Genomic DNA, 112,318 nt, shown 5'->3' on the forward strand with positions numbered 1-112,318 from the left:
CGTGATCGCCTGAGCTCGACGACGTCCGGCATGTTGCGCTTGGCGGCAACGGCGCTAAGGTCGCGCGCCACGCAACGCAATTCGAGGGAACATCGCCATGGCGCGCATTCGCTGCATTACCGAGATGGGCATGGGCGTCGACGTCCATGGCCGCGACGCCACCAAGGCTGCGAAGCGCGCGGTGTCGGATGCGATCCGCCATTCCAGCCTCGGCTTCTTCCGCATGGTCGGCAAGACGCCCCAGGACATGCTCGTCGACGTCACCGTCGCGGTTCCCAATCCGGAGGCCGTCGACACGGAAGCGGTCGCCAAGGAATTGCCCTATGGCACGGTGACGGTCACCGCCGTGAAGGGCGGGCTGGAGATTCCCGCCGAGGCCGGCAGCGATGCCATCATCATCGCCAATGCCGCGGTGCTGGTGCATCTCGACGACGGCAAGTGAGCGCGCGCATCATGGGCGTGTCGTTCTGATGTGAATGTCAAACAGCGGAGCATGTCGTCGCGATCCCGCGATGCCAAGCGCACCCGGGTGATGTCCGAACGATGTCCCCCTGTCAAACAGAGGGCGCAGGGAAGACCGGGTATCCGCTGATACCCGCGGCCCCCGTGCGTAAAGAAATGCACGGGGCAGGAACCACAGGCTCAGCCGGACATTCCGGCCTTCCCTGCGCAACGGTTTTCCGGCTTATACGTGCTCTCCCCGGGGAACGGCTGTCTTGCCCCCGTCGCCGGCGGATCATCACCACCGGCTTGGCATCAGCACCGCGATGCCAGGACCACACGATTTCGCCGGCGCATCCCACCGTTCGTCCGCATGGCAAGCCACGCTGCGGCAGAACGCGCCCGTCGCATCACCGCCTCCACGTTCGTGACGATCGCGAAGCGCCCCTCATGGCGAGGCGGGACGGCGAGCAGTGTTTCACGGATTCCGAAAAAACGAAAGCGAAATCTGTCGCGGCGTGACCTCGTCACCGCCAACGCGTTGATGACATTGCTGGAAGACCATTGGCCGTGCGTTGGACGACGGCGACGCGGAGCGCGGTGAAAGCCCGCCGCCGTCGGCAAATCGGTGCGTGAGTCGCCCGTCGGGCCGCGGTGGCCAGCCACAAGAGACTTGCGCGGTGGTGCTTCAGCTCGCCTCTATTGCCGTTGATGATGGGCTGGACGGCTGAAGCATTGAACGGCACGCGGGCAGCGCAGGAGCGATAACCGGACTTGCCGGTCGCACAACCAAAAGAGGTATCAAAGAAAACACATTGGAGATAGGTTGATGCGGCAGGCTGTTGTCGTCTCCGAATTCGTTGCGGAAGGAGGCGAACTTGGGAAACCAGCGGCGAGGGGGATCAACATGGCCACCATTACGATCGATGTCATCAACGAGAGCCTCGAGCCGCAGAACTTTTTCATCTTCGAGGAGCCGGCTGATGATTCGGGTGAACCGCAGGTCTATTCGAACAGTCTCGATAGCGAGGCTTTGCTACCCCATGCCACGTCGAACGCTCGTGTCACATTTTTGATCCAGGAGTCCGACTGTCAGCCGGACACGATCTTCTACGTCCAGACCGGTAACTATCCCCCGGGAACCGTCGTGAACGCCACGGACGCGTCGATCAATGCGGCGGTGTGCGACGCGACGTCCGGATGCACGACGTTCAGCGTGACGTACAATGCTGATGGAAGCTGGACCGTACAGGCCATGGCTTCGCCAGGGGGAGTCGATGGTCAGCTCGATCTGCCCGAGCCGGATGAAGCACAAGTAAGGCCGTGTTGAGTCACCGGCCGCCCTCGCTGACCCACCGCGCCAGTCCCTCCGCCAGCCCGTCAAACATCGCGCGGATCGGGGGAGCGTCCTTCTGGTCCTCGTGCACGGCGAGCCAGCAGTCGAGCTCGAAGGCGACCTGGTTGGCGAGCACCGGGACCAGCGCCGGATTGCGCCTGGCCATGGCGATCTGCATGCCGCCGATGCCGAGGCCGGCTTCGATCGCCGTGACCTGGGCGACGTCGGAGTCGGTGCGGTAGGAGAAGAGCTCGCGCGAGATCGGCAGCTGTGAGCTTGCGACCGAGCGGGCCGAATGATCGTCGCGGTCGAAGCCGATGACGTGGTGGGCGGCGAGCGCGTCGATCGTGTCGGGCAGCCCGAAGCGGGCGATGTAGTCGCGATGCGCATAGAGGCCGAGCGGGATGCTGCCGATCCGGCGCGCGACGAGACCGTCCTGCTTCGGCCTGATCATCCGCACCGCGATGTCGGCGTCGCGCCGCAGCAGGTCGTCGGTGCGGTTGTTGAGCACGAGTTCGATGATGATCTTCGGATAGCGCTTGCGGATGCCGGCGAGGATCGTCGGCAGCACGAAGGTGCCGACGATCTCGCTCGCGGAGATCCTGACGACGCCGCGCGGCTGCCGCGCATCGCCGCCGGTCCGGGCCGTGCGCACCAGCGCCGCGAACGCCGCCTCCATCGCTTCCGCATGCGGCACCAGTGCCGTCGCCGCTTCGGTCGGCAGCAGGCCGGCCTGGGAGCGGGTGAACAGGGCGACGCCAAGGCCGGCCTCGAGCTCGTCGATGTGGCGGCCGACGGTCGGCTGCGTCAGCCCGGTCGCCCGCGCTGCGGCCGACAGGCTGCCGCGCCTGATGACCGCGAGGAACGAGCGCAGCAGGCTCCAATCCGAGGGTTCAATCATACAGAAACGTATAGCATCTCAAGAATGATTGGCAATTTTCGTTTTGGGACGGCCGGGTCAGATTGCCGGGCACAGCAGGAGATGGACTCATGTCCCACGACACGAACATCCCGACCGCCTTGATCCTCGGCCTGACCGGTGCGATCGGCGGCGCCATTGCCAAGGCGCTGGCAAAGCGCGGCTTCGCCATCCGCGCGCTGACGCGCCGGCCACCGGCCGAGCGGAATTCGTTTGCCTTCCCGGTCGACTGGCGCGATGGCGACGCCCGCGATCCGGCGTCGGTGCTGGCCGCGGCCGCGGGCGCGAGCCTGATCGTTCACGGCGTCAATCCGCCGGGCTATGCGCGCTGGCGCGAGGACGCGCTGCCGATGCTCGCCAACACCATCGCGGCGGCGAAGGCCGTCGGCGCGACGATCGTGTTTCCGGGCAATGTCTACGTCTACTCATCAGCATCGCCGGCGGTGGTCAGCGAGACCTCGCCGCGGCGGCCGACGACGCGGAAGGGCCAGGTGCGGCTGGAGATGGAGGAGATGCTGGAGCAGGCCGCGCGCGACCATGGCGTCCGCGTCATCGCCATCAGGGCGGGCGACTTCTTCGGCCCCGGTGTGACCAATTCCTGGTTCGCCCAGGCGCTGGCGAAGGGGGGAATGGCCGTGACTTCCGTGCAGCGTCTGACACGCCCCGGCATCGGCCATGCCTGGGCCTACGTCCCCGATCTCGCCGAAACCTTCGCCCGCCTGGTCGACATCCGCGCCGATCTGCCGGCCTGCACGATGCTGAACTTTGCCGGGCACTACGATGCGAGCGGGCATGACATGACCGACGCCGTTCGCCGCGTCCTCGGCCGGCCCGATCTGCCGGTGAAGCCGTTCCCCTGGATCATCCTCTGGCTCGCCGCGCCTTTCGTCGGCTTCATGCGCGAGGCGATCGAGATGCGCTGGCTGTGGAAGCAGAGCCTCGCGCTCGACAACAGCAAGCTCGTCGGCCTGCTCGGGGCGGAGCCGCATACGCCGCTCAACGGCGCCGTCAAGGCGGCGCTCGCATCCAACCGCTGAACCCATTACCCCAAGAGGATCGATCCCATGACCACCGCAACGACTGCGGCGCCGATGACGCGCGCCGACATGCTCACGCTCGTCTTGCTCGTCGCCGCGCAGGTCGTCCTGTTTCTCATCCCGCTGATCGTGCTCGGCCGCGCGATCGGCTGGCCGGCCAGCCTGCGCCTGCCGGCCGGCGAAGCGCTGCCGCTGATCGCGCGCCATGCGACGGCGGTGCAGATCGGCTATTGGGGCTATCTGCTGACCGCAACCGCGATGGTGCCGCTCGCGCTCGCCTTGCGCCGGTTTGCGCGGACCCATGGCGTTCACGGCGGCTTGCCCGACCTCATGGCGGCGATGGGCGTCGCTGCCGCCGTCCTCAAGACGCTCGGCATCGTGCGCTGGCTGATCGCGATGCCGAGCCTCGCGCTGCTCCATGCCGGCAGCAGCGATCCGATCATCCGCGCTGTGGTCGAGGTCAACTATGTCGTGCTCAACGGCTATGCCGGTGCCGTCGGCGAATTGCTAGGCGTCCAGCTGTTCTCCGGCATCTGGCTGATGCTGGTCGGCACGATGCTGCTGCGTGCAAATCTGCGTCTCAACGGTATCGCCGGGCTCGCCATCGGCGCCGCCTTTGCAACGACGGCGCTGCGCACGCTCGTGCCGGCATTCGAGATCCTCAGCACCATCGTTCCGCCGTTGGCGCTGGGATGGTTCGTGGTGCTCGCTGTGACGCTGGGGCGGCTCGCGACCCTTAGGAAGGCATGACCGCAGCGAGGGTCCGCGCATGAGCCGAGGACAACAGTTCGTGCTGCAACCCGCTACAGCCAAGACTTCCTTAGGAACACCGCAGGCAAAAGGCATGCATCATCACGTTCTCGCGGCGCGCATGGCGTCCGAGTTGTGTCAATCAGTTCGCCCTCGAAAGACGAAGGCGCAGGGAATGCCGGGCGCTGGCCGCACCCATGGCCCGCCAGCTCAAGAAAATGCTGGCGGCAGGAACCACAGGTTCAGCCGAGACATCCCGCATTTCCCGCGCGATGGTTCGGCGGCTTATACGTCCTCTCGCCGGGGACCGGCTGTCTTGCCCTCGTCGCTCGCGCAACGCGAACGCGTTGTCGCGAGCTTGGCCTCAGCCGCTGGATGATGCCGTCAAGGTCGCGCGCGGTAATTGCGAAGGTGGTCCCCAGAGCCATTTTGGCTCTCGTTTGTGTGAAGGCTCGAGATGTTTGTTGCTTGAGTGCGGATAAGCTATTTTCGCTCGTCGAAAGTAGGAGGGCAGCATTTGGTCGTCATGAAAATCAGTGCTCTATTCTCGTCACTGCGAAGAAGGGCAGTCGTCTGCATGTGTACGTAAATGAGCCGCACAAAAAAGAACACCATAATTGGAAGGACATAGTCGTGAGCCGGAATGCTTTTCCGGAGAACCTGTTTAGGTAGCTTGCAGCGTTTGAGTTTTGTATGATCGAGAAGCTGCGCGGGTAGCGCAAAAGATGATGCGTATAATCTACGAGCGAAGCTTGTTTTTCAGCTAGGAGCCCCTCACTCCACCGCATCCTTCTTCGCGATCCTATGCAGTTGCTCGAACAGATCGGCCTGCTCGCTGGTGCACAGGCACACGCCCTGCGCCGAGTCCGCTTCGCCGGCGTTGAGGTAGGCGTGGCCCATGGTGCTGTCGAGATACATGCCGTCGCCTTCGTGCAGGATCTCCGGCGCGTAGAACTCGGTGTGGACGGCGATGGTGCCGCTTGTGACCAGAAAGTATTCCTCGCCGCTGTGGCGGAGCAGGGGGCCGAACTCGTCGAGGGTACGGGCGCGCACCTCGGTGATCATCGGCACCATGCGTTTGCCGATCAAATCGGTGCATTGATAGGTGTAGGTGTAGAACTTCGTGCTCACCACCTGGCCCTGGCCGGCGCGGCTGATGCTGCGACGGGCGGTGACCGGCCGGCCCGGCTCGGGGCGCGGCGCGGCCGGGCTGAACAGCTCGGCGATGTCCATCTGCAGGCCTGACGTCAGCTGCAGCAGCTTGTCGTAGGTCAGCGACATCAGGCCGTTCTCGACCTTCGACAAGGTCGACAGCGCCATGCCCGTCTTTTCCGCCACCTGCTTCAGGGTCAGGCCGCGCGCCTGCCGGGCCGCCTTCAGGCAGTGGCCGAGCTGGGAGTGGGGGCCTTCGGCGGCGGTCTCGCTGACGACGGTGTCGGTCACGGGGGGCTCCGGAAAATCCGTTAGCGGATCGGGTGGTCTTCGGTGCGGCGGCGGTCGGGCAATGTCGCGCGAAAGTGGCTGATCGATCAATGGGCTGGACGTCCGGCCTCACGGTCATGCGTGACGCGCGGTGGAACATTGCGTTTTCAAGCCGTGCATTGGATTTCTTATGTGCTAAATAGTTTTCCGAAACGGAAAAGAGAAGCCCTGTGGAATCGATTTGCGACACGACGGCCGGCGAGCTGGTCAAGCTCTTGAAAACGAAGGCGATCTCGCCGGTCGCGTTGCTCGATTCGTGCCTGGAGCGGATCGCCGCGGTCAACCCGGCGGTGAATGCCGTGGTCACCCTGGACGAGCCGGGGGCCCGGGCTGCCGCCAAGCGGGCCGAGGCGGAGCTCGCCCGCGGCGAGGATAAAGGACCGCTGCACGGTCTGCCGGTGCTGATCAAGGACACCCAGGACACCGCCGGGATGCGTTCGACCTATGGCAGCCCGATCCTGGCCGACAATGTGCCCGCGATCGACCAGGCGTCGGTGGCGCGGCTGCGCGCGGCCGGCGCGATCATCTTCGGCAAGACCAACACGCCGGAATGGGCGGCGGGCGGCAACACCCGCAATCCCGTGTTCGGTGCCACCGGCAATCCGTTCGACACGTTGCGGTCGGCGGCCGGCTCGTCCGGCGGCTCGGCGGCGGCGCTGGCCTGCGGGATGGCGCCGCTCGCCTCGGGCTCGGACACCGGCGGCTCGTTGCGCAATCCGGCCGGCTTCTGCGGCATCGTCGGCATGCGTCCCTCCTACGGCCTCGTCGCCAGCGAGAAGCGCGCCCATGGCTGGTCGTGCCTGTCGACCGACGGGCCGATGGCGCGGAATGTTGCGGATACGGCGCTGATGCTCTCGGTGATGGCGAGCGACGATCCGCGCGATCCGCTCGCCTATACCTTGCCGGGCGAAGCGGTGCGCGGAGCGCCCGCACGCTGGGCCGTGCCGCCGCAGGTCGACCTGCGCGAGCTCAAGCTCGCCTTCACCGAGGATTTTGGTTTCGCGCCGACGGAAGCACTGATCCGCCGCGCCTTCCGCGCGCGCGTCACGCGCATCGCGCCGCTGTTTGCGGACGCCAGCGAAGCGACGCCCGATTGCAGCGGCGCCGACGAGACCTTTGCGGTGCTGCGCGCCTCGCTGTTCCTCACCCAGCATGGCAGGAATTATCGCGAACGCCCCGAGATGATCGGGCCGAACGTGCGTGCCAATGTCGAGGAGGGGCTGTCCTACAGCCTCGACGATTTTTCGCGCGCGAGCGCGAACCAGACCCGGATCTATCGCTCGTATCAGAGCTTCTTTGCCCGGCACGACGTGCTGATCAGCCCGACCATCACCTTGAGTCCGCGGCCGTGGTCGGAGCTGTATCCGGCCGAGATCGACGGCGTGCCGACCAAGTCCTATTTCCATTGGCTGGCGCTGGCCTATGCGGTGACGCTGGCGGGACATCCGGCTCTCAGCCTGCCGCTCGGCGTTGACGACAACGGGCTGCCGTTCGGATTGCAGATCATCGGTCCCCGCGGTGGCGATGCGCTCGTGCTCGGTGTCGCCGCGGCACTGGAGCAGGCCTTCGCCGGTGACGCCGAGCTGCGCCGCCCGCGGCCGGATCTCGAGAAGCTCGCCGCGTTGCCGCCGCTGGCGCAAACGCCGGGATTCATGGCGTGGGATTGAGCCGCGCCGACATGATCAACATCTTCTGGAGCTAACAATGTCCGACGCTTCCTCATGGCCGTTTTCGCTGGTGCGCCGCGCCGGCGGGCTGGTGTTCCTGTCGGGCGAGGTCCCGGTGGCCGATGACGGCAGCATCCCCGAGGGCATCACGGCGCAGACCGACCTCGTGTTCAAGCACATCTCGGAGACGCTGGCCGGCGAGGGACTTTCGCTCGACGACGTCGTGTCCTGCCTGGTGCATCTCGCCGACAAGGCCGACTTCGCCGAATACAACGCGGCCTATCGCAGGCATTTCAAGGATCCGCTGCCGGTGCGCACCACGGTGCAGGCGCAGATGATCGCGGACGTCCGGCTTGAGGTCACCGTCGTCGCGGCGGCGCGGACCTGATGGGAGTGATGACGATGCGGAGCGCAATCGTTCTCGGAGGTGGCATGGTCGGCGTCGGCACGGCGCTGCACCTGCAGAGCCGCGGCTGGTCGGTGGCGCTGGTCGATCGCCGCGAGCCGGGACGCGAGACCAGCTACGGCAATGCCGGCATCATCCAGAGCGAGGCCGTCCGGCCCTATGCGATGCCCTATGACATCGCCGGCGTGCTCGACATCGCCTTGGCGCGCACCAATGACGTGCACTACAGCCTGCCGGCGCTGCCGTATCACGTGAAGCCGCTGCTGCAATATTGGTGGAATTCGTTCCCCGCGCGGCACGAGGTGCTGACGCGCACCTACGCGCAGCTGATCTCCCGCGCTGCGCCCGAGCACGAGCCGCTGATCACGGCCGCCGGCGCCGGCAATCTCGTGCGCCGCGACGGCTTTCGCGTGCTGCACCGGAACCAGGCGCAGTTCGACAAGGAGGCCAAGGAGGCCGAAGCGGTCGGCAAGGCGTTCGGCGTCAAGTTCAAGCTGCTCAGTGCAGCCGAGCTGGCCAAGGTCGAGCCCGGCCTGAACGAGAGCGGCATTGGCGGTCTGCATTGGCAGGAGCCCTGGACGGTGTCCGATCCGGGCAGCCTGGTGACCTCCTATGCGGATCTGTTCGTGAAGCGTGGCGGCAAGCTGCTGGTCGGCGACGCGACCACGCTGGCGCAACAGGGCAGCGGCTGGGCGGTGACGACGAGCGAAGGACGGATCGAGGCCGAGGCGGTCGTGGTTGCGCTGGGTCCGTGGTCGCCGGAATTCCTGAAGCGGTTCGGCATGGACATCCCAATGGTGCGCAAGCGCGGCTATCATCGGCACTACAGCGGCGGCGCGCCGCTCGACCTGCCGCTGCGCGATGCCGCGTTCGGCTATCTGATGAACCCGATGGCAAGGGGCGTGCGCATCACCACCGGCGCCGAGCTGTCGTCGCCGGACGCGGAGCTGACGCCGGTTCAGCTCGGCAAGGCCGAAGCCGCGGCACGCCAGCTGATCGATCTCGGCAAGCCGGTGGAGCCCGAGCCGTGGCTCGGCACGCGGCCCTGCATGCCCGACATGCTGCCGGTCGTCGGACAGGCGGCGCGGCACAAGGGCCTCTGGCTGCATTTCGGCCACGGCCACCAGGGCTTTACCCTGGGACCGGCCACCGGCCGCATCCTCGCCGAGCTGATGAGCGGCGAGGCGCCCAGCGTCGACGTCGCCGCCTGTGCGCCGGCGCGATTCGGGGCGTGAGCGGTCTGCCTCTGCGACCGCGAGAGAGGGTGATCCGGGAAGGCCGCAAGTGACGGCTGCAAAACGCAGCCAGTCGTTTACCAAGCGCGCCTTTCCGGCCCCCGGAAAACCCCCGCTTCACCAATTCGCAAGCCCGCTCTCCTAGCGTGGCGGTGCCGGTTGGGGCCAGGACACTGGGGCGAACGCAGTTCGTGAGTTCTGCCGTCGGCCAGCGATCCGAACATCGTGTGGGGGAGCAGATGAACTTCGCGGGCCTAGCCTACCGCTTCATATCCAATTTCGTATTTCTCGCGGCTGTCTTTCTCAGCCTGAACTACATCGAGAAATACCAGAACCGCGCCGTGCTGGCGCTGGTGGTGCTGATCTATGCCGGCATGCGCGCCGTGACGGTGGTGCGAACCTTCCACTTTTTCGGCCGCATCGAGAAGATGGAGACGGATGTCCGTCGGCTGGCCGGTATGCTGGGCGAAGGCCCGGTCGGTCAGGTCGTCAGCAAGCAGGTGGTCGCCGACGTCGGCTCGCTGCGCAAGGACGGCGAGAAGAAGTCCTATATGGATCTGTTCTTCCTGGCCGCGGCCGTCATCCTCTGTGTCAGCAAGCTGATCTCGAACTGATGCGCGGGAGAAGGCAGCGGGCGTGAGGCAAACCAGATTGCTCAATCGAAAAAGGGGCGCGTCAGCGCCCCGTTTTCGTTTCAAAGGTCGGTGCTTTGATCGTCAGCGCCGGCGCAGCGCCGCGAGGCGAACGGGGCGACCGGCCGGCTTGGTGGCGGCCTGGCCCTCGACCCGAACGACCTGATGCCGGCGGGCGGACAATGGTGCGGCGGGCGGCCAGGCGAACAGCTGGGCGGACGGAGCGGGAAGCGCGGGAGCCGTCGCGATTCGCGCCTTGACCGCAGGCCGCGGCCAGGACGGCTTCGGCAGGGTGCGTGCCGCCGCAGGCGGCAGGTCCAGATTGCCGAAATCGTCCAGCGTGGCACGGGCGCGCGTGTCGGCGCTGGCGAGGTTGGTTGGCGTGATGGCCGGCCAATGCGCCACCGGCGTCTCGTCCGACGGCCGGTGCACCAGCCAGTCCTCCGGCTCGGTCGGCGTTGCCGGCCGGTCNTGCACCAGCCAGTCCTCCGGCTCGGTCGGCGTTGCCGGCCGGTCCGGCGTCGCGGCGACGACATGCACGACGCGATAGTTCTTGGCCTTGAGATCGGCGAGGATCTTCGGCAGCGCTGCGACGGTGCGCGCCTGGATGTCGTGCAGCAGCAGGATGCCCTTGCCGCGCGCCTCCAGCCGCTTCATCGCGAGCTCATGGACCTTGGCGCCGGAGATGTTGCGCCAGTCGTCGGCCAGAAAGTCGGCGCTCCACACCTGCAGGCCGAGCGTCGCGGCGTAGCTCTCCACGGCGTCGCCGCGGAGCAGGCCGGGCACGCGGAAGAACGGCGACAGCGCGGACGGATCGGTCAGCGCGGCCTTGGTCCAGGCGATGCCCTGGTCGACCTCGGGCTGGACCTGCTCGAGCGTCATCTTGTTGAAGCTCAGCGGATGGTTCTGGCTGTGGGTGCCGACGGTGTGGCCGGCGGCCACGAGCTTGCGCACGCCTTCTGGATCGGCCTTGGCCTGGCGACCGATCGTGAAGAACGTCGCCTTGACGCATTCGTCGGCGAGGATCTGCAGCACCTGGTTGCTGTACTTGCGCAGCGGCCCGTCGTCGAAGGTGATGACCACCTCGTGATCGCGCAGCGGCAGCGTCTCCTTGTACTGCATGGCGCCGAGCCGCGGATGCTCGCGCGGATCGACCACCAGGATGCGTGACGTGCCGAGCGCGTTGGGGTGGCCAGGACAATCGGCGGCCGATGCATCCGGGCTCGATGCGATCAGGGCGAGGGCGCCCAGCAGCGCTGCGAGCCATGTTGGCCGTCCGACGCAAGCCCACTCATGATCACGCATCACGCTGCTCACATTGTCTCTTTCTGCGGTGGCCGGCTTCTTCGGTCCACCTGCCTCATTACCCCTATGAATCGCAGCCGCGCGGCCAGGGCAAGCGACCGCCAAGACATAGCAGGGATGTTGGCCCGTCGCGACATCGCATCACCCCGGGTTCCGGTTTGCCCGCGGCTGTTGCCGGATTGCAAGAGGTTGGAATGGCCGCGGCCGCCACGGTCAAGCGTAAACGACGGCCCTGAACGCCCGATTAACCACCTTCATGGGCCGTCTCCGGCGCGGGAGACGGCCGTTCGCTGTGCTGCTCGTTGTGCTTCTCCTCGGAAGGCACGACGTGCACCACGCGGTAGCCATGATCCTTCAAGTAGCGCAGGAAGGCCGGCAGCATCGCGACGGTGCGCGGCTGCGGGTCGTGCAGCAGGATGATGCCCTTGCGGGCCTGATTGAGGCGGCTGGTCAGGAGCTTCAGCGTCTGCTGCGGCGACATCGGGTTCCAATCGCTGGCCCAGAGATCGGCGCCGAACACGGCGATGCCGCGCGACGCCAGCAGATCGAGCGTGGCCGGCGTCGATTCGAAATAGGGGAAGCGGAAGAACGGCGTCGACGGCGTGGTCGTCTCGACGCCGTTGAGCGCCTTCTCGTCGGCGGCGATGCCGCGGTCGATCTCCTCGATGGCCTGCTCCGGCGCGATATGCGCGAGATGCGCATGCGTGTAGGTGTGATGGCCGATCGTGTGGCCTTCTGCCGCGATCTTCTGCACCAGCGCCGCGCGGCCCGAGGCCGGCTTGCCGACCAGGAAGAACGTCGCGCGTACGCATTCCTTGGCGAGCGCCGCGAGCACCTTGTTGGTCATCGGCGGTGAGGGCCCGTCATCGAAGGTCAGCACCACCTCGCCGTCGTGCAGCGGCAGCGTGTCGGGGAAGCTCTTCAGGCCGATGCGCGGATGTTGCTTCGGGTCGACGCTGAGGATGCGCGACGTGCCGAGCGTGTGCTCGCGCGGACAGTCGGCCGGCGCCGCGGCGGCGCCGTGCACCACGAGCAGCGCGGCCACCGCGCCGGCTGCGTTTACCCATCGTGATGTCCATCGCGCCTGAGACATCTTTTCCCGTTGCGCTCGCGGTGACCGATTATGTAATGCGTCAAAGCACAAATCAGACCAGTTGTCTGAAGATGGCTTGGTGAGGCACGTCATGAACGAGACATTGGACGTTGCCCCTGCCGATGCAACTCTAGCCGATCGCGCGGCGATGCGCACCGAATCCGGCGAGATTCGCGCCGAATTCATCGCCGCCATGACCGCGGCCATCGCCGCCGAGGACGAGGCGTTCCTGCGCGCCGAGGTCGCCGAGCTGCACGAGGCGGATCTCGGCGACCTGATCGCCGCGCTTGCCCCCGACGACCGTGTCAGGCTGGTGGAGCTGACCGGCACCGATTTCGACTTCTCGGCGCTGAACGAGGTCGACGACGCCGTCCGCGAGGAGATCCTCGAGGAGCTGGAGCCGGCCACCGTCGCCGAAGGCGTCCGCGAGCTCGAATCCGACGACGCCGTCGAGCTGCTGGAGAGCCTCGACGAGGAGGACAAGGAGGAGATCCTCGAGCGCCTGCCGCCGTCCGAGCGCGACGTGCTGGCGCGCAGCCTCGACTATCCCGAGGGCTCGGCCGGCCGGCGCATGCAGAGCGAGTTCATCGCGGTTCCGCCGGCATGGACCGTCGGCCAGGCCATCGACTACATGCGCGAGACGCCGGATCTGCCCGAGCGGTTCTACGAGATCTATGCGGTCGATGAGGCGCGGCACTGGCAGGGCGCGGTCTCGCTCGACAAGCTGCTGCGCGCCCGCCGCCCGGTGCCGCTGGCCGAGCTGATCGACGAGGACCGTCGCCGCGTCACTGTCACCGACGATCTCGCCGAGGTGGCACGGCTGTTCGGCAAGTACAATCTCGTGGCGGCCCCCGTGCTCGATGCCGACAACCGGCTGGTCGGCGTCATCACGATCGACGACGTCGTCGACGTGATCGAGGAGGAGGCGGACGAGGACTTCAAGGCCCTCGGCGGCGTGTCGGGCGACGAGGAGCTTTCGGACAGCGTCTGGACCATCGCCAAGGGCCGCTTCAACTGGCTGCTGATCAATCTCGCCACGGCGTTCCTCGCGTCCTCGGTGCTCGGCCTGTTCGAAGGCCAGCTGCAGCAGATGGTCGCGCTTGCCGTGCTCGCGCCGATCGTGGCGAGCCAGGGCGGCAATGCCGCGACCCAGACCATGACGGTCGCGGTGCGCGCGCTGGCGACGCGCGAGCTCGGGCCGAACAATGCGATGCGCGTCGTGATGCGCGAGGTGCTGGTCGGACTGGTGAATGGTCTCGCTTTCGCGCTGGTCACCGGCCTCGCCGCGTTCGCCTGGTTCAAGACGCCCGGGCTCGGCATCGTGATCGGGCTCGCGATGATCTCCAATCTCGTGGCCGGCGCGCTCGGTGGCATCCTGATCCCGATGGTGCTCGAGCGTGTCCGCGCCGACCCCGCGGTGGCCTCCGGAACCTTCGTCACCACGGTCACCGACGTGGTCGGTTTCTTTTCTTTTCTGGGCATCGCAACGCTCTGGTTCGGCTTGAAATAACCACAGCGCCTGAACGACTTATATCGTTAATCCGGCCTTAACGCAGCTCGGCGACACTCTTGCCCGAGACGGAGTCGGACGATGCAACGCTTGCGGCTGAAGGCAGATGGACGGATCGTGGAGCTGCGCGATGGCGGAGAGTTTCCGCTCGCGCCGTCGGAAGCTGCGCCGGCAGCGCCGCTCGAGGTGCGCGACCTCCGGCGGCGGGTGCAGCTGACGCAGCAGGAATTTGCCGCCAAGCTCGGTGTGCCCGTCGAAACCATCCGCAACTGGGAGCAGGGCAAGCGCATGCCGCGCGGCCCGGCGCGCGCGCTGCTCACCGTGATCGCGCACGCGCCCGACACGGTATTTGCGGCCTTAGCTAAGACTTAAGCCAAAAACCGGTCGTGCGTTGGCAAGGCCTCGCGTGTGCCTACATAATGTTACACGCGGTCTGGAGTGCACGGCCATGCTGACGATCGAGGCCAATGGTGCCAGGATTCCTGCCCTGGGTCTGGGAACCTGGGAGCTGCGCGGACGGACCTGCGCGCGGATCGTCGAGCAGGCGCTCACCCTCGGCTACCGGCACATCGACACCGCCCAGGTCTATGAAAACGAGCAGGAGGTGGGCGAAGGCCTGCGGGCCTCCCGCGTCCGGCGCAACGAGTTGTTCCTGACCACCAAGGTGTGGACGACGCACTTTGCACCGCATGACCTGGAGCGCTCGACCAAGGAGAGCCTGGTCCGCCTGCGTGTCTCCGAGGTCGATCTATTGCTGCTGCATTGGCCGAACTCGCACGTGCCGATGGCCGAGACGCTGGGAGCGCTGGCGCATGCCAAGACGCTCGGGCTGGCCCGCCATATCGGCGTGTCGAATTTCACGGTCGCGCTGCTCGACGAAGCCGTGGCGCTGTCGCCGGAGCCGCTGGTGTGCAACCAGGTCGAGTATCATCCCTATCTCGACCAGACCAAGGTTCGCGAGGCCTGCGCCCGGCACGGCCTTGCGCTGGTCGCCTATAGCCCGATCGCCAAGGGCAAGATCAGGAACGATGCGACCCTGACCCGGATCGGCCGCGCCCATGGCAAGAGCCCGGCGCAGATCTGCCTGCGCTGGCTGGTGCAGCAGAACGTCGTGGCGATCCCGCGCACCTCGAAAATCGAACGGCTGTCCGAGAACCTCGAGGTGTTCGATTTCGAGCTGTCCGATCAGGAGATGGCCGACATCTTCGCCATGGGCAGTCCGGAAGGGCGGATGACCAACTTCGCCTTCGCGCCGAAATGGGATTGAGCGGCGCCCGGGCCGGCATGCTAGAGTGGCAGGAGCGGGCAGGCGGCCCGCGCTCAACCCTGGCGATGACCCCCGCGACAGCGCGTGCCGCATGCGCCAGGTCGCGAGCGGGCGCAAATGAAGCAGCATGGAACGTTGGCAGTTCATACGTTGGGGCATCGCCGCATCCGTGCTCGTGCATCTCCTGATCTTCGGAGGCGCCGTGGTCTCGACCTCGGTGCGCCCTTACGAGCTGCCGAAGTCCGACGAGATCGCGGTCAACATCGTCGACGCTGACGAGCCGCAGAAGACGCCGGAGCCGGTGGTCACGCCATCACCGTCGCCGACGCCGGAGCTGGTCCTGCCGCAGCCGGCCCCGAGCGCCTCGCCGGCGGCCGCCGCGCCACCTCCGCCCAGTCCTCCGCAAGAGGCCAAGGAAACTCCGACTCCGCAGGCGCCGGCCGCACCGGCGGCGAAACAGCCAGTGCCGGCTGCATCGCCCAAAGCGGCGAAGTTGGCCGCCAGATCGGAGGTCAAATCCGCCGCCAAGCAGACCCCGCCACCAGCGCCGGTTCCAGCGCCGAGCTATGTGCCCCCAGAGCCGGACCTCACCGTGAAATACGGCGTCATGCTCGGTCTGCCCGAGCCGCTCTCACCGCTGCCGCGAGCCGGGGCCTCGGAGGATGGCAAGGAGGCGGGGTCGGTCGCGACGACGAACCTTGCTCCCAATCTCGAGACAGCGCTGCGCGAGAAGGTCAGGAGCTGCGCGCGTCTGCCGGTCTCGCTGTCGCTGTCCGACAACGTGCTGATCAGGCTTCGCTTCGGCATGACACCGGATGGACGGCTTGCGACCGAGCCGGAGGTGATCGAGGTCGTCGCAGCCTCGAAGGCCATTCAGCTCAAGGAGAGCGCGGTCCAGGCGTTGAACGCCTGCCAGCCTTACGCGATGCTTCCGCCCGATCGCTACAACGAGTGGAAGATCATCGAGATGTCGTTCACGCCGCGGGACTTCGCCCGCTGATCGCCTCGGGCGCATGCGCGTCGGGAAAGAGCGGGCGTCACATGGGGCGCGCTTGGCTGTCGACGCGATGGCCGTTCATCCTGTATGCGATGCTCGATCGCGCGAGTCCCCGATGCAGGGGATGCACGGGCGGTCCACGCTCGAGATGCGGAGACGGTGCGACATGACGCTGAAGCTGGTGATCGGCAACAAGAACTATTCCTCATGGTCGATGCGGCCGTGGCTGGCGCTGCGCGGCTGCGACATCGCGTTTGAGGAGCTCGTGATCCCGCTCTACACCGACGATCCCGCCGACAAGGCGCGGATCCTCAGCCACTCGCCTGCCGGCAAGGTGCCGATCCTGATCGATGGCGCCGTGACGGTGTGGGACTCGCTCGCGATCATCGAATATCTCGCGGAGCGCTGTCCGGAGGCCGGGCTCTGGCCCGCTGACGCGGCGGGGCGCGCGCATGCGCGGTCGGTTTCGGCCGAGATGCATTCCGGCTTCCAGGCCCTGCGCAACGAGTGTCCGATGAACCTGCATCGCGAGATCAGGCCGGTGGAGCTGTCCGCCGACGCCCGGGCCAACATCGCCCGGATCGAGGACATCTGGCGCGACTGCCGGGCGCGCTACGGCGCCGGCGGTCCGTTCCTGTTCGGCCGCTTCAGCGGAGCGGACGCGATGTACGCTCCGGTCGTGACACGCTTCCACACCTTCGCGGTTCCGGTCGCGGCGGACACCCGGGCGTACATGGCGACGATGATGGCGATGCCGGCCTTTGCAGCCTGGGTGAAGGACGGGCTTGCGGAAACCTGGACCATCGACCGGGTGGAGAACGTCTGACGTCCGATAGGCCGTCCAGAGCTTGTCGGGCCTGTTAGTCCAGGAATACCGGTCGCGGCGCCATCTCGTTGAAGAAGCTCGCAATATCAGTGTTTGCCATGTCATGAGGCCGCTGGCCACGGCGGGCGGCGGCATGCTATAGGAGAGATATTATTAAAGACACGCCGGCCCGGGCAGCGGGACCAGGGGCTCTTGCCGGCATGCGAGCAGGAGAGGGCGTTGAAACACAAGTTCCCCATCGGGTCGACGGTCTATTTTACCGCGAGCAACGTCTCGCGTCCGGCGGCCAGCGGTACCTATGAAATCATCCGTCAACTTCCGACGGATGGGGACGATTGCCAGTACCGGATCAAGAGCTCGACGGAAGCCTTTGAACGGGTTGCAAGAGAAAGCCAATTGGCCTTGTCTTGAGGACGGCACGATTTTCGACAGGCTCGGCGCGTCGGCGGACGCAGCCGCGGTCGATAGGGAGGAGGAACGGCAGCTTCCACGGGGCTCGAAGCCCGGTTTCGAAGATTTTGACCCAAGGTGTTACTCCAAGGTGTTACGAAGGCTGCGCGATCCCACTGGGGATAGCGGGTAGCTCCGCACCATCCTGTGCCCGCACGGGGCATGGAATCGTCGTATGGTCCTCGGGTTGGGGCGTCATGGATCGGGTGACCGTTTGAATTTGGTGATCGTTTCACTTGTGTCCCATGTCGGGATGCCATTGGGGCCGATTTGGTTGGCCCGCGTCAGGAATCAGCGCGCATGAATTCGACCTTGAATTCGACCTGGCCCTCGTCGTTCGACCAACTCCTGAACTCGCCGGCGTTCCCGATGTGGCTCACCGTTGCGGCGGCGGGCTTCTTTGCTTTGATCGTGCTGATCACGCTGCTGCGGGCCGAGAAGTCGGTCGCCAACGGCGCGCTGACGGTGATCACCCTGCTTGCCGTCGGCATCGCGGTCGCTTCGATGATGCGCAGCCAGGATCCCTCGCCGCGAGGCGGCAATGGTGATCCTGCAACGACGGCTTCGGTCGGCGTCTCACCGCCCGCGCTCGCCTGCGTCGATGATCTCGCCGGCGATCTGGTGCTGTCGAATTGTGAGCGGGGCCTGTTCGGGTCGGCCGAGATGACGGCGGCCGCCGTCAGCTATGCGGCGGGCATGCTGAGCCGGCTGACGCAGGCAGGGGATGTCGCCAGCGCCAACAAGGTCATGACCGCCGAATTGCTGGCGCTCCGCCGTGCCGTGGAGCGCGATCGCTATGGCCTGATGGCTTATGTGCTGCTGACGCGCGACCGCTGCACGCCGACCGACTGCGTGATGTTCCGTGCCGTGGCGGACCGCCAGCAGCTCGTCAACAACATGGAAGGCCGGACCTATGAGGGGCTGGTGACGCGCTATGCCTCGCAGTGGAACGCGCCGCCAGCCGCTGCGGGTCAGCAGCCGGCCGCCGGCACTTTCGCCGGCCTGGCGCCCGCGGCGCCGTCCGGCAAGCCTACGACTGCGGAGTTTCCCAGCTCGGCGAATACCCCGCCGGTCAGCATCATGAACCCTGAGCCGACGGCCTCGACGCGGTCGGCCGCGCCTGCGGCGGCGCCAAAGCCGCCGACGCAGCTCGCGCCGGCACCGGCTGCGCCGGCCAGCGTCGCGGCGAGCCATGCGCAGGCGCCCCCCGCGGCCAAGAAGGCGGCGGCCCCGAGGCCAAAGCCGCCGGCGGCAGCGCCGCAGGCCGCGCCTGAGGCGGCCGAGCCGGCTGCCAAGGACGAATAGAGCCCGCTGATCGAACCGCCATCATGCCCCTGCATCTGATCAAGCTGGCCGTCGGCTGCGAGTCGGTCAAAGAGCTCAAGGAATGGATCGCCGAGCGCATGCTCGCGGCCAAGAAGAAGGGCCTGCCGCAGCAGCACGTGCACGTCACGCGGATGACGCCGAAACGGGTCGAGGACATTCTCGGCGGCGGCTCGCTGTACTGGGTGATTCGCGGCGAGGTCGCTGCGCGCGAGAAGATCGTCGGCATCGAGCCGTTTCGCGACGGCGACGGCATCGGACGCTGCCGCATCATCATGCAGCCGAAGGTGATTGCCGTGTCGCCGCGACCGATGCGCCCGTTCCAGGGCTGGCGCTATCTCACCGCGGAGGATGCTCCCGCCGATCTCGGCAAGGCCAGCGCCGCCGGCGTCGAGGCCATGCCCGAGCCGCTGCGGCGTGAGCTGCGGGATCTGGGGCTGCTGTAGCGGCTCAAGTTCACCGTGCGGCGCGTGGGCGCATCGCGGGCCGCGGGTCCCTCTTGGAACACAGACCATCCCCTGCGCGGTGCCAGTTGCTGGGGGCGCAGTCATTGCGACGGGTGCGGCCTCGCACGGACCTCAGGCCGCGATGTTGTCGATCAGTCGCGTGGTTCCGATCTTGGCGGCGACCAGAATTCGCTTCGGCCCCGACTCCTTCGGGCCGATCGGCGCCAGTGTCTCCGCGTGGCGGACCTCGAGATAGTCCAAGGCAAAGCCGGCTTCGGTGATCGCGGCAGCGCCATCACGAACGGCCTGCCGCATGTCCTCGCCCGCGCGCAGCCGCGTCGCGATCTCCTTCAGCACCCGGTGTAGCGTCGGTGCAACACGGCGCTGCTCTGCACTGAGATAGACATTGCGCGAGGACATCGCGAGACCGTCGCGTTCGCGCACCGTACGGGAGCCGACGACGCGCACGCCCAGATCGAGGTCGCGCGCCATCTGTGCGACGACGCGGAGCTGCTGATAGTCCTTCTCGCCGAAGATCGCGACGTCGGGCCGGCATTGCGTGAACAGCTTGGCGACCACGGTCGCCACGCCGCCGAAGAAATGCGGCCGGAAGCGATCCTCCAGTCCGGCCAGCGCCGCGCCCTCGGGCACAATCCGCGTCACGAAGCCGTCCGGGTACATCGCCTTCGCGTCGGGGTGCCAGATCAGATCGACGCGCTCCGCCGCCAGCTTTGCAACATCCTCTTTCCAGGTACGCGGGTACGAGCCGAAATCCTCTGTCGGCGCGAATTGAGTCGGGTTGACGAAGATCGAGACGACGACCTTGTCGGCGCGACGCTTCGCCAGCCGAACGAGCGAGATGTGGCCTTCATGCAGCGCCCCCATCGTCGGCACGAGCGCGATGCTGGCTTTTCGCGCACGCAAGCCGTCGAGCTCGCGTCGGAGGGCCGGAATGGTGCGGGCGACGTGCGGGGGTCGTGACATTTTTGCTCGATCTCACAGCGAAAAAACGCGGATTTTCTGTTCGGCCTTGACGCTCGGGCGACTGCCTTTCACAAGAACGCGACAAGCCGCTCAGCTTACTTGAATACGCCTGTTAGCACGTCTCCGCAGCAAATGCGGCGTTGGTAAACGCGCGCGTCAAGTAGTAGCGGAGGATGCGTCCCCCGTGGGATTCACGATGATGATGCATTTCACTTGACCGCAGACGACCGTGACTCGAAGATGATCGTAAGGGGTCGAAAACATGCTGGTGCAGACTAGCCAAGGACAATCGGGCTCGGCCCACGTGGTTGTGCTTGGAAACGAGAAGGGCGGGTCTGGCAAGTCCACCACCGCCCTGCACATCGCCGTTGCACTTCTCAAGGCTGGCCAGCGCGTCGCCACCATCGATCTCGACTGTCGTCAGCAGAGCTTCACCCACTACATCAACAATCGCAGCGCCTGGGCCCGTCGCACCGGCCTGCGCCTCGAGCTGCCGACGCACTATTGCATCCAGCTCGGCCAGACCTTGCAGATCGACGAGAACGAGAACACCGAGTTCCAGCAGTTCATGGAGGCGGTGAGTGCGGTCGAACGGTCGTTCGATTTCATCGTCATCGATACGCCCGGCAACGACAGCTACCTGATGCGTCTCGCGCATTCGATGGCCGACACGCTGGTTACCCCGATCAACGACAGCTTCCTCGATTTCGACGTGCTCGGAACGGTCGACGCCGCGACCTATGCGGTGACCGGAGAGAGTCACTACGCCGAGATGGTGCGCGACGTCCGGCGCAAGCGCCGCCAGATCGACGGTGCCATGACCGACTGGATCGTGGTCCGCAACCGGCTGTCGATGCTCGGCTCGCGCAACAAGCAATTGGTGGCCGAGGGCCTGAAGGATCTGTCGCTGCGGCTCGGCTTCCGCGCCATCGACGGCTTTGCCGAGCGGGTCGTGTATCGCGAGTTCTTCCCGCGCGGGCTGACCGCGCTGGACGACATCGACGAAGCGACGCTCGGCACGCGCCCCAATCTCGGCCATGTCACGGCGCGGGAGGAGGTCACGAGCCTGCTGCGCCAGCTCAAGCTGCCGCTCGACGAACGCGGCCGCCGCCGCGCCGCCAACCGGGCCGAATGGTTTGCCCAGGTCGACAAGCCGCTCGACCTGCACGACATCATCAGCGCCTGAACCCGTCGACCGCGCGGGGGGCGCAAACCGCCGCGACCTCAGCGCCCGTCCGATGGCCGTCATCCCGTTGTCGTCATCCTGAACAGTGAGCTGAGCCGGCGGTTGCGGCGGCCTGAGACATCGTGCGCCTTGAATGAGCGCCGACGCTTCGGCTAATCGTCAGTGCAACGGGATCAGGCGGTCGCGGTGCAGGGCGTCGGCCGGGCCGGCGGATTTGTCTCAGGTCAACGCCGAAGCCACAGTTTTCGCTAGATTACCGTCAAATTCATGACTGATTTGAACCCGACGTTGAGGGTTCACGTCACATGGGAAGCGCGACGTGACGGTATGCTGCACAGCAACTAGGTGCGCCGCACAACGAACGGGCGATGGATACACAACATTTAGCCTTCCTGTCACAGCCCCGTTACATATATTAGACACCACGGGTCACGAGAGTCTTACAGGTCTTAAACTACCTTTGATTGTAGCTCCCGAGGAACGAACATGAAGCGTGGAATAACCGTCCTGTTGTCCGTCAGCGTGCTGGCGGCCGTCGGCTACTTCACTGCCAGCAAGTGGGCGATCCGGCACGAAACCGTCAGGTTCTATGACGCCTCCCGCGGCAATCGCCTCGTCGAGGTCGCCGTGGCCATCCGTCGTGACAAGGAGATGCAGGCCGAGGCCGGCATGATCAAGCTTCCGGTAGCGATCCTCAATCACGGCAATACCGTCAAGTTCACCGAGTACTCGTTCGTGGCCAACGTGTTTGCCGCCCGCGGCTACATGGCGGTGAGCATCCAGCATGACCTGCCGACCGATCCGCCGATGGTGACCAAGGTCGGTGAGCCCTATGTCGGCCGCCTGCCGCAGATCCAACGCGGCGTCGCCAATATCAGGTTCGCCGTCGAGCAGATGCGCCAGCTGCAGCCGAATGCGGACTACGACCACCTGACCATGGTCGGCCATTCGATGGGTGGCGACATCTCGATGTATTTCGCCAAGCAGTATCCCGACGACGTCAAGAAGGTCGTCACGCTCGACAATCTGCGCGTTCCCTTCGTGACCGACGGCAAGTTCAAGATCCTGTCGTTCCGCTCCAAGGATCCGCAGTTCAAGACGGATCCTGGTGTGATCCCGAGCGACGACATCTGCGAGAAGGAAGGCATCACGGTCGTCAACACCGACTTCCAGCACAATGACATGCGTGATACCGGGCCCGACGATGCCAAGTCGTCGATCCAGGCCATGCTCGACAAGTTCCTGGCCGACAGCGACAGTTCCAGCGCCATCGCGCCGGTGAAGACCAAGACCCCCTTGCTCGATCCCGGCCCGGTTCCGCCTTATGCGCCGGTCGGCAAGGCCGCGGCCCCAACCAAGGCGCTGACGAACTGATCGTACGGGGACGAGGCGCGATCAGCTGATCCGAGGACATGCTCGGGATGCGGCGCGCGCCTCTGCGACGCGACCCGAGACTTGGCCCGAGTGGCTGCGTCGCTCATTGAAGCTGCCGGGGCGCCTGCCCACATCCATGCGCATCCAAGCAGGTGCGTGCACATGGTCCGGGGACCTTTCAAACCCAGTTCTGGCTCGATCACTCCGTCGGACGATGGGACCGACGGCCATCGGTTGCCTGAAACCGAGCGGTCCAGCACCGACGCGATCGCAGATTTCGTTGCGCAGGCCGCGCCGTGGCCGCGTCCGAAAGCCGGGGCCGCCTGGTCTTTGCCCTCGATGCGACCCTGAGCCGGCAGCCCACCTGGGACATGGCCTGTGCGCTCCAAGCCGACATGTTCCGCGAGGCCGCGGCGCTGGGCAGCCTCGATGTGCGGCTGGTCTACTACCGGGGCTTCAACGAGTGCCGTGCCACGGGCTGGATCTCAGACAGCACCGAGCTCGCCCGCCTGATGGGCAAGATCGACTGCCGGGGCGGCAAGACCCAGATCGGCAAGGTTCTCGCCGAGGCCCGCCGCCACGCCACATCGGCGCGGATCCGCGCCGTCGTCTTCGTGGGCGATGCCATGGAGGAAAACGTCGACGAGCTTTGTGCACGGGCCGGCGAGCTCGGGCTGTTGAAGGTCCCGCTCTTCATGTTCCAGGAAGGCAACGACCCCGTTGCCGAACAGGCGTTTCGCGAGATCGCCCAGCTGTCCGGCGGGGCGTGGTGCCGCTTCGATCCGGGCGCCGCCGCTCAATTGCGGGATCTGCTGCGCGCGGCCGCGGCCTACGCCGCGGGCGGCCGTGACGCGCTGCTCCGCCTGGCGGCGTCGGAGGGCGGGGCGGCACGCCTGATCGGGCAGATGAAATGAGCAGGGTATCGAACGAGCGCGGTCGGCTGGCTCGACACGCCTGTTGAAGCCACCGGCGTCACGTCGGGCCGGTCATGCTTTTTGCCGCGACACGCCCTATATTCCGCCGATGACACTGATCGCGGGCGCCGTCGCCGTCATCACCCTCTATCTGTTGCTGCAGATGCTCCGGAACGCCAATCCGGCGGCCCTGGCGCGTGCGATCAAGTTCGCCGGGGGCATCGCTTGTCTCGCGGTGGCGGCCTTCACCGGCCTTCGCGGCGAGCTGGTGGTGGCGATTCCGATCGGGTTGTTCGGGGCAGGGCTGCTGGGCTGGTCGCCGGGTGGTCTCGGCAATGTCGGCAGCATGTTCGGGCTGGGCGGAGCGCGCTCCTCCGGTCAGAGCTCGCGGGTGCGCTCGCCCGCGATCGAGATGATGCTCGACCATGACAGCGGCCAGCTGCAGGGGCGCTTCGTCGCCGGCGCTCATGCCGGCCGTGCGTTGGACGAGTTCGATCTGCCGCAGCTCGCAGCGATGCTGCCAAGCCTCGACGCCGACAGCGTCTCGCTACTTGAAACTTATCTGGACCGCCGGTTTCCCGCCTGGCGTCAGCACGCGCAGCGCGATGCGGCAGGGGGGCAGCGCCGCGCGGCGTCGAGCTCCAAAATGACGGCGGAGGAGGCCTATCAGATCCTTGGCCTGCAGCCGGGCGCGGGGCGTGACGAGATCGGGCGTGCCCACCGTGCGCTCATGAAGAAACTGCATCCCGACCAAGGGGGGTCGACGTATCTCGCCGCCCGGGTGAACGAGGCCAAGGATACTCTGCTTCGTACGCATCACGGCTAACTCCGGCAACGCCACCAACGCCACAACACCGAACCCGCTTCCACCGCAGTGAAACGACGCCTGCTGCTCTCGACTTCGTCAGGCGCGATCATTCGTCATGGTGAAAAAGTTCTAGCGGCAATTCCTTGACGAGTGGTTTTCACCGGTTGGGCCGACGCACTGCCGGGGCTGTCCGCAAAAGAAAAGGCCCGCGCGTGTGTCGCGCGGGCCTCATCGGCTGCTATGGTGATGTGCGTTAGTTGTGCACGGTCATGCAGGAGATGTCGGCGCGCTTCAGCTTCTTGCACACCGCTTCGGCCTGATCGCGATCGAGACCGGCGAAGCGGGCGCGGATCAGCGTCTTGTCACCTTTGGAGATCGTCTCGGTGAAAGGATCCGCCTTGCTCAGCAGGCCCTGCGCCGAGCTGCGCGCGGCCTCGATCCGCTTCTGCGCCTCGGCCTCGCTGTCGAGCGCGCCGACCTGGATGATCCAGCCGCTACGTGCCACGGCGGAGCGCACCGGAACCTCTGCCGCAGGGCTGGCGGACGCCAACTGCGTCGGCGGCTGCGACGGCGGGGCGGGCGGCGCAGCATAGGCCATGGCCTGCGACGAGGCGGGCGGCAGGCTGGAGGCCGGCAGCACGCCGAGAATGCCGTTGCCGGTGCCGTGACCCGCAGGCTGCGGCGGCAGCTCGGGACGCGGGGCCTCGGCGCGGACGATCGGCGGCGCCGGTTCGATGGCCTCGACGCGCTGCGCGAACGGCGCGGGAGCAGGGGCAACCGGTTGCGGCGCGGCGGTGGCGAGCTTGACGGCGCCAGCCTTGACCTGAACCGTCCTGACCTTGACTGGCTTCATCGGCTCGGTCGAGCCGGGAACGAGCGACATCGGCTGGTTCTGGATCACGCCGGAGGTCATCGGTGCAGGCTCGACTCTGGCCTCCTTCGGCGCCGATGGCGGCAGCGCCGCGGTGGCTTCGGAGAGGGTCGACATCAGCTTGGCGGTGCGGCTCGGCGCCGGCGTCTCCGGCGCAGCCGAGGCGAGCTGGACGGTGCCCTGGTCGGCGCTGTCGCCGGCATCCGATCCGCCGCGCTCGCCGATCGCCGCCACGGTGCGGCGGGTCGCGCCCTTGTCGAGATTCTCGGCCAGCAGGTTGCGCATGATCGCGTCGCGCGAGCCGCCGCTGCGGCCGCCGAGCACGACGCCGACCAGATGGCGGTTGCCGCGACGGAGCGAGGTCACGATGTTGAAGCCGGAGGCGCGGGTATAGCCGGTCTTGATGCCGTCGATGCCCTCGACGCTGCCGAGCAGGTGATTGTGGTTGCGGATCGACTGGCCGCGATAATTGAACACCACCGTCGAGAAATAGCGATAGTAGCGCGGGAAGCGGTCCTGGATCGCGCGGCCGAGGATCGACTGGTCGCGTGCCGTCGTGATCTGGGCGTCGGCCGGAAGACCGGAGGCGTTGACATAGGTGGTGCGGCTCATGCCGAGTGAGCGCGCCTTGCGCGTCATCATCTTGGCGAACTCATCCTCGTCGCCGCCGATCGCTTCCGCGATGACCACGGCGGCGTCGTTGGCCGAGCGCGTCACCAGGCCCTTGATCGCATCCTCGACGCGGATGCTCTGGCCGGGGCGCAGGCCGAGCTTGGTCGGCGACTGCTCGGAGGCGTGCTCCGACACCGGCATCTCGGTATCGAGCTTCATCTTGCCGGCCTCGAGGCGCTCGAACAGCAGATAGAGCGTCATGATCTTGGTGAGCGAGGCGGGGTGCCGCAGCGCGTCCGGATTGGTCGCGGTCAGCGTCGCGCCGGAATTGCCGTCGACGACGATCGAGGCGAATGCCGGGCTGTAGCTGCCCTCGTCATTATGGGGGGAGTGGCGCGCATGATGGTGCCGATGGCGCCGGCGCGCTTCCGCGCTGTCGACCGTGACCACTGCCGCCACCGTGAAGGTGAGCAGCCCGTAGACGCCAACCCGCAGCAGGCGCGAGGAAGCCAAGTTTTTGCGAAGCATGAAATCCCCGTCCAATTTCTGACGTGATCACCGGCCCGTAAGGCGAAATTGTGCCAAAACGCTCCCGTGATCTTGCCTGTCGGACCTCCAGTTTGCGCCTCGACGCGGTCATGCATCGAAGGGCCCGAACTGAGGTTTTGTTAAGACGCTGTTTTAGAACAGCTTTACGGTTCGGCCGACGCTGGCCGGGACCACAGGAGAGGTTAGGACGGTCGAGTTGCCAAAGGATTAAAGAAACCTTGCGCCGAACCCGGGGATTTCGGTCGAATTGGCCCGACGTGAAGCGATCTGAGCCACTAGCAGACTTCGGCGCGAAGCAATGCCCATGATGGTGCATTGCACAAGATTCTTGATTTCTATTGTGCGGTGCACTATATTGGGACTGCGTCAGGGAGCCGGGGCCTCCCTGCGGCGCAAAAGTCAGGGAAAGGAATGCCACATGTTTAAGGTTGAAGACATTCAGAACTACGGCAAAGAGCAGTTCGAGACGGTCGTGAACTCCGCGACCACGGTCCAGAACGGCCTGCATGCGATCGCCACGGCCTATGGCGACTACACCAAGAAGTCGTTCGAAGACACCAAGTCGTTCGTCGAGAAGCTCTCGGGCGTGAAGTCGCTCGACAAGGTGCTCGAGGTTCAGACCGAATACGCCAAGTCGGCCTACGAGACCTTCGTCGCCGATTCCCAGAAGATCGCCGGCCTGTATTCGGACCTCGCCAAGCAGGCGTTCAAGCCGCTCGAAGGTTTCGCTGCCAAGTTCACTCCGCCGGCCGCGCATTGATCGCAGCCATCGCGAGGTGACAGCGGAAAGCCCGGCTCGCGCCGGGCTTTTTTGTTGCTTGATGCGATCGGTGTTCCCGGCAGCGACAGCTGCTATTTGGCGACACGCAGCTTCGACAGCGCGGTTCCGATGGAGTTGAAGGTGGTCACGATCTGGCTCGAGCTGGTCAGCATGTAGAACTTGTCAGGGCTGCTGGCGCAGTTCTGCAGCACGGTCGAGGTCGGATCGGCGGGCGAGCTCGTGTTCACCTGGATCGTGTAGATCGTGTACATCGAATTGCCCTTGGCGTCCTTGCTGTTCTTGAGGTTCGAGCAGAGCAGGGCCTGGCGCGCGTCGATCGGATTGCCCGAGGCCTGGCTGGAGCCGTTGCCGTATTCAGGCCAGCGGTCCTCGGTGTTCAGGCCGTCCGACAGCAGGATGATGACGCGGTTGTAGGTGGTGTTGGCGTCCTCGGCAGGCGCCCCCAGCACGCCGTTCGGGATCAGCGATTGCACCGCCCAGGCCATGCCGATCGCCTGGTTGGTGCCGCCGGTCGGCTCCATGGCGTTGACGGCGCTCTTCAGCGAGCTCCAATTGTAGCTGAGCGGCACGATCTGGGCGAGCTTCGTTGAGGCGCTGCTGCTGCAGTACTGGGTGCTGTTCTCCATGTGCTGGTTGGCCGGAAACAGCGTCGTGACATCGGATGTCGCGGGCGAGACGGCGTTCGCGTCATTCGGCTGGGTGCGGTCGACGACGCAGCCGGTCCAGGTGCTCTTGGCGTTGGCGATCCAGGTATGCGTGAAGGTGTTGACCTTGCAGACGGTGCTGGAATTGCTGCCGGTGCAGCTACAGGTGCTGTTCGGAATGTTGCTGCCGCTGGTCTGACAGCTGCAGTTGCTGCCGGTGCACCAGTTCACCCGGGTGCTGGTCTGCACGCTGGTCCAGCAGCCGTTATAGTAGCTGTGCGAGGCGGAATCGTAGCCGGGGCAGATGTACCCGTTGTAGGTCCCGCTCGATGGGATTCGCGAGGCACTGGAGCTTCCCGTTGTCGGCTCGCTGACGCAGGAGAAGTAGGGGAAGCCGTTGCTGGACCTGAACGGACAGGACGATCCCGGTCCCACCATGTCCCACTGCGCCTGGGTGTAGCTCCCGTTCGGGATTGCGGCCTGATAGGAGCCGTTATTGGGCTGGATCGTGGGCGGATTCTGCCAATCGGTCCAGTCGATCCAGTTCTGGGTGTAGTTGCTGGCGCCGACGTTGACGACCTTGGCGAACGGAATGACGGAGATGTAGACGTCGCCCGGGGTCTTGGCGAGCGCGCTGAGCTGATCGATCAGGCCGCCGCTGCCGGCGACCGCGTTCTGCAGCGCCGTCATCTTGTTGCTGGAGGCCATCGAGCCGGTATTGTCCAGCGCGAGCGCGACCCGCATCTTCACGTCACCCCAGGTCGTGGTCGCCTTGGTGCTGAAGTCCATCGTCGGGAAGCCTGCGAGCTTCATGAATTGGGTGACGATCTGGCCGGAGGCGGTGAGCTGGATGTTGGACGCCGAGGAGCTGCTCGAAGCGGTATAGTTGGCGGTCACCGCGACGCTCTTGGCGTCCGCGCTGGTGTAGAGCGCCTTGAAATAGGCCGATGCCTTCGCTCCGATGTCGGCCGAGGTGATCGTTCCCTGGGCCAGATCGCGCGAGAGCATCAGCGCGGTCGAATCCAGCGCGGCCTGCATCGACGATTTTGCGGCATTGGCGCGGCTGTAGTCGACGCCGGCCCCGACGAAGGCCAGGATCGGCAAGAGCGCGATGGCAAAGGTCACCGCAATGTTGCCCCGGTTGTCGCGGGCGAAGCGTCGCACGGTATGGCGGCAGAAGCGGACGAGGGTCGCAGCGGTCATATCGCTCACCAATGATGATGTCTGCGGCCATCTGGCGCCCGGATCGTCAAGGGTGGGTGAATCGAATCCTCGAAAAACGCTGCAAATCCCGCAGCATGGCGCCTCGTTCGCACGGCGCGCGGGTTCCCTGTCAACGCCCGGTGAATCGGCTTTGTAAAATGCCACCGGTTTGATTAACCTTTGGACTCATCGCCGGGGCAGGGAATCGGTCCTGCCGGAGCGTCGTTCCGTCATGGGGACGCGCTTGCGGCAAACCGGCCGCTGACCCATATTCCTGGAGTCGGTCCGATCGGGCCGGTCGGCAGGGACAGGCGATCTGGAACGCAGGACCGGGTGGCGGAAGCGGCCCGGAGGGGACAGTGCGGGAAACCCTTTATTGGTGTCCTCGCAACATTATCTAACGCGTGCAAGATGTCGCAGCCAAATTCCAGATTGAACCGATCCGCACCTAGGATGAGCAATAACGACAACAAGTCCGGTGGCACCGGTGGTCCGGTCACGTCCGTGATCACCAAGGTGAAGCCGAAGACCAAACGCCCCAATCTCTATCGCGTTCTGATTTTGAACGACGATTACACGCCGATGGAATTCGTCGTTCACGTCCTGGAGAAGTTCTTCAACAAGGACGTCGAGGCCGCGACCAAGATCATGCTCCATGTGCACCATCATGGCATCGGGGAGTGCGGCGTTTTCACTTACGAGATCGCCGAGACCAAGGTGACCCAGGTGATGGATTTCGCTCGCAAGCACCAGCACCCGTTGCAGTGTGTGATGGAGAAGAAATAGGGCGGGTCTGCGCAGCAGGATCTGCCTGGCGCGAGCGCTCAACGGGCCGTCGCAGGTCCCTGTGTTAAGCGCCGCGAGATGGGCTGGTCCGGGGAATTACGGCCGGTGTGGCGTCTCGGTCCAAGCCGGACCCTTGCCCCGGAGATCGCTCGCCGCGGCTGTCGCAGTCGGACGCGTCACAATCGGATGCGTCACAATCGGAACGGGTTTTGCATTGACGATCGAGTGAACGCGTAATCGAGCCGCCCGACCGGTCTTTTGTCGCACTCGGTTATAACTATATTTGACAAAGGTTGTTGTTGCCTGACCGGGCGGCGGCGATCATGATGGCAGGGGGCCACAGAGGACGCGCATGCCGACTTTTTCTCAAAGCCTTGAACAATCCCTGCATCGTGCGCTGGCGATTGCCAACGAGCGTCATCATCAATACGCGACATTGGAACATCTCCTCTTGTCCTTGATCGATGACAGCGATGCAGCGGCCGTGATGCGCGCGTGCAGCGTCGACCTCGACAAGCTGCGCGGCAGTCTCGTCAATTATCTCGAAACCGAGTTCGAAAATCTGGTCACGGACGGCAGCGACGACGCCAAGCCGACCGCGGGTTTCCAGCGCGTGATCCAACGCGCGGTGATTCACGTTCAGTCGTCGGGCCGCGAAGAGGTGACCGGCGCCAACGTGCTGATCGCGATCTTCGCCGAGCGCGAGAGCCACGCCGCCTACTTCCTGCAAGAGCAGGACATGACGCGCTACGACGCCGTGAACTACATCAGCCACGGCATCGCCAAGCGCCCTGGTGTTTCCGAAGCGCGCCCGGTTCGCGGCGTCGACGAGGAGACGGAGACCAAGGGCAGTGAGGACTCCAAGAAAAAGGGCGAGGCGCTGGAAACCTATTGCGTCAATCTCAACAAGAAGGCTCGCGACGGCAAGATCGATCCGGTGATCGGCCGCAACTCCGAGATCAACCGCGCCATCCAGGTGCTCTGCCGACGCCAGAAGAACAACCCGCTGTTCGTCGGTGAAGCCGGCGTCGGCAAGACCGCGATCGCCGAAGGCCTTGCCAAGCGCATCGTCGACAGCGAGGTTCCAGAGGTGCTGTCGGCGGCCACCGTGTTCTCGCTGGACATGGGAACGCTGCTGGCCGGCACGCGCTATCGCGGTGACTTCGAGGAGCGGCTGAAGCAGGTCCTCAAGGAGCTCGAGGCGCATCCGAACGCGATCCTGTTCATCGACGAGATCCACACCGTGATCGGTGCGGGCGCGACGTCGGGCGGGGCGATGGATGCATCGAACCTGCTCAAGCCGGCGCTGGCTTCGGGCTCGATCCGCTGCATGGGCTCGACGACCTACAAGGAGTATCGCCAGCACTTCGAGAAGGACCGCGCGCTGGTGCGCAGGTTCCAGAAGATCGACGTCAATGAGCCCTCGGTCGAGGATGCAATCGCGATCCTCAAGGGCCTGAAGCCGTATTTCGAGGACTATCACCGCCTGAAGTACACCAACGAGGCCATCGAGGCCGCGGTGCAGCTGTCGTCGCGCTACATCCACGACCGCAAGCTGCCGGACAAGGCGATCGACGTGATCGACGAGTCGGGCGCGGCGCAGATGCTGCTCGCCGAGAACAAGCGCAAGAAGACGATCGGCATCAAGGAGATCGAGACCACGATCGCCACCATGGCTCGGATCCCGCCGAAGAGCGTGTCGAAGGACGATGCCGAGGTGCTCAAGCATCTCGAGCAGACGCTCAAGCGTGTCGTGTTCGGGCAGGACAAGGCGATCGAATCGCTGTCGGCCTCGATCAAGCTGGCGCGGGCCGGCCTGCGCGAGCCGGAGAAGCCGATCGGCTGCTATCTGTTCTCGGGTCCGACCGGTGTGGGCAAGACCGAGGTCGCCAAGCAGCTCGCTGCGACCTTGGGCGTCGAGCTGCTGCGCTTCGACATGTCCGAGTACATGGAGCGGCACACCGTGTCGCGCCTGATCGGCGCGCCTCCCGGCTATGTCGGCTTCGACCAGGGAGGTCTGCTGACCGATGGCGTCGACCAGCATCCGCATTGCGTGGTGCTGCTGGACGAGATCGAGAAGGCGCATCCGGATCTGTACAACGTGCTGTTGCAGATCATGGACCATGGCCGGCTCACCGACCACAACGGCAAGCAGGTCAACTTCCGCAACGTGATCCTGATCATGACCACGAATGCGGGCGCCGCCGACATGGCCAAGCAGGCGTTCGGCTTCCACCGCTCGAAGCGGGAAGGCGACGACCACGAGGCGATCAACCGGCAGTTCGCGCCGGAGTTCCGCAACCGTCTCGACTCCATCGTCTCGTTCGCGCACCTCAACGTCGAGGTGATCGGAATGGTCGTCGAGAAGTTCGTGCTGCAGCTCGAAGCCCAGCTGGCCGATCGCGACGTCACGATCGAGCTGTCCGAGCCGGCCAAGAGCTGGCTGATCCAGCACGGCTATGACGAGCAGATGGGCGCGCGTCCGATGGGCCGCGTGATCCAGGAGCACATCAAGAAGCCGCTGGCCGACGAGGTGCTGTTCGGCCAGCTGAAGGGTGGCGGCCACGTCCGTGTCGTCCTCGTCAAGGACGAGTCCGGCGTGGACGAGAAGATCGGCTTCGAGTTCGTCGAGGGGCCGGTCACGCCGAAGTCGGAGGTGCCGGCCGCGCGCAAGCGCAAGCCGAAGTCCGGCGGCGGCGGCCCGAAGGGGCCCGCTCCGAAGGGACCGCTGGTGAAGGCGTGATGCCCTGACGATACCATTGAATGAAAAGGCCGGCGTTTCGCCGGCCTTTTTGTTGGGCCTCTTCTCTTCAGCACTCGTCTATTTGGTCGGGAAAGCTTGGTCGAGACGCTCTCTCCCTTGGGCCGCGCCCCCGCCACGTCGTGTCGGCTTTGTTTTTCCGATCCTCGATCTGGAGGGGTGGACCGGGGCTCACGCTGCCGAATTGAGCGGCTTCGCGCGGTCGATCCGCTTGCGGTCACGTGGCGAATGCAGCGCGTTCCAAAGGTCTGTGCGGCGCTGGACGTTGAGCCAAAACTCCGCGCTGTTGCCGAACACGCGGGCGAGGATGAGGGCGGTGGCGGCGGTGACGTTGCGCTTGCCGTTGCAGAGCTCGTTGACGTGCTTGCGCTGCGCACCCATCGCTGCCGCCAGCGCGGTCTGCGTCAGCCCGAGCGGCTGCATGAACTCCTCGACAAGGATCTCGGCCACCGTCGCCGGCTTGCGTTTGGTCATCAGCATGGATGGGGCTCACTCGTAGCTGTGGTCATCAAGATAGAGATCGGTCGCCTCGCCGCGGCCGCCGTGCCGGCGAAACACCAGCCGCCAGCGCTTGTTGACGCGGATGCAATGAAAGCCGTCGAGATGGCCGCGCAGCTTCTCGAAATGATTGCTCGGCGGGGACCGCAAATCGCCGTCGGTGGCGGCATCGTCGATCAACTGGAGCTTCCGGAACAGCCTGTCTTCCAGATCCGCCGGGATTTTGTTGGACCTGACGTCGTCGACGAGAACCGATGCAGCCAGTCATCCCGAAAGCTCACGATCATCGTGCCGCCCCGTTTGAGGCAGTGTACCACCCTATGACACAGCCCGCAATGCTCCTCCATCTTTGCGAGGCTGAGGTGACGAACTGCGGAATGCATCTGATCCAGGATCACCCCGGCGCTGAGCATCAGGGGTGATAAGGGGCTCGTGCCCTCAGGCCGGCTTGACGAAAAAGTAGACCGTCAGGCCGCAGCCGACCGCGATGATGAAGCGGCGCACGTAAACCGGCGGGATGATCTGGCCGAGCCGTGCGCCGACGAAGCCGCCAAGCATGCCCGTGCACATCATCGTCAGCGTCTCCAGCCAATGCACGCGGCCCGAGAATGCGAAGATCGCCGAGGCCATGATGTTCATCAGCGCCGCCAGCCAGATCTTCAGGCCGTTCATGGCGCGGATGTCGCGCATCCCGTAGAACACCAGAGCGGCCAGCATCAGGATGCCGATGCCGCCGCCGAAATAGCCGCCATAGATCGCGATCACGAACTGGACGGCCTGGATGGTCACGGGCCCAAGCCAGCGCGCGCCATCCTTCGGGGTGAAGCGCATGCCGAACGCGAACACGGCGGTTGCGAACAGAAGCAGCCACGGCACCAGCCGGCTGAACGCATCCGATGGCGTCACCAGCAGCAGCACCGCGCCAAGCGTGCCGCCGATCAGGCTGATGATCGACAGCCGGACGAGGTCGCTGCGCCATGCGGCTTTGGGATCGTTCAGGATCTCGCGCGAGGCGAAGGCGCTGACGAACTGACCGGGGCAGAGCGCCACGGTGCTGGAAGCGTTGGCGTCAATCGCGGGAATCCCCGCCGCGAGCAGGGTCGGGAAGGTCAGAAAGGCGCCGCCGCCGGCCAGCGCATTGACGATGCCCGAGCCGAACGCGGCGAGTGCGAGCAAAGCGAGCATCGTCCAATCGGTCATGACCTATTCGCCCTTCAACCGCTGACCGTCCTGGACCCGCACATGCTCGGCGCCGCGCGAGCCGGCCGGCGAGAGGCGCAGCATGCTCAGGAATGCGCCGACCAGGGCGAAGCCGACCCCGGTCAGGAGCGACAACCGCGTGCCATCGGCCGGATCGAGGGCGAGAAACATCGCGACCAGCGCGGCGCCCGTCGTTTGACCCAGCAGGCGCGCGGTGCCGAGCATCCCGCTGGCGCCGCCGGCGCGCTCACGCGGGGCGGCCGCGATCATGGTGCGGTTGTTCGGGGTCTGAAACAGGCCGAAGCCGCAGCCGGCCAGCGCCATCCGCCAGACGACGTCCCATGACGACGGCTCGCGCGGCAGCAGGCCGAGCGCGCCGAGCCCGAGCGCAAAGATGACGAGGCCGATGCCGCCGAGCAGACCGGCCGGCACCCGCTCCACCAGCCGGCCCGCGATAGGGGCGGTCAGGCCGACCGCGATCGGCCAGGGCGTGATCAGGAGGCCCATCTGCACCGGCGAATAGCCGAAATGGCTCTCGAGATAGAACGGAATGGCGACGAAGGCGAGCATCTGGCCGCAGAACGACGAGATCGAGGTCGCGATCGACAGCGCAAACACCGGGATGCGGAGCAGATCGAGCGGCAGCAGCGGCGAGGCCATGTGGGTCTGGCGGTACACCAGCCACACGCCGGCCGTGACGGCGACGACGAACTCGATGGCGCAGGTGACCAGCGCTTCGCCGTGACCGAGGCTGTCGACGGCCGCGATGAGAAAGCCGAAGGTCACCGCGCTGAGTGCCGCGCTCTGCCAGTCGAACATGTGCGACGCGCGCGGCGTGTGCGGCAGGAAGCGGAAGCCGAAGACGAAGGTGACGATGCCGAGCGGCACGTTGATCGCGAACAGCCAGGGCCAGCTGCCGACCGCGAGGATGCCGGCGGCGATGGTCGGTCCGACCGCAGCCGAGACGGCGACCACCATCGCGTTGATGCCGATGCCGCGGCCGAGCAGCGCCTGTGGGTAGGTGAAGCGCACCAGCGCCGAGTTGACGCTGAGGATGCCGGCGGCGCCAAAGCCCTGCAGGATGCGCGCGAGCGTCAGCAGGAGCAGGCTGTCGGCGAGCGCGCAGAACAACGAGGCAGCCGTGAACAGCACGAGGCCAGCGAGATAGACCCGGCGATAGCCGATGATCTCGCCCAGCGATGCGAGCGGCAGCAGCGAGATCGTGACCGCGAGCTGATAGCCATTGACGATCCAGATCGAGAAGGCGGGGCTGGCATTGAGGTCGCGGGCAATCGTCGGCAACGCCACATTGGCAATCGCGCCGTCGACGACCGCGAGCACGATGCCGAGAGCGATGGTCACGATCGCCCAGGTCCGCTGCGGCAGCGGCAGGCCGTCGGTGTGCAGGACCTGGCTTGGTGGCGTCATCGTGCGTGCTCCGGCCGCAGCCGGGCCGCGGAAAGGGGACGGGAACGGGCAACCGCAACGCACAAGTCCCGTTCCAGACCGGCGGATGGCGCCGACGTGTCACCGCCGCTTGGGGCGGACCTGAATCGCCTTGAGATAATTGACCGCAGCCTCGGCATCGGCCCGATCGAACCGGAAGCTCGGCATGTCCTTGTGGATGGTCGAGAGGCCGGTCTGCAGTCGCTGGGCAAAATCGTCGTCGTAGAGTTTGCTGTCACCAAAGGTCCGGAACGGTGGCGCGTCGGGATGCGGGCTCGCGCCGACGGGACCTATCGCATGGCATCGGCTGCAAAGGCTTTGCAAGAGCGCTTTTCCTCGCCTCTGCTCGCTGTCCAGTGCATGGCTGGCTGTGGAGGTCATGAGCAGCAGCAGGCACGCGGAGCCAATTCGTCGCATCATCAGGAACTCGTCTCAGGTCTCGGTTGCATCGGGCTACCAGCGGCCCTCCGCCTTGCCGTAGGCATAGAGCGCGATCAGCCCCAGTGTCACCAGCGTCGAGCCGATCAGCACGATGCGATCCCAGCGCAGCTGCGTTTCGTCGTCCCGCTGCAGCGTCAGCAGCGAGAACAGAGCCTTCATGGCGAAGCGGCGCATCCAAGCAATCCCGGCACGGGCCGCCGCATCGCGGAGTCGGCCTCTCCCCGAGCTTAGCGCGAAGAGCTGCTGCGCCGCCACTCGCGCGGCGACACGCCGAACTGCTCGCGGAACGCGCGGCCGAAATGCGAGAGGTCGTTGAACCCCCAGCTGAAGGCGATGTCGCCGATCTGCCGATGCGCCTGCGCGGGCGAGCCGAGGTCGCGCCGGCAGTGCTTGAGGCGCTCGGCCAGAACGAAGCGCTGAAACGACAGCTGCTCGTCCGAGAACAGGTCGTTGACGTAGCGCGCCGACAGGCCGACCTCGCGCGCGATGGCCTGCAGCGACAGATCCGAATCCGACAGCCGCGTCCGGATATGCGCCTTGATGCGATAGAGCAGCGCCGCGCGGTGGCTGGAAGACGGCAAGGGCTGCGTGCTGAGCCGCTCTGTCAAAGTCATGGCCAGGAGGTCGGCGGCCTGATCCGCCAGGTGCTCGGCATGCTCGGCGCCGATGTGATCGGCGCGCTCGCACAGCTTGATGATGAAGTCATAGGCGAGCGGCTGCAACGGGCTGTCGCTGCCGAAGGTGATCGCCGTGACAGCCTCGGTCGCGCCGATCCTGCGCTGCAGCATGTCGCGCGGCAGCTTGAACACGGTCTGCCGGAAGGCCGCGTCGAATTGCAGCTCATAAGGCCGCGTCGTGTCGTAGATCGCGAACTCGCCGGGACGGATCACCGTATCGCGGCCGTCCTGGGTCACGCCGCCGGTGCCCTCGCGTCCGAGCGCGACCAGCACGTAGTCGGCATCGGCACGCGCGATGCGCTGTGTTGTCCGGCGCACGCGCTGCCGGTCCGAGGCCACCTCGGAGCAGACGGCCCGGCCCAAGGTCGTGTGCGTCACCGCGCCGCGAAACGCGCTGCCGAGATCGGACGTGCAGTCGAGACCGACATAGACGTCGCAGACGATGTCCTGCCACAACGCCAGCCGGCGGTGGCCCGGGCTTCCGTCCGTCGTGAACAGCACCGGCATCGCTCCGTCTCCCTCCGCTTTCCTGTCGCGTGGATGGTCGGATCTGCAGCAAGTTCTGGGCCGGCTCGTCTGACTGGCGGCCGCAGTCGAGTTTTCGTTCCCGCCAAGACGAGCGCGAATGACGGCCGAGGTCAATACTCCCCGGCGAGGCGCGGCGCCTTGCGCCGCCGATCCGAACGAGGGGAGACGAGCGATGGGACTGGCACATCCGAAATACAAGGTGGCGGTGGTGCAGGCCGCGCCGGCCTGGCTCGATCTCGAAGGATCGATCCGGAAGACCATCGCATTGATCGAGGAGGCGGCCGACAAGGGTGCCAAGCTGATCGCATTCCCGGAGGTGTTCATCCCCGGCTATCCCTGGCACATCTGGATGGACTCGCCCGCCTGGTGCATCGGCCGCGGCTTCGTGCAGCGCTATTTCGACAATTCGCTGGCCTATGACAGTCCACAGGCCGAGGCGCTGCGCGCCGCGGTGCGCAAGGCCAGGCTCACGGCGGTCCTCGGCCTGTCGGAGCGCGACGGCGGTAGCCTCTACATCGCGCAATGGCTGATCGGCCCGGACGGCGAGACCATCGGCAAGCGCCGCAAGCTGCGGCCGACCCATGCCGAGCGCACCGTTTACGGCGAGGGCGACGGCAGCGATCTCGCCGTGCATGACCGCGCGGATATCGGCCGGATCGGCGCGCTGTGCTGTTGGGAGCATCTGCAGCCGCTGTCGAAATACGCGATGTATGCCCAAAACGAGCAAGTGCACGTCGCGTCCTGGCCGAGCTTCTCGCTGTACGATCCGTTCGCGCCGGCGCTCGGCGCCGAGGTCAACAACGCTGCCTCGCGCGTCTATGCCGTGGAGGGCTCGTGCTTCGTGCTGGCGCCCTGTGCCACAGTCTCGCAGGCGATGATCGACGAACTCTGCGACCGCCCCGACAAGCACGCGCTGCTGCATGTCGGCGGCGGCCATGCCGCGATCTTCGGCCCCGACGGCTCGTCGCTTGTCGAGAAGCTGCCGCCCGAGCAGGAAGGCCTGCTGATCGCCGAGATCGATCTCGGCATGATCGGGATCGCCAAGAACGCCGCCGATCCGGCCGGGCACTATTCGCGGCCCGACGTCACGCGGCTGCTGCTCAACAAGAAGCCGTTCAACCGGGTGGAAACGTTTGCGCTTCCCGTCGACACCGTCGCGCCGGGCGAGGCACAGGCAGCCGGGTGACCGGCCGTGCCTCCACTAGGTGCCGGCCTCCGGCTGCGGCGGCGGGGCGGATCGCCGCGGCGGTCGCTGTTGACGGGCGACGGGGGCGGCCATTCGCGGCTGCAGCGTGACGATGACCGGGTTCGGCTTGTGGTCGGTGGCCGCGCCAGTCGCAGCATCGACACCCATGCCGATCACGCCGCCGAGGAGGACGTTGCCGGCAAAGCCGGCGGCGCCCGTCGCGGGAATGTCCTTCTGCAGCGGAATGATCTGGGTCTCATAGCCCGGCTTTTCGATGGTGACGGAGATGTCGGCGTTGCGCTTGGCCACGAACGAGCACGGCGTCGTGCAGGTCATCGGCGCCTCCAGGCCCGAGATCGTGGCTTCCGCTCCCGATGGAGTAGATGCAACGCTGATCGTTTCGGTTGTGCCGCGTGTCACGGACGCACAACCGCCCAACATGACGCAGAGCGCCATGATCCCTACAACTCTCATTTGGTACTGCCCCCTCAAAACCCGGGGAAACTCAATCGCAACTGGGACGGGAGAGCAAGCGCAATCAGATTTTTCCGAAGAGAATTCCGGCCGAGTTCCGCCCGGGTGTGTCTTTCCGGCCTACTTTTCGCGAACGCCCCGCGCGATCGCCTTCTGTGCATCGAACTCGGCCCGCCGCCGCGCGAGCTCTTCGGGAGCGAGCATGGCGGGGTTGCTGTAGTCGCGCTTCCAGCCGTGGTCGTCGCTCCACTGCAAGGGTGATTGCACGGTCGTCCGTGCGGCTGGTGAACTTTCCAGAACACGCAGCGCGAGCTCGAGCGTGAAGGCTTGCGACGCGGTGTCGTGCGGCTTGCCGGCGGAATTGCCGAGCGGGAAGTCCGAGAACAGGAAGCGCGGCGCGGCTGCGTGCTCGACGATGTCCTTGGCGCAGCCCATCACCACGGTTGCGATGCCATTGGCTTCGAGATGCCGTGCCACGAGGCTCACGGTCTGATGGCACACCGGGCAGTTCGGCACCAGCACGACGGCATCGATGTCGTCGGCGCGGCAGCGCGCGAGAATCTCCGGCGCATCGGTCTCGAGCGTCACGCGCTGGCTGCGATTGGTCGGCGCGCCGAAGAAGCGCGGTCCGATGGCGCCGATGCGGCCCTCGCGTGCGAGCCGTATCAGTTGCGGCAGCGGAAACCAGGTGCCGGAATCGTCGGCCGAGGTGTGCGCGCGATCATAGGCGATGTGGGAGATGCGCAGATCATGCTGCGCCGAGGTGTCTCCGTCATAGACCCGGTAGAACTTGGCCGCGCCATTATAGGCCGCGCCGGGGCCCTGATCGCCTTTCGCCGGGTCGTAGGGCGCGGCCGTGGTGATGAGTGTGACACGCGACTGCGCGAGCGGCTTGCGCAGCGGCTGGAACGGGGCCGACGTGTAGTGCGCCCAGCGATAGGGCGTGTCATAGCCGATCGCGAGATAATAGTCGCGCGTCCGCGCCATGTAGGACAGCGGGGCGGCCTCCTCGGGAGCGAAGCCGAGCTTGTCGTCGGTGGCTGCGGTCATTGGCTTGCGTTCCTGAAGCGATCGTCCGATTGCTAGCGGCGCGGCGGTGCGTGTCAAGGCGTCGCGTGTTGGAACCCGGGCGGCCTTGAAAGCCTTATCTGTCGGCAATTTGGCTCGCCGGTGATCGGTCCGACCGTTCCTCATCGTTTACATGCATATTTCGATCTCGGCAGCTCTCGGTGTCGTTGTCTGTCTCATGGTCGCGACGACCGCTAACGTCGCCGCCAACGAGGGCGAGACCGTTTGGCCCCTGGCGGACGGGGCGCCGGCAGGGGCGGGGGACGGAGGCAAGACGCCCGCGGGCGCGAAGGAAGACGACAAACCGGCCGAGCCGAAGGAGAGCGGGACGCGCGAGGCGATCTGCCTGATGATCGAAGCCGCCGCCAAGGCCAACGACCTGCCGCTCGAATTCTTTGCCCGTGTGATCTGGCAGGAGAGCCGCTTCCAGACCGATGCCGTCGGGCCGGTGACGCGCAATGGCCAGCGTGCCCAGGGCATTGCGCAATTCATGCCGGGCACGGCGAGCGAGCGCGAGCTGCTCGATCCGTTCGACCCGGTGCAGGCCCTGCCGAAGTCGGCGGAGTTTCTGGCCGAGCTGCGCAATCAGTTCGGCAATCTCGGTCTTGCCGCCGCGGCCTACAATGCCGGTCCCCGCCGGGTGCAGGACTGGCTTGCCGGCAAGGGGCAGATGCCCTGGGAGACGCGCAACTACGTCTCGGCGATCACCGGCGCGTCGGTCGACGATTGGGCTGCCGCGGGGAAGGGCAGCAAGGCGCTGCCGAACCCGCCGCCGACATCGTGTCGTCAGCTGATGGCGCTGTTGAAGCGCGGGCCCAACCCGTTCGTCAGAGAGCTCGAGCAGCACGTCGCGCTGTCGGCCGCGAAGCCTTGGGGCGTGCAGCTCGCCGCCGGCTTCGACCGCAACCGGGCACTCTCGATGTATTCGCGCGCCATCAAGGGGCTGGGCGCGGTGATCGGCGATCGCGACCCGAGCCTGCTGTCGTCGGTGCTGCGCTCGCGTGGCAACCGCGCCTTCTACCAGGTGCGGATCGGCGCCGACACCCGGTCCGAGGCGGACGCGCTCTGCAACCGCATCCGCCGTGCCGGCGGCGCCTGCTTCGTCCTGCGCAACCGGGCCTGACGCGGACGGCTTGCGCCGCGTGCAGAGCCGCGCGCGCGTGGTGGTGGTTGACGCGGAGCGGTTTCGTCAGCCTTATCGCGGTCCGTTTCGCTGGGCCGCCCGTGACACTTCCTCCGCTCGATTCTCCGCATTGGCAAGGCTCGCTCAAGGCGTTCGGCTGGGGGCTGCGCGCGACGTCGGCCACCATCCTGTCGCTGGTGCTGTTCGTCACCTTCATCGGCATCGGCGCGCTCGCCCACGACACCCATTTCAGCATGCTCTGGGCGATCCTGAGCACGGTGCTGGTGTGGGCCGGGCCGGCGCAGATCATCCTGGTCTCGACGCTCGGCTCCGGCCAGACCATCCTGCAGTCGGCGATCGCGGTCACCATGAGCGCGATCCGGCTGTTTCCGATGGTGGTGGCCGTGCTGCCGCTGATCCGCTCGCCTGACACCAAGCGGCGGCATCTCGTGCTGATCGCGCATTTCACCGCGGTGACCCTGTGGGTCGAATGCTATCGCTTCCTGCCGCATGTGCCGCGCGAGCGCCGCATCGCCTTCGTCCATGGGCTCGGCACCGGCCTGATGGGCGTGGCGCTGGTCGCCACCATCATCGGCTATCTGCTGGCCGCCAACCTCTCGCAGACCTTCGGCGCCGCGGTGCTCTTGCTGACGCCGCTGGCATTCCTGTTCTCGACCTTGCGCAATGCTAAGGAACTCGCCGACGTGCTCGCGCTCGGCCTCGGCCTCGTGCTCTATCCGGTGGCGGCCCAGCTCAACAGCGGCGTCGACATCCTGGTCAGCGGCGTCGTTGCCGGCACGGTCGCGTTCAGCGTCCACAAATGGCGTGAGCGGCGGGCGGCGACATGAGCGACTTCATCGGCGACTGGCACGCGCTCGTCGTGCTGTTGGTGGCGGGCGTGATCCCGAACCAGATCTGGCGGCTGCTCGGCCTGTGGTTCGGCAGCGGGCTCGACGAGGGCTCGGACCTGCTGATGTGGGTCAAGGCGGTGGCGACCGCGATCCTGGCCGGCGTCATCGCCCAGATCCTGGTGCAGCCGCCCGGTGCGCTCGCGAGCGTGCCCTGGGGCCTGCGCTATGGCGCGGTCGCGGTCGGCCTCGCAGCCTTCCTGGCGACCCGCCACTCGATCTTCGCCGGCGTCGTCGTCGGCGAGGCTTTCATGCTCGCCGGCAAATGGTGGCTCGGCTGAATTGCGCGGCCGCAATTGCGGCGCCACCGCGTTCGGCTAGATTGCCGGAAGACCTGAGGATTCCGGAATGACCACAGACACTGATCTACGCCCGGGCGAAGTCGCCGTCGACGTGCCGCTGCCGCGCGATGCCTCGCTGTATTTCATCGGCCGCATCCGCACGCCCTGGACCTCGCGGCTGGAGACGCCGCGTCAGGGCAGCTTCGAGGGGCCGGTGTGCCGGCTGGAGATCTTCGAGCCGTGGGTCCCGGCGCTGCAGGGCATCGACGCCTTCAGCCGTCTGCAGGTGCTGTATTGGCTCAACCGCGCCCGCCGCGATCTCGTCAAGCAGAGCCCGCGCCATCACGATGGCGAGACCCGCGGCACCTTCGCGCTGCGCTCCCCGGTGCGTCCCAATCCGATCGGCGTGTCGACCGTGCGTTTCGTCGCGCTGGAGGGAAGTACGGTGCTGGTGCGCGGCCTCGATTGTCTCGATGAGACGCCGCTGATCGACCTGAAGCCGGACCATTGCGTGTTCACGCAGGCGCCAGGTTCGGGAGACAATGACAATGCATAGGATCGGCGGAGATCAATAGCCAACGTGAACAAGCGGCCGCAGAAGACCGTGACGGCTCTCGATGCTATCACCGCGGACCTCGTCGCCGTGCTGGTGGCAGTGACCGACGGCGACCCCAGGATCATGACGATCGAGCACGCCGCGGCGTTGCCGAGCGGACCGTTCCAGTTCGCGCATCGCTCGCTGCAGATGGGTCTGCGCGCCTGGGTGGAGGCGCAGACCGGACATCCCCTCGGCTATGTCGAGCAACTCTACACCTTCGCCGATCGCGGCCGCTCAGGCGATCCCGATGCGCCGCACCGCATCTCCATCAGCTATCTCGGTCTCACCCGGGAGGAGGAAGGGCACGAGGGCGCGGATGCGCAATGGTCGTCCTGGTACGACTACTTCCCGTGGGAGGATCATCGCGACGGGCCGCCGGCCATTCTGGCGAAGATCATCGCGCCGAAGCTGAAGACCTGGGCGCGGGCCGCTGACGAGCCGGCGCTGCAAAAGGGCAGGTGGCGCCGTGCCGCCATCACCTTCGGCCTCGACGGCCGCGAGTGGAACGAGGAACTGACCCTGCAGCGCTATGAGCTGCTGTACGAGGCGGCGCTGATCCCGGAGAGCGTGCGCGAGAAGGGCGGCGAGGCGACTGTGCCTGGCCGGGCAATGACGGGCGATCATCGCCGCATTCTCGCCACCGGCATTGCCCGGCTGCGCGCCAAGATCAAATATCGCCCGGTCGTGTTCGAGCTGATGCCGGACGAATTCACATTGCTGCAATTGCAGCGCAGCGTCGAGGCGTTGGCCGGCCGGCTGGTCCACAAGCAGAACTTCCGCCGCCTCATCGAGCAACAGGAACTCGTTGAAGAAACAGGGGCAATGGCCCCGGACACGATCGGGCGGCCGGCCAAGCTGTTCCGGTTTCGCCAGGGCGTGCTGGCCGAACGCGCCGTGGTGGGCACCAAGCTGCCGCTCTCGCGATCTTGATCTCCAGCGCTTGACAAGACTTATGCTCAGGATAAGTATAAGCCATCTTATGCTCACGGAGAGTATAAATGGCCGAGCTTGTCCTGCCTGCGATCGCGCCGACGTCCCTGTTCTCCGATCGTTTGAGACGGGTGATCCCGCCGCCGGAATGGGCGGTCTTCGAAGACGATGTCGAAGCCATCCTGGCGCTGAAGCGCCGACGCAACGCTGTCGTGCTGGCGCACAACTACCAGACGCCGGAGATCTTCCACGGCGTCGCCGATATCGTCGGCGACAGCCTGCTGCTCGCGCGCGAGGCGACCAAGGTCGATGCCGAGGTGATCGTGCTCGCCGGCGTGCACTTCATGGCGGAGACCGCCAAGCTGCTCAATCCCGACAAGACGGTGCTGATCCCGGACCTCAGGGCAGGCTGCTCACTTGCGGAGTCCATCACGGCCGAGGATGTGCGGTTGATGCGCGCGCGTTATCCCGGCGTGCCGGTCGTTGCCTACGTCAACACGTCGGTCGCGGTGAAGGCGGAGTCCGACATTTGCTCCACCTCCGGCAACGCACTCGCGATCGTGGAGAAGCTCGGCGTCGACCACGTCATCATGCTGCCGGACGAGTATCTCGCGCGCAACATTGCCGCCCAGACGAAGGTGAGGATCACGGCGTGGAAGGGCCATTGCGAGGTGCACGAGCTCTTCAGCGCCGAGGATGTCCGCACGCTGCGCGACAATCATCCGGGCGTTACCGTGCTCGCACATCCAGAATGTCCGCCCGAGGTGGTCGCGGAAGCCGACTTCGCAGGCTCCACCGCAGCGATGTCGGACTATGTCGGTGTCAAGCGGCCGGCGCGGGTGGTGCTGCTCACCGAATGCTCGATGAGCGACAATGTCGCGGTGACGTACCCCGACGTCGAGTTCGTCCGCCCCTGCAATCTGTGCCCGCACATGAAGCGGATCACCTTGAAGAACATCCGTCATGCGCTCGAGACCAACACGCATGAGGTCACGATCGATCCTGCGATGGCCGAGCGCGCGCGGCGTTCGGTGGAAAGGATGCTGGCGCTATGAGCAACGATCCCTCCGAACTCGTCGGCCGTCCCGTGATCATCGGCGGCGGCGCCGCCGGCCTGATGACTGCGCTTGCGCTGGCGCCTGAACCGGTGGTGCTGCTGTCGAAATCGCCGCTCGGCGCCGAGGCCTCCAGCATGTGGGCGCAGGGCGGTCTCGCCGCAGCCGTCGGCGATGACGACGAGCCCGCGCTGCATCTCGACGACACGATCGCCGCGGGCGCCGGTCTCTGCGATGAAGCCGCCGCGCGCCGCATCGTCAGTGCGGCGCCGGCCGCGGTGGAGCGTCTCGCCCGGCTCGGCGTCGCCTTCGACCGGCATGCAGACGGGCGCTGGCGGCTCGGCCTGGAGGCCGCGCACAGCCGCAACCGCATCGTGCACGCCACCGGCGACGGCACCGGACGCGAGATCATGCGCGCGCTGATCGCAGCAGTCAGGCGGTGTCCTTCCGTCACCTTGCTGGAAGGAGTCGAGGCGCGCCGGCTGATCGTCGCGGACAATGCGATCCAGGGCGTGGTCGCCATGCGCGGCGATGAGCCGCTCGTGCTCGCCACCACGCGCGCCGTGATCGCGACCGGCGGCATCGGCGGTCTTTTCCTCGACAGCACCAATCCTTCGGGCTGCTTCGGCCAGGGCCTGGCGCTGGCGGCGCGGGCCGGGGCCGTGCTGTCCGACCTCGAATTCGTGCAGTTTCACCCGACCGCGTTCGACGGTCCGTCGCGGCCGCTGCCGCTGTTGACCGAGGCTATTCGTGGTGATGGCGCCGTGCTGATCGACGAGACAGGGACGCGCTTCATGGCCGACGAGCCGGGCGCCGAGCTCGCGCCGCGCGATGTCGTCGCGCGTGCCGTGTGGCGCCGCCGCGCGCAGGGCCACCGCGTGTTCCTCGATGCACGCGAGAGGCCGGGGGAGGATTTCGCCGCACGCTATCCCGTCATCAGCGCCTTCTGCCGGATGGCCGGCATCGATCCGGCCATCGATCTGATCCCTGTCCGTCCCGCCGTGCACTATCATATGGGCGGCATCGCCGTTGATGCGATGGGGCGCAGCTCGGTCGAGGGCCTGTGGGCCTGTGGCGAAGCCAGTCGCACCGGCCTGCACGGCGCCAACCGGCTCGCCAGCAACTCGCTGATGGAAGCGATCGTCTGCGCGCAATGGGTGGCCGGGAGCATCGCCGGCACCGCGCATCGCGCGGGCAGAGCGTACGAGCCCACGGCGATCCCACCTGCCTCTGATCCGTCGGCCGTGCGGCCGCTGCTATCCGAGGCGCTCGGCGTGTTGCGCGAGCGCGGCGGGATCGCAGCCGCGATCCGATGCCTTCTCCCGCTCGCACAGGCGGCAGGCGCCGCGGCCGATCCGGCCCTTGTCGGCCTGATGATGTCAGTCGCAGCCCATGCGCGCGAGGAGAGCCGCGGCGCGCACTGCCGCAGCGACTGCCCGGACACGCTGCCCGTCGCGCAGCCGTCCAGCCTCACCTTGTCGTCAGCGATCGCCGCCGCGAAGGAGATCGCCGAGACCGATCGTCCATCGTTCAGGAGCGTCGTGTCATGAGCCTCAATTCTCTTTCGCCTTTGCTGTACGAGCCATTGGTGCGCATGGCGCTGCTGGAGGATCTCGGCCGCGCCGGCGACATCACCACGGACGCGATCGTGCCGCGCGAGCAGCGCGCATCGCTGCAATTGAGAGCCCGTCAGTCCGGCGTGATCGCGGGCCTCGACGTCGCGCGCTGCGCCTTCCAGGCGGTCTCGCCCGAGGTCCGCATGGAGATCGTTCGGCCCGACGGCAGCGCCGTGACGGCCGGCGACGTGATCGCCACCATCAGCGGCCCGGCGAGGGGGGTGCTGACCGGCGAACGCGTTGCTCTCAACTTCCTCTGCCACCTCAGCGGCATTGCCAGCGCGACCGCCTCGCTGGTCGCGGCGGTGAAGGGCACGCGGGCGCAGATCGTGTGCACGCGCAAGACGACGCCGGGGCTGCGCGCGCTGGAAAAATATGCGGTGCGTGCCGGAGGCGGGGGTAACCACCGGTTCGGGCTCGACGACGCCGTGTTGATCAAGGACAATCACGTCGCCATCGCCGGCGGCATCAAGGCGGCGATCACGAGGGCAAAGGCGCATGCCGGCCATCTCGTGAAGATCGAGGTCGAGGTCGACAATTTGGCGCAGCTCGAGGAGGCGCTGGGGCTCGGTGTCGATGCCGTGCTGCTCGACAACATGACGCCGGCGGAGCTCGAGCGCGCGGTCGGGATGGCGCGGGGGAGAGCCATCACCGAGGCGTCGGGCCGGATCACCGTCGACACCGCGCCTGCCATTGCGGCAACAGGCGTCGACCTGATCTCGGTCGGCTGGATCACGCATTCCTCGGCCGCGCTCGACATCGGCCTCGACGACGCCTGATCAGCCCTTCAGCGCCGCGATCAGCTTCGCGGCGTTGTCCTCCAGCACCTTCGGATCCTCCTTGCGGCTCGCCGGCGGCAGCAGGCTGTCGCCATTGTGGCGCGGCATGATGTGGACGTGGAGGTGGAACACCATCTGACCGCCGGCATGCTCGTTGAACTGCTGCACGGTGATGCCGTCGGCAGCGAACGCGGTCTTGGCGGCGCGGGCGATGGTCCGCACGGCGCGGCCGACATGGAGGTAGTCCTCCTCGGTGATATCAAGGAGGTTGCGGGCCGGGGCCTTCGGGATCACCAGCGTGTGGCCGGGCACGCGCGGCATGATGTCGAGGAAGGCCAGGACGTGGTCGTTCTCGTAGACCTTCACGCAGGGGAATTCGCCGCGCAGGATCTTCGCGAACGGGTTGTTGGGATCGTAGGCGGTCATCGGCAGTCCCTCGACGGTTCCTCTTGGTGCGCCTTACTTCCATCCGGACGCGCCGCCGGTCAAGGCTGCTCGTCCGCCTCCTTCCGGAACGGAGCCGATTCCGCCAGCTCGCGCCCTGCCTCCTCGATGTAGGCGCGCTCGCGCTTGAGGTAGTCGTCGATGGCCCGGCGCAGTCCGCGGTCGGCGATGTAGTGGGCGGAGTAGGTGGTCTGCGGCAGGTAGCCGCGCGCGATCTTGTGCTCGCCCTGCGCCCCGGCCTCCACCACGGCCAGCTTGTGCTGGATCGCGAAGTCGATGGCCTGATAGTAGCAGACCTCGAAATGCAGGAACGGGTGGTGCTCGATGGCGCCCCAGTTGCGTCCGAACAGCGTGTCCGAGCCGATGAAATTGATGGCCCCGGCGATCCAGCGCCCCTCCCGCTTGGCCATCACCAGCAGCACGTCGTCCGCCATGCTCTCGCCGATCAGCGAGAAGAACTTGCGGTTCAGATACGGCCGGCCCCATTTGCGCGAGCCGGTGTCCATGTAGAAGTCGAAGAACGCATCCCACGCGTCCTCGGTGATGTCCTTGCCGGTCAGCCAATGAATGGTGATCCCCGCGGCCAACGCATCGCGCCGCTCGCGCTTGATCGCCTTGCGGTGGCGCGAGTTCAGCGTCGCCAGGAAATCGTCGAAGCTGGAAAAGCCCTGGTTGTGCCAGTGGAACTGCTGGTCGGTGCGCTGCAGGAAGCCCTGCGCGGCCAGCAGCTCCCACTCGGCCTGACGGGCGAAGGTCACGTGCACCGAGGACGCCTCGCTGATCCCGCATAGCGCTTTCAGGCCTTGGGCGAGAGCGTTGCCGATCATGTCCCGGTCCTGGTCGGGGCGGATCAAGAGCCGCGGCCCGGTCGCCGGCGTAAACGGAACGGACACCTGCAGCTTCGGATAATAACGCCCGCCGGCGCGCTCATAGGCGTCGGCCCAGCCGCGGTCGAAGACGTATTCGCCCTGCGAATGGGACTTCAGATAGCAGGGCACGACGCCCAGGATCTCGTCGCCGAGCTTCGCCACCAGATGGCGCGGTGCCCAGCCGGTGCGCAGCGTGGCCGAGCCGGAAGCTTCGCAGGCCGACAAAAAAGCGTGGGAGACGAACGGGTTGTAGGACGGGCCGCAGCCAGCGGATGAGCCGGGTGCGAGGCGGCCACCGGGATTGGCGCAGGCGTCCCAGGCGGCGGCCGGGATCTCGGACATCCCGGGAACGGCTTCGAGCGTGATCTCAGGTGAGGCCATCGAACCCTTGAACAAGAGGCTGGCTGGGAACGCTCAGAAGCGACCCCCGGATTGCCATGTCTTCAAGATCGTGCATCGCAGCACCGAGTTCAAGGCCAGCCTCACGTCTCCGGCGTAAACCCTTCGAAGATCATCTGATCCGCGTACCGGGCGGCGGTCGCGCGCTGCTCGGGAGTGCGGACCGTCCAGGTCAGCAGCGGACATCCGAACACGTTGCGCGCGATCCAGGGTGGGGGAGCCGGCAGCTGCTGCACCCAATAGGCGACGAAATGCGGCTGCGTGCTGAAGCCGTGTCTGAGGTGCAGCATGCCGTCGCGCTGCGCCTGGGTCAGCTTGGCCCAATAGCCGTCCTCATAGGTGCGCTGGGCGACGATGCCGCGGGTCAGGTTCGGCATGGTCTCGCGCAAGGCGCGGACCTGGTCGGGATCGAACGACATGCCGACGACCGGGCCGGAGTAGGAGGAGAGAACCTCGGCCATGCGCCGGACCAGGCGATGATCGCCCTGGAAGGTGCTCTTGACCTCGACCACCAGCGGCACGCGGCCGCCGATCAGGTCGCAGAGCTCCTTGAGCGTCATCATCCGCTCGTCGGTCTGCTTGAAGCGGACAGCCTTGAGCTCGGCCACGGTCTTCTCGATCAGCAGCCCGGAGCCCTCGGTGAGACGGCCGAGCTCGTAGTCGTGATGCACCATCGCCTCGCCATCGGCCGACAGCTGGATGTCGCATTCGATGGCGAAATTGCCGGCGACGGCGCCACGCGCGGCGGCCGGCATGTTCTCGATGATGCCGCTGGCAGCATCATGCAGGCCGCGATGGGCGACGGGGCGGGCCGTCAGCCAGTCAGGTGCGCGCATTCGCCCCGTCCATTGTCCTGGCACATGATCCCATCGAAAAACCGCTTCACATTCTTCCGGATCATGCGTGTGTTGTTACTCGACCTCGAACACGCCTTCGACCTCCACCGCCGCGTCCGACGGCAGTGCCGACACGCCGACAGTGGTGCGAGCGTGACGGCCCTTGTCGCCGAAGGCGGCGACCATCAGGTCGGAGGCGCCGTTGAGCACCTTGGGGCCGTCGAGGAAGTCGGGTGCCGAATTGACGAAGCCGCCGAGCCGGACCACGCGCACGACCTTGTCGAGATCGCCGATGGCCGCCTTCACCTGCGCCAGCAGGTTGACGCCGCAGCCCTTCGCCGCCGCATAGCCATCCTCCAGCGAGACGCCGCCGCCGAGCTTGCCGGATGCGATCATCTTGCCGTCGCCGCCGAGGCAGACCTGCCCGGAGACGAACAGCAGATTGCCCGTGCGCACGAACGGAACATAATTGGCCACCGGTGCCTTCGGTGCCGGCAGCGTGATGCCCTGTGCCGTCAGATTTTGTTCGACCGTACCCGCCATCTCAAATCCCTGTCCTGTCGCCTGAAAACCGGTCCCGTGCCGGACCGCCGCCCTGTTTGGCGCAGTTGCCAGTGACATGCAAGCAGCCGGCACCGGCGCGATTCCGGCGCACGGAGCGCACGTATCCGTGAGACAGCCGCAGTTGCGACGTATTGCAGCGGTCTCTAATGTGACGCTTTAACGATACGTCCCCCGAGGAAAACTCATGGCTCATTCGTTTCGACTGTCGATGGGAGCGCTCGCCCTCGCGGCGATCACGTTCGGTCCGGCGCAGGCCGGGGCGGGCGTGCCGTTCCTGCCGCACCAGGCGCTCTATGACCTCAGCCTCGTGAAGTCGCGCGGATCGAGTCCGGTCAACGGCGCGCGGGGCCGCATTCTCTACAATTTCACCGGCAATGCCTGTACCGGCTACACCTCGGAATTCCGCCAGGTCTCGGAGCTCGATCTCGGCGAGGGCAAGGTGACCTTGAGCGATCTGCGCTCGACGGCGTGGGAGGACGGCGCGGGCAAGAGCTACCGCTTCAAGATCGACTCGCGGATGAACGACCAGGCCTCGAACCCGGTCGACGGCATGGCCGAGCGCACCGGCGATCACATCACCGTCAAGCTCAAGCAGCCCGAGGCGAAGACCTTCACGCTCGACGGCTCCACCGTGTTTCCGACCGAGCAGATCCAGCGCATCATTGCCGCCGCGCGCGAAGGCAAGTCGCTGCTCGAGCTGTCGGTCTATGACGGCTCCGACAATGGCGAGAAGGTCTACAACACGCTGACCGTCATCGGCGCGGCCGTGCCGGGCGACAAGGCCGCCGCCAAGCCGGATGCCTCGACCGACAACAACGAGATGAAGACGATGACGCGGTGGCCGGTGACGGTCAGCTATTACGACCGCGATGCCAAGCGGACAGAGGGCGAGCAGACGCCGGTCTATGCGATGTCGTTCGAGCTTTACGAGAACGGCGTCTCGCGCGCGCTCGTGCTGGACTACAACGACTTCGTGATTTCCGGCGCGCTCGGCAAGTTCGATGTCAAGGACGTCAAGGATTCCAAGTCCTGCAGCAACTGACCGCGTCGTCATTCGGTCGGCTCCGGGCCGTCATAGGCGATGCCGCGGATGACCGCGGCCTGGCCGAATTTCTTTCGCAAGGCATCCATCGCGCGCTCGGCCGAGGCCGAGCGGCGGTCGAGCATATCGGTGTCGGACGCCTCCGAGCCCGGGCGTAGCGCGCTGACGCCGGCGCCCATCAGCCGAAACGCTGTGCCGTCCGTCTCCCGCGCCAGCATCTCCTTGCAGATGGCGAAGATCTTGCCGGCGAGCTGCGTCGGCGCCGCGATCGACTGCGAGCGGGTGCGCTGGCGGAAATCCGCCGTCTTCAGCTTCAAGGTGATGGTGGAGCCGGCGAGCTGACTGGATTTGAGACGGGCGGACACCTTCTCCGACAACCGCCACAGCATCTTTTCCAGGGTCGCGTAGTCGCGGATGTCGGTGTCGAAGGTGGTCTCGCTGGAGATCGTCTTGGCGCCGCGATCGGCCACGACCTTGCGATCGTCGATGCCGCGCGCCAGCCGCCATAGCCTGCGGCCGTCGCCGCCGAACTGCTTCATCAGCTCGATCTCGTCGGCCCGCTGCAGGTCGGCGATGGTGCGGAAGCCCTGGTTCGCCAGCCGCTGCTGGGTCGCCGGCCCGACGCCGAAGATGAAGCCGACCGGCTTGCCGGCCAGCATCATCACGGCCTCGTCCTGGTCGAGCGCGGCGAAGCCGCGCGGCTTGTCGAGGTCGGAGGCGATCTTGGCCAGGAACTTGTTGCAGGACAGCCCGACCGAGACGGTGATGCCGATGCTCTGTTCGATCTCGCGGGCGAAGCGCGCCAGCACCTTGGCCGGGATCATGCCGTGGACGCGCTCGGTGCCGGCGAGATCCAGGAACGCCTCGTCGATCGACAGCGGCTCGACCAATGGCGTCAGCGCCTGCATCGCCTGGCGAACCTCGCGGCCGACGCGAACATATTTGGCCATGTCTGGGCGAATCACCGCCGCCGACGGGCACAGCTCCAGCGCCTGGAACATCGGCATGGCCGAGCGCACCCCATAGGTGCGGGCGATGTAGCAGGCGGCCGACACCACGCCGCGCCTGCCGCCGCCGATGATCACGGGCCGGTCGGCCACTTCGGGATTGTCGCGCTTCTCGACGGTCGCATAGAAGGCGTCGCAGTCGATATGCGCCAGCGTCAGCAGGGGCAAAGCGCGGTGCCGGACGAGGCGCGGCGACCCGCAGGCGGCGCAACGGCGCGCGCTGGACGGGAGGTCCGACAGGCAGTCGCGGCAGAAGCAGGTCGGCCCGCTGACCGCGCGCGACGCTCCCTCTGGCGCTGGCGGCATCACGGCACGTCGCGCTCCCACTGCCGGTCGCCCAATACCTGCCTTGCTGCCATGATATTGGTTGGATGTAACTTGGAGTGGGCGGCAAAAGCCTTTACCGTCTCGTCGTCGCGCAGCACGAAATCGAGCACGCTGACGAGGAATTGCGGGTCGGCGGCCGAGGATCGCAGCGTTTCCGGCCCAATCCCGGTCTCGGCCAGGAACCGGCCCAGCCGCTCCGGTTCCCCGGCGAGGAAAGAGAGGGCCTGAACTGCAACGATTTCAGCGACTTCGCGCGGATTTCGAACGGGCTTTTTCAACGGCGCATTTGCCTTTCCATTAACTTGTCGTCTCTACTTTGCGCGCATCATGCCCGAGTCTTCGAAGCGGGTTCAAGCAAGTGGAAACCATCTCGGGCAAAGATGGAATGCCGCCTTAACAGCTTTGAACGAATCTGGGGCTAGTTTGAATTAGATCAGGTGCGGTGGACAGAGGTCCACCGGAGGACATGCCGGTGTCAGTGATTCGGAGGGGCGGATGGGCAAGACCGTCCTGATCGTGGAAGACAATGAGCTCAACATGAAGCTCTTCCGCGATCTGTTGGAAGCCCACGGGTACCAGACGTCCGGCACCTCCAGCGGCGTGGAGGCGCTCGACATCGTGCGCCGGACTCGCCCCGATCTGATCCTGATGGACATCCAGTTGCCGCAGGTCTCGGGCCTGGAGGTGACGAAATGGATCAAGGACGATCCCGATCTGCGCGCGATCCCGGTGGTCGCGGTGACCGCTTTTGCCATGAAGGGCGACGAGGAGCGCATCCGCGAGGGTGGCTGCGAAGCCTATCTTTCCAAGCCGATTTCGGTCGGAAAATTCATTGAAACCGTGCGACGTTTTATCGGCTGAGGAGTTTTTGCAGTGTCCGCGCGCATCCTTGTGGTCGACGACGTCCCCGCCAACGTCAAGCTGTTGGAGGCGCGCCTGTCGGCCGAGTATTTCGACGTGCTGACCGCCTCGAACGGCGCCGAGGCGCTGCAGATCTGCCAGCGCGCCGAATGCGACATCATCCTGCTCGACGTCATGATGCCGGACATGGACGGCTTCGAGGTCTGCCGGCGGCTGAAGTCGAACCCGGCGACGCATTTCATTCCCGTGGTGATGGTGACGGCGCTGGACAGCCCGTCCGACCGTGTGCGCGGCCTGGAGGCCGGCGCCGACGATTTTCTCACCAAGCCGGTGTCGGACGTGGTGCTGATCGCCCGCGTGCGCTCGCTGACGCGGCTGAAGATGATGACCGACGAGCTGCGCATGCGTGCGCTCACCTCGCTCGAGATCGGCGTCCAGGCGCCGGAGCGCAGCGCGGTCGCCGACGCCGGCCGGGGCGGCAAGGTCCTGCTGGTCGACGACCGGCCGTCGTCCTACGAGCGGCTCGGGCCGATGCTGGCGACCGAGCATGCCGTCGACGTCGAGCCGAATCCGTCGGAGGCGGTGTTCAACGCCGCCGAGGGCAATTACGACCTCGTCATCGTCTCGCTCGACCTCAATGATTTCGACGGCCTGCGGCTGTGCAGCCAGCTGCGCTCGCTGGAGCGCACGCGTCACGTGCCGATCCTGGCCATCGCCGAGGCCGAGAACAATTCGCGGCTGCTGCGCGGACTGGAGATCGGCGTCAACGACTACCTGTTGCGCCCGGTCGACAAGAACGAGCTGCTGGCCCGCGCCCGTACCCAGATCCGCAAGCGCCGCTACACCGATCATCTGCGCGACAACGTCCAGAACTCGATCGAGATGGCGATCACCGACGCGCTGACGGGCCTGCACAACCGCCGCTACATGGAGACGCATCTGTCGACGCTCGCCGACCAGGCGGCGAGCCGCGGCAAGCCGCTGGCGCTGATGATGCTCGACATCGACTACTTCAAGTCGATCAACGACAATTACGGCCACGATGCCGGCGACGACGTGCTGCGCGAGTTCGCGATGCGCGTGCGCAAGTCGATCCGCGGCATCGATCTCGCGTGCCGCTATGGCGGCGAGGAGTTCGTGATCGTGATGCCGGAGACCGACCTGCACGTCGCCGGCATGGTTGCCGAGCGCCTGCGCCGCTCCGTCGCCAACGAGCCGTTCTCGGTGCACAAGGGCGAGAAGCGCATCGAGGTCACGGTCTCGATCGGGCTGTCCACCCTGGAGCAGAAGGGTGAGCCGATCGCCGACGTCATGAAGCGCGCCGACACTGCGCTGTACCGTGCCAAGAACGAAGGCCGCAACCGAGCTGTCGCGATCGCGCCGGTGCATCCACCGGCGCCGTTCCTGCCGCAGGCCGCGGGCAGGGGAAGATAGAGGGCAGGGGCGCTGCGCCGCTCTATCACTCCGACTGCGTTGATCGCGAGCGGCCATACCCTCTCCACACGTCATTCCGGGGCGCGCGTAGCGCGAGCCCGGAATCCATAGCCACGAACGGCTCTGTGTCGCGAGGTGCCAGTGGCGGCTGCCTTCGCCAAACCACGGCTCGTGGTTATGGATTCCGGGCTCGCGACTGCGTCGCGCCCCGGAATGACGGCGAGTGTGTAGCGACATCCTTCCACACACGGCGTCTCATCCTCGCCGCGCCTCCGCGCCCGAGTTGTGCCCATCAAAAACCCTCTTCGAGAACAGAGGGCGCAGGGAAGGCCGGGTGCTGGTCGCACCCATGGTCCGCGTGCAGCAAAAAAAGCACGCGGCAGAACCACAGGTACGGACCGGACATCCGGCCCTCCCTGCGCGATGGCTTTACGGCTTACTCCGTGCTCTCCCCGGGGACCGGCTGTCTTGCCCCCGTCACCAGCGCGCTCGTCGCAGCGCCGGCTTGGCCTCAGCGTCGGGAGGCCAGGACCACACGGCTTCACCGTGCGCGTCAGGGTGTTCGTCCGCGCGGATCAACCACGCTGCACCCCGACACGCCCACCGCAACCCACCTCACGCTCGTGACGATCGCGATGCGCCCCTCATGGCGAGGTGGGATGTTCAGGAGATATCATGAATTTCGGAAAAGCGAAAGTCAAAAATCGCAGCCGGATAGCTGACGAACGCGATCGCGTTGAGATCGTTTGAGAAGTTAGTTTGCTGGAGCAGGACGGTCCGGGCGCCATGGGCGCTGGATGGAATTGTTATCCCAAGAAACCCATCGGGGCTTTATCAGCAGGATACCCATCCGGCTTGGGAGCGATTGTCGTTGCTAGAAGCTCGGGCCTGCAACGGCTTTCAGTCTTCGCCAAACGTCGTCGACCATGCGGCTTTGTCCCCAGACGGCACCGAGCATCTTCCTCACGACCGCGTCCTGGTTTGCGAGCTGCTCGATCCGGCCGATGAAGTCGGGGCCGTGGTGGCACAACAGGTCTTCAACGGGTCCAGCGGCGATCAGGGCTAGTATGCGGTCCGACGGGTCGAGCATCCACAACTGTTGAATGATCGGCCAGGCGACTTCGGGCTGGTCGCGGACGAGGGCATCCAACGCTTCCCACGCGGAAACGAGCTGTCCGCCGTTCGCCTCGCTTGGGGACAGTCGATGATAGTCGATCCAGGCTTGGGCGAGGTCGTGGACGCTCTGCTTGGTCATCTGCATCCCTCGGCGGGCTGGTCGCGAGATTTGAATTCACGAGGTTGATTCAAGAGGCTCTATAGGTCAGTAGGGCGGATTAGCGGAGCGTAATCCGCCGCTTGTACGGCCGTGAAATGGCGGATTACGCTGGCGCTAATCCGCCCTACGACACGTCGCAAAGTCATCAGCTCGAAATACTCCCGTCAGAGATGTGCCGTCATGCGGGACATCTCTTGATTTCATCCGATACCGGTGGTATCCAGGTCTCATGAGCACATCGATCCGCATCGTCAACTTCGATCACATGACCGGCTTCGGCCGGGCCATGGAAGGAGTCGCGCGCTAGGAGATCGACGACGCGATGTTCTCACCAGGCCCCGCCGGCATCGGACGGGGCCTTTTCGTTTGGCCTTTGCTCCCTGCCGGCACAATAGCAGGAGCGGAGCATGCCACCCCACCAGACCCATTCGACCATCGACGCTGCGCACGTGTCGGGGCTCAACGTCGATCTCTCGATCGCATCAGTCACCGGCGCGATCAGCAGCGTGCAGCCATCGACGCAGTCCGAAGCGTCGATCGCAGCCCTGCGAGAGGTGTTGTCGGAAAAGGACGCGGCCGGTCCGCCGGCGACGCCGACCTGGCTGATCATCCGCCTGATCGGTTGGTGCTGGCGCGTCATTCAGGCGTGGCGACGCCGCGAGTATGTGCGGACAAGTCTGTACGAGCTGAGCGAACGCGAGCTCACCGATATCGGCATCACCCGTGCCGAGATCGAGCACATTGCCGCACTGCAGACCCTCGATAGCTTGAGGCACGACCCGCGATATCTGGTCTCGCGCAGGGGAATATAGCCGGTCGCGGACCGTGACGATGCAACAGGGCGGTCGGCCAATCGAATAGTGAGATGGTCGCCAAGACGTCGTCGCGGGCGAAGCGAAACAATCCAGAGTCTCGCACACGACTCTGGATTGCGTCGCTGCGCTCGCAATGACGGAGGAGAGATGGAGGCTCTCTTGAACAGCATTTTGCTAGGCGTCGTTTGTGAAGGGTTGGCAGAAAAAGCCTCGCATAGCTGCTCATCCGCGGACGCTGGAACTACATGCTTGATCTCAATCAATCACCATGGTACTCACCAACCATGATCAACGTCGTGCGCCGCTCCAACCGCAAACATACGACCCGCTGCAGCCGGGCCGTGGGAGGAGTCGTGCGCTAGGTTTTCGACGACACGATCATTCCACCAGGCCCCGCCGGCATCGGACGGGGCCTTTTTGTTTGGCCACGCGTCCTGCCGGCATCACGCAGCAGGAGCGACCGATGCCACCTCAGACCCATCTCACCGCCGAGATCGCGCGCGATGCCGCCATGCGCAATCGTCCCCTCACATTGGTGAAGAACGCGGCGCTCCAGGCGCCAGCCGCGCCGCGCCCAGACGCATCCGCCATGGTGCTGCGCGACGCGTCGTCGGAAAAGAATGCAGCGGGGCCGCCGGGCTTGGCGGCTCCGCGGCTGTTCGGACTGATTGCACGCTCCTGGCACGCGTTTCAGGACAGCCGCCGGCGCCGGAGAATGAGACTCCACTTGCGGGACCTGAGCGAGGCACAGCTGATCGACATCGGGCTCTCGCAAGGCGACCTCGACCATCTCGCAGCCCACCGCGCCCTGGAGCGTCTCAGATACGACATGGCGAATACCATGATGTCCCGCGGCGTGATGTAGCTGCGACAATCGACGCGAGCAGATGTTTCGGCAGGGTGGATCCGCATGGTCTGCCCTGGCGCTGCCGCCGCTTGTCTCAGGTGACGCGCCTTATGAGTGCGCCGCGCTGCCTGCTCCAGCGTCATTGCGAGCGCTCGCAATGACGGAGGGGAGGTCATGCGTCGCATCTTCATATGATGCTCACGTTCACGCAGCCTGCGCTATCATGGCGGCGCCATGAGAGGAGGACACGACACATGACGCAACATATCGGCATCGTCGGCTGCTCCGCCGAGGGCGCGGCGCTGTGTTATCGCACGATCTGCAAGGAGGGCGCCGACCGGCTCGGACCGCACGGGCATCCCGAGGTATCGATGCATACGCCGTCGCTTGCCGACTACGTCGTCTGTCTCGACCGCGGCGATCTCGCCGGTGTGGCCGAACTCATGCTGGCCTCCGCACGCAAGCTCGCCGCGGCGGGCGCGGATTTCCTGATCTGCCCGGACAACACCATCCACCAGGCGTTGCCGCTGGTGCTGCCGCGCTCACCCCTGCCATGGCTTGATATCGCCGACGAGGTGGCGAAGGAGGCCGTCAGGCGCGGTTATCGGCGCGTCGGGATCACCGGCACGCGATGGCTCGTCGACAGCAACGTCTATCCCCACAGCCTGAGTGCGCATGGCCTCAGCTTCGAGCGTCCGGATGAGGCCGACCGCATCACGGCGAACAGCATCATCATGGACGAGCTGGTTGACGGCCGCTTCGAGCCTGGATCGATCGCGGCGTTTCAGGCGATCATCGCGCGGCTGAAGGCGAAAGGCTGCGACGCCGTCGCGCTCGGCTGCACCGAGATCCCGCTGATCATCGACGACAGCAATTCGCCATTGCCGACCCTGGACTCAACGCGACTGCTGGCTCGCGCCGCACTGGCGCGGGCGCTCGCTTAGGTCTCGGGCAGCGGGCGCGGAGGCGTCGGCTGCCGCCGGAGTTCCGCCGGAACCGCCCGACGCTGCGGACGTTTGTCTGGGGCCCAAGGAGAAGCCCCAATGACAAAGCTGATGTTCGCGGTTGCCGTATTGTCTGTCCTGCCGTCCTATGCCATGGCGCAGGGCCATATGGGCACGCCGCAGGAGCAGAAGGCGTGCGCGCCCGACGCCAAGCGCTTCTGTCGAGCTCAGCTCGGCGACGATTTCGGCGTGCAGAATTGTCTGATGCAGAACCGCGCCAAGCTGAGCAAGCGCTGCTCGGCGGTGTTCCAGAGCCACGGCATGTAGTCGCCGCGCAGCTTACGCGGCGCGCACCTTCCGCAAGAACTTCTCCAACTCGTCCTTCAGCCGATCGCTCTCGCGTGACAGCGAGTGCGCTGACGTGAGCACCTGCGAGGAGGCGGAGCCGGTGGCGTCGGCACCCTTGCTGACGTCGCCGATGTTGCCTGCGACGCGGGCGGTGCCGCCGGCGACCTCCTGGACGTTGCGCGAGATCTGGCCCGTCGCCGCGCCCTGCTGCTCGACGGCGGCGGCGATACCGGCCGCGATCTCCGAGATGTGCTGGATGGTGCCGCCGATCTGCTTGATCGAGGCGACCGAGGACTGCGTCGCGTTCTGGATGCCTTCGATCTGCTGGCCGATCTCCTCGGTGGCCTTGGCGGTCTGCGACGCCAGCGCCTTGACCTCGGAGGCGACCACCGCAAAGCCGCGGCCGGCATCACCGGCGCGCGCCGCCTCGATGGTGGCGTTCAAGGCGAGCAAATTGGTCTGGGCGGCGATCGAGGTGATCAACTTCAGCACGTCGCCGATGCGCTCGGCCGTGCGCGACAATTCGCTGATCCCGACATCGGTCTGCTCGATCTGGCGCACCGCTTCCTTGGCGATGCTGGTCGATTCGGTGACGCGGCGGCCGATCTCGTGGACGGAGGACGTCATCTCTCCCGCCGCCGATGCGACCGACTGCACGGTGGCCGAGACCTGGCCGGAGGCGGCCGCGGCGCTGGTCGACAGCTGCTGGGTCTGCTCGGCGGTCTTGCTCAGGGTATTGGCGGAGATCTCGAGGCTGCGCGCGTCGGCGTGAACCTTGTTGATGATCTGGCCGACGGTCGACTCGAACTCATCGGCCATGCGCTGCATGGCGACGTGCTGCTCGGTCTTGGCGGCGTCGAGATAGACCGAGATCGCGAGGTCCATGTCGATCATGGCTGCCTTGGTGATCGCGGCCTGCAACGCCGCCTTCTTCTCGCGGGCGGCCTGGCCGCCGAACCAGCCGTCGGAGAGCTCGGTCTCGATCGCCTTCTGCAGGCCGGTGACGATCAGCGAGTAGCCGGCGATGTACCAGCGGGGCTCCAGCCCCATCCGGTTATGGGCGAGGCCGATCCGGGTCACCGATTTGACATAGGCGTCGTCGAACTTGGCCGTGGCCAGCGACATCCAGTGGTCGAACTGGGCCTTATGGGCATGCCGCATGGCCGCCTGGCCGGAGAACATCTTGGCGAGCGACGGGACCTTGCCGACGTGGGCGTAGAACTGATCGAGCAGTCCGGGCAGCACCTTGCCGATCAGGGGCCGCAGCTCGCGCAAGTGCTCTCTGGTCGCATTGTCGATGCCGATGAAATCGAGACGGGATTGGAGAGTCGCCAGATCGGTCATCGGTGGTCCGCCCGTCAATCGATACGCAAGGGAGAAGCCCCGCTGCCGGGTGCCTCGTTACCCCAGAATTGCACGGGTTTGGTTGATGGTTCCTTACGGCCGGAATCCGAATTTCAACGGATGGGGGAATGTGACCGGGGTGCAGCGGACAGGGGCAGGGAGCCGGCTCCAAGGTCCGAGGCGCAATACGCAATAAAAAACGGGGCCGAAACGGCCCCGTGGAAGTCGTAAGCGGATCCGCGATCTTACTTGATCTTGGCTTCGCGGAATTCGACGTGCTTGCGCGCCACCGGGTCGTACTTCTTCTTGACCATCTTGTCGGTCATGGTGCGCGAATTCTTCTTGGCGACGTAATAGAAGCCGGTGTCGGCGGTCGACACGAGCTTGACCTTGATGGTGACCGCTTTGGCCATGTCTTGAACCTCTGGTATCGGGATCGGGGGTGGGCACCGGCCAAAGAGGGGGCGCCGTTGGCCGGCAACCTACCCAGCCGGCTCCCAAAGTCAAGGTTTGCAGGGCAGAATCTGCGCCTCTAGGCCGGGAAGAACCGGTTTTTCGGCCGTGGCAGGCCGAGATTGTCGCGCAAAGTGGGGCCTTCATACTCCGTCCGGAAGATCCCGCGGCGCTGCAGCTCGGGAATCACCTTGTCGACGAAGTCGTCCAGCCCGGCCGGGAGGAACGGGAACATGATGTTGAAGCCGTCAGAGCCGCGGCTTTCCAGCCAGTCCTGCATCTGATCGGCGATGGTTTTTGCCGTGCCGACGAAGGCGAGCCCGCCATAGCCGCCGACCCGCTGCGCCAGCTGCCGCACGGTGAGCTTGTCGCGGGCGGCGACGTCGACCAGGCGCTGGCGGCCGCTCTTGGAGGCGTTGGTCTCGGGGATCTCGGGCAGCGGGCCGTCCGGATCGAAGCCGGAGGCATCGGTGCCGAGGATGACGGAGAGCGAGGCGATGGCGCTGTCGTAGTGGACCTTGCTGTCGAGCAGAGCGCGCTTCTCCTTGGCCTCCTCGACGCTGTCGCCGACCACGACGAAGGCGCCGGGCAGGATCTTCAGATGCTCCGGATTGCGGCCGACCTTGTCCATGCGGCCCTTGATGTCGGCGTAGAGCTTCTGTGCGTCCGCGAGGCTGCCGCCGCCGGTGAACACGGCCTCCGCCGTCTCGGCGGCGAGCTGCTTGCCATCCTCGGAGGCGCCGGCCTGCACGATCACCGGCCAGCCCTGCACCGGGCGGGCGATGTTGAGCGGGCCGCGGACTTTCAGATATTTGCCCTTGTGGTCGAGCACGTGCATCTTCTGGGGATCGAAGAACAGCCCGCTCTCGACGTCGCGCACGAAGGCATCGTCGGCGAAGGAATCCCACAGGCCGGTGACGACGTCGTAGAACTCGCGCGCGCGCTTGTAGCGCTCGGCATGCTCCATGTGATCGTCGAGGCCGAAATTCAGCGCCGCATCGGGGTTCGACGTCGTCACGATATTCCAGCCGGCACGGCCGCCGGAGATGTGGTCGAGCGAGGCGAAGCGGCGGGCGACGTGATAGGGCTCGTCGAACGTGGTGGAGCCCGTGGCGATCAGGCCGATGTTCTCGGTGACGGCCGACAGCGCAGACAGCAGCGTGAACGGCTCGAACGAGGTCACGGTGTGGCTGCGCTTGAGCGCATCGATCGGCATGTTGAGCACGGCGAGATGATCGGCCATGAAGAAGGCGTCGAACTTGCCCGCCTCGAGCTTGCGGATCAGCTGCTTGAGATGGCCGAAATTGAAATTGGCATCCGGCCAGGCGCCGGGATAGCGCCACGCGCCGGTGTGGATCGAGACCGGGCGCATGAACGCGCCGAGCTTGAGTTGACGAGGGAGCATGGGGAGCGTCCGCGGATGGTTGCTGTCTTTGAGGAGATAGGAACCTCGTGACCGCATGTCAGCAACTCGCCGCAGAACACGATTTCGTTTTTCATCTCGCGCGTAGCCTGCGCATGCCAATGTTGGCCGACCAGCCAATCAAAATAACGCTGTCGTCCCGGCGAACGCCGGGATCCATACCCCCAGGGAGGAGTTCGAGGCCGGCTGGTCATTGGCATTGGTGCCCATCACGTCCGCCGCGGGATATGGGTCCCGGATCGGCGCCGCGTCGCGCGACGCGCGTCACGGCTTGTCCGGGACGACACTTCTTGTGGGGCAGGACCTCCATCTCAACTCAAGGCACGCGGCGATCAGAAGCCTTTGCGCGGCCGCTCAGCCTAATTCCCCCGTGCGCGTTCGTCGAACGCCGAGAGTACGGCGAGCGTCATGGCCGTGACGCCGGTCTCGATGGTCGGCTTCGGCACCGGCGCGAATTGCGGGGAGTGGTTCGGCGGCAGCGGCGGGCCGCTGCCGTTGCGGGCGGCGGCGACGCGCTCGGGTTCGTAGACCCCGATGCCGAAGAACATGGAGGGCACGCCGGCCGCCACGAACTCGGAATAGTCCTCGCTGGTGGTGGTCGGCGGAACCAGCATCAGCTTGTCGCCGAAGGCCGCCCGCAGCACCTTCTCGCCCGTCGCGACGACAGCTGAATCGTTCATGACGCCCTTGGCGCCCTCGGTGATCTCGATCTGCGGCGGCGGCGCATCCGCCATGGTCGCCACGGCTTTCGCCGTGCGCTCGATGCCCGCCACGATCCTCGCACGCACCTGCGGCTTGAAAGTTCTGATGGTGCCGACCACGAATGCGTTGTCGGGAATGATGTTGCCGGCGGTGCCGCCATGGATCGCGCCGACCGTGACGAGCCCGAACTCGGTCGGATTCTTTTCGCGGCTGATCACGCTCTGCACGTCGACCACGAAGCGCGCAGCCATCATCACCGGATCGATCGTCTGATGCGGCGCCGCGCCGTGGCCGCCCCGGCCGTGGAAACGAATGAACAGCCCATCCACGTTGGAGGAGCCGATCCCGACGCGATAGGTCAGCGAGCCGTAGGCGAAGTCGCCATCATGGAGGGCGAAGCCGACATCGGGTTTCGGGAAGCGCGTAAACAGGCCGTCCGCCAGCATCGCCTTGGCGCCCGCGACGATCTCTTCCGCCGGCTGCGCGATGAACATCAGCGTGCCCTTCCACTTGTCCTTCAGGCCGACCAGCGTCCTGGCCGTGCCGACCCAGCTCGCCATGTGGGCGTCGTGGCCGCAACTATGCGCGACGAAGGTCTCGCGTCCGTCCCAATTGGCCTTGTCACGGCTCGCATAGGGCAGGCCGGTCTTCTCCTCCATCGGCAGCGCATCGAGCTCGGTGCGCACCATGATGGTCGGGCCGTGGCCATTGCGGTAGAGCGCGACGAGCCCGGTCTTGCCGACCTTCTCCGTCACCTCGAAGCCGAGCGCGCGCATCTGCTCCGCGAGCTTTGCCGCGGTCTTCACCTCCTGGAAGGCCAGCTCCGGGTGGGCGTGCAGGTCCTTGTAGAGCTCGTCGAGGGCGGGGTAGTCGCGTTCGAGCGAGGCGGCGATGGTGCTCTTCAGCGCTGAGACGTCGAGCTCGGCATGCGCCGGCGCGGAGGCAAGGGCGATCAGTACGGTGGAGGCGAGCAAAAGGCGGCGGGACTGCGTCATGGATCGGCTCTCCGATGAACGCAGTCAGTCTAGTCCCGTTCAGCTCACCCGCCCAGCACGTCCTTCTGCATCTTGCCGCCGTAGAAGTGGAAGAACGGCACGGGCGCATCGTGACGCAGGGGGCCGGTGGCCAAGCGCTTGTCGAGCTCGTGGAGCACGTTCTTGGTCATCGGATGCAGGTCGGCGAGCGGTTTGGAGCCGAGCTCGACCCAGACCAGCTCGACCAGCTCGGCATCTGCATGGATGACACCGTCGACGCGATGGGTGATGGCGGAGGCGTCGGCGGTGAAGAAGCGGGTGTCGAAGCGCTTGATGCGGCCGGGCGGGGTGATGGCGCGGGCGATCAGGAACAGACCGGAGGGATCGGGCAGCAGGCCGGCTTCGGCGAACGGCGCCCAAGGACCTTTAAGCTGACCGTCGAGCTTGGGCGGGGAGCCGTCGACCTTGCGTCCCAGGCAGAGGCCGGTCTCCTCGCAGGCCTCGCGGATCGCGGCGACGGCCAGCGACTTCGCGCGCGAGGCCGTCGTCTGCGGCTTGCCCTTGAACAGATTGGCTTCGAGCTCGGCCGGCATGGGGGCGGCGACGGGAATGCGGTGATCGGTCTTGTCCACGCGGCCGCCGGGGAAGACGAACTTGCCGGGCATGAACACGACCTTGTCGTGGCGCTTGCCGACCAGCACCTTCGGCACCGCGCCGCTGCGATCGACCAGGATCAAGGTCGCGGCATCGCGCGGCTTGGTGTAGGGATGGTGGTCCGCTTCCTTCTCGGCGGGCTTGCCCGCCGGCGCGCTGGTCGCCTGTGTCGTATCGCTCATGTCCTCCCCGCGTTTTCTTATTAGTTGATGGAGCCGTTTACACCGGCGGAATGCCTTCCACCGGATTGTCGTCGAAGCCGTGCATGCGGAAGGCCCATTGCAGGCCGACGACGGCACCCTTGACGGGCTGCAGCAGCGCGAGCGACGAGATCAAGGTCACCGGCAGATAGATCGCGAGTTGCAGCGCGACCGGCGGCGCGTAGTTGGTCTCGACCGACAGCACCAGCGGCACGATGATATGGCCGACGATGACGATCACGAGATAAGCGGGCAGGTCGTCGGCGCGGTGGCCGGAGAAATCCTGGCCGCAGCGATCGCAATTGTCGGCGACCTTCAGGAAGGCGCGGAACAGCTTGCCTTCGCCGCAGCGCGGACAGCGGCCGCGGAGGCCGTGCTTCATCGCCGTCCAGACGTCGCGCTTCTCGACGGCGCCGGCGTCGCGCGTCCAGGTCTGCGGCAAAGTCTGCGGCAATGCGCGGGGCGTTGAACTCATGGCGTCCATGATCTGCCTTTCTTCGATGTGCCGGGCTTGCGTTTTGCCCCTGCCTTTTGGCTTTTCTTACGGCTCTTTTCTTTATGTTTTGGACGAGCCTCGGACTTGCTCCGTTTGCTCGCCTTGGCGTTCGTCCCGACGGTAGTCTTGCGCCTGGGTCCCGCGCCGCGCGGATGCCGCGAGACCAACACGTCGGCCTGGGTCAGCAGCTCGAAGCGCAGCGCACCGGCTACCGGTTGAGCTTCTACCAGACGCACGTCGACGACGTCACCCAGCCGGTGCATGGCACCGCTGCGCTGGCCGATCAGCGCATGCCTCACCTCGTCATAGTCGAAATATTCCGTGCCGAGGGTTCGGATCGGAACCAGGCCGTCGGCGCCGGTGTCGTCGAGCTTGATGAAGAGACCGGCGCGGGTGACGCCGGAGATGCGGCCCTGGAAGGTGGCGCCGACGCGATCGGCGAGGTGGTGCGCAATCAGCCGGTCGGCGGTCTCTCGCTCGGCCTTCATTGCGCGGCGCTCGGTCACCGAGATCTGCGCCGCGACTTCCGCCAGATGATCCGGCGTCTCGCTGTCGGGCAGGGCGCCGTCGCCGAGGCCCAGCGCACGCAAGAGGCCTCGATGCACGACGAGGTCGGCGTAGCGGCGAATGGGAGAAGTGAAGTGCGCGTAGCGGCGCAGGTTCAGGCCGAAATGCCCGTAGTTTTCCGAGGAGTACTCGGCTTGCGCCTGAGAGCGCAGCACGACCTCGTTGACGAGCTGCTCGTAGTCTTGACCGGCGACCAGCGTGAGCACGCGGTTGAACAGCGACGGCCGCAGCGCGCCCGACTTGGCAAAGGGCACGTCGAGCGTCTTGAGGAAGTCCTGCAGCGCATGCACCTTCTCGACCGTCGGCTCGTCATGCACGCGGTAGATCAGGGGCAGCGCCTTCTTCTCCAGCGCTTCCGCCGCGGCGACGTTGGCGAGGATCATGAACTCCTCGATCAGCCTGTGCGCGTCGAGGCGCTCGGGCACGACGACGCGGTCGACGGTGCCGTCCTTTTTCAAGAGGATCTTGCGCTCGGGAAGGTCGAGGTCGAGCGGATCGCGGGCGTCGCGGCCGCGCTTGGCGACCTCGTAGGCCGCATAGAGCGGCTTGAGGATCGGTTCGAGCAGCGGACCCGTCACGTCGTCAGGCTTGCCGTCGATGGCGGCCTGCGCCTGTGCGTAGGACAGCTTCGCGGCCGAGCGCATCAGCACGCGATGGAACGAATGCGAGCGCTTGCGGCCGTCGGCGCCGATCACCATGCGCACCGCGAGCGCACCGCGCGCTTCGCCCGGCACCAGCGAGCACAGATTGTTGGAGATGCGCTCCGGCAGCATCGGCACGACGCGGTCGGGGAAGTACACCGAGTTGCCGCGGATCAGCGCGTCGCGATCGAGCGCTGAACCCGGCCGCACGTAGTAGGCGACGTCGGCGATCGCGACGTGGAGAATGAAGCCGCCGACATTGTTCGGATCGGGATCCGGCTCGGCATGAACGGCGTCGTCGTGATCCTTGGCGTCGGGCGGGTCGATCGTGACCAGCGGCAGTTCGCGCCAATCCTCGCGGCCCTTCAGGGTCGCGGGCTGCGCCGCTTCGGCTTCCGCAACGGCAGCAGCCGAGAAGTCCATCGGGATCTCGTGGGCGTGGATGGCGATCAGGCTGATCGCCTTCTCGGTCGCGACCGAGCCGTAGCGCTCCTTTACCCGTCCGGCCGGCAGGCCGTAGCCGCGGCCGCGCAAGAGATCGACGCTGATGAGGTCGCCGTCCCTCGCGTCCCTGGTGTCCCCGGGCGCGATCGAGAGTTCGCGTCCCGCCTGCTTCTTGTCGACCGGGATCAGGCGACCGCCGCCGTTGGGATTGCTTTTGAAGATGCCGAGCACGCGATTGCGCGCCTGGTCGAGCACCTTGAGCACGCGGCCGCGATAGGCGACGCCTTCGGCATCCTGGATCGGCTCGACGCGGAGCAGGGCGCGATCACCAACGCCGGCGGTGGCGCCGGGCTTTGCGAGGCGAGAGGCATAGATGCGGATGCGCGGCGGCTCGGACTGTTCGGCCTCGTCCCATTCGGCGGGCTTGGCGATCAGCTCGCCATCGCTGTCACGGCCGGTGATATCGGCCACCAGGGTGGCGGGCAGCGTCGCGGACTCGACGATCGTCTTGCGGCCGCCTTTCTTGACGGTGCCCTCCGCGACGAGCTCGCGCAGCAGCTCCTTGAGTGCTGCGCGATCGGCGTTCTTCAGGCCGAATTCGCGGGCGATGTCCTTGATGCCGACCTTGCCCGGATTGGCGCGGATGAAGGCGACGATGGCCTCCCGCGGAGGGAAGCCGATGTCGCGCTTTTTGGTCATTTTCTCATCCGCGGGCCTTGCCGGCGCTCTTCTTGGGCGTGGCCTTGGTCGCGGGCTTGGCCGATGTCTTGGCGGCCTTGGCAACCGGCGCACGCGCCTTGCTGGTGGAGTCTGATTTCGGCTTGGTGGCCGCCTTCTTCGCCACGGCCTTCTTCGCCGGCTTCGGCGTGTCGTCGTCGCCGCCGGTCTTGGGCTTGGTGGCCGCCTTGGGCTTCGCCGCCTTTTTCGGCGCCTTGGCCTTGCCGCCACCCTTGGCCGCGCGCTCGTCGAGCAGCGCGATCGCCTCGGCGAGCGTGATGGTGTCCTTCTCCTTGTCGCCCGGGATGGTGGCGTTGACGCCACCCGCGGTGACATAGGCGCCGTAGCGGCCGGCCTTCACGGCGACCGGTCCGAGCGAGGGATGATCGCCCAGCGCCTTGCCGGGATCGGCACCAAAACGCTTGCTCGGTCCCTTGGCGACCTTTTCGGCGATCAATGTGACGGCGCGGTTGAGGCCGATGTCGAACACCTCGTCGCCGGCCTCCAAGCTCGCATAGGTCTTGTCGTGCTTCACGAACGGCCCGAAGCGGCCGAGATTGGCGATGATCGGCAGACCCGTCTCCGGATGAATGCCGACCTCACGCGGTAGCGACAGCAGCTTCAGGGCGTCCTCGAGTTCGAGACTTGCAGGCGAGGTTCCCTTGGGAATGCCGGCACGCCGCGGCTTTTCGCCCTCGGCGTAATCCTTCTGTTCGCCGAGCTGGATGTAGGGGCCGAAGCGGCCGGCCTTGACGACCACGTCGAGGCCGGTGTCCGGATCCTGGCCGAGCACGCGATCGGCCGTCGCCTCGCTGTCGGCGGCGAGCGGACGGGTGTAGCGGCATTCCGGATAGTTCGAGCAGCCGACGAAGGCGCCGAACTTGCCGGCCTTCAGATTGAGCCGCCCGGTGCCGCAGGTCGGGCACTGCCGGACGTCGCCGCCATCCTCCCGCGGCGGATAGATGTGCGGACCCAACATTTCGTCGAGCGCGTCGAGCACCTGCGCGACGCGCAGGTCCTTGATGTCGTCGACCGCGCCGATGAACCCGGTCCAGAAATCCTTCAGCACCTGCTGCCAGGCGATCTCGTTGTTGGAGATGCGGTCGAGCTGCTCCTCCAGGTCCGCCGTGAAATCGTATTCGACATAGCGGCGGAAGAAGTTCTCCAGGAATGCGATCACGACGCGGCCCTTGTCCTCGCCATGCAGCCGCTTCTTCTCGAGCTTCACATAGCCGCGGTCCTTCAGCACCTGGAGGATCGAGGCATAGGTCGAAGGACGGCCGATGCCGAGCTCCTCCATGCGCTTGACCAGCGAGGCCTCGGAGAAGCGCGGCGGCGGCTCGGTGAAGTGCTGGGTGACGGCGAGATTCTGCCGCTTCAGCGCTTCGTTCGGGCTCATCTGCGGCAGGCGGCGGCCGTCCTCGTCTTCCTCGTCGTCGCGGCCCTCCTGATACAGCGCGAGAAAACCGTCGAACTTGATCACCTGACCGGTGGCGCGCAGCTCCAAAGTGCGCGCGCCTGCCTTGGCGACGATGTCGACGGTGGTGCGTTCGAGCTCGGCGGATTCCATCTGGCTCGCGATGGTGCGCGTCCAGATCAGCTCGTAGAGCTTGGCCTGGTCGTCATCGAGCCGCTTGCGCAGCTCGGCCGGCTTGCGCGACAGGTCAGTGGGGCGGATCGCCTCGTGCGCTTCCTGGGCGTTCTTGGCCTTGGTCTGGTATTGCCGCGGGCTGTCCGGCACGTATTTGTCGCCGTAGATCTCGCCGATCACCTTGCGCGCCTGGGTGATCGCGGAGCCGTCGATCTGCACGCCGTCGGTTCGCATGTAAGTAATGAGACCGGTGGTCTCGCCGCCGATGTCGATGCCTTCATAGAGGCGCTGCGCGATGCGCATCGTGTGCGCCGGCGCGAAGCCGAGCTTGCGGCTGGCTTCCTGCTGCAGGGTCGAGGTGGTGAAGGGCGCCTGCGGATTGCGCCGCGCCGGCTTGGCATCGACGGTCGCAACGGTGTAGCTCGCGGCGTTCAGCGCGTTCTTGAAATCCTCGGCTTCCGCTCCGGTCCCGATGTCGAGCCGCTGGATTTTCTTGCCATCGGCGCCGACGAGGCGCGCTTCGAACGTGTCGCCGCGCGGCGTCGCCAAGGTGGCGATCAGCGACCAGTATTCGCGCGGCACGAACTTCTCGATCTCCATCTCGCGATCGCAGACGAGGCGCAGCGCCACGGACTGCACGCGGCCGGCCGAGCGCGCGCCCGGCAGCTTGCGCCACAGCACGGGAGAGAGCGTGAAGCCGACGAGGTAGTCCAGTGCGCGGCGCGCCATGTAGGCGTCGACCAGCGCACCGTCGATCTGGCGCGGGTGCTTCATCGCCTCCGAGACGGCCTGCTTGGTGATGGCGTTGAAGACGACGCGCTCGATCTTCTGATCCTTGAGCGCGCGTTTCTCTTTCAGGACTTCCAGCACGTGCCAGGAGATCGCCTCACCTTCGCGATCAGGGTCGGTGGCGAGAATCAGACGGTCCGCGCCCTTCAGGGACTTGGCGATGTCATTGAGCCGGCCTGCCGCTTTGGGATCGACTTCCCAGATCATCCGAAAATTTTCATCCGGATCGACGGAACCATTCTTGGCGGGGAGGTCGCGGACATGGCCGAACGAGGCCAGAACCTCGTAGGAGGAGCCCAGATACTTATTGATCGTCTTGGCCTTGGCAGGCGACTCCACGATGACGATGTTCATGTATTTCCAATGACTTAGTGGAAGGATTGAAGCCGGTTTCGCGGGATTCGCGCTCGGGCCGTTGATCCGAACATGGGTGGTGAGGAGGTTCCTGTCAAATCGAGGGGTGTTGAAAGCCGATTGCGTTGAATCGGCGAAGTACCTATCAGGTTGTAGGGAGCGCTGCAGGAACCATGCGCTTTTTATGATGTTTTTCGTCGGAATCTCGACGTTGGATAGAGGCGTTGGCCAAGGCAGCGGACAAACGCGACCCGGACGTCGAGGCGACGGTAGAGGATGCCGACGCGGCGGCGGCACTGATCGCCGAGGTGACGGCCGGCCTCTCGCAGCTGGCGCAGCGCCATAACCTCGACATGCTCGACTACCTGCTGCGGATGGCGAACCTGGAAGCCGAAGAGCATCTCAGGCTTCGGAGCAAGCACCGGCTCTGCTGACCGGCCCGCGCTCATCGCGGCGCCAGCATGGTCTCGCCAGGCGCCAGCGGTGTGCCGTCATCGGCACATAGCAGCAGCTTGCGCACCGGCCGGCGGTGGGCCCGGTCCACCAGCACCGTGGCAATCTCGTCCGGATGCTCGTCGAATTCCTCGCTCCACTGCCGCAGCGCGACGAGGATCGGAAACAGCCCGCGGCCTTTCGGAGTCAGCACGTAGTCGCGATAAGCGCTGCCATCGGCGGCCGGCTCGGTGGCGAGGATGCCGCGATCGACCAGCGCGCGCAGCCGCACCGTCAGAATGTTCTTGGCCAGCCCGAGGCTACGCTGGAAGGCACCGAACCGGCGGATGCCGAGAAATGCATCGCGGATGATGAGGAGAGACCACCAGTCGCCGATCGCGTCCAGTGACCGGGCGATCGGGCAGGGATTTCCCTCGAGGCTCGTGCGTTTGACCATCTTGCCGTCCTTATTCTTCCCTGGCGCCCGAACCTCGTCCTTCTGGCTCCTCCAGGGCGTGGGCTCGATCACGCGCTTGTGTGGTTGCATTATAAAACCGATCAGCTATCTCGTCTATTGGTTTAATAATGCAACCATATGGAGGCGGGCGTGAGGCTTGCAAACAAGACGGCACTGATTACCGGCGGCAGCAGCGGCATCGGGCTGGCGACAGCCCGCAGGTTCGTCGCGGAAGGGGCCAATGTCGCGATCACCGGGCGCGATGCGGGACGGCTGGAGAGCGTGGCGCGGGAGCTCGGTCCGAGGGCGCTGGCGCTCGTGGCCGACGCGACCGACATCGCGGCAACGGAGGCGGCGGTTGCGCGCGCCGCGGAGCGCTTCGGCAAGCTCGACATTCTGTTCGCCAATGCCGGCATTCCCGGCGCGACGCCGGCTGGAGCATCCAGGCTGGAGGTGTTCGAGCAGGTGATCCGCACCAACCTCACCGGCGTGTTCTTCACCGTGCAGGCGGCGCTGCCTCATCTCAAGGACGGCGCGTCGATCATCCTCAACGGTTCGGTGATCTCGGTGCTGGGCAATCCCGGCTACTCGGCCTACGCCGCCAGCAAGGCCGGCGTGCGCGCGATGGCCCGCGTGCTGGCCTCCGAGCTGTCGCCGCGCGGCATCCGAGTCAACGTGGTCGCTCCGGGCGCCATCCGGACACCGATCTGGGGCGCGGCGATCGCCACACCAGAAGCCGAGAAGATGTTCGAGACCAGGATTGCTGCCACCACGCCGCTCGGCCACATCGGCGAGCCCGACCATATCGCGGGCACCGTGCTGTTCCTGGCGTCGGATGACGCTGCGCACATCCAGGGACAGGAGCTGTTCGTCGATGGCGGCGCCACGAGCTCGCCGGCCGGTGCGCCGATCTATCGGGGTTAACCGGCCGGGTCGATGGGCGGTCTGAGACCTGCCCCGGGATTGAAAGCGGTGGCTGCCGGCGGCAGCCACCGAGGGACTCAAGCGGCGAGACCGCCGGCCGTTTGAATCGCCTTTGCCAGAGCCTGCTCGCGATGCTCCGGGCCGATCTCGACACCGTCGGCCGCAACGAATTCGAGATCCGTGACGCCGATGAAGCTGAAGACACTGCGCAAATAGGTCTCCAGATGTTCGAATGCCGCCATCGGCGTGTCCGCGCCGTAATGGCCTCCGCGCGAGATCGCCACGATAATACGCTTGCCACCGGCCAAACCCTGCGGGCCATTTGGGCCATAGCTGAAGGTCTTACCCTTGATAGCGATGCGGTCGATCCAGGCCTTAAGCTGGCTCGGGATGGAGAAGTTGTACATCGGAGCGCCGATCACGACGATATCGGCGGCCAGGAACTCTTCTAGAACGGCCTGTCCGGCAGCGACATCAGCTTCCACCGCGGGATCCTCAACGGGCGCTCCGTAAGCGACGGCGACATGCGTTCTGGACAGATGCGACAGCGGCTTGGCTGCGACATCTCGGTAAATCACCTCCAGCCCCGGAATGATCTGGCGAAAGCGGCCGACGATCGCGGCGGATACCTGACGGCTGACGGAGTTCGGGCCGAGCACGCTGGAGTCGATATGAAGCAGTTGGGTCATCGGTCAGTCACCTCAGTATTGGTTTGTAACTGGCGCACTATGAGTGACTGTGATGTAACCCCACAAGAACGCACATTCTTGAAACCCGGGCACAGCCGTGACACCTGCGAACAGCGATGATCCTGACCTTACGACCCAGCCAAATCATAATGACTGCCGGGGCGTGGCCTCGATCCTGGCGCGCGTCGGCGACAAATGGAGCGTGTTCGTGATCATGATGCTGCAGGACGGGCCGAAGCGCTTCAACGAGCTGAAGCGCCTCGTCGGCGGCATCTCCCAGCGCATGCTGACCCTGACGCTGCGCGGTCTCGAGCGCGACGGGCTGGTGACACGGACGGTGTTTCCGACCATCCCGCCGCGGGTGGATTATGAGCTGACCGATCTCGGCCGCGGCCTGTCGCAGCCCGTGCAGGCGCTCGGGCAGTGGGCCATCCAGCACCAGGAGCAGATCGAGCACGCGCGCACGCGCTTCGACACGCGCAGGGAGGCCGACTGAGAGTCAGGTCAGCGACACCATCCCGCCGCCGTGGCGCTCCAGCCGGCCAGCCAGCTCGAGTTCGAGCAGCACCATGCGCAGCACCGCTGGCGAGAGGCCGCTGAGCCGGATCAGGTCGTCGATCGACACCGGCGTCGGGCCGAGCAAGGCGATGATCTGCGCACGGTCGTGGTTCTCTGGATCCGGCGCGAACAAGTCCTCGTCCGGCTCGCGCAACGGCAGGGGCTGCGGCCGCTCCATGATCGGGCCGACGGCCTGGATGATGTCGGCGGCTTCGGTGACCAGGGTGGCGCCCTGCTTGATCAGGTCGTTGGTGCCGGCCGAGCGCGGGTCGAGCGGCGAGCCGGGCACGGCAAAGACCTCGCGGCCCTGCTCGCCGGCCATGCGTGCCGTGATCAGCGAGCCCGAGCGATGCGCGGCCTCGACGACCACGACGCCGAGTGACGCGCCCGATATCAGCCGGTTGCGGCGGGGGAAGTCGCGGGCGCGCGGCTCGTGGCCGAGCGGCATCTCGGAGATCGCGGCGCCGCTGCCGCCGAGGATGGCACCGAGCAGATCGACATGCTCCGGCGGATAGATCCGGTCGTGGCCGCCGGCGAGCACGGCGACGGTGCCGCTCGACAGGCTCGCGCGATGGGCGGCCTGATCGATGCCGCGGGCCAGGCCGGAGATGATGACGAAGCCAGCCTCGCCGATCTCATTGGCGAGCTGGCCGGCGAATTTGAGCCCCGCGGCGGAAGCGTTGCGCGAGCCGACGATGGCGATCATCGGGCGCATCAACGTCGTGCGGGCACCGCGCAGGGCAAGCAGGGGAGGCGCGTCGTCGCAGGTGGCAAGGCGGGGCGGATAGCCGTCCTCTTGCGGCGCTCGGAGCTGGACGCCGTATCGCCGGCAGGCGTCGAGCTCGGCCTCGGCTTCGTCGATCGTGCAGATGCGGCCGGCCCTTGCAGCTCCACCACGACGTGCCAGATCGGGCAGACGGTCCAGGGCGATACGCGCGGTGCCGAAATGGTCGAGCAGCGACCGGAAGGTGCGCGGCCCGACATTGTCGGAGCGGATCAGGCGCAGCCGGTCGCGCCGCTCGGTCTCGCTCAGCTCGATCGTCGTGTTGATTGCATCCACGCGAAGCCCCCGCACCATGGCAGGCCAGCATGGAGCAACCCGAGAGCGCAGGGAAGAGGGGGCGCTACGCCGGCGCGACGTCGCGGAGGGGCTCGGGAGCCGGCGCTGCCGGTGCCGAAGGAGACACCGGCTGCTCGTCCTGAACGGCCGGTGTGGTGCCGACGGGAGCCTCGCGCAGCCAGCGGTCGGCGGCGGCGCGCCCGCGCTGATGCAGCATGTCGATGAAGTCGCTGCCGAGGTCGGTCGCATCGCGCTGAGCCAGCGCCTCGATCTCGTCGTCGGCTGCGAGCCGATGCACGCGCGGCGGATGCAGACCGTCGCTGCGGGCCCATTCGAGCGCCGCGAGCTCGGCGTTGAGAACGGCGTTGGCGGCGATCTGGTCGAGGCGGCGATCGATCGCAGCCGAGGTCACCGGCACGTAGCCGTCCCGCGCGGGGGTGACCTGGATCACCAGCAGGTCGGCCGCGCTGGAGTCGTGGGCGATCTGGATCAGCGGCGGATTGGCGACGTAGCCGCCATCCCAATAGGTCTCATCCGCGATGTCGACGGCGGCGTGCAGCTGGGCAGGGCAGGTCGAGGCGAGCAGAACGTCCGGCGTGATCTCGCCGTTCCGGAAGATCTGCGGCAGGCCGTCACGGACACGCGTCGCCGCCACCAGCAGGCGCGGTGCGGCTGCGCTTTGCACGGCCTCGAAATCGATCGTCTCCGCGAGGATGTCGCGGAGCGGGTCGAGATCGAGCGGGTCGGCGCGTCCGCCGCGCAGTCCCGCGCCGAACGAGACGGCGCTGCTTGCCGGCGAATATCCGCCGATCACCATCAGCGAGCGGAACGAGACCTCCTCGGTGAGGCGGGTCCAGAACAGAGCGAGCCGGCTGCGCGCCTCGTCGCGGCCGCTCCTGGCAAGTCCGCTGGCCAGCAGGGCAGCGTTGACAGCGCCCGCACTCGCGCCGCTGATCGTGTCGAAATCGCAGCCGGGCTCCTCCAGCAGACGATCGAGCACGCCCCAGGTGAACGCCGACAGGGTTCCGCCGCCCTGCAGCGCCAGCGAGAGCTTGCGCGGCGGCCACGTCCGCGGCGGTGGCGGCAGCGTGGCGCTGGCGATGGTCTCGGCCAGCGATCGCTCCGGCGTATCGGCCGGCGCGGACTTGGTCTCGGCGGTGATGGAGTCGACGACCTGCGTGGCGTTGTCCGACGGCGTGCTCTCCGAGCGCGCCATCGCGATGCGCGCGTCGTCGGCCATTGGATCGTCGACAGAAGCTGCGGGGACGGGTGTCGCAGGCTCGCTCGCTGCCGGTTGGGCCACGCGGCCGGTGACGCCGAACGGATCATCCGTCGACCAGATTTGAGCCGCGGAGAGGAGGACGCTGGCGCTCGAGCGGACCGGATTGGACATTGGCTGCGCCGACTCCTCATCAGTGCGATCATCGCGCATAGCCGATGAACCGCTCGAATTGGTCTTGCGTAATCAGATGCCGGAATCATGACAGGCAATCATGATTCACACCAGAGTCCGACGTTGACTTATTAGCTGATCACGCAGCGGTGTTGCAGCGCTGCCTCTGTGAGTTCAGCGTGCAACACGAATTTTCCGTAATTGTCCGGGGCAACTACTTCTTCGCGCCGATCTTGCTCTCGGTGCCGGCCTGCAATCGCTTGATGTTCTCGCGATGCATGTAAATGAGCAGCAAGGTGAGCACGGCAAACAAGGCAGCAAGCGCAGTGTGACCGAAAGCCCACAATACGATCGGTGTCAGCACGCTCGCGACGAGTGCAGCGAGTGATGAGTAGCGGAACGCGAACGCGGTCGCGAGCCACACCAGGCAGAAGAAGATTGCGCCCGGCCAGAACAGACCGATCAGGATACCGATATAGACCGCGACGCCCTTGCCGCCGCGGAATTTCAGCCACACCGGGAACAAATGGCCGAGGAAGGCGCCAAGGCCCGCGATCATTGCGGCATTCGGGCCGCCGAGATAACCGCAGAGGATCACCGCCGCCGTGCCTTTGAGGGCATCGCCGAGCAGGGTCGCGGCGGCAAGCCCCTTGCGGCCGGTGCGCAGCACGTTGGTTGCGCCGATGTTGCCCGAGCCGATGCTGCGCAGATCCTGCGTGCCGGCGAGCTTGGTGAGGATCAGCCCGAACGGGATCGAGCCGAACAGATAGCCGATGATGAGGCCGACGGGCAGGAACGCTTCGGATCCCATCACACCACTCCTTCTACGCCAGGTTCTAAGCCAGGACGCGGGTCAGACATGTTCGAACACGGTGCGACCGCCGACGATGGTGCGAACCACCCGGCCGGTGAAGCGGGCCTCGTCGAACGGCGTGTTCTTGCACAGCGATTTGAGGTCGGCCGGATCGAGAATCCAGGGCACGTCCGGATCGATCACGATGATGTCGGCCGGCGCGCCGGCCCGCAAGGTGCCGCCGGGCAGGCCGAGCAGCTCGGCGGGGCGGGTCGACATGGCGCGGATCAAGGTGGTCCAGCTCAGCTCGCCGCTGTGCACAAGCCGCAGCGACGCTGCGAGCATCGTCTCCAGGCCCACCGCGCCGCTCGCGGCCTCCGCGAATGGCAGGCGCTTGACCTCGACGTCCTGCGGATTGTGGTCGGACATGATGACGTCGATCAGCCCCGAGGCGAGCGCCTCGACCAGCGCGCGGCGGTCGACCTCGGTGCGCAGCGGCGGCGTCAGCTTGAGGAAGGTGCGATAGGGGCCGATGTCGTTCTCGTTCAAGGTGACGTGGTTGATCGACACCGACGCGCTCACCGAAAGGCCGGCATCGCGGGCGCGCCTGAGCACGTCGAGCGAGTCGACCGAACTCAGTGCAGCCGCGTGATAGCGGCCCCGGCTGAGCGCCACGAGACGCATGTCGCGCTCGAGCACCACGGCCTCGGCGGCCGGCGGAATACCCTGCAGGCCGAGGCGCGAGGCGAACTCGCCTTCGTTCATGACGCCTTCGCCAACGAGGTTCGGGTCCTCGGTATGATGCACGATCAGGGCGTCGAAGTCGCGGGCATAGGTCAGCGCCCGGCGCATCACCTGCGCATTCATCACGCTGGTGTGGCCGTTGGAGAAGGCCACCGCGCCCGCCGCGCGGAGCAGGCCGATCTCGGTCATCTCCTCGCCGCGCAGGCCTTTGGTCAGCGCCGCCATCGGGTGGATGTTGACGATCGCCGTGTCGCGCGACCGCCGCAGCACGAAGTCGACGGTCGCCGAATTGTCGATGACCGGCTCGGTGCCGGGCTGGCAGATGATGGTGGTGATGCCGCCGGTCGCGGCGGCCTGGCTGGCACTGGCAAAGGTCTCGCGATGGCCGAGGCCCGGCTCGCCGACGAAGGCGCACATGTCGACGAGACCGGGGGCTACGATCTTGCCGGCGCAGTTGATCACATCGGTGCCCTCAGGCACGCCGGCTGCGCCGATGCCGCGCTTGAGGTCGCGGATCGCGCCGTCGGCGATCAGCACGTCGCCGGGGCCGTCGATGTCGCGGGACGGATCGATCACGCGCGCATTGGCGAGCAGGATCGGGCGGCGATCGGTCAGCATGGCGTTTCGTCCCGAGTTCTGTTCACGCGTTGGGCAGGTTGCGGGCCAGTGCTTCGAGCACGGCCATGCGCACGGCAACACCCATTTCGACCTGTTCCCGGATCAGCGACTGCGCGCCGTCGGCGACGATGGAGTCGATCTCGACGCCGCGATTCATCGGTCCTGGATGCATCACCAGCGCGTCGGGCTTGGCATAAGCCAGCTTCTTCTGGTCGAGCCCGAAGTACTGGAAATATTCCGACGAGGACGGCACGAACGAGCCGTTCATGCGCTCGCGCTGCAGCCGCAGCATCATCACGATGTCGGCGCCGTTCAGCCCCTCGCGCATGTCGCGTGCGACTTCGACGCCCATGCGCTCGATGCCCGGCGGCAGCAAGGTGGAGGGTGCAACGACGCGGACGCGGGCGCCCATTGTGTTGAGAAGCAGGATGTTGGAGCGTGCGACTCGCGAATGCAGCACGTCACCGCAGATCGCGATCACGAGGCCTTCAAGACGGCCCTTGTTGCGGCGGATCGTCAGCGCATCGAGCAGCGCCTGGGTCGGATGCTCATGCGCGCCGTCGCCGGCATTGATCACGGAGCCGTCGACCTTGCGGGCCAAGAGCTCCACCGCGCCGGAGGCGTGGTGGCGGACCACCAGGATGTCCGGATGCATCGCGTTGAGCGTGACCGCGGTGTCGATCAGGGTCTCGCCCTTCTTGATGGACGAGGACGACACCGACATGTTCATGACGTCGGCGCCGAGCCGCTTGCCAGCAAGCTCGAACGAGGATTGCGTCCGCGTCGAAGCCTCGAAGAACAGGTTGACCTGGGTGCGGCCGCGCAGCACGGTGCGCTTCTTGTCGACCTGACGATTCAGTTCGACATACTCCTCGGACAGATCGAGGAGGCCGGTGATGTCGTGGGCGGAAAGGCCCTCGATTCCCAGCAAATGCCGGTGCCCGAGGACGAAAGTCGATTTCGGAGAGGTTGCCATTAAAGCCAGAGCTATAGGCGCGGTTTCCGTGAGGGGCAAGGCCGAAAGCCGGGGTTCCGAGTTATCCCCCGTTCCGTCTTCCGAGCCTCTCGGGGGGCTGCAAACCGGAGGCTGGCGGGCCATCGCCGGAAGATGTCCGCTCCGATATGCCCTCATCCTGCTGGCGGCGATCGTGCCGGCCGGCGCGGCCGCGTTGCCGTTCGATTTCGTCTATCTCCGCGACATCGACCCGACGATCCTCCAGGACATTCGTTATGCCGGCAGCAACAATTTCGTCGGCCGACCCTTGCCGGGCTACGAGGCGGCCGAATGCGTCGTGACGCGTGACGTGGGGCGGCGGCTGCAGGCGGCTCAGGCCGAGCTGCGGCCGCGCGGCCTGTCGCTGAAGATGCTCGACTGCTACCGGCCGGTGCGTGCGGTCGCAGAAATGCTGGCCTGGTCGCAGGACGGCGTCGAGACCACGGCCGGCCGCCGTTACACGCCGCGCATCGCCAAGCAGGACCTGTTCCGTCTCGGCTACATCGCCGTGCGTTCGAGCCATTCGACCGGGGCGGCGCTCGATCTCACGCTGGTCGATCTCGCGGCCGACAATTCCGCGGCGTTCGATCCGGCCAAGGACTATGCGGACTGCACCGCGCCCGCAGCGCTGCGCGCGCCGGAGGGCAGCGTCGACATGGGAACCGGCTACGATTGTTCCGACGTGAAGGCTCATACCGCCGCGCAGAACCTGACACCGCAGCAGCGCCGTTGGCGCAACGAGCTGGTCACGGTGATGGCGCGGCAAGGGTTTGTGAACTATGCCAGGGAGTGGTGGCACTTTTCGCTGCCGGGCGCCGGCGCGACCACTTATGTTTTTCCCATTCGGCCGCGCCGATGATCGATCTCTACAGGGCACGGCCATGACGCAGTCCTCCTTCGCGACCCATGAGGTGTTCAACCAGTCGCCGCCGTTCGAGGATGTCAACCTGTTCACGGCCGACCGGCCGTTGATGGAGGCCCTGAAGGCAAATGACGGTGCCGGGGCCGAGCAGGATCTGACAGCGTTCGGCGCGCTGTGGGGCTCTCCCGAGACGGCGGAGCAGGGCCGGCTCGCCAACGAGAACACGCCGAAGCTGCGCAGCTTCGACGCCAAGGGCTTTCGCCGCGATGTCGTCGAGTTTCATCCCGCTTACCACGCGATGATGACGCGCTCGGTTGAGGCCGGGCTGCACAATTCGACATGGACGACAGCCGGCAAGCCCGCCGGCGGCCGCTCGGAAGTCGTGCGCGCCGTGAAGTTCTACATGGCCTCGCAGGTCGAGAGCGGCCATTTGTGCCCGATCACGATGACGAGGGCCTCGGTGGCGGCGCTCGCCGCGCAGCCGGAGCTGCTCGCGCGCGTCATGCCCGTCATCGGCACCCGCGACTATGATCCGTCATTTGCGCCGTGGTGGCAGAAGCGCGGCATGACGCTCGGCATGGGCATGACCGAGAAGCAGGGCGGCACCGACGTGCGCACCAACATGACGCGAGCTGAGCGGACCAGTGACGGCTATCGCATCACCGGGCACAAATGGTTCATGTCGGCGCCGATGTGCGACGCCTTCCTGGTGCTGGCGCAGGCCGAGGCCGGCCTGACCTGCTTCTTCATGCCGCGCTTCAAGCCGGATGGCACGGTGAACGCGATCCAGTTTCAACGCTTGAAGGACAAGCTCGGCAACCGCTCCAATGCCTCGTCGGAGGTGGAGTTCGTCGGCGCCTATGCCGAGCGGATCGGCGATGAGGGCAGGGGCATCAGCACCATCATCCAGATGGTGCAGCTGACGCGGCTGGATTGCGCGATCTCGTCCGCCGGCCTGATGCGCTCGGGGCTGGCGCATGCGCTGCATCATGCGCGTCATCGCAGCGTGTTCCAGAAGCATCTCGCCGATCAGCCGCTGATGCAGGCGGTGCTCGCCGACATGGCGCTCCACGTCGAGGCGACCACGGCGCTGGTGATGCGGCTGTGCCGCGCGTTCGACCGCACGCCTGCCGACGCGAGTGAAGCCGCCTACATGCGGCTGTTGACGCCCGCGATCAAATACTGGGTCTGCAAGAGCGCGCCGCCGTTCCTCTACGAGGCGATGGAGTGCCTTGGCGGCAATGGCTATGTCGAGGACGGCCTTCTCGCACGCCACTTCCGCGAGTCGCCGGTCAATGCGATCTGGGAGGGCTCGGGCAACGTCATGTGCCTCGACGTGCTGCGGGCGCTGTCGCGCGAGACGGAGGCGGCCGGGCATGTTCTGATGCGTCTGAAAGCCGAGACCAGCGGGCTCCCTGGCGCCGCGGAGGCGCTCGCCTTCATCGAGACCGGCTTCCGTCGACCGGATTCCGAGCGCGTCGCGCGCCTCGCGGTCGAGAGGCTGGCCCTGCTCGCAGCCGCCGCCGCGCTCAACCCCGTTATGCCCGGTCATGCGGAGCTGTTCGCCGCCACGCGGCTCGCCAACGTTCATCCGAGCATGTACGGCGCCGTCGATCTCGATCCCGCCGATACCCGGACCTTGCTGGAGCGCGCGCTGCCTTGACCGACACTCCCGAAGCCACCGCGATGGATTCCCTCGATCCGGGCAACCCGCCGCAGCAGGTCGCTCCGGCGCAGCATCAGCCGCGCACGCTGGGCTTCTGGCGCACCTTGCTGTGGGGCCTCCTCATCATCGTCGTGTTCTTCATCGGCCAGCTGACTCCGATCGCCTATTTCCTGCTGCGCCATGAGGGTCCAATCGACAGCATGGCCGCGTTCCAGTTGGCGATGATCCAGATCGCGAGCCGCTCGCTCACGGTCTCGCTGTCGGCGATCATGGGCGTTCCGGCGATTCTGATCCCGATCTATTTCGCCGTTCGCCATACCCGGATGTCGTTCGCCGATTATCTCGGCCTGCGTTGGACCGGCTGGAAGAATTTTGCCTTGGGCGTTGTCGGGATGGTCGTGATCCTGGGATGCTGGGAGCTGGCGGCGCAGCTGACGGGACGCGAAGAGAAGTCGGCGAGCTTCATGGTGGACATCATGAAGACCGCCAGAGGCGACGGCGTGGTCTGGCTGCTGGTCATCGCCTTCTGCGTCGCCGCACCGGTGTCGGAAGAGCTGATGGCGCGTGGCTTTCTCTATCGCGGCTGGTCGGACTCCTTCCTGCGCGTGCCTGGCGCCATCGTGCTGTCGTCCTTGCTGTGGACCGTCCTGCATCTGCAGTACGACTGGTTCGCGCTGCTCAACGTGTTTTCCCTCGGCGTCTGGTTCGGCTATCTGCGCTCTCGAACCCACTCCACCTATCTGACCATGGTGCTGCACGGCCTCAACAACCTCGCCGCCACGGTGCAGACCATGTGGCTGGCCAGCGGTTCTTCCTGAACGGACGCGTTCAGCTCGCCCAGGCGATCGCGAGCGGCATGGTCAGCGCCGCCAGCACCGTTTGCAGCGAGATGATCTGCGCCAGCAGCGGCGCATCGCCGCCCATCTGCTTGGCCAGCACATAGGCGCTCGGCGAGGTCGGGACCGCCGCGCAGATCGCGACCACGACGAGGCTCGGGCCGGTGACGCCGAACCATCCGGCGAGCCCGATCGCGAGAATCGGCATCAAGACCAGCTTGAGCACGACGCCAAGCGCAGCGGCCGGGCCGGCGCGGCGCAAGCCCTCGAAGTGCAGGCCGGCGCCGGTCACCAGCAGGCCGATCGGCAGCGAGGCCTGTCCAAGCGCATCGGCGGCATCGTGCCAGAGCTTTGGCAGCGGCACATGCGCCAGGTTGAGCGCGAGCCCGGCGAGGCAGCCCCAGATCAGCGGATTGCGCACGATGGTGGCGAGGATCTCGCGCATCGAGCGGCGGGTCGGCGAGGCGTAGTGAGCGAGCACGGCGACGCTGAACACGTTGACCATCGGGATGATCGCGATCATCGCCACCGACGCCGCCGCGAGCCCGGTCGGGCCGAACAGGCTGCCGGCGACGCTGAGCGCGACGTAGGTCTGCCAGCGGGTTGCCCCTTGGAAGATCGACGTGAACGCCGGACCGTCGATGCCGCAGCGGGTGAGCAGCGGCCGCAGCGCGAGGCACAGCGCCGACATCGCCAGCATCGCCAGGAACAGGGCGCCGCCGATGCCGGCGACCGGCACCTTGCCGAGATCGGCCTTCACCAGGCTCTGCATCAGCAGCGCCGGAAACAGCACAAAATAGGTCAGCCGCTCGAGCCCGTGCCATTGCGTATCCAGCCGGATCAGGCTGCGCCGCAGGCCGAAGCCGATCACGATCAACAGGAAGACCGGCGCGAGCGCCGCGGCAACGGGGCTCATGGGCTAGCGACCGGACTGGCGCAAGGTCGCAAGCCGATCGAGCGCCCCCTGCAGGATGAAGATCGCCGCATGGGTGTCGATCACCTCGGCGCGCCTGGCGCGGCTGACATCCATGCCGATCAGCTCGCGCTCGACGGCCGCCGTCGACAGCCGCTCGTCCCAGAGGCCGATCGGCAAGTCGGTGAGGCCCGCGAGGTTGCGTGCGAACGCCCGGGTCGATTGCGCCCGCGGCCCCTCGCTGCCGTCCATGTTGATCGGCAAGCCCAGCACGAAGCCGACCACCTTGCGCTCGGTGCAAATTGCCAGCAGTCGCGCCGAGTCCGACTTGAACGCCTTGCGCTGGATGGTCTCGACGCCGGTGGCGAGCCGCCGGTCGGGATCCGACACGGCGACGCCGATGGTCTTGGTGCCGAGATCGAGGCCAACGAGCGCGCCGCGCTCGGGCCAACGGGCTGCGGCTTCGATGAGGGGGAGGATGGGGGCGGGCATGGCGCGCCGCTTAGCATGGGCGCATCCGCCGGGCCAGCGCGGCTGGCGCATGGGTTGCCGCTGCGCTGCGTTCGTTCTATATGGACCGCCATGCCGTGAACAGGAGGGGTGCCGTGGATCGCAGGACCAACATTGCCCGCCGCTTTGTGTCCTCTGCCATCACGGTTGCCCATGTTCTCCTGTCTGACGCTCGACGCGGTTGCCGCCGCGACACCTGACGGTCATCCGCTCTTCGACAATCTCACACTCTCCATCGGTGCCGAACGCGTCGGTCTGGTTGGCCGCAACGGCGCCGGCAAGTCGACCTTGCTCCGCATCGCCGCTGGCGTCTCGGAGCCTGCGGCCGGAGCGGTGACGCGCAGCGGGGCGCACGGCCTCCTGGCGCAGCACTGGGATCCCGGCTTGCGCGTCGACGAGGCGCTCGGCGTCGCCGGCGATCTTGCGGTCATCGATCGTATCGTCGTGGGAAAGAGCCGGGACAGCGACCTTGCCGATGATCTCGCGCGCGCGGATTGGAGCCTGCCGAGCCGTGTCGATGACGCGCTGACCGAGGCGGGCCTCGCCGGAATTGCGTTCGATCGCTTGATGGACTCGCTCAGCGGCGGCGAGCGGACGCGTATCGGCATCGCGCGGCTGCTGATCGAGGCGCCGGATCTGCTACTGCTCGACGAGCCCACCAACAATCTCGATGCCGAGGGCCGCGACGCTGTCGGCCGGCTGATTCGGCGCTGGCGCGGCGGCGTCCTGGTCGCCAGTCATGACCGCGCGGTGCTGGAGATGATGGACCGGATCGTGGAGCTCACCCCGGTCGGTGTCCACATCGTCGGTGGCGGCTGGACGATGTTTGCGCAGGCGCGGGAGAATGCGCGGGCGCGTGCAGCGATCGCGCTGGACCGCGCCGATGCGCATGTGCGGGATGTCAGCCGCACCGTGCAGCGCCAGCGCGAAGCGAAAGCGCGCAAGGACAGGGCCGGCCGTGCCTTCGCCGCCAGCGGCTCGGCGCCGAGGATCTTGCTGGGGGCTCGAGCCGAGCGGGCCGAGACGACCGGCGGGCGATCGCAGCGGCTCGCCGAGCGCATGATCAACGAAGCGGCCGAGCGAGCCGAGCAGGCGCGACAACATTTGGAGGTGCTGACGCCGCTCTCGATGGCCCTGCCGCCGACCGGGCTCGGCGCCGGGACCGAACTGCTCGCGATGCAGGACGCGGTCGTGGGCGCCGGCGACAGGAGGTTCGGTCCCTGGACGCTCAGTGTCAGAGGCCGGCAGCGGATCGCGATCACCGGACGCAATGGCGCAGGCAAGACCACGCTGCTCAGGGCCGCGATCGGCGCGATTCCGCTGATCGACGGAACGGTTCGGCGTGCCGAAGGGCGGATCGCGATGCTGGATCAGCACGTCGTGTTGCTGGATCGCAGCGACAGCATCATCGGCAATTTCCGCCGCCTCCATCCGGCGTTCGGCGCCGAGGCGGCGCATGCAGCCTGCGCGCGCTTCGCCTTTCGGAACCGCGACGCCGGGCAGACGGTGGAGACGCTGTCCGGCGGCGAGCGCCTGCGTGCGGGCCTTGCCTGCACGTTTGGCGGCGCGCGTCCGCCATGGCTGCTGCTGCTCGACGAGCCAACCAATCATCTCGACATTGTCTCGATCGAGATGCTGGAGCAGGCGCTGCGCGACTTCGATGGCGCGCTGCTGGTCGTCAGCCACGATCCGTCGTTCCTCGCCGCGATCGGTGTGACCGAGGAGTTCGAAGTCACGAGCTGAGTGCCTCATGAGGCGATGAGGGGCACTCGGCGCGGCAACAAGGTCACCTCTCGCGAAGGGAGAGGTCGATTGCAGGATGCAAGCCGGGTGAGGGAGTACGGTCCAACTCATGGACAACGGCTCTCACCCGGCACTGCGCGCCGACATCTCCCCGCCGGAGAGGCGAAGCAAGCTAGCGGATCGCGATCGGGTTGATGTTGCCCTGGACGCCGCCGCGCCAGCGCGGCTGGCCCAGCACGAACAGGAACTCGTAGCCCTTGTCCTTGGCGAGATCGGCCGTGTTCATGTTTTCGAGGATATAGGTCCCGTTCATGGCGAGCAGGATCTGGTGCACCTCGAAGACGTTCTGAGACTCGAACGGCAGCACCTCGAGACCCCAGGTATCGGCGCCAATCGCGACGACTCCCTTGGACGTCAGGTACTTGGCGCCATCGACGCCGAGACCCGGCTCGGCAGCGCCGTATCGCTTGTCGTCCTTGCCGACGAGGCTCAGCCAGCCGGTGTGGAAGATCACGATGTCGCCCTGGCGGATTTCGACGCCCTGCTTCTTGGCGACTTCCTCGATCTCCTTGCTGTTGAACGCGGTACCTTCCTTCACCACGTCGGTGTTGTAATAGGCGGCCATGTCGAGCAGCACCCCGCGCGCCACCAGCGGCGGTACCTTTTCGATTCCGAGCTTCTTCAGGCCGGTCGGGTCGGCGAAATCGGCGACCTTGTTGCCGTTGTAGTAGACGTGCTCGACCCCGAGATGGCCGAGCCCGTCGAGCTGGCTGCCGACACCGACCCAGCCCTCGATGATGTCGTCATTGTAGGTTGCCTTGTTCGGACCAAGGCCGGGATTGCCGGCTTGGCCCGGCTGTACGACGGTGACCTTGAACGAGCGCGGGGGATAGGCCGGGGTCTTGGAATCGATGATCATGCCGAGCGCGTAGGTCTTGCCGGTCTTGACCAGCGAGGCCGCTTTGACCACGAGCTCCGGCGTGATGTAGTTGGCGGCGCCGATTTCGTCCTGCGGCCCCCATTTCGACTTTGTCCAGTCTGCGGGCTTGTCTTGAGCATTCGCTGTCCCGATCGCACCCATCAAGGCAATCGAGCAGCACAACACGAACGCGTTGCGCATCGCATTTCCTCCGACATGTTGACGTTTGTTGGTTTTCGCGCTGGCCAGCGCCGCATCCTAACGTAGTGCAGGAGCATGCGACAAAGCGTTTTTCGGCTGCGTGCGCTGCACAGCGCCCGAACGTCGCATCGGTCGAAATGGCCGGGCTTCACCGAGCTGCCTGATCATTTCGTGCCAAGGAATGTGCTGCGCGTCAGCAATGGCGTGCACAATCTCCGGGCGAGCGGAGTCAGGCCGCGATGTCGCGATCCCGGCAGCCCAAGCCTTCCATGAAGGCGGACAATGCGCTGCTGCGATGTCCGGCGCGGCGATGGACGAAGAGCGTCTCGACCTGAGCATGGGATGGATCGAGCGTGTGCAGTCCGATACTGCCGCTCATCTCGTGTCGCGTCACCACGGCACGCGGCAGCAACGCGACGCCCATGCCTGCGGCCACGCAGCCGATCATGCCATCGAGGGTGCCGAGCTCGATGCGGGCCGCCGCCGGCCAGCCGAACGCGTTGAAGACCTGCTCCAGCCGCTGCCGGTAGGTGCAGCCGGCCCTGAACATCAGCGCGGTCGGGCCGGAGGCGATCGTGGCCGCGCGCAAGGCCGGCAGGCTCTCGAAGCGCCGGGCCGTCACCAGCACGAGTTCTTCCTCGAAGGCGACCATGCCGGTGAGATCGGGATGGTCGATCGGTCCCGCAACGAAGGCACCATCGAGTGTCCCGTCGAGCACGCCGGCGACGAGCTCTGCTGTCGGCGCCGTGCGCAGGCTCAAGGATACGGCCGGGAAGCGGCGGTGGAAATCCGCAAGGTGCGTCGGCAGGCGCACCGCGGCGGTGGTCTCCATCGAGCCGATCATGAGCGATCCGTTCGGCTCGCCATCGTCGCGCGCGGCGAGCACGGCTTCGCGCGACAAGGCCGCCAGGCGATCGGCGTAGGGCAGCAGCCGTTGTCCCGCGCCGGTCAAGGTCATGCCGCGGCTGTGGCGTTCAAACAACGCTGTGCCGACCTCGGCTTCCAGCGCCTTGATCCGCTGCGTGACATTGGACTGGACGGTGTTCAGGATTTCGGCGGCGCGCGTGATGCCGCCGGTGCGCGCCACGGCGGCGAAGGTCTGCAGGTCGCTCAGTTCCACAGCCGCTCTCCGTTTTGATTCTGCGATGGCAGAGTTCTCAACTATTCATTTTGAGAGAATGCTAGCCGCGCCTAGGGTTCGCGTCCAGACATCAGGGAAGGGCAGATGCTGAGAACGCCGCTGACGGAGAAGCTCGGCACGATCCATCCGATCCTGCTGGCGCCGATGGACCTGATCGCCGATGCGCGGCTGGTGCGCGCGGTCAGCGAAGCCGGCGGCTTGGGTATTCTCGGTGGCGGCTATGGCAACCGCGTCTGGCTTGCGCAGGAAACGGCCAAGCTCAAGCGCTTGGGTGCGCCGTTCGGCATCGGCTTCATCACCTGGTCGCTGGCCCGGCAGCCGGAGCTGCTCGACATCGCGCTGGCGGCGAAGCCTGCAGCTGTGATGCTGTCCTTCGGCGATCCCGCGCGCTTCGCACCCGATATCAAGCAGGCCGGAGCACTCTTGATCTGCCAGGTGCAGGACGAAGCGATGGCGGAGCAGGCGCTCGCCGCGGGAGCCGACATCCTGGTCGCGCAAGGAACCGAAGCCGGCGGCCATGGCGCCTCGCGGACCACGCTCGACATTGTGCCTGCGATCGTCGACCTCGCGGCGGGGCGTGTGCCGGTGGCGGCGGCCGGTGGTCTCGCGGATGGCCGTGGCCTTGCCGCGATGCTCACGCTCGGCGCCGATGGCGTGCTGCTTGGCACGCGGTTCTATGCCAGCCAGGAAGCCGCGGGCGCCGAGGACGCGAAGCGGCGCATCTGCGCTGCGAAATCCGGCGAGACGGTTCGCGGCATCATCTTCGACCTGTCGCGCAACAATGTCTGGCCGGCGCCGTTCACCGGACGATGCCTGATCAACGACCATGCGCGGCGCTGGATGGGGCGGGAGGTCGAATTGCTGCAGCAGGTCGAGCACTTGTCGGCTGACTATGTGAAGGCAAGGGCCGATGGCAATTTCGATGTCGCCGCCGTCATCGCAGGCGAGGCGGTCGGCCTGATCCATGATATCCCGCTGGCCGGCGAGATCGTCGAGCGGATCGTCGGCGAGGCCACCCGGATCCTGCAGGGGCGGCGCAACGCGACCTGGCTGCCGCGCAACGAAGAAGAGTGAGGTGAACCATGTGGCCCGATCGCCGCTTCCTGGATCTCGTCAAGACCGAACACCCGATCGTGCTCGCCCCGATGGCCGGCGTGATGGATGCCGATCTCGTCATCGCCGTCGCGCAAGGTGGCGGCCTCGGCTCGCTGCCCTGTGCCATGCTGAGCGCCGACAAGGCCCGCGAACAGGTCAACATCATCCGCCAGCGCGTCTCTGCACCGATCAATGTGAACTTCTTCTGCCATACCCCGGTGGAGGCGGATGCTGTCCGCGAGGCCGGCTGGAAGCAGCGGCTCGGCGCTTACTACAAGGAGTATGGCGTGGATCCGGCGGCGCCGGTCACGGCCGCCAACCGCGCGCCGTTCGACGCGGCGATGTGCGCCGTCGTCGAGGAGTTGAGGCCGGAGATCGTCAGCTTTCATTTCGGTCTGCCGGAGGCCGGCCTGCTGGCGCGCGTCAAGGCGACCGGTGCGATCGTGATGGCCTCCGCGACGGTCGTGCGCGAGGCGGTGTGGCTGGAACGGAACGGCGCCGACGTCATCATCGCGCAAGGCGCGGAGGCGGGCGGCCATCGCGGCATGTTCCTGACCGACAAGCTCGCCGAGCAGGTCGGGACGTTCGCGCTGGTGCCGCAGATCGTCGACGCGGTGAAGCTGCCCGTCATCGCTGCCGGCGGCATTGCGGACGCGCGCGGCATTGCCGCGGCGTTCGCGCTCGGCGCCTGCGGCGTTCAGATCGGCAGTGCGTTTCTGCGGTGTCCGGAATCCAAGGTCAGCGCGATCGCGCGCGCCGCGCTCGCGTCCGCCGACGACGAATCGACCGTGATCACCAATGTGATGACCGGACGGCTGGCCCGCGGCGTCGCCAACCGGGTGATGCGCGAGGTCGGACCGATCTCGCCGGATGCACCGGCGTTTCCGCATGCCGCGACCGCGCTGGGCCCGCTCAAGGCCGCCGCGGAGAAGCAGGGCAAGGTGGATTTCACCAATCTCTGGGCCGGGCAGGCGCTGCCGCTGGGCCGCGAGATCCCGGCGGCCGAGCTGACGCGGACGCTGGCCGAACAGGCGCTGGCGCGCCTCGCGCGGATGGCGGGCTGACGCAGCCGGAGACCTTGAGGGCAGGGCGCTGCCCTCGGAAAGTCCAGAGCCTGCCGGTTGCGGCGCGAAACCGGGCTCTGCTATAGGGCGGGTTCACCTTGTCCCGTGAGGCCCTATATAATGTCGGTCGATGCCGCCACCGTCCGCCGGATCGCGCAATTGGCGCGGATCGCTGTCACTGACGCCGAGGTCCCGCATCTGCAGGGCGAGCTCAATGCGATGCTGGCCTTCGTGGAGCAGCTCTCGGAGGTCAATGTCGAGGGCGTCGAGCCGATGACCTCGGTGACGCCGATGGCGATGAAGAAGCGCCAGGACGTCGTCACCGACGGCGACATCGCCGACGACATCGTCAAGAACGCGCCCATGACCGAGAACAACTTCTTTCTCGTGCCGAAGGTCGTGGAATAGCTTGGGGCAGCTCCGCGCACCCGTCGCGCGTGATCCGCTCCTCCAACCGACAAGCGAGCCAACGCCGATGTGCCTGCTCTGCGACGATGAAGCGGCCTACAAGGCCTACATGGATTATCTCGACGCGATGGAGCGGCAGGGCAAGGCCGCCGATCCGGACAAGGCCGTGAACGAGGTGCTCGACCAGCTCGAAGTGGCCAACGCCAACAAGGCGAACACCACCAAGGCGAAGACGAACAAGTTCTTCGCCGACGATGCCGCCGACGACAAGACGCTTTCCCCCTTCTTCTGCAGCCCGATCAACAAATGACCGATTTGACTTCGATGACGCTCGCCGAGGCCCGCAAGGGCCTCGCGGACAAGACTTTCACGTCGCTCGAGCTGACCGACGCCCATCTCAAGGCGATGGAGGAGGCGCGGGCGCTCAACGCCTTCGTGATGGAGACGCCGGACCAGGCGCGCGCGATGGCGCGCGAGGCCGACGCCAAGATCGGCAAGGGCGAGGGCGGGCCGCTCGCCGGCATTCCGTTGGGGATCAAGGACCTGTTTGCCACCAAGGACGTCCGCACCACCGCGTGCTCGAAGATCCTCGGCAATTTCGTGCCGACCTATGAGTCGACCGTGACCTCGCAGCTGTGGCGCGACGGTGCGGTCATGCTCGGCAAGCTCAACAATGACGAGTTCGCGATGGGCTCGTCGAACGAGACCTCGTGCTTCGGCCCTGTCGGCAACCCCTGGCGGCGCGAGGGCTCCAACACCACGCTGGTGCCGGGCGGCTCGTCCGGCGGCTCGGCCTCGGCGGTGGCGGCGCTGCTCTGCATGGGCGCGACGGCGACCGACACCGGCGGCTCGATCCGCCAGCCGGCGGCGTTCACCGCCACCGTCGGCATCAAGCCGACCTATGGTCGCTGCTCGCGCTGGGGCATCGTCGCCTTTGCCTCCTCGCTCGACCAGGCGGGTCCGATCGCGCGCTCGACCCGTGACGCGGCGATCCTGCTGCGCTCGATGGCCGGCCACGACCCGAAGGACACGACCTCGGTCGACATCCCCGTGCCCGACTACGAGGCCGCCATCGGCAAGTCCGTGAAGGGCATGAAGATCGGCATCCCCAAGGAGTACCGGCTCGACGGCATGCCGGCCGAGATCGAGAAACTGTGGGGGCAAGGCGCCGAATGGCTCAAGGCGGCCGGCGCCGAGCTGGTCGAGGTGTCGCTGCCGCACACCAAATATGCGCTGCCGGCCTATTACATCGTGGCGCCGGCGGAGGCGTCCTCGAACCTCGCCCGCTACGACGGCGTCCGCTACGGCCTGCGCGTGCCCGGCAAGTCGATCGGCGAGCTGTACGAGAACACCAGGGCCGAAGGGTTCGGCGCCGAGGTGCGCCGCCGCGTCATGATCGGCACCTATGTGCTGTCGGCCGGCTATTACGACGCCTATTACATCCGGGCGCAGAAGGTCCGGACGCTCATCAAGAAGGACTTCGAGGACTGCTTCGCGCAAGGGGTCAACGCGATCCTGACACCGGCGACGCCGTCGGCTGCCTTCGGCATCGGCGAGAAGGGCGGCGCCGACCCGGTCGAGATGTATCTCAACGACATCTTCACGGTGACCGTGAACATGGCCGGCCTGCCGGGCATCGCGGTGCCCGCCGGCAAGGACGCGCAGGGGCTGCCGCTCGGGCTGCAACTGATCGGCCGTCCGTTCGACGAGGAGACGCTGTTCTCGCTCGGCGAGGTCATCGAGCAGGCGGCGGGACGCTTCACGCCGGTCCGGTGGTGGTGAGCGTCGACGATTTCAAGACGAGCCTCGCGGGCGATGCGCCCGCGACCGGGCTCACGCCCGTGCTGACCGGCCTCTGGTGGCTGGCGAAGGGCGACTGGGACCGGGCGCATGGGATCATTCAGGACGAGACCGGCCGCGATGCGGCTTGGGCGCACGCGCATCTGCATCGCGTCGAGGGCGATCTCGGCAATGCGGCCTATTGGTACCGCCAGGCCGGGCAGCCGGTCGCGACCGATGCGTTGGATATCGAATTCGAGCGGATCGTCTCCGCGCTGATGGGGAGTTGAGGGCCATGACGGCAACCAGCGGCAAGCTGATGAAGGGCGCCACCGGCGACTGGGAGGTCGTGATCGGCATGGAGATCCACGCCCAGGTCACCTCGAAGTCCAAGCTGTTCTCGGGCGCCTCGACCGCCTTCGGCGGCGATCCCAATACCCATGTGTCGCTGGTCGACGTGGCGATGCCGGGCATGCTGCCGGTCATCAACGAGGAGTGCGTGCGCCAGGCCGTGCGCACCGGGCTTGGCCTGAACGCCAAGATCAACCTGCGCTCGGTGTTCGATCGCAAGAACTATTTCTACCCGGACCTGCCGCAGGGCTACCAGATCAGCCAGTACAAGGACCCGATCGTCGGCGAGGGCGAGGTCACGGTCGAGCTCGACGGCGGCAAGACCGCCACCGTCGGCATCGAGCGCCTGCACATCGAGCAGGATCCCGGCAAGATGCTGCACGACCAGTCGCCGTCGCTATCCTATATCGACTACAACCGCTGCGGCGTGGCGCTGATGGAGATCGTCTCCAAGCCCGATATCCGCGACGCCGAGCAGGCCAAGGCCTACGTGACCAAGCTGCGGTCGATCATGCGCTATCTCGGCACCTGCGACGGCGACATGGAGAAGGGAAGCTTGCGCGCCGACGTGAACGTCTCCGTGCGCAAGCCGGGCGGGCCGCTCGGCACCCGCTGCGAGATCAAGAACATCAACTCCATCAGCTTCATCGGCCAGGCGGTCGAGGCCGAGGCGCGGCGCCAGATCGAGATCATCGAGGACGGCGGCGTCATCGAGCAGGAAACCCGCCGGTTCGATCCCGACAAGGGCGAGACGCGGTCGATGCGGTCCAAGGAGGAGGCGCATGATTACCGTTACTTCCCCGACCCGGACCTGCTGCCGCTCGAGTTCTCTCAAGCGTTCGTCGACGAGCTGAAGGCCGCGCTGCCCGAGCTGCCCGACCAGAAGAAGGCGCGCTTCATCGCCGATCTCGGCCTGTCGCCCTACGACGCCTCGGTGCTGGTCGCCGAGCGCGAGAGCGCGGCCTTCTATGAAGGCGTGCTGGAGGCGCTGGCAGACCGCGCACGCGACGGCAAGCTCGCCGCCAACTGGGTGATCAACGAGCTGTTCGGCCGTCTCAACAAGGAAGGCCGCGACATCTCGTCCTCTCCGGTGTCGGCGTCCCAGCTCGCTTCCATCGTCGCGCTGATCGGCGAGGGGACGATCTCCGGCAAGATCGCCAAGGACCTGTTCGAGATCGTCTGGAGCGAGGGCGGCGATCCGCGCGAGCTCGTCGAGAGCCGCGGCATGAAGCAGGTCACCGACCTCGGCGCGATCGAGAAGGTGGTCGACGAGATCATCGCCGCCAATCCGGACAAGGTCGCACAGGCCAAGGCGAAGCCTCAGCTCGCCGGCTGGTTCGTCGGCCAGGTGATGAAGTCGTCGGGCGGCAAGGCCAACCCGCAGGCGGTGAACGATCTCCTGAAGAGCAAGCTCGGCATCTGAAACGACGATCGCTGGTCTTCGTTCCGACGGCGCGCACCACGGTGCGCGCCGTTTTCGTTTGGGCTCGCGTCCGGCGAATCGCCGCACGCGATTCGCAAAAAAGCCACCGTTCGCGAGCGATCGAACGCGCACGACGGTGTGTACGATGAAAATTTTTTCGTTGCCAAAATTTACGACTCGGAGTCCGCGAGCGGCTCCTCCGATGTGAGTCTGCGCGGCGCAACGGAGTTGTCGCCGCTGCCGCGTTGTCTAGCAGCAATTCAGGAAATCCTTGCAGCGTAGGCTTTTCTTGCGATCGCTATTAGTAGCAGTCTCGCCGTTGTGCCGACGCGAGATCGCGTTTCCGATGGCGACCGTCGTGCTGCTTCGCGCGTTTCGTCAGCCGTACGCGCGCGCGCGTGTCAACACTTCCTTAAGCCGGAAGCTGTTTTTTTTCACTCGTTGGTGTATCGATATGGAGTGCATCTCGATTCCCGAGTGCACGCATCGACTAAGCCAACTCACATCGGAGGGCAACATGGCCAAGAAAGCGAAGAAGGCGAAGAAGGCAGTGAAGAAGGTCGCGAAGACCGCGGCGAAGAAGACTGCCAAGAAGACCAAGAAGGTCGCCAAGAAGAAGTAACTCTCGCAGTTCGCTGCGAGATGAGTCCGGCAGCTTGAAGCCGGCACGTCGTTGGAACGAAGGGACGCGCAGCTCGTTCAGAGCCGGCAGATCATCTTAAGCTCCAATCGACGATAGAGGGTGTCGGCGAGACATCAGGTCAACGGTCGGATCGAACTCCAAGGCAGCCTTGCTGCGGCGGGGCGGTCCGGCAGAAGAAACAGGATTTCTTCGTTCGGTGCAGATCGCGTTTCCGGTCTGCAATCTCACGAGCGGCTCACGGGCCAGAGTGAGATCTGATCCTGACGTGTTCGCCGACGCCCTCGATCCCGGCACAGCGCCGGAGGGCGGCCCTGTCCGACATTCTCCTCATTGCTCTTTCCCCTTGATCCTTCCCCTTGCTTTCATCCCATGTAGCTGACGCGCCAGATGGCGTTGGCCGTGTTACGCCTCGAACGGCGGGAGCGAAGGCGGTCCTTCGCGGCGGCGAGTCGTTGTCTTGCGGGGATCGATCGGGACGTTGTCTCGGGCCTCGTCCACCAGCTGGGTCGGCGTTGCCCATGCCGCCGGTTGCAACGGCCGCAACATCGCGTTTCGCGGATGGTTAGAGGTTTGCCAAACAGAACGGTAAATCGATCTTTGCCGCTTTGAAAAATCTCATCTGAATCAAGCGTTTGAGCTTCGGCCCGAAAGATCGGTCGCTTTGTGTTCAGGCTTCCTTCAGCACGATGTTTAAACTGCCTTTCAAACTTGATCCGCATCCTTCGCGCATAAGCCGTCAAACGGCATGGGGACTAACCAGGCGTTGAACAGTTGGACGGGGGCTGCGCTCCAAGGGAGCCGCCTCCTGTTGAGAAGGAGAGCGACGATGTTTCAGGGACAACTCAATTTCGTTGATGTGACCACCGCCGAACAGGGCGCCAATGGTGACGTGCTGTTTGAACTCGGCATGCTCTATGCGAGCGGTCGCGACGGCGTGGTTGATCTGGTGGCCGCGCACAAATGGTTCAACCTCGCTGCCCTCAAGGGGCGTGTCGATGCGGCTGCGATGCGTCGTGAAGTCGCCGAGCAGATGTCGGACGCCGACATCGCTGCTGCGCAGCGCGAGGCGCGCGCCTGGATGAGCGCGCGCTGATCATGCAATGATGTGGCTGTCCGGCCTCGTGCCCCGGAGAGGTGCAGAGCGAGGCCGGCGCCGGGCCACTGCGGTGAGCGGATCCGGTCGCCAGCGATTGACTGAGATCCACATCCGCGACCGAGCCTCGTCGTGCGCCCACAAATCTCCTATCTGTCGTCGCAGGTGACGCAGGAAGCGGGATGTTGTGAATGGGCCAGGCACGGCGACAGCCGAGACGGCAAGAGCTGATCGACTGCCATGACTGTGGGAACGGCGTATCGTTCAGCGCGGTGGCGTGTCCGCATTGCGGTTCGACCGAGCCGGCCGGACCGGCGGTGCAGAGCCGGCGCGAGTTGCAGCGGTTGCGGATCGAGGCCGCCAACGACCGGCGTCTCGTCGTGGTGACCGCGCTGTGTGCCGGTGCCGGCACATTATATGGTGCGGTGATGGGAGCAGGGGGCGCGGCGTCCTGGTGGGCGGCGCTCGGCTACGGCTTCGTCGGTGCCGTCATCGGCGTGCCCGCCGCCTTCGTGATCAACATCAGCCGCAGCCTGTTCGACTGACGCGTGCGCGGCCTGACGAAGATCGCGCGATGATGGCCGGTGTCGGATCGGGCGAAGAATCAACGGAGATGGTGCCGCGCCCGGCCTTGTCGCCATCAGGACACATGGCGGAGACAGGACGGATAGCAGAGGAAGACACATGGCGGAGACGGAGGGATTCGAACCCTCGATAGGGCTTTACAACCCTATAACGGTTTAGCAAACCGCCGCCTTCAGCCACTCGGCCACGTCTCCGGCGAGCGTCGGTATGCCCGACGACGCGCCGAGCCGCAAGCGGCAGATTGCAGCTGGTTCGAAATCCTCACAGCTGCGCAGTCCTCATCCATAGTGTTCGGGCGGCGACTTGTCTGTGGAGCGTACGCCGGCGGCCGCGGTCGACGGCAGTCCCGCCATCGCGACGAGTTCAACTCCGCGCGCAAGGCCGCCTAAGTCAGGCTGATGCAGAATCGCCACACCACGTCGGTGCTGCCCCGAATCTCAGGCATTTCCGGCCGGAGATGGTGCCCGCAGCGCCCGACTTGCGTCATTTCCTGGCTGGGGAGTGTGTCCGGGCATAAGCACCCAAAAATGCGCTGTCAAAAAACAGTAACCAAACCAAGTCTTTAGGCGGTCCCGCAGAACCACGGTTCCGTGCCTTTTGTGCAACACCGTTTCAAAAAGGCGCCTGCTGACGGCCGCAATGATGGTTCCTTTGTTGCGTGTGCAAAGGCGTTCGGTAATTCTGCTCGCACGACGAAGGGGGGCATCCCGACGTCGTCCCGTTTCAGGTCGTTCGCTCAAGTCCCTCGCGTCATGCGGGTGTGTCCGATAGCGCGACGCGGCTGAGCGACGGGTCGAAAGGGATCAGGGCCAACCTCGAGGGTGTCTCACACCCAGCGGACTCGGAACCTTCCCTGACTGAGCAACTTGGAGGTTTAACACTATGAACACGATCAAGAGCCTCGTCCTTGGCTCGGCGGCAGTTCTCGTCGCCATGTCCGGGGCCCAGGCAGCTGACCTTCCGATCAAGGCCAAGGCGGTCGAGTACGTGAAGGTCTGCTCGCTGTACGGCGCCGGCTTCTACTACATCCCCGGCACCGACACCTGCATCAAGCTCGGCGGCTATCTCCGTGCGGAGGCTTCGTTCGCCAGCAACGGCCAGTACAACAACGCCGTCAACGGCGTTTCCGGCGGCAACAACCGCCACAGCAACTACTACTACAGCCGCGCTCGTCAGGACCTCAACATCGACACGCGCACCGCGACCGAGTACGGCGTGGTTCGTACCTATGCCGACCTGACGTTCACCTGGACCAGCGGCACCTACGCCGGCTCCGGCTCGGCGACCGGCGCGACCGCTTACTCGACGGCCGGCGCTCCTGGCGCTCAGGCCGACGGCAACATCGCGCAGGGCGGCGTGGGCGTGTACTACGCCTTCATCCAGTTCGCCGGCTTCACGATGGGTAAGGCCGTGTCGCAGTTCGACGCGCCCTGGACCAACTACCCGGGCAACAACTTCGACGGCCTGTGGGGCGGCGGCGGCACCGTGACCGGTGTCAACCAGTTCACCTACACCGCCGATTTCGGCTCGGGCATCACGGCGGCGATCTCGGCCCAGGATCAGACGGCGTACTACCAGACCAACCTCTGGAACGTCTCGGGCATCACCGCTGCCAGCATCATCGGCGGCGCCTACGGCACCAACTCGTACGGTGGCAACGTGTCCCCGGACATCGTCGGCATGGTCCGCGTCGACCAGGCCTGGGGTCTGTTCCAGGCGTCGTTCGCGGCGCATGACAACCACACCGGCTACTACGGTGCGGCGGAGACCTCGGGTCACCCGGCTGACAAGTGGGGCTGGGCTGCTCAGCTGGCCTTGTCGATCAAGAACATCCCGACCGGCCCCGGCGACAGCATCAACATCCAGGGTGTCTACACCAACGGTGCGAGCCGCTACAACGCTCAGAGCCTGGTGCCGACCTCCTACGCGATGTACGGCGGCAGCAGCACGGCTGGCGTCTACGGCACGCTCGGCTTCGCCGGCGTCAGCGACTCGGTGTTCGTCACGGGCGGTGAGCAGCAGCTGACCACCACCTACGGCTTCCGCGGTGCCTACACGCACAACTGGAGCCCGACCTGGAACTCGGCGATCTACGGTTCGTGGGCTGCCGTGTCCTACAACAACACTGCCAAGGGCCTGATCTGCGGCAGCGCGGCGATGGGTGCAATCGCGGGCGCAGGCTTCACCTGCAACCCCGACTTCAACATCTCCTCGCTGGGTCTGATCACCCGCTGGACTCCCGTCAAGAACCTGACCTTCTCGGCGGACGTGGCCTGGACCAACCTGGACCAGAAGTACTCGGGCAACATCGTTTCTCCGGCCACGAGCGCGACCTCCAAGCCGGCCGCGGTCTACCAGCTCAAGGACCAGAACTCGGTTTCCTTGCTGCTCCGCGCTCAGCGCAACTTCTGATCCCGATCGACAGGTTGGGTTCGAGAGCCCCCGGCAGGAAACTGCCGGGGGTTTTTCTTTGTGCAATCACGGCCGTGTCGGGCAGCGGTGCTTGGTTCGATGACAGAACAAGCAATCTGGCAGACAGGCGGCAAAACGGCGTTCGGAGCTGCTGATGCACTGCGGATTGAGGTCGGCTCGGCACTCGGCAGCGAGCCGGTATTTTTTTTCAAAAGGGTGTTGAAAACAGATGAGTTGATAAGCTAATTTCTAAAGGTCATGAAATGATGTGTTCCTGACGAGGACTTCACTGCAGAGACAAGCTTGAAGACGTCTATGTTGAACCTCCCGAAGCCTCTGGCGATGCCCCGCTGGAGGCTTCTCTACCTCCTCGTCTCGTGATCCTCCTCTGACGGACGCCGCCTGTTGGCGTGCTCCCTTTCAGACCGTTGGCCAACGCGCTCGCCGAGTGCGGTGTTCGGCCACGGTTCCGCCATGCGGCTAAAAATCCTCTCTTGTCGTCTTGACCAAGAAATCCCGGATCGTCACTCTGACAATCAGATGACGGGCCCTGACACCGTCACGTAGTGGGAAAACGGTCCAAGATGAGTTCGGAAGGCTCGGCGGGAGTATTGCGTCCGTGGTCAGACCAGGACGATCTGGCAGATGCGATTACGCGTCTGTTGGAAGCGCGTCCGGGTGGCCGCCTCGACTTGGCTGAATGTCTGGCTGTCGCGCGGCGAATCGACCGCAACGACGAGGACTCCTGGTATCGCGAGTGGATGCAGTGCGCGGATACGATGCGGGCTGCGGCCGGCGGCGCGTTGAAGGAGGGCCAGCTCCAGACCGCATTTCGCAAATGGTCGCGGGCCGTTGATTGCTATGAGGCCGCGGCCTGTCCGCTCAGTGGCTCTCGCTCTCGTCAGACCGTCGTGCTCGCCCGCATGCGGGAATGCGCGCGTGACTTCCTCCGCTGCGCCGAGCCGCAAGGCGAGGTCGTCACGATTCCCTGGCGGACCGACTATCCTCTCGAAGCCTATTTTCTCCCGGCACCAGGCGATGGGAGGAGGGCGCCCACCCTCATCTGCATCGGTGAGCCCGGTCGGCGCAAGGAGACATCGCTGTTCAGGCTCGCGGCGCATGCCGAACAGCGCGGCCTGGCGTTGCTCGTCGTCGACCTGCTGGGGGCCGGACCGGACTGTCGTTTCGAGGAGATCGTCGGCCGTCGCGATCTCGAATCGGCGATCGCGAGCGTGACGGACTACGTGACGTCGCGCGATGACGTGGACGAGGCGCGGATTGCGATTCTCGCCGACGACTGGAGTTCGTCCTTCGTCGCGCGCGGAATCGCGCTGGATCCGCGCTATGCCGCCGCAGTTTGCGACGCCGGGCTGTGGGACATTCACGAGCGCGTCTTCCTGTCGCGCCGCCTCGCTGCGAGCGAGCGGGGCAGAATGTCCATCGCGAGCGATGGCCTGGCGGCGCGGCAGATCATGTGTCCGCTGCTGGTGACAGTGCCGGAGCGTGGCTGGTTGCGGGCCGACATCGCGGCCCGGCTGATCGCGCAGATCAAGCGCGAGCACCCGGATATCACGCTGAAGATATTCCCGGGTGAGGGCGCGGATTCGCTCGAGGCGGACGTCTTCGTCTTCGACTGGATCGCCAGGCGGCTGGCCGAGTCTCCGCGGCGACCAGGCTGAGACTGCGGACACCGCATTCCGACGCCGCGGCACCGCGCCCTTCGGGCGGGGTGCGAACGGTTTCGTCTCAGGCTGGCTTCAGAGGCCCATCGAGAGTCGGGCGCTGGCCTTTTCGAAACGCTCCTTGAGGCCTGCGAGCTTGTCCGTGAAGGTGGCGAGCTCCGGTGCGTCGAACTCCTCGAAGATGAAGCTGAAGATCTGGAGCTGCTGAGCTTCCAACTCGGCGAACTGATCCGAGGTCTTGCTCGTCAGCGACATCAGGACCACCCGGGCATCGTTGGAGGCCGGCCGGCGCAGCATGAAGCCCTTCTTCTCGAGCAGCTTCGATTGCGTCGTGACGAAGGAGGGGTCGACGTGTAGCCGCTTGGCGGCCGCATTCACGGCGACACCCTCGCCCCGATCCAGCTCGGCGATCGCCATCAGAATCATCCATTGCGGACCGCTGATGCCGATTCTCTTGGCCCAGAAATACCGCAGCTCCTCCAGATGGACGTTGATCGTGGCGATCTCTCTGGCGAAGCGGATAATGGCGTCGCGATTCTTAGGCTGATGCTCGGCAGTTTGCGGTTGCGCGGCCGCTTCCACAGGTGCGGCAGAGGTATTGTTCAAGGGCGCCATTGCTCAAGAGTTCCAGGACGAAGCCAGACCCTAAAGAAAAAAAATCCGCAACAAAATCACTTATCTAGGAGGTCATCCCTGTTCGTCCTTGCGGTGCACAGCAAGCTGCCTCGGTGTTGCCCTCAAGACACATTTCGGCTTCATTCAATTACCTGACTGCATAAACTATTTTGCTTACCGAATGAGCGAAGGCATAGTTCCTGACGACGGTGGGGGGTTACTCGATCGTCCCGTGACAGGTGGTTCGCTTAAGTCCCTCGCGTGACGCGGGTGTGTCCGAGAGCGCGAAGCGGCTGAAGCGGTTTTTTCGGGAGCGGAGGAAGCGGATCGTCCTGGGGGATCTTGATCCGGTTCTTCTTCAAAAGAGCAACTTGGAGGTTTAAATGAAGACGGTTAAGAGCCTTGTCCTCGGCTCGGCGGCGGTGCTGCTCGCCATGTCCGCGGCTCAGGCGGCCGACCTTCCGATCAAGGCCAAAGCGGTCGAGTATGTGAAGGTTTGCTCCCTGTACGGTGCGGGCTTCTACTACATCCCCGGCACCGACACCTGCATCAAGCTCGGCGGCTATCTGCGCGGCGATGTTGCGGTCGGCACCAACAGCGACTTCAACGGCACGTTCAACGGCCAGGGCGGCGCGCACAACCGCCTCAGCAACTACTACACCACCCGCGCTCGTCAAGACATCAACATCGACACGCGCACGGCGACCGAGTACGGCGTGGTCCGTACCTTCGCCGACATCACCTTCAGCTGGACCTCCGGCGGCTACGCCGGCACGGGTTCGGCGACCGGTGCGACGTCGTACTCGACCGCAGGCGCTCCGGGCGCTCAGGCCGACGGCAACATCGCGCAGGGTTCGATCGGCGTGTACTATGCCTTCATCCAGTTCGCCGGCTTCACGATGGGTAAGGCCGTGTCGCAGTTCGACACGCCCTGGACCAACTATCCGGGCAACAACTTCGACGGTCTCGCCGGCGGCGGCGGCACGGTCACTGGCGTCAATCAGCTGAGCTACACCGCTGACTTCGGCTCCGGCATCACGGCCACCGTTTCGGCCCAGGATGCGACTGCCTACTACCAGAACAACCTCTGGAACGTGGCGGGCTCGACGGCGGCCGGCGTGATCGGTGGTGCCTACGGCACCAGCGCCTACGGCGGCAACGTTGCTCCGGACTTCGTCGGTATGGTCCGTGTCGACCAGGCCTGGGGTCTGTTCCAGGCGTCGTTCGCGGCGCATGACAACCACGTCGCCTACTACGGCGCGTCGGAGACCTCCGGCCACCCGGCTGACAAGTGGGGCTGGGCGGCTCAGCTGGCTCTGTCGATCAAGAACATCCCGACTGGACCGGGTGACACGATCAACATCCAGGGCGTCTACACCAACGGTGCGAGCCGCTACAACATCCAGAGCCTGATGCCGAACAACTACGCGATGTACGGCAGCTCCGGCCTGGCTGGCGCCTATCAGAGCATCGGCTTCGCTGGTCTCGGCGACTCGGTCTTCACGACCGGTGGCGAGCAGCAGCTGACCACGACCTACGGTATGCGCGGTGCGTACACCCACAACTGGAACCCCGCCTGGAACACTGCGATCTACGGATCCTGGGCTGCCGTCCGTTACAACGGTACTGCCAAGGGCCTGATCTGCACCAGCCCCGGCGTGGTTGCGACCTTCAACGCGGGTTCGACCTGTAATCCTGACTTCGATCTGGCCACCGTCGGCCTGATCACGCGCTGGACCCCGGTCAAGAACCTGACCTTCTCGGCCGACTTCGCCTACTCCTGGCTCGACCAGAAGCACTCGGGTTCGGTCACGGCTCCGGCCGCCGGTACCGTTGCCAAGCCGGCTGCGGTTTACGAGCTGAAGGACCAGACCTCGGCTGTGCTGCTGCTCCGCGCTCAGCGCAACTTCTGATCCAGATCGTCTGACGACGGTTTGACCAGCCCCCGGCAGGCAACTGCCGGGGGTTTTTCTTGGGCCGAACCACCGCTCCAATGGACTCACCAAGGTGAGCGTGGTGCATTCCGGTCCCGCCATGTCCTGCACGGGCATCACCTCCGTCGAACCACCTCCACCGGACGTGCCTGATGGCATCGTCGGGCTGCGCCGCTTTCTCCGACGACCATCGCCATCCAATTGCGCATTCGCGTCTGTCTGGTGACCGCTCGTCTCAAAGATGCGTGAAGGCGGCAGGCAGGCGGTTGGCGGCCGCGTGACCCGTTGGCGGCGAGATCGTCGATCGATCGCGAATCCAATCCGGACGAAATCGACCTTGATGAGTCGCGGCAGTGCCGCCCGGTGGCTCCCGATGTGTGGGCCGCCACAGTTTCCCGAATCCGCGACTCGTTCTCAAACTCGATCCGAGACCGTTGCGCTTCAGTCCTGCCATCCATCGGACGCAGACAAGGCGGCCCAGATCGCCGCCCACACATTGTTATAGGGCGCACGGTCGTATCGTGCGGTGCCCCCGCGTCGCCATAAGCATGGTCCGGCGCGTCACGAGAATGGTCCGATAAAACACAAAAAATGCCTCCGGATCGTTCCGAGTGCAACGCTATGCGCGGGCAGTGTGAAGTCGCTGGAGACGAGCCGACTCGCCGAGTGGGGACATTCGCCCCTGCTTCAGGGGTGGTCTGACGTGAGCAATTTGGAGGTTAGTATGATGACTGTGAGGAGCCTTGTTCTGGGCTCAGCGGCGGCGTTGCTCGCCATGAGTGGGGCTCAGGCAGCCGACCTTCCGATCAAGGCCAAAGCGGTCGAGTATGTGAGGGTCTGCTCGATGTACGGCGCGGGGTTCTTCTACATCCCGGGCACCGACACCTGCATCAAGCTCGGCGGTTATCTGCGTGCCGAGGCTGCGTTCGGCACGAATGCGATCTTCCAGAATGCCGTGAACGGCGTCGGCGGCGGGCGCAATCGTCTCAGCAACTACTACACGACGCGCTCGCGCGCGGACCTCAACATCGACACCCGCACCGCGACCGAATATGGCGTCGTGCGCACTTTCTTCGATGCCGCCTTCCAGTGGACCGGAGGCAGCTACGCCGGGACGGGTTCGCCGACCGGCGCGACGGCCTATTCGACGGCGGGCGCGCCCGGAGCGCAGGCCGACGGCAACATCGCGCAAGGCGGGATCGGCGTCTTCTTCGCCTTCATCCAGTTTGCCGGCTTCACGATCGGCAAGGCCGTGTCGCAGTTCGATGCGCCCTGGGCCAATTATCCCGGCAACAATTTCGATGGTCTGACCGGCGGCGGCGGCACCATTACCGGCGTCAACCAGCTCACCTACACCGCCGACTTCGGCTCGGGCATCACCGCGGCGATCTCGCTCCAGGATGCGACCCAGTACTCGCAGTCGCAGATCTGGAATACGGCGGGCCAGACCGCCGCCGGCGTGATCACCGGCGCCTACGGCACGTCGAATTTCGGCGGCAATGTCGCGCCCGACATCGTCGGCATGGTGCGCGTCGACCAGGCGTGGGGCCTGTTCCAGGCGTCCTTCGCGGCGCACGACAACCACGCCGGCTTCTTCGGCGCGAACGAGACCACCGGGCATCCGGCCGACAAATGGGGCTTTGCCGGTCAGCTCGCTCTCTCGGTCAAGAACATCCCGACCGGTCCTGGCGACACCATCAACGTCCAGGGCGTCTACACCAATGGCGCCAGCCGCTACAACTTCCAGAGCCTCGCGCCGATCAACTACGCGATGTATGGCGGCAGCAACATGGCCGGCGCTTATCAGAGCCTCGGCTTCGCCGGTGTGTCTGATTCGGTGTTCGGGGCGGGCACCCAGCAGCAGCTGACCACGACCTACGGCGTCCGCGGCGCCTTCACCCACAATTGGGACTCGTTCTGGAATACGGCGGTCTACGGCTCCTGGAGCGCCGTCAGGTACAACGCCACGGCGAAGGGCCTGATCTGCAACGGCGCGGGCATGGTCGCTCTCGGCATCGTCGGCGCGAACTGCAACCCGGACTTCAACATCTCGACGCTGGGTGTGATCACGCGCTGGACGCCGGTCAAGAATCTGACCTTCTCGGCGGATGTCGCCTGGACCCGGCTGGATCAGAAGTTTGCCGGCGTTGCCAATGCGCCTGCGGCTGCGGCGGTCGCCAAGCCGGCCACCACCTATCAGCTGAAGGACCAGGACTCGGTCTCGCTGCTGCTCCGCGCCCAGCGCAACTGGTGATGAAAGGCGAGTAGGGAAGAGGGAGTAGCGAATCGCCGTTGACTGGCCATTCACATCCAGTCTCGCTACTCGCTACTCGACCACCGCGCCGCGGCGCAGATCGGCCTCGATCTGCAGCCGCGAGCCGCCGCCGAAGCGAGCGCGATAGACCTGCAGATTTTCCATCACGCGCTGCACGTAATTGCGGGTCTCCGCGAACGGGATCAACTCGACCCAGTCGACCGCATCGACCTTGGGATCGCGTGGATCGCCGTAGCGCTCGACCCATTTCCTCACGCTGCCGCGGCCGGCATTGTAGGCTGCGAAGGTCATGATGTACGAGCCCCGATAATCCTCGAGCAGGCCGCCGAGCTCGGCGGCGCCGAGCTGGGCGTTGTAGACGGGATCGGTCTTCATCCGGTTGAGATCGAAGCTGACGCCGGCGCGCTTGCAAACGTAGCGCCCTGCGTCCGGTGTGACCTGCATCAGCCCGTAAGCCTGCGCCGGCGACACCACGGCCTGGTTGAAGGCGCTCTCCTGGCGCGCGATCGAGAAGATCACGCTCTGCTCGACCTCCGGTCCGATCGACCGGAACGCCGGAATGCCGCTGACCGGATAGGCGTAATGGTCGAACGGCAGTCCGCGATTGAGCGCGGCCTTGCCGACCAGCAGCATCGCCCGTGCGTCGCTGTTTCGGCCGGCGATCTCGGCCAGCCCCACCAGCACGTCCGGATCGCCATTGTCGCCCATGTCGGCGAACATCGGAATTGCGACCTCGCCCTCGTCGAGGTCATAGAGCAGCTGCACGGCGCGGACCACCTCAAGCCGTTCGACGCCGCGTCCGCGGCCGGTCGGCGCAGCGTTGAGGCCGAGCTGCGGCAGGCCGAGCTTGGCCCGCGCCAGCTGCCCGTAATAGCTCGTCGACTGCTCGGCCGCCGACGTGTAGGCCGCGCGCGCCTCCTGCATGCGGCCCATCGCCTCTGCGGCGCGGCCCTGCCAATAGCCGGCGCGGGCCAAGGTCGTCGGGTTGACGCTGCCGACGCCGATGCGGGCGAAGTGCTGGGCAGCCGTCGCCGGATCCTTCAGGAAACGCAGCGCGATCCAGCCGGCGGTGAACTCCTGCTCGGTCTTGTAGATGTCCCGGCTCGGCAGCGCGGCGTCGCGGGCGATCAGATAGGCGCTGCGGTACTCGCCGGTGTCGATCATCTTGCGCGCCAGCAGGCGGCGCTCGATCCACCATTCGTCCAGATTGTGCAGACGCCCGGGATCCCTCGGCGCGCTCAGCATCAGCTGCGCCGCATCCGTGAAATTCTCGTCCCGCCTGAGCAGCTGGATGCGGCTGAAGATGTAGCCGGGGTCGCCATGCAGCTCGCGCGGAACGGCGTCGAGCAGAGCGCGGCTGTTGGCGGCCTTGCGATAGGTCGCGATCCGCGCCTTGGCCAAGGCCAGGTGCCCTGAACCGAGCCGCCGTGCGGCGCGCAGCGCGGCCTCGTGCTCGCTGCCGTACAGCAGCGTGTCCATTCGCGCCTTGTGATCGCCGCCGGAGAGCAGCGCGCCGAACTGGTTGAGAATGTTGTTCTCGGTGTCCTCCGACATCGCATCGTTGCGCCAGGCTTCGCGCACCAGGCGCTCGGCATTGGCGCGGTCGCCGCGATTGAGCATGACGCGGGCCAGCGCGAAGCGGCCCTTGGCCGAGAGCGGCGATTCGTTCTCGAACCAGGACCACACCACGGCGTCGTCGCGCTTGTCGTCCCACAGCGCAGCCTCCAGGCGGCGGCGCAGGAAGCTCTGCGACGGCCAGCTCGGATTGGCGGTGATGAAGGCGCGATAGCGCTCGACGGTGGCGTTGTTGTTGTCGCTGCGCAGGATCACCCATTCGGCGAGCTTGCGCGCCACGGGATCCGAGATCGCCTGCTCGACCTGGGTGGCGTCCTCGGGCTTGCGCTTGCGCACCAGTTCGATAACGTTTTCGAGCGTGTCCTTGTCCGATTGCGAGGTCGCCGACGTCGCCGCAATCGCGGCCGGTGCGATCGGCTTGCGGGAGGCGGGCAGGGCGGCGTGCTGGCGCGGCGGCAGGCTCGGCGCCGCCGCAGCGCCCGGCGTGATGTCCCTGGGGCCGGTCCGCGGCGGCTCGGCGGAGGCCTTGGCGTGGGGCTTGGTGTCGGCCCTGGTGTCGGCCTTGGCCTCGGCGCGGGCGTCGGCCTTGCTCCTGGTTTCGGTGCTGTCTTTGGCAGCGGTGCTGGGCGCCGCGTGACGGACGATCGGCCGCGCCTTCGGCAGCGGAACCTTGTCCTTGGCCAGGGCGATGTCTCCGCCAAGCGCAAGCCCGAGCGTCAGGCTGGCGGCCAGGGACACCGAGAGAGACATCGACAGGGCGGTCGATCGCAATGCGGCGGCGCGGGCAGAAAAGGGCACGGCGTTCCTTTGCGGCGGATGACTTCGATCCGTGACGATCTTGGTCTATCGAAAAGGTGAACAAATACTAAATGTACGGGGGACGGTTGCAACCTGCGCCAACACCGCGGCGAAATCACGACCAAAGGACGGCGCTGCGGCCCTGCGACGCGGGACCGGTCGGTTCCCGACAGGCAATCAGGCGCGTTGCGGGGACGATGGCGTGGCGGCACGCGGCGGGCGGGCGCGGCGATTCGGCCGGCATGCATGCCTGTTGAGAAGGCAGCCGACGCCAGGGCGGGCCTTCCGCCCTGGGTCCAGACCCGGTATGAAGTGCGCTTCGCTCTGGGGCAACGCGCGTTTGGGAGGGAGTTTCATGGCAGCCAAGACGAATTTCCGAGGCTCTTTCACCGCCTTGGTGACCCCCTTCAAGAACGGTTCCGTGGACGAGGCGGCGTTCCGCAGCCTCGTGAACTGGCAGATCGACGAGGGCACCAACGGCCTGGTGCCGGTCGGCACGACGGGCGAGAGCCCGACGCTGAGCCATGACGAGCACAAGCGGGTGGTCGAGTGGTGCATCGCCGAGGCCAAGGGCAGGGTTCCCGTGGTGGCCGGCGCGGGCTCCAATTCGACCAAGGAGGCCGTCGAACTCGCCCAGCATGCCGAGAAGGCCGGGGCGGATGCGGTGCTGGTGGTGACGCCGTACTACAACAAGCCGACGCAGGAAGGCCTGTATCAGCATTTCAAGGCGATCAACGATGCGATCGGCATTCCGATCATCATCTACAACATCCCGCCGCGCTCGGTGATCGACATGTCCGTCGACACCATGAAGCGGCTGTATGATCTGAAGAACATCGCCGGGGTGAAGGACGCGACCGCCAGCATGGTGCGCGTGTCGCAGCAGCGCGCGGCGATGGGCGAGGATTTCAACCAGCTGTCGGGCGAGGACGCCACCATCATCGGCTACATGGCCCATGGCGGCCATGGCTGCATCTCGGTCACGTCGAACGTTGCGCCGCGGCTGTGCGCGGAGTTCCACAAGGCCTGGCAGAAGGGCGATATCGCCACCGCGCTGAAGATTCACGACAAGCTGATGCCGCTGCATACCAATCTGTTCATCGAATCCAATCCGGCGCCGGTGAAATACGCACTCTCGCTGCTCGGCAAGATCGAGGAGAAGCTGCGGCTGCCGATGGTGCCGGTTTCGGAGCCGACCCGGGTCGCGGTGCGCGATGCCATGGTTCACGCCGGATTGATCAACTGATCGAGCCGCTGGATCGCGCCCGAGAGTTTTCTTGCAAGTCTGAGGGGGATGCAGGCATGTTGAAGGAATTCCGCGAATTCGCCATGAAGGGCAACGTCGTCGACCTCGCGGTCGGCGTCATCATCGGTGCGGCGTTCGGCGCCATCGTCAACTCCCTGGTCGCCGATGTCATCATGCCGATCATCGGCGCGATCACCGGCGGCCTCGACTTCTCGAACTACTTCATCCCGCTGTCCAAGGCGGTCAATGCAACCAATCTGGCGGATGCGAAGAAGCAGGGCGCGGTGCTGGCCTATGGCAGCTTCCTGACGCTGACGCTCAACTTCTTCATCGTCGCCTTCGTGCTGTTCATGATCATCCGCGTGATGAACCGGGTGAAGCGGAAGCAGGAGGCGGCGCCGGCCGCTCCGGCCAAGCCCACAGCCGAGGTCGAGCTTCTGACCGAAATCAGGGATCTCCTGAAGAAAGCCTGACGTGGCCGACAAGAACGAGCCCAAGATCACGGTCGCCGCCGAGAACCGCAAGGCGCGGTTCAACTATGCGATCGAGGACACCATCGAGGCCGGCATCGCGCTGACCGGCACCGAGGTGAAGTCGGTCCGCAGCGGCAAGTCGACGATCGCGGAATCCTACGCGGATTCCCGCGACGGCGAGATCTGGCTGATCAATGCCAACATTCCCGAATATCTGCAGGCCAACCGCTTCAACCATGAGCCGAAGCGGCCGCGCAAGCTGCTGCTGCATCGCAAGCAGATCAACAAGCTGATGGGCGCGGTCGACCGCGAGGGCATGACGCTGATCCCGCTCAAGCTCTATTTCAACGAGCGCGGACGTGCCAAGCTGCTGCTCGCGGTGGCCAAGGGCAAGAAGCTGCACGACAAGCGCGAGAGCGAGAAGAAGCGCGATTGGGGGCGCGAGAAGGGCCGTCTGCTGCGGGCGCGCGGGTAACGCGGCTTTAGCCTTCGCCGCGCTCTCCTCAGGAGGACGCCCAGGCCAGGGAAGCGATCCGATGAATCAGAAGAACCTTTTGAACGTCGATTGGAGCCTCATTCCGGCTCCGACCGATGACGGTGCAGCCGATCATCTCGTCGGGATGACCATTCCGCCGCTCAGTCTGCGCGCGACCGACGACACGCTGGTGACGCTGTCGGATCTGGCGGGCCGTATTGTCGTGTTTGCCTATCCGCGCACGGGTGAGCCCGGCAAGGTGTCCCTGGTCGAGGATTGGGACATGATCCCGGGCGCGCGCGGATGCACGCCGCAAGCCTGCAGCTTCCGTGACCTGTTCGGCGAACTGAGGGCGGCGGGTGCCGCCCATGTGTTCGGCCTGTCGACGCAGAGCAATGCCTACCAGACCGAAATGGCCTCGCGCCTGCATCTGCCGTTTCCGGTGCTGTCGGACGACAAGCTCGCGTTGACCAACGCCCTGCGCCTGCCGACGATGGAGATCGCCGGACTGACCATGATCAAGCGTCTGGCGCTGATCATCGACGATGCGCGCATTGCGCATGTGTTCTATCCGGTGTTTCCGCCCGACCGCAACGCGGGCGACGTGCTGACGTGGCTGAAGGACAACCGCGTCGCCACCACTTGAATTCGGGCCGTTCGCCTTCGTCGCTTCGCTCGCAATGACGAAGGCTCGAGATTTCGCTGAGTGACTAATCCAGATCCGCCTTCACGCGTGCGAACACGGCGTGGAACATCTCGGTCGTGAGCACGCCGGTGTTCGTATTGTAGCGCGAGCAGTGATAGCTGTCGTACAGCCTGATCCCGCCGGCCTGATGCATGGCGCCGTGGGAGAAGGGGGCGGCTGCGGCGCGCAGGCCCAGCAGCTTCAGCAGCGTGTCATGCGAGATGCGGCCGAGCGCGACGATGCTGCGCAGGCGCGGCATCGCGGCGATGCTGGCGCCCAGGAAGCTGCGGCACTGGTTGATCTCGGCCGGCAGCGGCTTGTTCTGCGGCGGCACGCAGCGCACCGCGTTGCTGATGCGGCAATCGACCAAGGTCAGCCCGTCGTCGGGACGCGCCTCGAAGCGACCCCGGGCGAAGCCGTAGTGGAGCAGCGTGCCATAGAGCAGCTCGCCGGCATAGTCGCCCGTGAACGGTCGGCCGGTACGGTTTGCGCCCTGCAGTCCCGGCGCCAGGCCGACGATCAGGAGGCGTGCGCTCGCGTCCCCGAACGACGGCACGGGCGCATTGAACCATGACGGCTCGCGCGCCCGCTGGGTGTTGCGGAAATCGACGAGACGGGGGCACAGCGGACAGTCGCGGTCGGGATCGGTCGGATGGGCTGCCGAGAGATGGGAGTCCGAATCGGTCGTTCGGGCGCCGCGCTTGACCGTTCTAGTCCTCGAAATCGTCATCGTTGGACGTGGTGGTGGTCGTGGGCGTGCGAGCGGCCGGCGCGGTCGAACGCTGCAGGAATTGCGGCGAGTGGTGGCGCGGCTCGCGCGGGGCAGGGCGTTCGGACGGATCACGGCCGAGCTTGGACTGCAGTTCGACCAGGTCGGTGAAGACGTCGGCCTGGCGGCGCAGTTCGTCGGCGATCATCGGCGGCTGGCTTGAGATGGTCGAGATCACGGTGACGCGAACGCCGCGGCGCTGCATCGCCTCCACCAGGGAGCGGAAGTCGCCGTCGCCCGAGAACAGCACCATCTGGTCGATGTGCTCGGCGAGCTCCATGGCGTCGACGGCAAGCTCGATGTCCATGTTGCCCTTGACCTTGCGCCGGCCGCTGGCGTCGATGAATTCCTTGGTCGCCTTGGTGACGACCGTATAGCCGTTGTAGTCGAGCCAGTCGATCAGCGGGCGAATCGACGAGTACTCCTGATCCTCGATGATCGCCGTGTAATAGAACGCGCGAAGCAGTGTGCCGCGGCTCTGAAATTCCTTGAGCAGGCGCTTGTAGTCGATATCGAAGCCGAGCGTCTTGGCCGTTGCATATAGGTTGGCGCCGTCAATGAAGAGCGCAATCTTGTTGGTCGAAGATGACATTCAGTGTCTCGCGTTCAGTTAGATTCTATTTTTGGCGCGGCTCCACTCGGCCGCGCATTCCATTTCAAGATACTGCCAAGGTGTTGGCGGTCCGTCTGGTGTGAGGTTACCGCAAACAGGAGTGATCG

At 65.9% G+C, this 112,318-nt stretch carries 109 protein-coding genes, 1 tRNA gene and 2 pseudogenes (1 of these 112 only partly in view); 65 read left to right on the top strand and 47 right to left on the bottom strand.

Annotated features, from left to right (window positions below):
• The 3 genes from HL666_RS22910 to HL666_RS22920 all read left to right on the top strand — a co-directional run.
• Positions 1–13, top strand: the end of a protein-coding gene (locus tag HL666_RS22910; RefSeq protein WP_246741611.1) for a DeoR/GlpR family DNA-binding transcription regulator. Its footprint begins 788 nt before the window's first position; only the last 13 of its 801 coding nucleotides appear in the window; its start codon lies beyond the left edge, outside the window; it ends in the stop codon at positions 11–13.
• Positions 14–97: 84 nt separating this feature from the next.
• Positions 98–442, top strand: a complete 345-nt coding sequence (locus HL666_RS22915) for a Lin0512 family protein (protein ID WP_172183789.1) — start codon at positions 98–100, stop codon at positions 440–442.
• 828 nt (positions 443–1,270) lie between these two features.
• Positions 1,271–1,771: a hypothetical protein gene (locus HL666_RS22920; protein ID WP_210262048.1), complete on the top strand. Its 501-nt coding sequence runs from the start codon at positions 1,271–1,273 to the stop codon at positions 1,769–1,771.
• A 1-nt stretch (position 1,772) separates the two neighbouring features.
• Here HL666_RS22920 and HL666_RS22925 read toward each other — a convergent pair whose 3' ends face one another.
• Entirely contained in the window at positions 1,773–2,678 is a 906-nt protein-coding gene (locus HL666_RS22925) for a LysR family transcriptional regulator (protein ID WP_172183791.1), read from the bottom strand.
• 89 nt (positions 2,679–2,767) lie between these two features.
• On the opposite strand from HL666_RS22925, the gene HL666_RS22930 reads away from it, so the two are divergent.
• Together HL666_RS22930 and HL666_RS22935 are read left to right on the top strand one after the other, a co-directional pair.
• Entirely contained in the window at positions 2,768–3,733 is a 966-nt protein-coding gene (locus tag HL666_RS22930) for an NAD-dependent epimerase/dehydratase family protein (protein WP_172183793.1), read from the top strand.
• A gap of 27 nt (positions 3,734–3,760) precedes the next feature.
• On the top strand, positions 3,761–4,483 hold the full coding sequence (locus HL666_RS22935; protein WP_172183795.1) for a DUF4386 family protein: 723 nt from the start codon (positions 3,761–3,763) through the stop codon (positions 4,481–4,483).
• A gap of 774 nt (positions 4,484–5,257) precedes the next feature.
• Here HL666_RS22935 and HL666_RS22940 read toward each other — a convergent pair.
• Positions 5,258–5,926: a helix-turn-helix domain-containing protein gene (locus tag HL666_RS22940; RefSeq protein ID WP_172132781.1), complete on the bottom strand. Its 669-nt coding sequence runs from the start codon at positions 5,924–5,926 to the stop codon at positions 5,258–5,260.
• Between the two features lie 209 nt (positions 5,927–6,135).
• Between HL666_RS22940 and HL666_RS22945 the strand changes: the two genes are divergently transcribed.
• From HL666_RS22945 to HL666_RS22960, 4 genes are all read left to right on the top strand, one after another.
• Entirely contained in the window at positions 6,136–7,632 is a 1,497-nt protein-coding gene (locus HL666_RS22945; protein WP_172183797.1) for an amidase, read from the top strand.
• 37 nt (positions 7,633–7,669) lie between these two features.
• Positions 7,670–8,020, top strand: a complete 351-nt coding sequence (locus HL666_RS22950) for a RidA family protein (protein WP_172183799.1) — start codon at positions 7,670–7,672, stop codon at positions 8,018–8,020.
• A 14-nt stretch (positions 8,021–8,034) separates the two neighbouring features.
• On the top strand, positions 8,035–9,273 hold the full coding sequence (locus HL666_RS22955) for an NAD(P)/FAD-dependent oxidoreductase (RefSeq protein WP_172183801.1): 1,239 nt from the start codon (positions 8,035–8,037) through the stop codon (positions 9,271–9,273).
• A 239-nt stretch (positions 9,274–9,512) separates the two neighbouring features.
• Entirely contained in the window at positions 9,513–9,887 is a 375-nt protein-coding gene (locus tag HL666_RS22960; RefSeq protein WP_172113935.1) for a hypothetical protein, read from the top strand.
• A 102-nt stretch (positions 9,888–9,989) separates the two neighbouring features.
• Here HL666_RS22960 and HL666_RS22965 read toward each other — a convergent pair whose 3' ends face one another.
• Positions 9,990–11,210 (bottom strand): polysaccharide deacetylase family protein, encoded by a 1,221-nt coding sequence (locus HL666_RS22965; RefSeq protein WP_172183803.1) that lies wholly within the window; start codon positions 11,208–11,210, stop codon positions 9,990–9,992.
• A 244-nt stretch (positions 11,211–11,454) separates the two neighbouring features.
• Entirely contained in the window at positions 11,455–12,303 is an 849-nt protein-coding gene (locus tag HL666_RS22970; protein ID WP_172183805.1) for a polysaccharide deacetylase family protein, read from the bottom strand.
• A 91-nt stretch (positions 12,304–12,394) separates the two neighbouring features.
• Between HL666_RS22970 and mgtE the strand changes: the two genes are divergently transcribed.
• The 8 genes from mgtE (at position 12,395) to HL666_RS23010 (ending at position 19,122) form a co-directional block, all read left to right on the top strand.
• On the top strand, positions 12,395–13,813 hold the full coding sequence (gene mgtE, locus HL666_RS22975; RefSeq protein WP_172113941.1) for a magnesium transporter: 1,419 nt from the start codon (positions 12,395–12,397) through the stop codon (positions 13,811–13,813).
• An 81-nt stretch (positions 13,814–13,894) separates the two neighbouring features.
• On the top strand, positions 13,895–14,185 hold the full coding sequence (locus HL666_RS22980) for a helix-turn-helix domain-containing protein (protein WP_172113943.1): 291 nt from the start codon (positions 13,895–13,897) through the stop codon (positions 14,183–14,185).
• 76 nt (positions 14,186–14,261) lie between these two features.
• Positions 14,262–15,080 carry an aldo/keto reductase gene (locus HL666_RS22985; protein WP_172183807.1) on the top strand — a complete coding sequence of 273 codons (819 nt, stop codon included), beginning with the start codon at positions 14,262–14,264 and terminating at the stop codon, positions 15,078–15,080.
• A gap of 127 nt (positions 15,081–15,207) precedes the next feature.
• On the top strand, positions 15,208–16,080 hold the full coding sequence (gene tolA / locus HL666_RS22990; RefSeq protein WP_172183809.1) for a cell envelope integrity protein TolA: 873 nt from the start codon (positions 15,208–15,210) through the stop codon (positions 16,078–16,080).
• A gap of 163 nt (positions 16,081–16,243) precedes the next feature.
• The gene (locus HL666_RS22995) at positions 16,244–16,903 is read left to right on the top strand and encodes a glutathione S-transferase family protein (RefSeq protein WP_172183811.1); all 660 of its coding nucleotides are present in this window, start codon (positions 16,244–16,246) and stop codon (positions 16,901–16,903) included.
• 219 nt (positions 16,904–17,122) lie between these two features.
• On the top strand, positions 17,123–17,314 hold the full coding sequence (locus HL666_RS23000) for a hypothetical protein (protein WP_172113948.1): 192 nt from the start codon (positions 17,123–17,125) through the stop codon (positions 17,312–17,314).
• Between the two features lie 408 nt (positions 17,315–17,722).
• Positions 17,723–18,658 carry a hypothetical protein gene (locus HL666_RS23005; protein ID WP_172114054.1) on the top strand — a complete coding sequence of 312 codons (936 nt, stop codon included), beginning with the start codon at positions 17,723–17,725 and terminating at the stop codon, positions 18,656–18,658.
• Positions 18,659–18,681: 23 nt separating this feature from the next.
• Positions 18,682–19,122 carry a DUF1489 family protein gene (locus tag HL666_RS23010; RefSeq protein WP_172183812.1) on the top strand — a complete coding sequence of 147 codons (441 nt, stop codon included), beginning with the start codon at positions 18,682–18,684 and terminating at the stop codon, positions 19,120–19,122.
• 132 nt (positions 19,123–19,254) lie between these two features.
• Here HL666_RS23010 and panC read toward each other — a convergent pair whose 3' ends face one another.
• On the bottom strand, positions 19,255–20,106 hold the full coding sequence (panC, locus tag HL666_RS23015) for a pantoate--beta-alanine ligase (RefSeq protein WP_172113950.1): 852 nt from the start codon (positions 20,104–20,106) through the stop codon (positions 19,255–19,257).
• 262 nt (positions 20,107–20,368) lie between these two features.
• Between panC and HL666_RS23020 the strand changes: the two genes are divergently transcribed.
• The 4 genes and pseudogenes from HL666_RS23020 to HL666_RS23035 all read left to right on the top strand — a co-directional run bounded on the left by HL666_RS23020 (position 20,369) and on the right by HL666_RS23035 (position 24,406).
• Positions 20,369–21,292 (top strand): division plane positioning ATPase MipZ, encoded by a 924-nt coding sequence (locus tag HL666_RS23020; protein ID WP_172113951.1) that lies wholly within the window; start codon positions 20,369–20,371, stop codon positions 21,290–21,292.
• 486 nt (positions 21,293–21,778) lie between these two features.
• Entirely contained in the window at positions 21,779–22,666 is an 888-nt protein-coding gene (locus HL666_RS23025) for an alpha/beta fold hydrolase (RefSeq protein WP_172183814.1), read from the top strand.
• A 162-nt stretch (positions 22,667–22,828) separates the two neighbouring features.
• Positions 22,829–23,580, top strand: a pseudogene (locus tag HL666_RS23030) (vWA domain-containing protein).
• 109 nt (positions 23,581–23,689) lie between these two features.
• Positions 23,690–24,406, top strand: a complete 717-nt coding sequence (locus tag HL666_RS23035) for a DnaJ domain-containing protein (protein ID WP_172132770.1) — start codon at positions 23,690–23,692, stop codon at positions 24,404–24,406.
• Positions 24,407–24,641: 235 nt separating this feature from the next.
• On the opposite strand, the gene HL666_RS23040 is transcribed toward HL666_RS23035, so the two are convergent.
• Positions 24,642–26,399, bottom strand: coding sequence for a serine hydrolase (locus HL666_RS23040; RefSeq protein WP_172183815.1), 1,758 nt, complete (start codon positions 26,397–26,399; stop codon positions 24,642–24,644).
• A 439-nt stretch (positions 26,400–26,838) separates the two neighbouring features.
• Between HL666_RS23040 and HL666_RS23045 the strand changes: the two genes are divergently transcribed.
• The gene (locus tag HL666_RS23045) at positions 26,839–27,180 is read left to right on the top strand and encodes a phasin family protein (RefSeq protein WP_172113956.1); all 342 of its coding nucleotides are present in this window, start codon (positions 26,839–26,841) and stop codon (positions 27,178–27,180) included.
• 92 nt (positions 27,181–27,272) lie between these two features.
• Here HL666_RS23045 and HL666_RS23050 read toward each other — a convergent pair whose 3' ends face one another.
• Positions 27,273–29,048, bottom strand: coding sequence for a TadE/TadG family type IV pilus assembly protein (locus tag HL666_RS23050; protein WP_172113957.1), 1,776 nt, complete (start codon positions 29,046–29,048; stop codon positions 27,273–27,275).
• A gap of 453 nt (positions 29,049–29,501) precedes the next feature.
• Here HL666_RS23050 and clpS point away from each other — a divergent pair, with 453 nt between their 5' ends.
• Together clpS and clpA are read left to right on the top strand one after the other, a co-directional pair.
• On the top strand, positions 29,502–29,834 hold the full coding sequence (gene clpS, locus HL666_RS23055; protein WP_008960690.1) for an ATP-dependent Clp protease adapter ClpS: 333 nt from the start codon (positions 29,502–29,504) through the stop codon (positions 29,832–29,834).
• Between the two features lie 352 nt (positions 29,835–30,186).
• Entirely contained in the window at positions 30,187–32,577 is a 2,391-nt protein-coding gene (gene clpA, locus HL666_RS23060; RefSeq protein ID WP_172113958.1) for an ATP-dependent Clp protease ATP-binding subunit ClpA, read from the top strand.
• Between the two features lie 189 nt (positions 32,578–32,766).
• On the opposite strand, the gene HL666_RS23065 is transcribed toward clpA, so the two are convergent.
• The 7 genes and pseudogenes from HL666_RS23065 to HL666_RS23095 form a co-directional block, all read right to left on the bottom strand.
• Positions 32,767–33,075, bottom strand: a complete 309-nt coding sequence (locus HL666_RS23065; RefSeq protein WP_172183817.1) for a HigA family addiction module antitoxin — start codon at positions 33,073–33,075, stop codon at positions 32,767–32,769.
• Positions 33,076–33,084: 9 nt separating this feature from the next.
• Positions 33,085–33,380, bottom strand: a pseudogene (locus HL666_RS23070) (type II toxin-antitoxin system RelE/ParE family toxin).
• A gap of 151 nt (positions 33,381–33,531) precedes the next feature.
• The gene (locus tag HL666_RS23075) at positions 33,532–34,293 is read right to left on the bottom strand and encodes a sulfite exporter TauE/SafE family protein (RefSeq protein WP_172113961.1); all 762 of its coding nucleotides are present in this window, start codon (positions 34,291–34,293) and stop codon (positions 33,532–33,534) included.
• 3 nt (positions 34,294–34,296) lie between these two features.
• Positions 34,297–35,721 (bottom strand): MFS transporter, encoded by a 1,425-nt coding sequence (locus HL666_RS23080; RefSeq protein ID WP_172113962.1) that lies wholly within the window; start codon positions 35,719–35,721, stop codon positions 34,297–34,299.
• A gap of 99 nt (positions 35,722–35,820) precedes the next feature.
• Entirely contained in the window at positions 35,821–36,120 is a 300-nt protein-coding gene (locus tag HL666_RS23085; RefSeq protein WP_246739325.1) for a c-type cytochrome, read from the bottom strand.
• 72 nt (positions 36,121–36,192) lie between these two features.
• Positions 36,193–36,354: a hypothetical protein gene (locus HL666_RS23090; protein WP_172113964.1), complete on the bottom strand. Its 162-nt coding sequence runs from the start codon at positions 36,352–36,354 to the stop codon at positions 36,193–36,195.
• Between the two features lie 53 nt (positions 36,355–36,407).
• On the bottom strand, positions 36,408–37,364 hold the full coding sequence (locus HL666_RS23095) for an AraC-like ligand-binding domain-containing protein (RefSeq protein ID WP_172113965.1): 957 nt from the start codon (positions 37,362–37,364) through the stop codon (positions 36,408–36,410).
• Between the two features lie 193 nt (positions 37,365–37,557).
• On the opposite strand from HL666_RS23095, the gene HL666_RS23100 reads away from it, so the two are divergent.
• Positions 37,558–38,571, top strand: coding sequence for a carbon-nitrogen hydrolase family protein (locus HL666_RS23100; RefSeq protein WP_172183818.1), 1,014 nt, complete (start codon positions 37,558–37,560; stop codon positions 38,569–38,571).
• Between the two features lie 15 nt (positions 38,572–38,586).
• On the opposite strand, the gene HL666_RS23105 is transcribed toward HL666_RS23100, so the two are convergent.
• Positions 38,587–39,045 (bottom strand): PEGA domain-containing protein, encoded by a 459-nt coding sequence (locus HL666_RS23105; RefSeq protein ID WP_172113967.1) that lies wholly within the window; start codon positions 39,043–39,045, stop codon positions 38,587–38,589.
• Between the two features lie 120 nt (positions 39,046–39,165).
• Positions 39,166–40,095 carry a glycine/sarcosine/betaine reductase selenoprotein B family protein gene (locus HL666_RS23110; RefSeq protein ID WP_172183819.1) on the bottom strand — a complete coding sequence of 310 codons (930 nt, stop codon included), beginning with the start codon at positions 40,093–40,095 and terminating at the stop codon, positions 39,166–39,168.
• A 196-nt stretch (positions 40,096–40,291) separates the two neighbouring features.
• Here HL666_RS23110 and HL666_RS23115 point away from each other — a divergent pair, with 196 nt between their 5' ends.
• From HL666_RS23115 to nadC, 8 genes are all read left to right on the top strand, one after another.
• Positions 40,292–41,236 (top strand): lytic transglycosylase domain-containing protein, encoded by a 945-nt coding sequence (locus tag HL666_RS23115; RefSeq protein WP_246741612.1) that lies wholly within the window; start codon positions 40,292–40,294, stop codon positions 41,234–41,236.
• A gap of 101 nt (positions 41,237–41,337) precedes the next feature.
• On the top strand, positions 41,338–42,084 hold the full coding sequence (locus HL666_RS23120) for an AzlC family ABC transporter permease (RefSeq protein ID WP_172113970.1): 747 nt from the start codon (positions 41,338–41,340) through the stop codon (positions 42,082–42,084).
• On the top strand, positions 42,081–42,425 hold the full coding sequence (locus HL666_RS23125) for a branched-chain amino acid transport AzlD family protein (RefSeq protein WP_172183822.1): 345 nt from the start codon (positions 42,081–42,083) through the stop codon (positions 42,423–42,425). The genes HL666_RS23120 and HL666_RS23125 overlap by 4 nt, the downstream gene beginning before the upstream one ends.
• A gap of 67 nt (positions 42,426–42,492) precedes the next feature.
• A complete protein-coding gene (tsaA, locus tag HL666_RS23130) occupies positions 42,493–42,981 on the top strand; it encodes a tRNA (N6-threonylcarbamoyladenosine(37)-N6)-methyltransferase TrmO (protein WP_172183824.1) in 489 nt (162 codons plus the stop codon).
• Positions 42,982–42,996: 15 nt separating this feature from the next.
• Positions 42,997–43,953, top strand: a complete 957-nt coding sequence (locus tag HL666_RS23135) for an NUDIX hydrolase (RefSeq protein ID WP_172183960.1) — start codon at positions 42,997–42,999, stop codon at positions 43,951–43,953.
• A gap of 68 nt (positions 43,954–44,021) precedes the next feature.
• The gene (gene nadA, locus HL666_RS23140) at positions 44,022–45,008 is read left to right on the top strand and encodes a quinolinate synthase NadA (protein ID WP_172183825.1); all 987 of its coding nucleotides are present in this window, start codon (positions 44,022–44,024) and stop codon (positions 45,006–45,008) included.
• Positions 45,005–46,558, top strand: a complete 1,554-nt coding sequence (locus HL666_RS23145; protein WP_172183827.1) for an L-aspartate oxidase — start codon at positions 45,005–45,007, stop codon at positions 46,556–46,558. Before nadA ends, HL666_RS23145 begins: the two co-directional genes overlap by 4 nt.
• Complete coding sequence (gene nadC / locus HL666_RS23150) at positions 46,555–47,403, top strand: carboxylating nicotinate-nucleotide diphosphorylase (protein ID WP_172183828.1); 849 nt, start codon at positions 46,555–46,557, stop codon at positions 47,401–47,403. The genes HL666_RS23145 and nadC overlap by 4 nt, the downstream gene beginning before the upstream one ends.
• On the opposite strand, the gene HL666_RS23155 is transcribed toward nadC, so the two are convergent.
• The 4 genes from HL666_RS23155 to HL666_RS23170 all read right to left on the bottom strand — a co-directional run bounded on the left by HL666_RS23155 (position 47,404) and on the right by HL666_RS23170 (position 50,494).
• On the bottom strand, positions 47,404–47,829 hold the full coding sequence (locus tag HL666_RS23155; RefSeq protein WP_172183830.1) for an HIT family protein: 426 nt from the start codon (positions 47,827–47,829) through the stop codon (positions 47,404–47,406).
• A gap of 59 nt (positions 47,830–47,888) precedes the next feature.
• Entirely contained in the window at positions 47,889–49,097 is a 1,209-nt protein-coding gene (locus tag HL666_RS23160; protein ID WP_172183832.1) for a GNAT family N-acetyltransferase, read from the bottom strand.
• A gap of 101 nt (positions 49,098–49,198) precedes the next feature.
• Positions 49,199–49,951, bottom strand: coding sequence for a glycerophosphodiester phosphodiesterase (locus HL666_RS23165; protein ID WP_172132760.1), 753 nt, complete (start codon positions 49,949–49,951; stop codon positions 49,199–49,201).
• A 75-nt stretch (positions 49,952–50,026) separates the two neighbouring features.
• Positions 50,027–50,494 carry a RidA family protein gene (locus HL666_RS23170; RefSeq protein WP_172113979.1) on the bottom strand — a complete coding sequence of 156 codons (468 nt, stop codon included), beginning with the start codon at positions 50,492–50,494 and terminating at the stop codon, positions 50,027–50,029.
• 205 nt (positions 50,495–50,699) lie between these two features.
• On the opposite strand from HL666_RS23170, the gene HL666_RS23175 reads away from it, so the two are divergent.
• Positions 50,700–51,557, top strand: coding sequence for a cell envelope integrity EipB family protein (locus HL666_RS23175; RefSeq protein ID WP_172113980.1), 858 nt, complete (start codon positions 50,700–50,702; stop codon positions 51,555–51,557).
• 8 nt (positions 51,558–51,565) lie between these two features.
• Here the strand turns inward: HL666_RS23175 and HL666_RS23180 are convergent, their stop codons facing one another.
• The gene (locus HL666_RS23180; RefSeq protein WP_172183834.1) at positions 51,566–52,870 is read right to left on the bottom strand and encodes a DNA polymerase IV; all 1,305 of its coding nucleotides are present in this window, start codon (positions 52,868–52,870) and stop codon (positions 51,566–51,568) included.
• A complete protein-coding gene (locus HL666_RS23185) occupies positions 52,870–53,169 on the bottom strand; it encodes a DUF3572 domain-containing protein (RefSeq protein WP_172113982.1) in 300 nt (99 codons plus the stop codon). The genes HL666_RS23180 and HL666_RS23185 overlap by 1 nt, the downstream gene beginning before the upstream one ends.
• A gap of 217 nt (positions 53,170–53,386) precedes the next feature.
• Between HL666_RS23185 and HL666_RS23190 the strand changes: the two genes are divergently transcribed.
• Positions 53,387–53,752: a response regulator gene (locus HL666_RS23190; protein WP_008964019.1), complete on the top strand. Its 366-nt coding sequence runs from the start codon at positions 53,387–53,389 to the stop codon at positions 53,750–53,752.
• A 12-nt stretch (positions 53,753–53,764) separates the two neighbouring features.
• Positions 53,765–55,186 carry a PleD family two-component system response regulator gene (locus tag HL666_RS23195; protein ID WP_172113983.1) on the top strand — a complete coding sequence of 474 codons (1,422 nt, stop codon included), beginning with the start codon at positions 53,765–53,767 and terminating at the stop codon, positions 55,184–55,186.
• An 874-nt stretch (positions 55,187–56,060) separates the two neighbouring features.
• Here the strand turns inward: HL666_RS23195 and HL666_RS23200 are convergent.
• Positions 56,061–56,441: a DUF6869 domain-containing protein gene (locus tag HL666_RS23200; RefSeq protein WP_172183836.1), complete on the bottom strand. Its 381-nt coding sequence runs from the start codon at positions 56,439–56,441 to the stop codon at positions 56,061–56,063.
• 428 nt (positions 56,442–56,869) lie between these two features.
• Between HL666_RS23200 and HL666_RS23205 the strand changes: the two genes are divergently transcribed.
• The 4 genes from HL666_RS23205 to HL666_RS23220 all read left to right on the top strand — a co-directional run bounded on the left by HL666_RS23205 (position 56,870) and on the right by HL666_RS23220 (position 59,395).
• Positions 56,870–57,274, top strand: a complete 405-nt coding sequence (locus tag HL666_RS23205; protein WP_172113985.1) for a DUF1127 domain-containing protein — start codon at positions 56,870–56,872, stop codon at positions 57,272–57,274.
• Between the two features lie 466 nt (positions 57,275–57,740).
• Positions 57,741–58,142 (top strand): YjiS-like domain-containing protein, encoded by a 402-nt coding sequence (locus HL666_RS23210; RefSeq protein ID WP_172132755.1) that lies wholly within the window; start codon positions 57,741–57,743, stop codon positions 58,140–58,142.
• Positions 58,143–58,378: 236 nt separating this feature from the next.
• Positions 58,379–59,068, top strand: coding sequence for an aspartate/glutamate racemase family protein (locus tag HL666_RS23215; RefSeq protein WP_172183838.1), 690 nt, complete (start codon positions 58,379–58,381; stop codon positions 59,066–59,068).
• A 99-nt stretch (positions 59,069–59,167) separates the two neighbouring features.
• On the top strand, positions 59,168–59,395 hold the full coding sequence (locus HL666_RS23220) for a hypothetical protein (RefSeq protein ID WP_172113988.1): 228 nt from the start codon (positions 59,168–59,170) through the stop codon (positions 59,393–59,395).
• Positions 59,396–59,407: 12 nt separating this feature from the next.
• Here HL666_RS23220 and HL666_RS23225 read toward each other — a convergent pair whose 3' ends face one another.
• The 8 genes from HL666_RS23225 to topA all read right to left on the bottom strand — a co-directional run bounded on the left by HL666_RS23225 (position 59,408) and on the right by topA (position 70,765).
• The gene (locus tag HL666_RS23225; RefSeq protein WP_172183840.1) at positions 59,408–60,760 is read right to left on the bottom strand and encodes a globin-coupled sensor protein; all 1,353 of its coding nucleotides are present in this window, start codon (positions 60,758–60,760) and stop codon (positions 59,408–59,410) included.
• A 245-nt stretch (positions 60,761–61,005) separates the two neighbouring features.
• The gene (gene rpmG, locus HL666_RS23230; RefSeq protein WP_015666342.1) at positions 61,006–61,173 is read right to left on the bottom strand and encodes a 50S ribosomal protein L33; all 168 of its coding nucleotides are present in this window, start codon (positions 61,171–61,173) and stop codon (positions 61,006–61,008) included.
• Between the two features lie 119 nt (positions 61,174–61,292).
• Positions 61,293–62,618: an LLM class flavin-dependent oxidoreductase gene (locus HL666_RS23235; protein ID WP_172183842.1), complete on the bottom strand. Its 1,326-nt coding sequence runs from the start codon at positions 62,616–62,618 to the stop codon at positions 61,293–61,295.
• Positions 62,619–62,995: 377 nt separating this feature from the next.
• Positions 62,996–64,333: an amidohydrolase gene (locus HL666_RS23240; protein ID WP_172183844.1), complete on the bottom strand. Its 1,338-nt coding sequence runs from the start codon at positions 64,331–64,333 to the stop codon at positions 62,996–62,998.
• A 44-nt stretch (positions 64,334–64,377) separates the two neighbouring features.
• Positions 64,378–65,148 carry an NUDIX hydrolase gene (locus HL666_RS23245; RefSeq protein WP_172132751.1) on the bottom strand — a complete coding sequence of 257 codons (771 nt, stop codon included), beginning with the start codon at positions 65,146–65,148 and terminating at the stop codon, positions 64,378–64,380.
• A 37-nt stretch (positions 65,149–65,185) separates the two neighbouring features.
• Positions 65,186–65,641, bottom strand: a complete 456-nt coding sequence (locus HL666_RS23250; RefSeq protein WP_172132750.1) for a DUF983 domain-containing protein — start codon at positions 65,639–65,641, stop codon at positions 65,186–65,188.
• Positions 65,638–68,013 (bottom strand): ribonuclease R, encoded by a 2,376-nt coding sequence (gene rnr, locus HL666_RS23255; protein WP_172183846.1) that lies wholly within the window; start codon positions 68,011–68,013, stop codon positions 65,638–65,640. Before rnr ends, HL666_RS23250 begins: the two co-directional genes overlap by 4 nt.
• Positions 68,014–68,017: 4 nt before the next feature.
• Positions 68,018–70,765 (bottom strand): type I DNA topoisomerase, encoded by a 2,748-nt coding sequence (gene topA / locus HL666_RS23260; RefSeq protein WP_172113996.1) that lies wholly within the window; start codon positions 70,763–70,765, stop codon positions 68,018–68,020.
• A 224-nt stretch (positions 70,766–70,989) separates the two neighbouring features.
• On the opposite strand from topA, the gene HL666_RS23265 reads away from it, so the two are divergent.
• Positions 70,990–71,199 carry a hypothetical protein gene (locus tag HL666_RS23265; protein WP_172113997.1) on the top strand — a complete coding sequence of 70 codons (210 nt, stop codon included), beginning with the start codon at positions 70,990–70,992 and terminating at the stop codon, positions 71,197–71,199.
• An 11-nt stretch (positions 71,200–71,210) separates the two neighbouring features.
• Here HL666_RS23265 and HL666_RS23270 read toward each other — a convergent pair whose 3' ends face one another.
• Positions 71,211–71,654: a winged helix-turn-helix transcriptional regulator gene (locus HL666_RS23270; protein WP_172113998.1), complete on the bottom strand. Its 444-nt coding sequence runs from the start codon at positions 71,652–71,654 to the stop codon at positions 71,211–71,213.
• Positions 71,655–71,804: 150 nt separating this feature from the next.
• Between HL666_RS23270 and HL666_RS23275 the strand changes: the two genes are divergently transcribed.
• A complete protein-coding gene (locus HL666_RS23275) occupies positions 71,805–72,578 on the top strand; it encodes an SDR family NAD(P)-dependent oxidoreductase (RefSeq protein ID WP_172132748.1) in 774 nt (257 codons plus the stop codon).
• Between the two features lie 77 nt (positions 72,579–72,655).
• Here HL666_RS23275 and HL666_RS23280 read toward each other — a convergent pair whose 3' ends face one another.
• On the bottom strand, positions 72,656–73,267 hold the full coding sequence (locus HL666_RS23280; protein WP_172114000.1) for an FMN-dependent NADH-azoreductase: 612 nt from the start codon (positions 73,265–73,267) through the stop codon (positions 72,656–72,658).
• A 97-nt stretch (positions 73,268–73,364) separates the two neighbouring features.
• Here HL666_RS23280 and HL666_RS23285 point away from each other — a divergent pair, with 97 nt between their 5' ends.
• Positions 73,365–73,763 carry a winged helix-turn-helix transcriptional regulator gene (locus tag HL666_RS23285; protein WP_172114001.1) on the top strand — a complete coding sequence of 133 codons (399 nt, stop codon included), beginning with the start codon at positions 73,365–73,367 and terminating at the stop codon, positions 73,761–73,763.
• A gap of 3 nt (positions 73,764–73,766) precedes the next feature.
• Here the strand turns inward: HL666_RS23285 and dprA are convergent, their stop codons facing one another.
• From dprA to HL666_RS23310, 5 genes are all read right to left on the bottom strand, one after another.
• Positions 73,767–74,885, bottom strand: coding sequence for a DNA-processing protein DprA (gene dprA / locus HL666_RS23290; RefSeq protein WP_172183848.1), 1,119 nt, complete (start codon positions 74,883–74,885; stop codon positions 73,767–73,769).
• Between the two features lie 64 nt (positions 74,886–74,949).
• Positions 74,950–76,278: a patatin-like phospholipase family protein gene (locus tag HL666_RS23295; protein ID WP_172183850.1), complete on the bottom strand. Its 1,329-nt coding sequence runs from the start codon at positions 76,276–76,278 to the stop codon at positions 74,950–74,952.
• Positions 76,279–76,492: 214 nt separating this feature from the next.
• Complete coding sequence (gene plsY / locus HL666_RS23300) at positions 76,493–77,089, bottom strand: glycerol-3-phosphate 1-O-acyltransferase PlsY (protein WP_172114004.1); 597 nt, start codon at positions 77,087–77,089, stop codon at positions 76,493–76,495.
• A 42-nt stretch (positions 77,090–77,131) separates the two neighbouring features.
• Positions 77,132–78,433: a dihydroorotase gene (locus HL666_RS23305; RefSeq protein ID WP_172114005.1), complete on the bottom strand. Its 1,302-nt coding sequence runs from the start codon at positions 78,431–78,433 to the stop codon at positions 77,132–77,134.
• Positions 78,434–78,455: 22 nt separating this feature from the next.
• Positions 78,456–79,409, bottom strand: coding sequence for an aspartate carbamoyltransferase catalytic subunit (locus HL666_RS23310; protein WP_172114006.1), 954 nt, complete (start codon positions 79,407–79,409; stop codon positions 78,456–78,458).
• 154 nt (positions 79,410–79,563) lie between these two features.
• Here HL666_RS23310 and HL666_RS23315 point away from each other — a divergent pair, with 154 nt between their 5' ends.
• From HL666_RS23315 to HL666_RS23325, 3 genes are read left to right on the top strand one after another with little or no spacing between them, the layout of a single operon-like run.
• Positions 79,564–80,286 (top strand): M15 family metallopeptidase, encoded by a 723-nt coding sequence (locus tag HL666_RS23315; protein WP_376698615.1) that lies wholly within the window; start codon positions 79,564–79,566, stop codon positions 80,284–80,286.
• 22 nt (positions 80,287–80,308) lie between these two features.
• Positions 80,309–81,952 (top strand): acyl-CoA dehydrogenase family protein, encoded by a 1,644-nt coding sequence (locus HL666_RS23320; protein ID WP_172183852.1) that lies wholly within the window; start codon positions 80,309–80,311, stop codon positions 81,950–81,952.
• Positions 81,949–82,773 (top strand): CPBP family intramembrane glutamic endopeptidase, encoded by an 825-nt coding sequence (locus HL666_RS23325; protein ID WP_172183854.1) that lies wholly within the window; start codon positions 81,949–81,951, stop codon positions 82,771–82,773. Before HL666_RS23320 ends, HL666_RS23325 begins: the two co-directional genes overlap by 4 nt.
• A gap of 10 nt (positions 82,774–82,783) precedes the next feature.
• On the opposite strand, the gene HL666_RS23330 is transcribed toward HL666_RS23325, so the two are convergent.
• Together HL666_RS23330 and ruvX are read right to left on the bottom strand one after the other, a co-directional pair.
• Positions 82,784–83,707, bottom strand: a complete 924-nt coding sequence (locus tag HL666_RS23330) for an AEC family transporter (protein WP_172132743.1) — start codon at positions 83,705–83,707, stop codon at positions 82,784–82,786.
• A gap of 3 nt (positions 83,708–83,710) precedes the next feature.
• Positions 83,711–84,196, bottom strand: coding sequence for a Holliday junction resolvase RuvX (ruvX, locus tag HL666_RS23335; RefSeq protein WP_172183856.1), 486 nt, complete (start codon positions 84,194–84,196; stop codon positions 83,711–83,713).
• A gap of 171 nt (positions 84,197–84,367) precedes the next feature.
• Here ruvX and HL666_RS23340 point away from each other — a divergent pair, with 171 nt between their 5' ends.
• Positions 84,368–85,957, top strand: coding sequence for an ABC-F family ATP-binding cassette domain-containing protein (locus HL666_RS23340; protein ID WP_172183858.1), 1,590 nt, complete (start codon positions 84,368–84,370; stop codon positions 85,955–85,957).
• A gap of 172 nt (positions 85,958–86,129) precedes the next feature.
• Here the strand turns inward: HL666_RS23340 and HL666_RS23345 are convergent, their stop codons facing one another.
• Both HL666_RS23345 and HL666_RS23350 read right to left on the bottom strand, forming a co-directional pair.
• Positions 86,130–87,077: a cyclase family protein gene (locus tag HL666_RS23345; RefSeq protein WP_172114012.1), complete on the bottom strand. Its 948-nt coding sequence runs from the start codon at positions 87,075–87,077 to the stop codon at positions 86,130–86,132.
• Positions 87,078–87,306: 229 nt separating this feature from the next.
• The gene (locus tag HL666_RS23350) at positions 87,307–88,197 is read right to left on the bottom strand and encodes a LysR family transcriptional regulator (RefSeq protein WP_172183860.1); all 891 of its coding nucleotides are present in this window, start codon (positions 88,195–88,197) and stop codon (positions 87,307–87,309) included.
• Between the two features lie 105 nt (positions 88,198–88,302).
• On the opposite strand from HL666_RS23350, the gene HL666_RS23355 reads away from it, so the two are divergent.
• The 9 genes from HL666_RS23355 (at position 88,303) to HL666_RS34285 (ending at position 96,619) form a co-directional block, all read left to right on the top strand.
• Positions 88,303–89,292 (top strand): NAD(P)H-dependent flavin oxidoreductase, encoded by a 990-nt coding sequence (locus HL666_RS23355; protein ID WP_172183862.1) that lies wholly within the window; start codon positions 88,303–88,305, stop codon positions 89,290–89,292.
• Between the two features lie 8 nt (positions 89,293–89,300).
• Positions 89,301–90,377 (top strand): NAD(P)H-dependent flavin oxidoreductase, encoded by a 1,077-nt coding sequence (locus HL666_RS23360; RefSeq protein ID WP_172183863.1) that lies wholly within the window; start codon positions 89,301–89,303, stop codon positions 90,375–90,377.
• Between the two features lie 120 nt (positions 90,378–90,497).
• Positions 90,498–90,785: an Asp-tRNA(Asn)/Glu-tRNA(Gln) amidotransferase subunit GatC gene (gatC, locus tag HL666_RS23365; protein ID WP_009027600.1), complete on the top strand. Its 288-nt coding sequence runs from the start codon at positions 90,498–90,500 to the stop codon at positions 90,783–90,785.
• Positions 90,786–90,852: 67 nt separating this feature from the next.
• Complete coding sequence (locus tag HL666_RS23370) at positions 90,853–91,095, top strand: hypothetical protein (protein WP_172114016.1); 243 nt, start codon at positions 90,853–90,855, stop codon at positions 91,093–91,095.
• Complete coding sequence (gene gatA / locus HL666_RS23375) at positions 91,092–92,567, top strand: Asp-tRNA(Asn)/Glu-tRNA(Gln) amidotransferase subunit GatA (RefSeq protein ID WP_172183865.1); 1,476 nt, start codon at positions 91,092–91,094, stop codon at positions 92,565–92,567. Before HL666_RS23370 ends, gatA begins: the two co-directional genes overlap by 4 nt.
• Positions 92,558–92,854, top strand: coding sequence for a hypothetical protein (locus HL666_RS23380; protein WP_172114018.1), 297 nt, complete (start codon positions 92,558–92,560; stop codon positions 92,852–92,854). Before gatA ends, HL666_RS23380 begins: the two co-directional genes overlap by 10 nt.
• A gap of 5 nt (positions 92,855–92,859) precedes the next feature.
• Positions 92,860–94,338: an Asp-tRNA(Asn)/Glu-tRNA(Gln) amidotransferase subunit GatB gene (gene gatB, locus HL666_RS23385; protein ID WP_172114019.1), complete on the top strand. Its 1,479-nt coding sequence runs from the start codon at positions 92,860–92,862 to the stop codon at positions 94,336–94,338.
• 1,469 nt (positions 94,339–95,807) lie between these two features.
• Positions 95,808–96,074 (top strand): hypothetical protein, encoded by a 267-nt coding sequence (locus tag HL666_RS23390; RefSeq protein WP_172114020.1) that lies wholly within the window; start codon positions 95,808–95,810, stop codon positions 96,072–96,074.
• A gap of 191 nt (positions 96,075–96,265) precedes the next feature.
• Positions 96,266–96,619 (top strand): hypothetical protein, encoded by a 354-nt coding sequence (locus HL666_RS34285; RefSeq protein ID WP_246739327.1) that lies wholly within the window; start codon positions 96,266–96,268, stop codon positions 96,617–96,619.
• Positions 96,620–96,759: 140 nt separating this feature from the next.
• Here HL666_RS34285 and HL666_RS23400 read toward each other — a convergent pair.
• Positions 96,760–96,853 (bottom strand) — tRNA-Ser (locus HL666_RS23400).
• A gap of 688 nt (positions 96,854–97,541) precedes the next feature.
• Between HL666_RS23400 and HL666_RS23405 the strand changes: the two genes are divergently transcribed.
• The 3 genes from HL666_RS23405 to HL666_RS23415 all read left to right on the top strand — a co-directional run bounded on the left by HL666_RS23405 (position 97,542) and on the right by HL666_RS23415 (position 100,750).
• Entirely contained in the window at positions 97,542–99,071 is a 1,530-nt protein-coding gene (locus HL666_RS23405) for a porin (RefSeq protein WP_172132734.1), read from the top strand.
• A gap of 99 nt (positions 99,072–99,170) precedes the next feature.
• Complete coding sequence (locus HL666_RS23410) at positions 99,171–99,317, top strand: hypothetical protein (RefSeq protein ID WP_172114022.1); 147 nt, start codon at positions 99,171–99,173, stop codon at positions 99,315–99,317.
• A gap of 338 nt (positions 99,318–99,655) precedes the next feature.
• A complete protein-coding gene (locus tag HL666_RS23415; protein WP_172183867.1) occupies positions 99,656–100,750 on the top strand; it encodes an alpha/beta hydrolase family protein in 1,095 nt (364 codons plus the stop codon).
• 78 nt (positions 100,751–100,828) lie between these two features.
• Here HL666_RS23415 and HL666_RS23420 read toward each other — a convergent pair whose 3' ends face one another.
• On the bottom strand, positions 100,829–101,368 hold the full coding sequence (locus tag HL666_RS23420; protein WP_172114024.1) for a MarR family winged helix-turn-helix transcriptional regulator: 540 nt from the start codon (positions 101,366–101,368) through the stop codon (positions 100,829–100,831).
• 383 nt (positions 101,369–101,751) lie between these two features.
• Here HL666_RS23420 and HL666_RS23425 point away from each other — a divergent pair, with 383 nt between their 5' ends.
• Together HL666_RS23425 and HL666_RS23430 are read left to right on the top strand one after the other, a co-directional pair.
• Entirely contained in the window at positions 101,752–103,281 is a 1,530-nt protein-coding gene (locus HL666_RS23425) for a porin (protein ID WP_172114025.1), read from the top strand.
• A gap of 745 nt (positions 103,282–104,026) precedes the next feature.
• The gene (locus HL666_RS23430) at positions 104,027–105,556 is read left to right on the top strand and encodes a porin (RefSeq protein WP_172114026.1); all 1,530 of its coding nucleotides are present in this window, start codon (positions 104,027–104,029) and stop codon (positions 105,554–105,556) included.
• Between the two features lie 72 nt (positions 105,557–105,628).
• Here the strand turns inward: HL666_RS23430 and HL666_RS23435 are convergent, their stop codons facing one another.
• Positions 105,629–107,902 carry a lytic transglycosylase domain-containing protein gene (locus tag HL666_RS23435; RefSeq protein ID WP_172183963.1) on the bottom strand — a complete coding sequence of 758 codons (2,274 nt, stop codon included), beginning with the start codon at positions 107,900–107,902 and terminating at the stop codon, positions 105,629–105,631.
• A 403-nt stretch (positions 107,903–108,305) separates the two neighbouring features.
• On the opposite strand from HL666_RS23435, the gene dapA reads away from it, so the two are divergent.
• From dapA to HL666_RS23455, 4 genes are all read left to right on the top strand, one after another.
• Positions 108,306–109,196, top strand: coding sequence for a 4-hydroxy-tetrahydrodipicolinate synthase (dapA, locus tag HL666_RS23440; protein ID WP_172183869.1), 891 nt, complete (start codon positions 108,306–108,308; stop codon positions 109,194–109,196).
• A 56-nt stretch (positions 109,197–109,252) separates the two neighbouring features.
• Positions 109,253–109,669 (top strand): large conductance mechanosensitive channel protein MscL, encoded by a 417-nt coding sequence (gene mscL / locus HL666_RS23445; RefSeq protein ID WP_172114028.1) that lies wholly within the window; start codon positions 109,253–109,255, stop codon positions 109,667–109,669.
• 1 nt (position 109,670) lies between these two features.
• On the top strand, positions 109,671–110,144 hold the full coding sequence (smpB, locus tag HL666_RS23450) for an SsrA-binding protein SmpB (RefSeq protein ID WP_015666386.1): 474 nt from the start codon (positions 109,671–109,673) through the stop codon (positions 110,142–110,144).
• Positions 110,145–110,205: 61 nt separating this feature from the next.
• On the top strand, positions 110,206–110,790 hold the full coding sequence (locus HL666_RS23455) for a peroxiredoxin (RefSeq protein WP_172114029.1): 585 nt from the start codon (positions 110,206–110,208) through the stop codon (positions 110,788–110,790).
• Positions 110,791–110,854: 64 nt separating this feature from the next.
• Here the strand turns inward: HL666_RS23455 and HL666_RS23460 are convergent, their stop codons facing one another.
• Both HL666_RS23460 and HL666_RS23465 read right to left on the bottom strand, forming a co-directional pair.
• Positions 110,855–111,559, bottom strand: a complete 705-nt coding sequence (locus tag HL666_RS23460) for a uracil-DNA glycosylase (RefSeq protein ID WP_172183871.1) — start codon at positions 111,557–111,559, stop codon at positions 110,855–110,857.
• Positions 111,540–112,190, bottom strand: coding sequence for a LabA-like NYN domain-containing protein (locus HL666_RS23465; protein WP_172114031.1), 651 nt, complete (start codon positions 112,188–112,190; stop codon positions 111,540–111,542). The genes HL666_RS23460 and HL666_RS23465 overlap by 20 nt, the downstream gene beginning before the upstream one ends.
• Positions 112,191–112,318: the final 128 nt, after the last annotated feature.

This window comes from Bradyrhizobium aeschynomenes (assembly GCF_013178945.1).
GTDB classification, from domain to species: Bacteria; Pseudomonadota; Alphaproteobacteria; order Rhizobiales; family Xanthobacteraceae; genus Bradyrhizobium; species Bradyrhizobium aeschynomenes.

Excerpts from the sequence above, each read along its gene's own strand:
- HL666_RS22915 (WP_172183789.1), top strand. The coding sequence starts at position 98 with ATGGCGCGCATTCGCTGCATTACCGAGATGGGCATGGGCGTCGACGTC.
- HL666_RS22920 (WP_210262048.1), top strand. The coding sequence starts at position 1,271 with ATGCGGCAGGCTGTTGTCGTCTCCGAATTCGTTGCGGAAGGAGGCGAA.
- HL666_RS22925 (WP_172183791.1), bottom strand. The coding sequence starts at position 2,678 with ATGATTGAACCCTCGGATTGGAGCCTGCTGCGCTCGTTCCTCGCGGTC.
- HL666_RS22930 (WP_172183793.1), top strand. The coding sequence starts at position 2,768 with ATGTCCCACGACACGAACATCCCGACCGCCTTGATCCTCGGCCTGACC.
- HL666_RS22935 (WP_172183795.1), top strand. The coding sequence starts at position 3,761 with ATGACCACCGCAACGACTGCGGCGCCGATGACGCGCGCCGACATGCTC.
- HL666_RS22950 (WP_172183799.1), top strand. The coding sequence starts at position 7,670 with ATGTCCGACGCTTCCTCATGGCCGTTTTCGCTGGTGCGCCGCGCCGGC.
- HL666_RS22955 (WP_172183801.1), top strand. The coding sequence starts at position 8,035 with ATGCGGAGCGCAATCGTTCTCGGAGGTGGCATGGTCGGCGTCGGCACG.
- HL666_RS22960 (WP_172113935.1), top strand. The coding sequence starts at position 9,513 with ATGAACTTCGCGGGCCTAGCCTACCGCTTCATATCCAATTTCGTATTT.
- HL666_RS22970 (WP_172183805.1), bottom strand. The coding sequence starts at position 12,303 with ATGTCTCAGGCGCGATGGACATCACGATGGGTAAACGCAGCCGGCGCG.
- mgtE (WP_172113941.1), top strand. The coding sequence starts at position 12,395 with ATGAACGAGACATTGGACGTTGCCCCTGCCGATGCAACTCTAGCCGAT.
- HL666_RS22980 (WP_172113943.1), top strand. The coding sequence starts at position 13,895 with ATGCAACGCTTGCGGCTGAAGGCAGATGGACGGATCGTGGAGCTGCGC.
- HL666_RS22985 (WP_172183807.1), top strand. The coding sequence starts at position 14,262 with ATGCTGACGATCGAGGCCAATGGTGCCAGGATTCCTGCCCTGGGTCTG.
- tolA (WP_172183809.1), top strand. The coding sequence starts at position 15,208 with ATGGAACGTTGGCAGTTCATACGTTGGGGCATCGCCGCATCCGTGCTC.
- HL666_RS22995 (WP_172183811.1), top strand. The coding sequence starts at position 16,244 with ATGACGCTGAAGCTGGTGATCGGCAACAAGAACTATTCCTCATGGTCG.
- HL666_RS23005 (WP_172114054.1), top strand. The coding sequence starts at position 17,723 with ATGTGGCTCACCGTTGCGGCGGCGGGCTTCTTTGCTTTGATCGTGCTG.
- HL666_RS23010 (WP_172183812.1), top strand. The coding sequence starts at position 18,682 with ATGCCCCTGCATCTGATCAAGCTGGCCGTCGGCTGCGAGTCGGTCAAA.
- panC (WP_172113950.1), bottom strand. The coding sequence starts at position 20,106 with ATGTCACGACCCCCGCACGTCGCCCGCACCATTCCGGCCCTCCGACGC.
- HL666_RS23020 (WP_172113951.1), top strand. The coding sequence starts at position 20,369 with ATGCTGGTGCAGACTAGCCAAGGACAATCGGGCTCGGCCCACGTGGTT.
- HL666_RS23025 (WP_172183814.1), top strand. The coding sequence starts at position 21,779 with ATGAAGCGTGGAATAACCGTCCTGTTGTCCGTCAGCGTGCTGGCGGCC.
- HL666_RS23035 (WP_172132770.1), top strand. The coding sequence starts at position 23,690 with ATGACACTGATCGCGGGCGCCGTCGCCGTCATCACCCTCTATCTGTTG.
- HL666_RS23040 (WP_172183815.1), bottom strand. The coding sequence starts at position 26,399 with ATGCTTCGCAAAAACTTGGCTTCCTCGCGCCTGCTGCGGGTTGGCGTC.
- HL666_RS23045 (WP_172113956.1), top strand. The coding sequence starts at position 26,839 with ATGTTTAAGGTTGAAGACATTCAGAACTACGGCAAAGAGCAGTTCGAG.
- HL666_RS23050 (WP_172113957.1), bottom strand. The coding sequence starts at position 29,048 with ATGACCGCTGCGACCCTCGTCCGCTTCTGCCGCCATACCGTGCGACGC.
- clpS (WP_008960690.1), top strand. The coding sequence starts at position 29,502 with ATGAGCAATAACGACAACAAGTCCGGTGGCACCGGTGGTCCGGTCACG.
- clpA (WP_172113958.1), top strand. The coding sequence starts at position 30,187 with ATGCCGACTTTTTCTCAAAGCCTTGAACAATCCCTGCATCGTGCGCTG.
- HL666_RS23065 (WP_172183817.1), bottom strand. The coding sequence starts at position 33,075 with ATGCTGATGACCAAACGCAAGCCGGCGACGGTGGCCGAGATCCTTGTC.
- HL666_RS23075 (WP_172113961.1), bottom strand. The coding sequence starts at position 34,293 with ATGACCGATTGGACGATGCTCGCTTTGCTCGCACTCGCCGCGTTCGGC.
- HL666_RS23080 (WP_172113962.1), bottom strand. The coding sequence starts at position 35,721 with ATGACGCCACCAAGCCAGGTCCTGCACACCGACGGCCTGCCGCTGCCG.
- HL666_RS23085 (WP_246739325.1), bottom strand. The coding sequence starts at position 36,120 with ATGACCTCCACAGCCAGCCATGCACTGGACAGCGAGCAGAGGCGAGGA.
- HL666_RS23090 (WP_172113964.1), bottom strand. The coding sequence starts at position 36,354 with ATGCGCCGCTTCGCCATGAAGGCTCTGTTCTCGCTGCTGACGCTGCAG.
- HL666_RS23095 (WP_172113965.1), bottom strand. The coding sequence starts at position 37,364 with ATGCCGGTGCTGTTCACGACGGACGGAAGCCCGGGCCACCGCCGGCTG.
- HL666_RS23100 (WP_172183818.1), top strand. The coding sequence starts at position 37,558 with ATGGGACTGGCACATCCGAAATACAAGGTGGCGGTGGTGCAGGCCGCG.
- HL666_RS23105 (WP_172113967.1), bottom strand. The coding sequence starts at position 39,045 with ATGAGAGTTGTAGGGATCATGGCGCTCTGCGTCATGTTGGGCGGTTGT.
- HL666_RS23110 (WP_172183819.1), bottom strand. The coding sequence starts at position 40,095 with ATGACCGCAGCCACCGACGACAAGCTCGGCTTCGCTCCCGAGGAGGCC.
- HL666_RS23115 (WP_246741612.1), top strand. The coding sequence starts at position 40,292 with ATGGTCGCGACGACCGCTAACGTCGCCGCCAACGAGGGCGAGACCGTT.
- HL666_RS23125 (WP_172183822.1), top strand. The coding sequence starts at position 42,081 with ATGAGCGACTTCATCGGCGACTGGCACGCGCTCGTCGTGCTGTTGGTG.
- tsaA (WP_172183824.1), top strand. The coding sequence starts at position 42,493 with ATGACCACAGACACTGATCTACGCCCGGGCGAAGTCGCCGTCGACGTG.
- nadA (WP_172183825.1), top strand. The coding sequence starts at position 44,022 with ATGGCCGAGCTTGTCCTGCCTGCGATCGCGCCGACGTCCCTGTTCTCC.
- HL666_RS23145 (WP_172183827.1), top strand. The coding sequence starts at position 45,005 with ATGAGCAACGATCCCTCCGAACTCGTCGGCCGTCCCGTGATCATCGGC.
- nadC (WP_172183828.1), top strand. The coding sequence starts at position 46,555 with ATGAGCCTCAATTCTCTTTCGCCTTTGCTGTACGAGCCATTGGTGCGC.
- HL666_RS23155 (WP_172183830.1), bottom strand. The coding sequence starts at position 47,829 with ATGACCGCCTACGATCCCAACAACCCGTTCGCGAAGATCCTGCGCGGC.
- HL666_RS23160 (WP_172183832.1), bottom strand. The coding sequence starts at position 49,097 with ATGGCCTCACCTGAGATCACGCTCGAAGCCGTTCCCGGGATGTCCGAG.
- HL666_RS23165 (WP_172132760.1), bottom strand. The coding sequence starts at position 49,951 with ATGCGCGCACCTGACTGGCTGACGGCCCGCCCCGTCGCCCATCGCGGC.
- HL666_RS23170 (WP_172113979.1), bottom strand. The coding sequence starts at position 50,494 with ATGGCGGGTACGGTCGAACAAAATCTGACGGCACAGGGCATCACGCTG.
- HL666_RS23175 (WP_172113980.1), top strand. The coding sequence starts at position 50,700 with ATGGCTCATTCGTTTCGACTGTCGATGGGAGCGCTCGCCCTCGCGGCG.
- HL666_RS23180 (WP_172183834.1), bottom strand. The coding sequence starts at position 52,870 with ATGCCGCCAGCGCCAGAGGGAGCGTCGCGCGCGGTCAGCGGGCCGACC.
- HL666_RS23190 (WP_008964019.1), top strand. The coding sequence starts at position 53,387 with ATGGGCAAGACCGTCCTGATCGTGGAAGACAATGAGCTCAACATGAAG.
- HL666_RS23200 (WP_172183836.1), bottom strand. The coding sequence starts at position 56,441 with ATGACCAAGCAGAGCGTCCACGACCTCGCCCAAGCCTGGATCGACTAT.
- HL666_RS23205 (WP_172113985.1), top strand. The coding sequence starts at position 56,870 with ATGCCACCCCACCAGACCCATTCGACCATCGACGCTGCGCACGTGTCG.
- HL666_RS23210 (WP_172132755.1), top strand. The coding sequence starts at position 57,741 with ATGCCACCTCAGACCCATCTCACCGCCGAGATCGCGCGCGATGCCGCC.
- HL666_RS23215 (WP_172183838.1), top strand. The coding sequence starts at position 58,379 with ATGACGCAACATATCGGCATCGTCGGCTGCTCCGCCGAGGGCGCGGCG.
- HL666_RS23220 (WP_172113988.1), top strand. The coding sequence starts at position 59,168 with ATGACAAAGCTGATGTTCGCGGTTGCCGTATTGTCTGTCCTGCCGTCC.
- HL666_RS23225 (WP_172183840.1), bottom strand. The coding sequence starts at position 60,760 with ATGACCGATCTGGCGACTCTCCAATCCCGTCTCGATTTCATCGGCATC.
- rpmG (WP_015666342.1), bottom strand. The coding sequence starts at position 61,173 with ATGGCCAAAGCGGTCACCATCAAGGTCAAGCTCGTGTCGACCGCCGAC.
- HL666_RS23235 (WP_172183842.1), bottom strand. The coding sequence starts at position 62,618 with ATGCTCCCTCGTCAACTCAAGCTCGGCGCGTTCATGCGCCCGGTCTCG.
- HL666_RS23240 (WP_172183844.1), bottom strand. The coding sequence starts at position 64,333 with ATGACGCAGTCCCGCCGCCTTTTGCTCGCCTCCACCGTACTGATCGCC.
- HL666_RS23245 (WP_172132751.1), bottom strand. The coding sequence starts at position 65,148 with ATGAGCGATACGACACAGGCGACCAGCGCGCCGGCGGGCAAGCCCGCC.
- HL666_RS23250 (WP_172132750.1), bottom strand. The coding sequence starts at position 65,641 with ATGAGTTCAACGCCCCGCGCATTGCCGCAGACTTTGCCGCAGACCTGG.
- rnr (WP_172183846.1), bottom strand. The coding sequence starts at position 68,013 with ATGACCAAAAAGCGCGACATCGGCTTCCCTCCGCGGGAGGCCATCGTC.
- topA (WP_172113996.1), bottom strand. The coding sequence starts at position 70,765 with ATGAACATCGTCATCGTGGAGTCGCCTGCCAAGGCCAAGACGATCAAT.
- HL666_RS23270 (WP_172113998.1), bottom strand. The coding sequence starts at position 71,654 with ATGGTCAAACGCACGAGCCTCGAGGGAAATCCCTGCCCGATCGCCCGG.
- HL666_RS23280 (WP_172114000.1), bottom strand. The coding sequence starts at position 73,267 with ATGACCCAACTGCTTCATATCGACTCCAGCGTGCTCGGCCCGAACTCC.
- HL666_RS23295 (WP_172183850.1), bottom strand. The coding sequence starts at position 76,278 with ATGTCCAATCCGGTCCGCTCGAGCGCCAGCGTCCTCCTCTCCGCGGCT.
- plsY (WP_172114004.1), bottom strand. The coding sequence starts at position 77,089 with ATGGGATCCGAAGCGTTCCTGCCCGTCGGCCTCATCATCGGCTATCTG.
- HL666_RS23305 (WP_172114005.1), bottom strand. The coding sequence starts at position 78,433 with ATGCTGACCGATCGCCGCCCGATCCTGCTCGCCAATGCGCGCGTGATC.
- HL666_RS23310 (WP_172114006.1), bottom strand. The coding sequence starts at position 79,409 with ATGGCAACCTCTCCGAAATCGACTTTCGTCCTCGGGCACCGGCATTTG.
- HL666_RS23320 (WP_172183852.1), top strand. The coding sequence starts at position 80,309 with ATGACGCAGTCCTCCTTCGCGACCCATGAGGTGTTCAACCAGTCGCCG.
- HL666_RS23330 (WP_172132743.1), bottom strand. The coding sequence starts at position 83,707 with ATGAGCCCCGTTGCCGCGGCGCTCGCGCCGGTCTTCCTGTTGATCGTG.
- ruvX (WP_172183856.1), bottom strand. The coding sequence starts at position 84,196 with ATGCCCGCCCCCATCCTCCCCCTCATCGAAGCCGCAGCCCGTTGGCCC.
- HL666_RS23340 (WP_172183858.1), top strand. The coding sequence starts at position 84,368 with ATGTTCTCCTGTCTGACGCTCGACGCGGTTGCCGCCGCGACACCTGAC.
- HL666_RS23345 (WP_172114012.1), bottom strand. The coding sequence starts at position 87,077 with ATGCGCAACGCGTTCGTGTTGTGCTGCTCGATTGCCTTGATGGGTGCG.
- HL666_RS23355 (WP_172183862.1), top strand. The coding sequence starts at position 88,303 with ATGCTGAGAACGCCGCTGACGGAGAAGCTCGGCACGATCCATCCGATC.
- HL666_RS23360 (WP_172183863.1), top strand. The coding sequence starts at position 89,301 with ATGTGGCCCGATCGCCGCTTCCTGGATCTCGTCAAGACCGAACACCCG.
- gatC (WP_009027600.1), top strand. The coding sequence starts at position 90,498 with ATGTCGGTCGATGCCGCCACCGTCCGCCGGATCGCGCAATTGGCGCGG.
- HL666_RS23370 (WP_172114016.1), top strand. The coding sequence starts at position 90,853 with ATGTGCCTGCTCTGCGACGATGAAGCGGCCTACAAGGCCTACATGGAT.
- gatA (WP_172183865.1), top strand. The coding sequence starts at position 91,092 with ATGACCGATTTGACTTCGATGACGCTCGCCGAGGCCCGCAAGGGCCTC.
- gatB (WP_172114019.1), top strand. The coding sequence starts at position 92,860 with ATGACGGCAACCAGCGGCAAGCTGATGAAGGGCGCCACCGGCGACTGG.
- HL666_RS23390 (WP_172114020.1), top strand. The coding sequence starts at position 95,808 with ATGTTTCAGGGACAACTCAATTTCGTTGATGTGACCACCGCCGAACAG.
- HL666_RS34285 (WP_246739327.1), top strand. The coding sequence starts at position 96,266 with ATGGGCCAGGCACGGCGACAGCCGAGACGGCAAGAGCTGATCGACTGC.
- HL666_RS23405 (WP_172132734.1), top strand. The coding sequence starts at position 97,542 with ATGAACACGATCAAGAGCCTCGTCCTTGGCTCGGCGGCAGTTCTCGTC.
- HL666_RS23410 (WP_172114022.1), top strand. The coding sequence starts at position 99,171 with ATGACAGAACAAGCAATCTGGCAGACAGGCGGCAAAACGGCGTTCGGA.
- HL666_RS23415 (WP_172183867.1), top strand. The coding sequence starts at position 99,656 with ATGAGTTCGGAAGGCTCGGCGGGAGTATTGCGTCCGTGGTCAGACCAG.
- HL666_RS23420 (WP_172114024.1), bottom strand. The coding sequence starts at position 101,368 with ATGGCGCCCTTGAACAATACCTCTGCCGCACCTGTGGAAGCGGCCGCG.
- HL666_RS23425 (WP_172114025.1), top strand. The coding sequence starts at position 101,752 with ATGAAGACGGTTAAGAGCCTTGTCCTCGGCTCGGCGGCGGTGCTGCTC.
- HL666_RS23430 (WP_172114026.1), top strand. The coding sequence starts at position 104,027 with ATGATGACTGTGAGGAGCCTTGTTCTGGGCTCAGCGGCGGCGTTGCTC.
- HL666_RS23435 (WP_172183963.1), bottom strand. The coding sequence starts at position 107,902 with ATGTCTCTCTCGGTGTCCCTGGCCGCCAGCCTGACGCTCGGGCTTGCG.
- dapA (WP_172183869.1), top strand. The coding sequence starts at position 108,306 with ATGGCAGCCAAGACGAATTTCCGAGGCTCTTTCACCGCCTTGGTGACC.
- mscL (WP_172114028.1), top strand. The coding sequence starts at position 109,253 with ATGTTGAAGGAATTCCGCGAATTCGCCATGAAGGGCAACGTCGTCGAC.
- HL666_RS23455 (WP_172114029.1), top strand. The coding sequence starts at position 110,206 with ATGAATCAGAAGAACCTTTTGAACGTCGATTGGAGCCTCATTCCGGCT.
- HL666_RS23460 (WP_172183871.1), bottom strand. The coding sequence starts at position 111,559 with ATGACGATTTCGAGGACTAGAACGGTCAAGCGCGGCGCCCGAACGACC.
- HL666_RS23465 (WP_172114031.1), bottom strand. The coding sequence starts at position 112,190 with ATGTCATCTTCGACCAACAAGATTGCGCTCTTCATTGACGGCGCCAAC.